Annotated in this window: 87 protein-coding genes, 3 tRNA genes, 1 other RNA gene and 1 pseudogene; 48 read left to right on the forward strand and 44 right to left on the reverse strand. The window is 69.4% G+C overall.

Annotation, left to right across the window (positions count from 1 at the left end):
• Window positions 1-271: 271 nt before the first annotated feature.
• From AX669_RS08190 to AX669_RS08205, 4 genes are all read right to left on the reverse strand, one after another.
• On the reverse strand, window positions 272-736 hold the full coding sequence (locus AX669_RS08190; protein WP_062257765.1) for a hypothetical protein: 465 nt from the start codon (window positions 734-736) through the stop codon (window positions 272-274).
• Window positions 737-740: 4 nt separating this feature from the next.
• On the reverse strand, window positions 741-1,148 hold the full coding sequence (locus tag AX669_RS08195) for a hypothetical protein (protein WP_062257767.1): 408 nt from the start codon (window positions 1,146-1,148) through the stop codon (window positions 741-743).
• 247 nt (window positions 1,149-1,395) lie between these two features.
• Complete coding sequence (locus AX669_RS08200) at window positions 1,396-2,679, reverse strand: acyl-CoA dehydrogenase family protein (protein WP_062257769.1); 1,284 nt, start codon at window positions 2,677-2,679, stop codon at window positions 1,396-1,398.
• Between the two features lie 64 nt (window positions 2,680-2,743).
• Entirely contained in the window at window positions 2,744-4,081 is a 1,338-nt protein-coding gene (locus AX669_RS08205) for an acyl-CoA dehydrogenase family protein (RefSeq protein WP_082740733.1), read from the reverse strand.
• Between the two features lie 177 nt (window positions 4,082-4,258).
• On the opposite strand from AX669_RS08205, the gene AX669_RS08210 reads away from it, so the two are divergent.
• On the forward strand, window positions 4,259-4,735 hold the full coding sequence (locus AX669_RS08210; RefSeq protein ID WP_167539844.1) for a GNAT family N-acetyltransferase: 477 nt from the start codon (window positions 4,259-4,261) through the stop codon (window positions 4,733-4,735).
• A 106-nt stretch (window positions 4,736-4,841) separates the two neighbouring features.
• Here the strand turns inward: AX669_RS08210 and AX669_RS08215 are convergent, their stop codons facing one another.
• On the reverse strand, window positions 4,842-5,471 hold the full coding sequence (locus AX669_RS08215) for a type II toxin-antitoxin system PemK/MazF family toxin (RefSeq protein WP_062257771.1): 630 nt from the start codon (window positions 5,469-5,471) through the stop codon (window positions 4,842-4,844).
• Window positions 5,472-5,641: 170 nt separating this feature from the next.
• On the opposite strand from AX669_RS08215, the gene AX669_RS08220 reads away from it, so the two are divergent.
• Window positions 5,642-6,886, forward strand: coding sequence for an MFS transporter (locus AX669_RS08220; RefSeq protein WP_006944205.1), 1,245 nt, complete (start codon window positions 5,642-5,644; stop codon window positions 6,884-6,886).
• Between the two features lie 80 nt (window positions 6,887-6,966).
• On the opposite strand, the gene AX669_RS08225 is transcribed toward AX669_RS08220, so the two are convergent.
• Window positions 6,967-7,560, reverse strand: coding sequence for a rhomboid family intramembrane serine protease (locus AX669_RS08225; protein ID WP_062257773.1), 594 nt, complete (start codon window positions 7,558-7,560; stop codon window positions 6,967-6,969).
• Window positions 7,561-7,898: 338 nt separating this feature from the next.
• Here AX669_RS08225 and lepA point away from each other — a divergent pair, with 338 nt between their 5' ends.
• The 3 genes from lepA to AX669_RS08240 all read left to right on the forward strand — a co-directional run bounded on the left by lepA (window position 7,899) and on the right by AX669_RS08240 (window position 11,147).
• The gene (gene lepA / locus AX669_RS08230; protein ID WP_006944299.1) at window positions 7,899-9,740 is read left to right on the forward strand and encodes a translation elongation factor 4; all 1,842 of its coding nucleotides are present in this window, start codon (window positions 7,899-7,901) and stop codon (window positions 9,738-9,740) included.
• A complete protein-coding gene (gene trmB / locus AX669_RS08235) occupies window positions 9,737-10,573 on the forward strand; it encodes a tRNA (guanosine(46)-N7)-methyltransferase TrmB (RefSeq protein WP_062257774.1) in 837 nt (278 codons plus the stop codon). The genes lepA and trmB overlap by 4 nt, the downstream gene beginning before the upstream one ends.
• Window positions 10,574-10,667: 94 nt before the next feature.
• Window positions 10,668-11,147 (forward strand): hotdog fold domain-containing protein, encoded by a 480-nt coding sequence (locus AX669_RS08240; RefSeq protein WP_062257776.1) that lies wholly within the window; start codon window positions 10,668-10,670, stop codon window positions 11,145-11,147.
• Between the two features lie 3 nt (window positions 11,148-11,150).
• On the opposite strand, the gene AX669_RS08245 is transcribed toward AX669_RS08240, so the two are convergent.
• A complete protein-coding gene (locus tag AX669_RS08245; protein WP_062257839.1) occupies window positions 11,151-12,086 on the reverse strand; it encodes a LysR family transcriptional regulator in 936 nt (311 codons plus the stop codon).
• An 84-nt stretch (window positions 12,087-12,170) separates the two neighbouring features.
• On the opposite strand from AX669_RS08245, the gene AX669_RS08250 reads away from it, so the two are divergent.
• From AX669_RS08250 to AX669_RS13385, 3 genes are all read left to right on the forward strand, one after another.
• The gene (locus AX669_RS08250) at window positions 12,171-13,289 is read left to right on the forward strand and encodes a TDT family transporter (protein WP_062257841.1); all 1,119 of its coding nucleotides are present in this window, start codon (window positions 12,171-12,173) and stop codon (window positions 13,287-13,289) included.
• Window positions 13,290-13,361: 72 nt separating this feature from the next.
• Window positions 13,362-14,594, forward strand: a complete 1,233-nt coding sequence (hemW, locus tag AX669_RS08255) for a radical SAM family heme chaperone HemW (protein WP_062257778.1) — start codon at window positions 13,362-13,364, stop codon at window positions 14,592-14,594.
• 109 nt (window positions 14,595-14,703) lie between these two features.
• Window positions 14,704-14,862 (forward strand): hypothetical protein, encoded by a 159-nt coding sequence (locus AX669_RS13385; RefSeq protein WP_156444961.1) that lies wholly within the window; start codon window positions 14,704-14,706, stop codon window positions 14,860-14,862.
• Here AX669_RS13385 and AX669_RS08260 read toward each other — a convergent pair.
• The 3 genes from AX669_RS08260 to AX669_RS08270 form a co-directional block, all read right to left on the reverse strand.
• The gene (locus AX669_RS08260; RefSeq protein ID WP_062257780.1) at window positions 14,825-15,277 is read right to left on the reverse strand and encodes a hypothetical protein; all 453 of its coding nucleotides are present in this window, start codon (window positions 15,275-15,277) and stop codon (window positions 14,825-14,827) included. The genes AX669_RS13385 and AX669_RS08260 overlap by 38 nt on opposite strands.
• A 244-nt stretch (window positions 15,278-15,521) precedes the next feature.
• On the reverse strand, window positions 15,522-15,992 hold the full coding sequence (locus AX669_RS08265; protein ID WP_062257782.1) for a DUF4870 domain-containing protein: 471 nt from the start codon (window positions 15,990-15,992) through the stop codon (window positions 15,522-15,524).
• Window positions 15,993-16,143: 151 nt separating this feature from the next.
• Window positions 16,144-17,025: a DUF3097 domain-containing protein gene (locus tag AX669_RS08270; RefSeq protein ID WP_062257784.1), complete on the reverse strand. Its 882-nt coding sequence runs from the start codon at window positions 17,023-17,025 to the stop codon at window positions 16,144-16,146.
• A gap of 271 nt (window positions 17,026-17,296) precedes the next feature.
• Here AX669_RS08270 and hrcA point away from each other — a divergent pair, with 271 nt between their 5' ends.
• The 8 genes from hrcA (at window position 17,297) to AX669_RS08310 (ending at window position 24,926) form a co-directional block, all read left to right on the forward strand.
• Window positions 17,297-18,319 carry a heat-inducible transcriptional repressor HrcA gene (gene hrcA, locus AX669_RS08275; protein WP_062257786.1) on the forward strand — a complete coding sequence of 341 codons (1,023 nt, stop codon included), beginning with the start codon at window positions 17,297-17,299 and terminating at the stop codon, window positions 18,317-18,319.
• 64 nt (window positions 18,320-18,383) lie between these two features.
• Window positions 18,384-19,496: a molecular chaperone DnaJ gene (gene dnaJ, locus AX669_RS08280; protein WP_062257843.1), complete on the forward strand. Its 1,113-nt coding sequence runs from the start codon at window positions 18,384-18,386 to the stop codon at window positions 19,494-19,496.
• Between the two features lie 3 nt (window positions 19,497-19,499).
• Window positions 19,500-20,258 (forward strand): 16S rRNA (uracil(1498)-N(3))-methyltransferase, encoded by a 759-nt coding sequence (locus tag AX669_RS08285; RefSeq protein WP_062257788.1) that lies wholly within the window; start codon window positions 19,500-19,502, stop codon window positions 20,256-20,258.
• A gap of 31 nt (window positions 20,259-20,289) precedes the next feature.
• Complete coding sequence (locus AX669_RS08290; RefSeq protein ID WP_006944210.1) at window positions 20,290-21,372, forward strand: PhoH family protein; 1,083 nt, start codon at window positions 20,290-20,292, stop codon at window positions 21,370-21,372.
• Window positions 21,369-21,875: an rRNA maturation RNase YbeY gene (gene ybeY / locus AX669_RS08295; RefSeq protein ID WP_006944324.1), complete on the forward strand. Its 507-nt coding sequence runs from the start codon at window positions 21,369-21,371 to the stop codon at window positions 21,873-21,875. The genes AX669_RS08290 and ybeY overlap by 4 nt, the downstream gene beginning before the upstream one ends.
• 28 nt (window positions 21,876-21,903) lie before the next feature.
• On the forward strand, window positions 21,904-23,229 hold the full coding sequence (locus AX669_RS08300) for a hemolysin family protein (protein WP_062257790.1): 1,326 nt from the start codon (window positions 21,904-21,906) through the stop codon (window positions 23,227-23,229).
• Window positions 23,226-24,170: a GTPase Era gene (gene era / locus AX669_RS08305; protein WP_006944283.1), complete on the forward strand. Its 945-nt coding sequence runs from the start codon at window positions 23,226-23,228 to the stop codon at window positions 24,168-24,170. The genes AX669_RS08300 and era overlap by 4 nt, the downstream gene beginning before the upstream one ends.
• Before the next feature lie 9 nt (window positions 24,171-24,179).
• On the forward strand, window positions 24,180-24,926 hold the full coding sequence (locus tag AX669_RS08310) for a trans-aconitate 2-methyltransferase (RefSeq protein ID WP_231729510.1): 747 nt from the start codon (window positions 24,180-24,182) through the stop codon (window positions 24,924-24,926).
• 145 nt (window positions 24,927-25,071) lie between these two features.
• Here AX669_RS08310 and AX669_RS08315 read toward each other — a convergent pair whose 3' ends face one another.
• Window positions 25,072-25,932, reverse strand: a complete 861-nt coding sequence (locus AX669_RS08315) for an ABC transporter permease (protein WP_062257792.1) — start codon at window positions 25,930-25,932, stop codon at window positions 25,072-25,074.
• Window positions 25,933-26,366: 434 nt separating this feature from the next.
• On the opposite strand from AX669_RS08315, the gene leuA reads away from it, so the two are divergent.
• Window positions 26,367-28,118, forward strand: a complete 1,752-nt coding sequence (leuA, locus tag AX669_RS08320; protein WP_062257794.1) for a 2-isopropylmalate synthase — start codon at window positions 26,367-26,369, stop codon at window positions 28,116-28,118.
• Between the two features lie 207 nt (window positions 28,119-28,325).
• Here the strand turns inward: leuA and AX669_RS08325 are convergent, their stop codons facing one another.
• The gene (locus AX669_RS08325) at window positions 28,326-28,814 is read right to left on the reverse strand and encodes a DUF4186 domain-containing protein (RefSeq protein ID WP_062257796.1); all 489 of its coding nucleotides are present in this window, start codon (window positions 28,812-28,814) and stop codon (window positions 28,326-28,328) included.
• A gap of 103 nt (window positions 28,815-28,917) precedes the next feature.
• Entirely contained in the window at window positions 28,918-29,559 is a 642-nt protein-coding gene (locus AX669_RS08330; RefSeq protein ID WP_038568664.1) for an alpha-ketoglutarate-dependent dioxygenase AlkB, read from the reverse strand.
• A 227-nt stretch (window positions 29,560-29,786) separates the two neighbouring features.
• On the opposite strand from AX669_RS08330, the gene recO reads away from it, so the two are divergent.
• Both recO and AX669_RS08340 read left to right on the forward strand, forming a co-directional pair.
• Window positions 29,787-30,596: a DNA repair protein RecO gene (gene recO, locus AX669_RS08335; RefSeq protein ID WP_062257798.1), complete on the forward strand. Its 810-nt coding sequence runs from the start codon at window positions 29,787-29,789 to the stop codon at window positions 30,594-30,596.
• A 57-nt stretch (window positions 30,597-30,653) separates the two neighbouring features.
• Window positions 30,654-31,583, forward strand: coding sequence for an isoprenyl transferase (locus AX669_RS08340; protein ID WP_369815076.1), 930 nt, complete (start codon window positions 30,654-30,656; stop codon window positions 31,581-31,583).
• Window positions 31,584-31,869: 286 nt separating this feature from the next.
• Here AX669_RS08340 and AX669_RS08345 read toward each other — a convergent pair whose 3' ends face one another.
• The 5 genes from AX669_RS08345 to AX669_RS08365 form a co-directional block, all read right to left on the reverse strand.
• Complete coding sequence (locus AX669_RS08345; RefSeq protein ID WP_062257801.1) at window positions 31,870-32,301, reverse strand: Fur family transcriptional regulator; 432 nt, start codon at window positions 32,299-32,301, stop codon at window positions 31,870-31,872.
• Between the two features lie 45 nt (window positions 32,302-32,346).
• Entirely contained in the window at window positions 32,347-33,348 is a 1,002-nt protein-coding gene (locus AX669_RS08350) for a metal ABC transporter permease (protein WP_062257803.1), read from the reverse strand.
• 74 nt (window positions 33,349-33,422) lie between these two features.
• Entirely contained in the window at window positions 33,423-34,271 is an 849-nt protein-coding gene (locus AX669_RS08355) for a metal ABC transporter ATP-binding protein (RefSeq protein WP_038568658.1), read from the reverse strand.
• Window positions 34,268-35,209: a metal ABC transporter substrate-binding protein gene (locus tag AX669_RS08360; RefSeq protein ID WP_038568656.1), complete on the reverse strand. Its 942-nt coding sequence runs from the start codon at window positions 35,207-35,209 to the stop codon at window positions 34,268-34,270. The genes AX669_RS08355 and AX669_RS08360 overlap by 4 nt, the downstream gene beginning before the upstream one ends.
• A 46-nt stretch (window positions 35,210-35,255) precedes the next feature.
• On the reverse strand, window positions 35,256-35,573 hold the full coding sequence (locus tag AX669_RS08365; RefSeq protein ID WP_006944183.1) for a DUF6703 family protein: 318 nt from the start codon (window positions 35,571-35,573) through the stop codon (window positions 35,256-35,258).
• A gap of 84 nt (window positions 35,574-35,657) precedes the next feature.
• Here AX669_RS08365 and dusB point away from each other — a divergent pair, with 84 nt between their 5' ends.
• Window positions 35,658-36,890 carry a tRNA dihydrouridine synthase DusB gene (gene dusB, locus AX669_RS08370; RefSeq protein ID WP_062257805.1) on the forward strand — a complete coding sequence of 411 codons (1,233 nt, stop codon included), beginning with the start codon at window positions 35,658-35,660 and terminating at the stop codon, window positions 36,888-36,890.
• A 154-nt stretch (window positions 36,891-37,044) separates the two neighbouring features.
• Window positions 37,045-38,541 carry a malate dehydrogenase (quinone) gene (mqo, locus tag AX669_RS08375; protein WP_062257847.1) on the forward strand — a complete coding sequence of 499 codons (1,497 nt, stop codon included), beginning with the start codon at window positions 37,045-37,047 and terminating at the stop codon, window positions 38,539-38,541.
• A 115-nt stretch (window positions 38,542-38,656) separates the two neighbouring features.
• Here the strand turns inward: mqo and AX669_RS08380 are convergent, their stop codons facing one another.
• A complete protein-coding gene (locus tag AX669_RS08380; protein ID WP_062257807.1) occupies window positions 38,657-39,511 on the reverse strand; it encodes a sulfurtransferase in 855 nt (284 codons plus the stop codon).
• 80 nt (window positions 39,512-39,591) lie between these two features.
• On the opposite strand from AX669_RS08380, the gene AX669_RS08385 reads away from it, so the two are divergent.
• The 5 genes from AX669_RS08385 (at window position 39,592) to AX669_RS08405 (ending at window position 43,766) form a co-directional block, all read left to right on the forward strand.
• Entirely contained in the window at window positions 39,592-39,870 is a 279-nt protein-coding gene (locus AX669_RS08385; RefSeq protein WP_040014394.1) for a DUF2277 domain-containing protein, read from the forward strand.
• Window positions 39,870-40,283 (forward strand): DUF3806 domain-containing protein, encoded by a 414-nt coding sequence (locus AX669_RS13920; RefSeq protein ID WP_006944331.1) that lies wholly within the window; start codon window positions 39,870-39,872, stop codon window positions 40,281-40,283. The genes AX669_RS08385 and AX669_RS13920 overlap by 1 nt, the downstream gene beginning before the upstream one ends.
• On the forward strand, window positions 40,241-41,506 hold the full coding sequence (locus AX669_RS08395; protein ID WP_369815077.1) for a deoxyguanosinetriphosphate triphosphohydrolase: 1,266 nt from the start codon (window positions 40,241-40,243) through the stop codon (window positions 41,504-41,506). Before AX669_RS13920 ends, AX669_RS08395 begins: the two co-directional genes overlap by 43 nt.
• A gap of 93 nt (window positions 41,507-41,599) precedes the next feature.
• Entirely contained in the window at window positions 41,600-43,585 is a 1,986-nt protein-coding gene (gene dnaG / locus AX669_RS08400) for a DNA primase (protein WP_062257809.1), read from the forward strand.
• Window positions 43,586-43,693: 108 nt separating this feature from the next.
• Window positions 43,694-43,766 (forward strand) — tRNA-Asn (locus AX669_RS08405).
• 147 nt (window positions 43,767-43,913) lie between these two features.
• Here AX669_RS08405 and AX669_RS08410 read toward each other — a convergent pair.
• The 5 genes from AX669_RS08410 to AX669_RS08430 form a co-directional block, all read right to left on the reverse strand.
• Window positions 43,914-44,828: an amino acid ABC transporter permease gene (locus AX669_RS08410; protein WP_038568648.1), complete on the reverse strand. Its 915-nt coding sequence runs from the start codon at window positions 44,826-44,828 to the stop codon at window positions 43,914-43,916.
• Complete coding sequence (locus AX669_RS08415; RefSeq protein ID WP_038568646.1) at window positions 44,825-45,505, reverse strand: amino acid ABC transporter permease; 681 nt, start codon at window positions 45,503-45,505, stop codon at window positions 44,825-44,827. Before AX669_RS08415 ends, AX669_RS08410 begins: the two co-directional genes overlap by 4 nt.
• A gap of 65 nt (window positions 45,506-45,570) precedes the next feature.
• The gene (locus AX669_RS08420; RefSeq protein WP_038568644.1) at window positions 45,571-46,392 is read right to left on the reverse strand and encodes a glutamate ABC transporter substrate-binding protein; all 822 of its coding nucleotides are present in this window, start codon (window positions 46,390-46,392) and stop codon (window positions 45,571-45,573) included.
• 34 nt (window positions 46,393-46,426) lie between these two features.
• Complete coding sequence (locus tag AX669_RS08425) at window positions 46,427-47,215, reverse strand: amino acid ABC transporter ATP-binding protein (protein ID WP_006944163.1); 789 nt, start codon at window positions 47,213-47,215, stop codon at window positions 46,427-46,429.
• 204 nt (window positions 47,216-47,419) lie between these two features.
• Window positions 47,420-48,073 (reverse strand): hypothetical protein, encoded by a 654-nt coding sequence (locus tag AX669_RS08430; RefSeq protein ID WP_038568642.1) that lies wholly within the window; start codon window positions 48,071-48,073, stop codon window positions 47,420-47,422.
• Between the two features lie 142 nt (window positions 48,074-48,215).
• Here AX669_RS08430 and AX669_RS08435 point away from each other — a divergent pair, with 142 nt between their 5' ends.
• From AX669_RS08435 to AX669_RS08450, 4 genes are all read left to right on the forward strand, one after another.
• Window positions 48,216-49,136 carry a MerR family transcriptional regulator gene (locus AX669_RS08435; RefSeq protein ID WP_006944166.1) on the forward strand — a complete coding sequence of 307 codons (921 nt, stop codon included), beginning with the start codon at window positions 48,216-48,218 and terminating at the stop codon, window positions 49,134-49,136.
• Between the two features lie 64 nt (window positions 49,137-49,200).
• Window positions 49,201-49,274 (forward strand) — tRNA-Ile (locus AX669_RS08440).
• A 119-nt stretch (window positions 49,275-49,393) separates the two neighbouring features.
• Complete coding sequence (locus AX669_RS08445; protein WP_051805963.1) at window positions 49,394-50,209, forward strand: potassium channel family protein; 816 nt, start codon at window positions 49,394-49,396, stop codon at window positions 50,207-50,209.
• A gap of 218 nt (window positions 50,210-50,427) precedes the next feature.
• A complete protein-coding gene (locus tag AX669_RS08450) occupies window positions 50,428-50,937 on the forward strand; it encodes a DUF3145 domain-containing protein (RefSeq protein ID WP_006944212.1) in 510 nt (169 codons plus the stop codon).
• A gap of 74 nt (window positions 50,938-51,011) precedes the next feature.
• Here the strand turns inward: AX669_RS08450 and AX669_RS08455 are convergent, their stop codons facing one another.
• The 7 genes from AX669_RS08455 to aceE all read right to left on the reverse strand — a co-directional run bounded on the left by AX669_RS08455 (window position 51,012) and on the right by aceE (window position 60,746).
• Window positions 51,012-52,430, reverse strand: a complete 1,419-nt coding sequence (locus AX669_RS08455) for an acyl-CoA carboxylase subunit beta (protein WP_006944206.1) — start codon at window positions 52,428-52,430, stop codon at window positions 51,012-51,014.
• Complete coding sequence (gene fabF / locus AX669_RS08460; RefSeq protein WP_006944307.1) at window positions 52,427-53,680, reverse strand: beta-ketoacyl-ACP synthase II; 1,254 nt, start codon at window positions 53,678-53,680, stop codon at window positions 52,427-52,429. Before fabF ends, AX669_RS08455 begins: the two co-directional genes overlap by 4 nt.
• Before the next feature lie 89 nt (window positions 53,681-53,769).
• On the reverse strand, window positions 53,770-54,018 hold the full coding sequence (locus tag AX669_RS08465; protein ID WP_006944284.1) for an acyl carrier protein: 249 nt from the start codon (window positions 54,016-54,018) through the stop codon (window positions 53,770-53,772).
• Window positions 54,019-54,134: 116 nt separating this feature from the next.
• Window positions 54,135-55,118: a beta-ketoacyl-ACP synthase III gene (locus AX669_RS08470; protein WP_006944239.1), complete on the reverse strand. Its 984-nt coding sequence runs from the start codon at window positions 55,116-55,118 to the stop codon at window positions 54,135-54,137.
• Window positions 55,115-56,293, reverse strand: a complete 1,179-nt coding sequence (locus tag AX669_RS08475) for an acyltransferase domain-containing protein (protein ID WP_062257810.1) — start codon at window positions 56,291-56,293, stop codon at window positions 55,115-55,117. The genes AX669_RS08470 and AX669_RS08475 overlap by 4 nt, the downstream gene beginning before the upstream one ends.
• A gap of 84 nt (window positions 56,294-56,377) precedes the next feature.
• Window positions 56,378-57,676, reverse strand: coding sequence for a CdaR family transcriptional regulator (locus AX669_RS08480; protein ID WP_074045599.1), 1,299 nt, complete (start codon window positions 57,674-57,676; stop codon window positions 56,378-56,380).
• A 307-nt stretch (window positions 57,677-57,983) separates the two neighbouring features.
• Window positions 57,984-60,746 carry a pyruvate dehydrogenase (acetyl-transferring), homodimeric type gene (aceE, locus tag AX669_RS08485; RefSeq protein ID WP_062257814.1) on the reverse strand — a complete coding sequence of 921 codons (2,763 nt, stop codon included), beginning with the start codon at window positions 60,744-60,746 and terminating at the stop codon, window positions 57,984-57,986.
• 299 nt (window positions 60,747-61,045) lie between these two features.
• On the opposite strand from aceE, the gene AX669_RS08490 reads away from it, so the two are divergent.
• The 7 genes from AX669_RS08490 (at window position 61,046) to AX669_RS08520 (ending at window position 66,392) form a co-directional block, all read left to right on the forward strand.
• Window positions 61,046-61,465, forward strand: a complete 420-nt coding sequence (locus AX669_RS08490) for a DUF3052 domain-containing protein (RefSeq protein WP_006944308.1) — start codon at window positions 61,046-61,048, stop codon at window positions 61,463-61,465.
• 34 nt (window positions 61,466-61,499) lie between these two features.
• Window positions 61,500-61,961, forward strand: a complete 462-nt coding sequence (locus tag AX669_RS08495) for a peroxiredoxin (protein WP_062257816.1) — start codon at window positions 61,500-61,502, stop codon at window positions 61,959-61,961.
• A gap of 103 nt (window positions 61,962-62,064) precedes the next feature.
• Window positions 62,065-62,137 (forward strand) — tRNA-Val (locus AX669_RS08500).
• Window position 62,138: 1 nt separating this feature from the next.
• Entirely contained in the window at window positions 62,139-62,990 is an 852-nt protein-coding gene (locus tag AX669_RS08505; RefSeq protein WP_006944158.1) for a Nif3-like dinuclear metal center hexameric protein, read from the forward strand.
• A complete protein-coding gene (locus tag AX669_RS08510; protein ID WP_006944179.1) occupies window positions 62,987-63,724 on the forward strand; it encodes a zinc ribbon domain-containing protein in 738 nt (245 codons plus the stop codon). Before AX669_RS08505 ends, AX669_RS08510 begins: the two co-directional genes overlap by 4 nt.
• Window positions 63,725-63,820: 96 nt before the next feature.
• Window positions 63,821-65,065: a bifunctional RNase H/acid phosphatase gene (locus AX669_RS08515; RefSeq protein ID WP_062257818.1), complete on the forward strand. Its 1,245-nt coding sequence runs from the start codon at window positions 63,821-63,823 to the stop codon at window positions 65,063-65,065.
• Window positions 65,066-65,192: 127 nt separating this feature from the next.
• Complete coding sequence (locus tag AX669_RS08520) at window positions 65,193-66,392, forward strand: O-succinylhomoserine sulfhydrylase (RefSeq protein WP_062257820.1); 1,200 nt, start codon at window positions 65,193-65,195, stop codon at window positions 66,390-66,392.
• Between the two features lie 67 nt (window positions 66,393-66,459).
• On the opposite strand, the gene AX669_RS08525 is transcribed toward AX669_RS08520, so the two are convergent.
• On the reverse strand, window positions 66,460-67,578 hold the full coding sequence (locus AX669_RS08525; protein ID WP_062257821.1) for an SLC13 family permease: 1,119 nt from the start codon (window positions 67,576-67,578) through the stop codon (window positions 66,460-66,462).
• A gap of 36 nt (window positions 67,579-67,614) precedes the next feature.
• Window positions 67,615-68,361 carry a YaaA family protein gene (locus tag AX669_RS08530; RefSeq protein WP_062257848.1) on the reverse strand — a complete coding sequence of 249 codons (747 nt, stop codon included), beginning with the start codon at window positions 68,359-68,361 and terminating at the stop codon, window positions 67,615-67,617.
• A gap of 137 nt (window positions 68,362-68,498) precedes the next feature.
• Here AX669_RS08530 and AX669_RS08535 point away from each other — a divergent pair, with 137 nt between their 5' ends.
• Together AX669_RS08535 and rnpB are read left to right on the forward strand one after the other, a co-directional pair.
• Complete coding sequence (locus AX669_RS08535; protein WP_038568631.1) at window positions 68,499-69,980, forward strand: RNB domain-containing ribonuclease; 1,482 nt, start codon at window positions 68,499-68,501, stop codon at window positions 69,978-69,980.
• A 148-nt stretch (window positions 69,981-70,128) separates the two neighbouring features.
• Window positions 70,129-70,499, forward strand: an RNA gene (gene rnpB / locus AX669_RS08540) — RNase P RNA component class A.
• 92 nt (window positions 70,500-70,591) lie between these two features.
• On the opposite strand, the gene AX669_RS13680 is transcribed toward rnpB, so the two are convergent.
• Complete coding sequence (locus tag AX669_RS13680) at window positions 70,592-70,729, reverse strand: hypothetical protein (protein WP_006944181.1); 138 nt, start codon at window positions 70,727-70,729, stop codon at window positions 70,592-70,594.
• 108 nt (window positions 70,730-70,837) lie between these two features.
• Between AX669_RS13680 and AX669_RS08550 the strand changes: the two are divergent.
• A pseudogene (locus AX669_RS08550) lies at window positions 70,838-72,069 on the forward strand (MFS transporter).
• 54 nt (window positions 72,070-72,123) lie between these two features.
• On the opposite strand, the gene AX669_RS08555 reads toward AX669_RS08550, so the two are convergent.
• The gene (locus AX669_RS08555) at window positions 72,124-73,584 is read right to left on the reverse strand and encodes a GuaB1 family IMP dehydrogenase-related protein (RefSeq protein WP_038568609.1); all 1,461 of its coding nucleotides are present in this window, start codon (window positions 73,582-73,584) and stop codon (window positions 72,124-72,126) included.
• A 187-nt stretch (window positions 73,585-73,771) separates the two neighbouring features.
• Here AX669_RS08555 and AX669_RS08560 point away from each other — a divergent pair, with 187 nt between their 5' ends.
• Both AX669_RS08560 and AX669_RS08565 read left to right on the forward strand, forming a co-directional pair.
• Window positions 73,772-74,428 (forward strand): MBL fold metallo-hydrolase, encoded by a 657-nt coding sequence (locus AX669_RS08560; protein WP_006944258.1) that lies wholly within the window; start codon window positions 73,772-73,774, stop codon window positions 74,426-74,428.
• A gap of 284 nt (window positions 74,429-74,712) precedes the next feature.
• Window positions 74,713-75,906 (forward strand): peptidoglycan bridge formation glycyltransferase FemA/FemB family protein, encoded by a 1,194-nt coding sequence (locus tag AX669_RS08565; RefSeq protein ID WP_040014395.1) that lies wholly within the window; start codon window positions 74,713-74,715, stop codon window positions 75,904-75,906.
• Between the two features lie 509 nt (window positions 75,907-76,415).
• Here AX669_RS08565 and AX669_RS08570 read toward each other — a convergent pair.
• From AX669_RS08570 to map, 8 genes are all read right to left on the reverse strand, one after another.
• On the reverse strand, window positions 76,416-76,895 hold the full coding sequence (locus AX669_RS08570; RefSeq protein WP_062257827.1) for a hypothetical protein: 480 nt from the start codon (window positions 76,893-76,895) through the stop codon (window positions 76,416-76,418).
• A gap of 7 nt (window positions 76,896-76,902) precedes the next feature.
• Window positions 76,903-77,382: a hypothetical protein gene (locus AX669_RS08575; protein ID WP_062257828.1), complete on the reverse strand. Its 480-nt coding sequence runs from the start codon at window positions 77,380-77,382 to the stop codon at window positions 76,903-76,905.
• A 278-nt stretch (window positions 77,383-77,660) separates the two neighbouring features.
• Window positions 77,661-77,852 (reverse strand): hypothetical protein, encoded by a 192-nt coding sequence (locus tag AX669_RS08580; RefSeq protein WP_006944248.1) that lies wholly within the window; start codon window positions 77,850-77,852, stop codon window positions 77,661-77,663.
• Window positions 77,849-78,454: a bifunctional 2-polyprenyl-6-hydroxyphenol methylase/3-demethylubiquinol 3-O-methyltransferase UbiG gene (locus AX669_RS08585; RefSeq protein WP_082740746.1), complete on the reverse strand. Its 606-nt coding sequence runs from the start codon at window positions 78,452-78,454 to the stop codon at window positions 77,849-77,851. The genes AX669_RS08580 and AX669_RS08585 overlap by 4 nt, the downstream gene beginning before the upstream one ends.
• Window positions 78,451-79,179 (reverse strand): 4a-hydroxytetrahydrobiopterin dehydratase, encoded by a 729-nt coding sequence (locus AX669_RS08590; protein ID WP_062257832.1) that lies wholly within the window; start codon window positions 79,177-79,179, stop codon window positions 78,451-78,453. Before AX669_RS08590 ends, AX669_RS08585 begins: the two co-directional genes overlap by 4 nt.
• 214 nt (window positions 79,180-79,393) lie before the next feature.
• Window positions 79,394-80,005 carry an Lrp/AsnC family transcriptional regulator gene (locus tag AX669_RS08595; protein ID WP_006944270.1) on the reverse strand — a complete coding sequence of 204 codons (612 nt, stop codon included), beginning with the start codon at window positions 80,003-80,005 and terminating at the stop codon, window positions 79,394-79,396.
• A 467-nt stretch (window positions 80,006-80,472) separates the two neighbouring features.
• On the reverse strand, window positions 80,473-81,237 hold the full coding sequence (gene ppgK / locus AX669_RS08600) for a polyphosphate--glucose phosphotransferase (protein WP_006944296.1): 765 nt from the start codon (window positions 81,235-81,237) through the stop codon (window positions 80,473-80,475).
• Window positions 81,238-81,380: 143 nt separating this feature from the next.
• On the reverse strand, window positions 81,381-82,268 hold the full coding sequence (gene map / locus AX669_RS08605) for a type I methionyl aminopeptidase (RefSeq protein WP_006944215.1): 888 nt from the start codon (window positions 82,266-82,268) through the stop codon (window positions 81,381-81,383).
• Between the two features lie 81 nt (window positions 82,269-82,349).
• Here map and AX669_RS08610 point away from each other — a divergent pair, with 81 nt between their 5' ends.
• Complete coding sequence (locus AX669_RS08610) at window positions 82,350-82,529, forward strand: hypothetical protein (protein ID WP_006944217.1); 180 nt, start codon at window positions 82,350-82,352, stop codon at window positions 82,527-82,529.
• Window positions 82,530-82,722: 193 nt separating this feature from the next.
• Window positions 82,723-83,985: an MFS transporter gene (locus tag AX669_RS08615; protein ID WP_006944312.1), complete on the forward strand. Its 1,263-nt coding sequence runs from the start codon at window positions 82,723-82,725 to the stop codon at window positions 83,983-83,985.
• 45 nt (window positions 83,986-84,030) lie between these two features.
• Here the strand turns inward: AX669_RS08615 and panB are convergent, their stop codons facing one another.
• Complete coding sequence (gene panB, locus AX669_RS08620; RefSeq protein ID WP_050786456.1) at window positions 84,031-84,867, reverse strand: 3-methyl-2-oxobutanoate hydroxymethyltransferase; 837 nt, start codon at window positions 84,865-84,867, stop codon at window positions 84,031-84,033.
• Window positions 84,868-85,046: 179 nt separating this feature from the next.
• Between panB and AX669_RS08625 the strand changes: the two genes are divergently transcribed.
• The 4 genes from AX669_RS08625 to hisD form a co-directional block, all read left to right on the forward strand.
• The gene (locus AX669_RS08625; RefSeq protein WP_006944302.1) at window positions 85,047-87,368 is read left to right on the forward strand and encodes an immune inhibitor A domain-containing protein; all 2,322 of its coding nucleotides are present in this window, start codon (window positions 85,047-85,049) and stop codon (window positions 87,366-87,368) included.
• A gap of 99 nt (window positions 87,369-87,467) precedes the next feature.
• Window positions 87,468-88,802 carry a type I glutamate--ammonia ligase gene (gene glnA, locus AX669_RS08630; protein ID WP_006944201.1) on the forward strand — a complete coding sequence of 445 codons (1,335 nt, stop codon included), beginning with the start codon at window positions 87,468-87,470 and terminating at the stop codon, window positions 88,800-88,802.
• The gene (locus tag AX669_RS08635) at window positions 88,799-91,789 is read left to right on the forward strand and encodes a bifunctional [glutamine synthetase] adenylyltransferase/[glutamine synthetase]-adenylyl-L-tyrosine phosphorylase (protein ID WP_062257836.1); all 2,991 of its coding nucleotides are present in this window, start codon (window positions 88,799-88,801) and stop codon (window positions 91,787-91,789) included. The genes glnA and AX669_RS08635 overlap by 4 nt, the downstream gene beginning before the upstream one ends.
• A 43-nt stretch (window positions 91,790-91,832) precedes the next feature.
• Window positions 91,833-93,002, forward strand: a 1,170-nt coding sequence (gene hisD / locus AX669_RS08640; RefSeq protein WP_062257850.1) for a histidinol dehydrogenase, incomplete at its 3' end; no start/stop codon positions are given.

Below are 93,002 nucleotides of genomic sequence, written 5' to 3' on the forward strand. Positions count from 1 at the left end.
TAGCGCGCTTCCATGGCATGGAAGAGGTCTGGGGTTCGAATCCCCATAGCTCCACCGAGACAGATAAAGACCCTCACCGTACACGATTTTTGTTCGGTGAGGGTCTTTCTCTATCTCTGTTGAACTCTGTGACTCGAGGAGGAGGGCGAGCGCTAGCGAGCCCGACGGAGTCCCCATAGCTCCACGACGCGCGAAGCGCTTGGACCTCGCGCCGCCACGCCACGACGCGCGAAGCGCGTGAACCTCGCCGCCACGCCGCGTGAGCCCATCGTCACGCCAGCGCCATGGCTTCGTCTTCGGAAGGCATCGTCCCGCGCAGCGCCGGCATGAGCAGCAGCGATGTCGCGATGGCGAGCACAGCGGCGATCGTCATGGCGGCAGCGGCTGCGACAACACCGGCGATGCCTCCGATGAGCAGCGCGCCGGCGGCTTGGTCCACCATGGTGCCTGTGCTGAGCAGGCCGAAGGCTTGGCCCTTGGTGGCGAGGTCGATGGATGCGACGAGGCGTTCTTGCAGGGGCAGGGCGGCCGCGTAGCCGATGGCGGCGATGCCGCCCAAAAGCGCGGCGAGCACGATCGGCGGGCGGAGGGGGCGAACACGAGGAACGGTGCGGCGAGCAGCAGGCGCAGCGGCAGCAGGAGTCGTTGGCCGGTAGTCCTGCAGGCCGATGCGGGTGCCGATGACGGCGACGACGGCCGCCCCGGCGGAGATGAGGAACAGGTTCGTGGGGGCCAACCACTCAGCAGGATGGCCCGAGGGCGTTGCCGACGACCTGGACGGTGCTCACCTTCATGTTGAGCGTTGCGCGCCCGAGGACGAACGCTTCCTTGGGCACGATGTCCGACAGCAGCGCGATGGTCGCGGCGAGGGCGGAGTGCATGACGGCGACGAGCACGAAGCGCATCCACCACGGCAGTGACGGGATGACCTGGATGCTGTCGACGCAGGCGGCGACGACGCCCGTCATCATCATGGCGGTGCGCGGGTGCAGGAGGTCGCTCGAGGCGAGCAGGTAGCGCGACGTGACGAGCTGGACCAGTGGCCGGCCGAACATGACCAGCGCGGTCAACAAGGGGGAGCGGGTCTGGTCGAACATCACGACGCCCAGCGTGAACGTCCCCATGACGGCACTGACCATGAGCAGCATCCGAGAGATGAACAGCGCGCGGAACTCGGCGTTCGCGAAGAGGCTGCATTAGGTGGTCACACCACGATGTGACCCATGTCTCGTATGGCTGTGACACCGAGGGTCACTTCACGATTCAACTTCACGAGCGATGCTTCTGGTGAGAAGGCCGCCGCCCCGCGCGCAGTGCGCCCCGCCGAACGATCATCGCCCGCAAACGCGTCAGGGACGAGGCGTTTCCGGGCGATGATCGACAAGGGGAGCGAGATTACTTCAGCTGCCCACTCGTCAGACCCAGCAGGCGACGAGCGACGACGAGCAACTGGATCTGCTGCGTGCCTTCGAAGATGTCGAGGATCTTCGCGTCACGCGCCCACTTCTCGAGCAGCTCGCTCTCGGCGTAGCCGTCGACTCCGACGAGTTCGACGCACTGCAGCGCGACGTTGACGCACGTGCGGCCCGCCTTCGCCTTCGCCATCGACGCCTCCATCGAGTTGGGCTTGCCGTTGTCGGCCATCCACGCGGCACGCAACGTCAGCAGCAGCGCCGACTCGTAGTCGGCCTCCATCTGCACGAGGCGCGCCGAGGCGTACGTCTGGGCCGCGACGGGCGCGTCCCAGTCCTGGCCGTGGCCGGCCTTCTCGAGGGCGGCGCGGGTGAAGTCGAGGCAGGCGCGCGTCAGACCGACGGCCATCGCCGCGACGAGGGGGCGCGTGTTGTCGAACGTCTGCATCGCGCCACCGAAGCCGCCCTCGGTGCGGATCTCGGGGTCACCGAGCAGATCGTTCGCGGGCACACGGCAGTCCTCGAGGACGAACGCCGCCGTGTCGGAGGCGCGGATGCCGAGCTTGTGCTCGAGACGCACGAGCTTGAGGCCAGGGTTGGAGCGCTCGACGACGAACGACTTGATCGCCTTCTTGCCGAGCGAACGGTCAAGCGTCGCCCATACGACGACGAGTTCGGCGCGCTCACCGGAGGTGACGAAGATCTTCTCGCCGTTGAGGACGTACTCGTCGCCGTCCTTCGTCGCGGTCGTACGGATGTTGCCCGAATCCGAGCCGGTGTCGGGCTCGGTGATCGCCATGGCAGCCCAGCGGTTGCCGTAGCGCTCCTTCTGCTCGTCGTTCGCGACGGCGGCGATGGCGGCGTTGCCGAGGCCCTGACGCGGGATCGACAGCGTCAGCCCGACGTCACCACGGCACGTCTGCATGATCGACAGCGCCGAGCTCATGTTGGCGCCGTTCTTGTTGACCTTGCCGGCCTTCTTGCCGGACGCGGGCTTCGTCACGCCCGTCGCCTCGTCGGCGTCAGTGCTGGCCGGGGCCTGGTCGGTGCCGTCCTTGGCGCGCGTGGAACCGGCGGCGCCCGCGCCGTTGCTCGCACCCGAGTCGGTCATGCCGTCGATGAGGGCGGAGACGAGGTCGAGCTCGGCGGGGTAGGTGTGCTCGGCGAGGTCGTACTTGCGGCTGACGGGGCGGAAGACCTCGTCGGCCATCGAGCCGGCCTGCTTGACGAGGGGGACGAACTTCTTCGGGATCTCGAGGTCGATCATCACTGGGTCCTTTGCTGAAAAAACGCGGAAAGAGGAGGGCTGGTGGCGCAGCGGAGCGGCGAGCTCAGACGCTGACGCCACCTTCGAGGACGCCGGCGCCGCGCAGGTCGCGGTACCAACGCTCGTTGTCGAACTCCTTGACGAAGCCGTGTCCGCCGAGCAGTTGCACGGCGTCGGAGCCGATCTGCGTGGCGTGCATCCCGACGAGCGCGCGGGCGTGAGCGATGGTCTCGGCGGCACCGGCGTCGTCTCCGGCGTCGAGACGCGCCGCGGCGCGCAGGGTGACGAGGCGCAGCCCATCGAGTTCGATCGCGATGTTCGACACGGTGAACGCGACGGCCTGACGGTGACCGATCGGCTCACCGAACGCCTTGCGCTCGACGACGTACTGCCTGACCTGATCGAGCACGGCGCGGCCGGTGCCGCACGCGAGGGCGGCCCACGCGAGGCGCGAGCGGCGGATGGCATCGAGGGTGTCGTCAGCCTTGCCGAGCAGGTTCTCGGCGGGCACGCGCACCCCGTTGAGGTGCAGGCGCCCGGTGTGCGCGGCGCGCACGCCCATCGCAGGCTCCTCGCTCGTCGTCAGGCCCTCGGTGCCGGCTTCGACGATGACGAGGCGCGCGGCGCCGTCGAGCATGACGCTGATGACGAACAATTCGGCGGAGTCGGCGCACGGTACGAGCGCCTTCTCGCCGGTGATGACGAGGTCGGCGCCGTCCCGGGTGGCCGTCGTCGCGGGGGTGCGCGGGTCGGCGAGCGGGCCCGCTTCGGCGAGCGCGAGCGCGGCGACGGCGGGCTTCTTCTCGTCGGTGAAGGCGGGCAGGTAGGTCTCCTGCTGCGCGGACGTGCCGTAGCCCGCGATGGCGGTCGCGACGGCGGCCGGTGCCATGATCGCAACGGCGAGGCCCATGTCGCCGCGGGCAAGCTGCTCGAGAACGAGGGCCGTCATCACGGCGCTGCGCTCCTCGGCGATGCCGCCGAGCTCGGCCGGGACGCCGACGAGCGTCAGGCCCATCTCGGTGGCCTGCGCACGGATCTCGTCGGGCAGGGCGCGCTCCGCGTCGGCCTTCGCCGCGGCGGGACGCAGCAGTTCGTCGGCCAGTTCGGCGGCGACGGCGGCGATCGTCTCCTGATCCTCGGTGGGCGTCAGGTCGAACTCGCGGCGCGGCTTCGTCGGGGCGGTGCGTGCCGCGTCGCCCGAGCCGGCCTTCTTCGTGAAGGCGCGCCCGGCCACCGTCTGAGCCTTGAAACCGGACTTGCTGCCCTGGTAAAGGGCACGCTCGACCTTGGAGCGGATCGCCGGGTTCTTGAGCAGATCGTGCCCGCCGGCCTTGGCGAGAAGGCGCAGTGCGATGGCCTGGCCCTTGTCGGCGAGGGAGGCCTGGTTGGTGGTCGAAGTCATCTCGGCCCTTTCCGTGAGTGACGGTGCGTCGGGGTGTGCGAGCGCCGTTCGAGGCGGCGTGACACGCGGCTGAAGCCGAGGTTACCTGAACGTAGGTACGCGCGGTATCGGTAACCGGGGACTGGCGTGCGGGCGAGGACGACCCGCTCCGGGGCGTGCCGCGCTAGGGTGCGGATCGTGAACATTCGCCGCGCCACCCAGGATGACGTCCCCGAGATCGTGCGCCTCAAGGCGCTGCTCATGATCGACGGGTGGCCCTTCGACATCGAACTCGACGACGCGTGGCGCGAACGGTGCGCCCGCGTCGCGCGCCAGCTGCTCGCCTCCGACGGGTACGCGTGCTTCGTCATCGACCGCGTCGAGGGCGCGGGCCCCGGCTCGCCGCTCGCGTCGTGCGTGACGGCGACCGTCGAACAGCACCTGCCCGGCCCCGACGGCTCGGGTCGCTCGGCGTACGTCGGCGACATGTGCACCGAGGCCGAGTTCCGCGGCCGCGGCTGCGGCACGGCACTGCTCGACGCCGCACTGCAGTGGTGTCGCGAGCAGGAGGCCGGCTGGGTCTCGCTGTTCTCCACCGAGAGCGGCGACGCGCTCTACCGCAAGGCCGGTTTCAGCGACGAAGGGCCGTTCCAGCACCTGTCGATGGCGTTGTGACTCTCGGCCGCCCGCTGCGTCGATGACGTCGCGCGAATGTGACCGAGCTTCGCAGAGGTGGACGACAATCGCCGATGTGGACGGGATTCGCCGTTGGGGCGGGTGCTCAGCGGCCCAGGGAGCGGGTGCGGGCGGCGGCGACGACGGCGTCGAACGTCTGCTCGTCGATGTGTGAACCCTCGCGTCGCACGCTGGTGACGTCGAGTTGCAGGACGCGGTCGAGGCGCACCTCGCTGGGCCGTCCACGGTTGTCCCAGGCGCCGGAGCCGACGTCCATCCAATGACGGCCCGACCGAGCTTCCTGCGCGGCGTCACGGTCGTGATCCTTGCTCGTCAGTGGAAGCGCGAGGACGACGTCTTCCAGCTCCGGGTGCCGGGCGATGACGAGAACCGGACGATCCTTGCCCTGCGAGTGGTCCTCCTCGTACGGCACCCACGCCCACACGACCTCACCCGGATCGGGATGCCCGTCGTCATGCGGCGCATAGGCCGTCGCGGGTAGCGGGGCCGTCCAGTCGCCACCATACGGGTGCGCAGAGCCGGCCGGACGAGCGTTGGGCGCGTCGTCGTGACGGTGCGACGTCGGTGCACCCGCGCGGCGTCCGTCGGGCCCGACCGTGGCGTCGGCGCGGCGCCGCGTGGACGACGTTCCACGGCGTTCGGGGTCGAGGAGCGCATTCATGCCCCCACGTGCGAGGGCGCGGGAGAGGCGGACGGCGACGGTGCGCAGGTTCATGGTCCGAACGTAGCCCGTCCGGGCGAGCGCCGGGTGCGGGGCACTCGCCGGCCGCCCGGTTGCGCTCTCACACGAACGACGGACGCAGGTGACGACGGGTGATGAAACGCACGCCGTGCGCACCCCCTCAGCGGCTCGGGGTAGGGGTACGGGTGCGGAAGAATGGATCGGTGACCGAAGCAACCGCGCTGCATGACATCTGCGACGACGAGGCCGTCGACGCCGAACGCTCGAACCGCCACGGCAGCTACCCGCGAGCCGGCCTCGCGATCCTCGCACTCGCCCTTGGCGGTTTTGCCATCGGCACGACGGAGTTCGTCACGATGGGTCTGCTGCCGCAGATCGCTCGGGGTCTCGGCATCTCGATCCCGAGCGCCGGTCACGCGGTGTCGGCGTACGCGCTCGGCGTGGTCGTCGGTGCGCCTCTCGTCACGATGCTGTTCGCGAAGGTGCCGCGCAAGAACGTCCTGCTCGGACTCATGGTTGCGTTCTTCGTCGGCAACATCGGTTCGGCGCTCGCCTCGAGCTACCCGATGCTGCTGCTCGCCCGCTTCGTCGCGGGCATGCCGCACGGCGCGTTCTTCGGGATCGGCGCCGTCGTCGCGGCCACCCTCGTCGAGAAGCACCGGCGCACCTGGGCCGTGTCTATGATGCTCGCTGGCCTGACGGTGGCGAACATCGTCGGCGTGCCCGTCTCGACGTGGCTCGGGCAGCATCTGGGCTGGCAGTGGCCGTACGCCCTCGTCGCCGTCATCGCGTTGCTCACCGTCGTTGCGGTGTGGTTGTGGATCCCGCACCAGGGCTCCCTGGGCGTCACGTCCGTCACCGGTGAACTGAAGGCGTTGACGCGCCCGCAGGTGTGGTTCGCGCTCGCGATCGGTGTCGTCGGCTTCGGCGGCATGTTCTCGACGTTCAGCTACATCGCGCCGACGATGACGGAGCTCACCGGCTTCTCGGACGCCGTCGTGCCGGTCATCCTGGTCATCTACGGCATCGGCATGACGGCGGGTGCGTTCCTGTCCGAACGCGTCGCCATGCGCGGGCTCATGCGCGGCATCTTCGGCTGCCTCGTGACGATCGCGATCATCCTGTCGCTCTTCGGCTTCGCCGCGCACAACAAGGTCAGCGCGGTCGTGTTCGTGTTCCTGCTCGGCTGCGTGCCGACGATCATGGTGCCGATGATCCAGACGCGGCTCATGGACGTCGCCCACGAGGGCCAGTCGCTCGCGGCCGCTCTCAACCACGCGACGCTCAACGCCGCCAACGCCCTCGGCGCCTGGCTCGGCGGCGTCGTCCTCGACGCGGGGCTCGGGTACGAGTGGTGCTCGCGCGTCGGTGCCGTGCTCGCGGCGGCGGGCGCCGTCATCACGCTGGTCTCGGCATGGACGTCGCGCCGCGCCGCCGTCGCAGGCTGAGCGCGCCCCTGGTGGCGCGAGGTGGCCGCGCTGATTCGCCCGGCTCTGCCGTCATCGTGGGCACGCTCGGGCCGTGCGGATCAGCCTGAGGACGCCGTCCGATCGCTGACGAGCTTCGCGGCGAGAACACCGCCGATCGCGCCACCGAGGTGACCCTGCCACGAGACGTGGGTGCTCTGCGGAAGCACACCCCACAGCACGCTGCCGTAGACGACGGCGAGGACGAGCCCCACGACGACCTCGGGCCAGCGGCGCGTCCAGAATCCTCGGACGATGAGGTACGTCAGCCACCCGAAGACGACGCCCGAGGCACCCGCGACGGCCGTGTACGGCGGGCTGAGCAGCCACGCGGCGAGCCCCGACGTGCACGTGACGATGAACGTCACACGCGCGAGGACGGCCAGGCCGCTGAGGGCGAGGACGAACCCGAGCGGCAGCAGCAACGCACTGTTCGCCTCGAGATGAGCCCACCCGTAGTGTGCGAACGGCATGGTGAAGATCGACCACAGGTCGCTCACCTCCCAGGCCTTCAGGGAGGCGGCGGCGTCGATGGCGTGGTGCGTCAGCACGTCGAGGGCCTCGATGATCCACAGCGCGGCGACGATCAGTGCGGAGACGACGGCGGATTGCTTGACGCGCTCTGCCGCGGGGCGAAGGGTGTGGTCGAGATCCATGGGCTGGCCTCCTGTGGGGAGTGGCTCGTCGGGTCCACCGGTATGGCGTGGGTGATGCTTCGTCAGTTCGACAACGCGTGCTCGACGACACCCGATCGACGCGTATCTGTCTCGCATCGTAGTGGGGCTCTCTTCGCGTGCGCTGGATGCACGTGTCGCGTCGGCCGTCGTACGTGACGCGTGCGGCAGGGGTGTCGGGGCGTGAAAGAATGAAGGGTCGCCGGTGTGCTCCTCGCGGGGCGCGACGGGCGGCCGCAGATCGATGCGTCATCGCCGCCTCCAGGGCGCGCGGCGGCGAACACCGACCCGACGAACTTCGAGGTATCACGTTGTCACCCATGGCCCGCAAGGCACTCGAGCCCGCCGCGACGCCGCCGGAGCAGATCCGCAACTTCTGCATCATCGCGCACATCGACCACGGCAAGTCGACGCTCGCCGACCGGATGCTGAGCAAGACGGGCGTCGTCGAGGATCGGGCCATGCGTGCGCAGTACCTCGACCGCATGGACATCGAGCGCGAGCGCGGCATCACGATCAAGAGCCAGGCTGTGCGCATGCCGTGGGAGCTCGACGGTACGACCTACTGCCTCAACATGATCGACACGCCGGGGCACGTCGACTTCACCTACGAGGTGTCGCGTTCGCTCGCCGCGTGCGAGGGCGCCGTCCTGCTCGTCGACGCCGCGCAGGGCATCGAGGCGCAGACGCTCGCCAACCTGTACCTGGCGATGGAGAACGACCTCACGATCATCCCGGTCCTCAACAAGATCGACCTGCCGGCCGCGCAGCCCGAGAAGTACGCCGCGGAGATCGCCGGCCTCATCGGCTGCGAACCGGAGGACGTACTCAAGGTCTCCGGCAAGACGGGCGTCGGTGTCGAGGAACTGCTCGACGTCATCGTCGAGAAGCTGCCTGCCCCCGTCGGTGACGCCGACGCGCCGGCCCGCGCCATGATCTTCGACTCCGTCTACGACACCTACCGCGGCGTCGTCACCTACGTCCGCGTCGTCGACGGCCGGCTCAGCCCGCGCGAGAAGATCGAGATGATGTCGACGCGCGCGACGCACGAGCTGCTCGAGATCGGCGTCAACTCGCCCGAGCCGATCCCGACGAAGGGCCTGTCCGTCGGCGAGGTCGGCTACCTCATCACCGGCGTGAAGGACGTGCGCCAGTCGAAGGTCGGTGACACGGTCACGAACGCCGCGAATCCCGCGTCCGAGGCGATCGGCGGCTACTCCGACCCGAAGCCCATGGTGTTCTCGGGTCTGTATCCGATCGACGGTTCCGACTACCCGATCCTGCGTGACGCCCTCGACAAGCTGAAGCTCAACGACGCGGCGCTCGTCTACGAACCGGAGACGTCGGCAGCGCTCGGGTTCGGTTTCCGCGTCGGCTTCCTCGGCATGCTCCACCTGGAGATCACGCGTGAACGCCTCGAGCGAGAGTTCAACCTCGACCTCATCTCGACCCTGCCGAACGTCGTCTACCAGGTGACGACGGACGACGGCGTCGTCAGCGAGGTGACGAACCCGAGCGAGTTCCCCGAGGGCAAGATCGCCGACATCACCGAACCCGTCGTGCGTTCGACGATCCTCGTGCCGAGCGAGTACATCGGCGCCGTCATGGAGCTGTGCCAGGCCCGTCGCGGCAACCTGCTCGGCATGGACTACCTGTCCGAGGAGCGCGTCGAGATGCGCTACACGCTGCCGCTCGCGGAGATCGTGTTCGACTTCTTCGACGCCCTCAAGTCGAAGACGCGCGGATATGCCTCGCTCGACTACGAACCCGCGGGGGAGCAGAGCGCCAACCTCGTCAAGGTCGACATCCTGCTGCAGGGCGACACCGTCGACGCGTTCAGCGCCATCGTGCACCGCGACAAGGCGTACGCCTACGGCACGATGATGGCGACGAAGCTCAAGGAGCTCATCCCGCGTCAGCAGTTCGAGGTGCCGATCCAGGCGGCCATCGGCACGCGCGTCATCGCCCGTGAGAACATCCGCGCCATCCGCAAGGACGTGCTCGCCAAGTGCTACGGCGGCGACATCAGCCGCAAGCGCAAGCTGCTCGAGAAGCAGAAGGAGGGCAAGAAGCGCATGAAGATGGTCGGTTCCGTCGAGGTGCCGCAGGAGGCCTTCATCGCCGCGCTCAGCCAGGGCGAGTCGGCGGAGAAGAAGAAGTGAGCAAGCCCGGTTACGTTCCGGGTGCGACGTCCGGCCAGCCGTCGGAGGGCGCGGGGGAGCACCCGCAGGTCGGGCCGCGCCCACTCGCACGCACGCGCTCGTTCACGCGCCGCGGCGGCCGGATGCCGGAGCGTCACCATCGTGCGCTGAGTGACAACGGTGAGCAGTACGTCCTCGACGTTCCCCGCAAGCCGGGGACGACCCAGCCCGTCGATGGTTTCCGGCTCGACATCGCCGAGGTGTTCGGACGTCGGGCGAAGCTCGTCGTCGAGATCGGCTCGGGCGCGGGGGATCAGATCGTCCATGCAGCGCTCGAGCACCCCGAGACGGATTTCATCGCTCTGGAGGTGTGGCGTCCCGGCATCGCGCAGACGATCTCGAAGGCCGTCCACGCGGGCGTGACGAACGTGCGTCTCATCGAGATCGACGCCTCCGAAGCGCTCGATCGGCTCTTCGCGCCGGGCAGTGTCGACGAGGTGTGGACGTTCTTCCCCGACCCGTGGCCGAAGACGAAGCACCACAAGCGTCGTCTCGTGCAGCTCGGCTTCGCCGACGTCGTCGCCGACGTCCTCGTGCCCGGCGGCACCTGGCGCCTCGCGACCGACTGGGCCGACTATGCCTGGTACATGCGTGACGTCGTCGAGGCGTCGCCCCGCTTCACCAACCCGTGGACCGGGCGCCTCGCGGACGCCGGGGACGCCCACGTCGATCCCGAGGGCGCGCGCGGAGGGTTCGCGCCGCGCTTCGAGGGCCGCACGACGACCCGCTTCGAGACGAAGGGTCTCAAGGTCGAGCGCATCGTGCGCGACCTCGAGGTGAAGCGAGCCAACTGAGCGGTGCCGCGCGGTCCCCACGGCGTTCGGGCTCGGTGTCCCCGGCGCGGCTGATCGGGCGCGAACGCCGATACTCGCGGGTAACCTTGGGGCCATGAATCAGGTCTACGGCATGTACAAAAAGCTCACCGCGAAGAACGACAAGGCGGGGCGCGCAGCGTTCTCGGCCGCGTTCGCGCTCAAGGCGCCCTACTTCCGCACGGTCGCCCCGATGGTCCAGACGATGGAGCCGCACCGCGGCGTCGTGAAGATCAAGAAGTGGTGGGGTGTGCAGAACCACATCGGCACCGTGCACGCCATCGCCATCGCCAACGGCATGGAGTGCGCCATGGGGCTGCTCGCGGAGGCGACGACGCCCGACGACATGCGCTGGATCCCCAAGGGCATCACGCTCGACTACGTCGCGAAGACGCCCGGCGACATCGTGTGCGTCGCCGAGACGACGCCGGAGGACTGGGACAAGGAGCCGCCGTTCCAGGTCGACGTCAAGGTGACGGGGCGCCTCGTCAAGGACGGCACGGTCGCCGTCGAGGGCATCATCCCGATCTACGTCTCGGCCAAGAAGAAGAAGTGACGTTCACCCCGCCGCCGTGGCCAGAAGCGCCGCGGCGGCGGGGTTCGTCAACCGCCGTGGGCCGGCCCAGACGGCCCTCAGGTTGCGGGTGAGGTCGACGCCGTCGACGCCGACCTCCACGAGGGTGCCCGCACGCAGCGCGTCGTCGACAGCGAGCCGGCTGAGGACGGCGGGAGCCGTCCCGGCCGCGGCGGAAACCCGCACGGCGGCGTTGCTCGCCAGCGCGAGCGCCGGGGGAGCGACATCGAGCGGCGCGAGGGCGCGGCGCAAGGCCACCCGCGTGCCCGAGCCCGACTCGCGCGCGACGAGCGGTGTGGCCGCCAGTTCCTCGGCGCGGACACGTGAGCTCGCGGCCCACGGATGCTGCGGCGCGACGACGAGCACGAGGTCGTCATGCGCGACGACGACGGAGTTCAACCCGCGCGGAGCGCCGGGGCCCTCGATGAACCCCAGATCCACCTCACCGCCGCGTGCCGCGGCGAGCACCTCCGTCGTGTTGCCGACGGCTACCGAGATGCCGCGCGTCTCGCCAAGCGATGGGTCGTGAGGGGAAGCGCCACCGGCGCCCGCGCCACCCGCGGCGTGCTGCCACCCCGCGATCCATCCCGGTAACAGGTGTTCGGCGACCGTCTGGCTCGCCATGACGACGAGCGGCGCCTGCGTACGAGCGCGCAGTGCCGCGACTCCCGTCTCGAGGGCGCGCGCCGCCTCGAGCGTCGCGCGCGCCCATTCGACGACGAGCAGGCCGTCGGTCGTGACGCGGGCACCGGTCGTCGCGCGATGGATGAGCGACAGGCCGAGCCTGCGCTCCAGCCGGGCGATGCTGCGACTCGCGTTGGGTTGCGCCACCCCGCAGCGTCGGGCGGCCGCACTGAGCGAGCCCTCGTCGGCGAGTGCCACGAGCAGTTCGAGCGTCGCGAGGTCGGGCCAGGTCGTCACCACTCCAGCCTATATGCGAAGCACATACCCCCATGCCGGATATAGGGCTACCGGTCGAGCCGACACGGCGGAAGCATGGAACCCATGAGCACAGCCACCGCCACCGACGTCATGCCTCACCGCACCACCGGCTCGTTCTTCGAGAACCCGACGGTGCCCGCGGCGTCCCCGGCCTGGTACGGCAGCGTCATGGGCAGCGCGATCCTGGGCACGTTGAGCGAGCTGCGCACCGACGTCATCCCGTTCGGCCACACGCTCGCCGTGGGCTTCTGGCTCATCGCCTGCACCCTGCTCGTCGTCCTCACCGTGTCGTTCGTGGCGCGCATCGCTCGCGATCGCGCTGCCTTCCGCGCGAGCGTCGCGAACCCCGTCGCGATGGCGCAGTGGGGGATGGTGTCGATGGGCGTCCTCGCCGTCGGATCGGCGACGTCCGCGGTGCTCCCGGCGATCTCCTCGGGCCTGAGCGACGCAGCCTGGCGGGCCGACCTCGTCCTGTGGGCCATCGGTACCGTCATCGGCCTCGCCACCGCCGTCGCCGTCCCGGCCCGTCTGCTCGTCGTCGACCCGAGCACCCCGACGACGGTGTGGGGCCTGGCCGTCGTCCCGCCGATGGTCTCGGCGACCGTCGGCGCCGGCATCGTCGGCTGGCTGAGCAGCCCGCAGGCGCGCGTGTGGATGCTGATCGCGAGCGCGGCCTGCTTCTTCGTCGCCCTCGTGCTGGGGGCCATCATCTTCGCGATCGCCTACCGTCACCACTGGCTCGTCGAGCCACTGCCGCTCGCGGCGTCGATCACCGCGTGGCTGCCGCTCGGTGTCGTCGGGCAGTCGAGCGCGGCCGCGCAAGCCATCGCGAAGCAGTCGGCGTCGATGCTGCAGGGCCCGTTCGCGACGACGGTGACGCAGATCGGCCACGTCTACGGCTACGTCATGCTGACGATCGGGGTGCCGCTCGTCGCCTGGGCCCTCGCCATGACTGTGCGCGGCTTCACCAAGCGCATGCCGTTCAGCCCCGGCTGGTGGGGCATGACGTTCCCCGTCGGCACGCTCGTGCTCGGCTCGACGATGCTGGGGCGCAGCTCGCACCACGCGATCTTCACGTGGGCCGGCGGCGCGCTGTACCTCTTCCTGCTCGGCACGTGGAGCGTCTGCGCGATCAGCTCGCTGCTCGCGGTGCGCCACCAGCGCGCTCTGCGTCACGCCTGAACACCGCGAGGAGCTGGGCGCGCGACTGGCGGACGGCCGCGGTGCGGCGCCGAGCGGTGAGACAATGACCGGATGCCGCAGATGCCCGACGGAATCCCCGCCCCTGACGACGGTGCTCTCCCGTCCGCCGCGCTCGCGACGCTGGCAGGCGGGGCGTTCGGGCTGTACGTCCACGTGCCGTTCTGCGTGACGCGCTGCGGTTACTGCGACTTCAACACCTACACGCTCACCGAGCTCGGTGAGCCGGGCGCGAGCGTCAGCACGTACGCGGACGCCGCGCTGCGCGAGCTGGATCTCGCGGCACGCGAGCTGGGCGAGGCACCCAGCGGCGTCCCCGTCATCGAGACCGTCTTCATCGGCGGCGGCACCCCGACGATGCTGCCCGCCGACGACCTCGTCCGCATCCTCGCGAAGGCGCGCGAGCTGTTCGGTCTCGCCGAGGGGTGCGAGGTCACGACGGAGGCCAACCCCGATTCGGTCGACGAGACCTACCTACGCACCCTCGCCGACGGTGGTTTCACGCGCGTCAGCATCGGCATGCAGTCGGCCGTCCCGCACGTGCTCGCGACGCTCGAGCGCACGCACGACCCGGCCAACGTCGAACGCGCCGTGCGCGCCGCGAAGGACGTCGGGCTGCAGGTCAGCATCGATCTCATCTACGGCGCGCCGGGTGAGAGTCTCGACGACTGGCGCACCTCGCTCGACGCGGCGATCGCGTTGGAGCCCGACCACATCAGCGCCTACGCCCTCGTCGTCGAGGAGGGCACGAAGATGGGGGCGCAGGTGCGTCGCGGCGAGCTGCCCCTGCCCGATGACGACGACGAGGCCGACAAGTACGAGCTCGCCGACGCCTTGCTCGCGGATGCCGGGTACGACTGGTACGAGGTGTCGAACTGGGCGCGCTCGCCGCAGACGCAGTGCCGCCACAACCTCGCGTACTGGCGCGACGAGCCGTGGTGGGGTGTCGGCCCCGGCGCGCACAGCCACGTCGGCGGCGTGCGCTGGTGGAACGTCAAACATCCGCGCGCCTACGCCCAACGCGTCAACGCGGGGCTCTCGCCGGCGCTGGCACGCGAACTGCTCGAAGAGCGTCAGCGCTATGAGGAACGCGTCCTGCTCCAGGTGCGCCTCGCCGAGGGACTTCCTCTCGACATGCTCGACGATGACGGGCGACGCGCCGTCGCCGGCATCGTCGCCTCGGGGCTGATCGACGGCCCGTCAGCGGTGCGCGACAAACGAGTTCGTCTGACGCTGCGCGGTCGCCTGCTCACCGACACCGTCGTGCGGGCGCTGCTCGCGATCTGAGCCGCGCGCACCGAGACGCCTGCCTCCCGGGGCTGGCCTAGCCTCAGCGGCGATCCCCGGGCCCCTGCGTGCCCGCCTGCGCCGACCCCGACGACCGAAGGGGGCGCCGATGAACGACTCCGACTACTCGACGACGACGCTGCCGCTCCTGTTCGTCTCCATCTCCATCGTCGTCACCTTCCTCGTGACGCGCCTCATCCGCGCCGGCAAGGGTCCGTTCAAGGACAACGTCACCGAGGACGGCGTCCACGTCCGCCACGCCGTCTAAGGCATCTTCGCGCTGCTTGGCCGGCGCGGTCATGAACACCGCGGCCGAGAGTTCGGTTTTCCGCGTCCTGGGGGCGATCCTCATCGGCGCGGGCGCCTCGCTCATCCTGGGCGAGTTCGCGTTTTCCGGAGGCGGTGATCTTGGGCGAGAAGTCGACGCCCCCGAGCAGGTGGTTGGCGCCCCAGACGATGGTGATGGCGGCGATGCCGCCCCGTGCGCCGACGAGCCAGGAACCCAGCGCGCCCTCCTTGACGAAGCCGAGGTCGCGTGAGGTGATGTGCCAGGCCCGGCGGAAGACGAAGGCCGCGATCGCGAGCTGCAGCGCCATCGTCACGACGCCGATCGGCGTCACGAGGCCGTTCTCGCTGTCGCCGAACAGATCACCGACGGCGGCGACGAGACTGCCAGCGAACATGGCGAGCAGCAGGAGGCCGAGGGCACCGAGGACGTTCTTGAGCGCCGAACGCTTGTCGACGGCGGCGACGCCCTCGCGCTAACGGGGGGCCGGGGTCAGGGCAGGGATGATGATTCTTTTCTTAAATCGGGTAGGACGAAGCGCCGCGGCACGGGGTGCCGAGGGAACGTTGTCAGGGGTGGGGGCGAGCCCAGCGCTCACACGAGGTGCGCTGTTGGGGCGGGGCGTCGCGACGTGGGCCGCATCAGTTGAGGATGCGGATCTGGAACGGGTAGTCGTAGCTCTCGCCACGCGCCGAGCGCAGCGCTCCCTTGACGTGGCACCACGCGGCGACGAGGAAGATGACGGCCCAGAGCACGAGCGCGACGGGAATGCCGACGAGGGTTAAGACCAGAACCCAACCGACGATGTAGAGAATCGAGAACGCAACGTTGAAGTTGAACGCCCCGGCCGCTGCGCGGCGCACCGCGGCGGAGCGGTTTCTGTAGATGAACCACACGATGAGCGGGCCGAGGAAGCTCACCCATCCCGCAGACAGGATCGCGGCGGCCGGCGCCGACAGGTGCGCGACGATCGAGGCGGCGCGCTCGTCATCGCTGAGGTGACCCTGGCCGGTGACGGGCGGCTCGGCGCCGTACGGAGCGCCGGCCAGCCGTCCGGTTCCCTGGCCCTGCGTGCGCTCGTCGGGGTAGGGGTACGGCTGGGAGTTGCTCACGACGTCTCCTGGTGTCGAAGGGTGAATCTCTCGTTCACTGACCATGATTCCGTGTCTGCGTCCCGAGCGCATCCCCCGCGGGATCGATATTCGCGGGCCCCGGCGTCCATCCCGGGGATGATGTCGGCGCACGCCGCGCCATCCCGGCGTCTCACTGCTGCGCGGGGTCGGTGACGAAGTCGATGAGCTCCTCGACGCGTCCGAGCAGTTCGGGTTGCAGGTCGGCGTACGTGCGCACGGTGCCGAGGATCTGCTTCCATCCGCGCGCGACGTCCGCCTGCGTCGCGTGCGGCCAGCCGAGCTCGGCGAGGATGCCGTGCTTCCACGACTGCCCCTTGGGGATGACGGGCCACTTCGACCAGCCGAGCCGCTCGGGTCGTACGGACTGCCACACGTCGACGTAGGGGTGGCCGACGATGAGCACGTGGTCGCGTGCCTGCGGCAGGGCGCGTGCCTTCTCGACGATTCGTGCCTCCTTCGTGCCGGGCACGAGGTGGTCGACGAGGATGCCGAGGCGGCGTCCCTTCTCGGGTCGGAAGTCGCGGATGACGGCCGCGAGATCGTCGACGCCCTCGAGGTATTCGACGACGACGCCCTCGATGCGCAGGTCGTCACCCCACACCTTCTCGACGAGTTCGGCGTCGTGCCGTCCCTCGACGAAAATTCGCGAACCCAGCGCGACGCGCGCCTTCGCCCCGGGGACGGCGAGCGAACCGGACGCCGTCCGCCCGGCCTGCGTCTGCTGCTCGGCGAGGCGCGCGGCGGTGGCGGGTCGGGGCGCAACGAGCGTCACGGGTTCGCCATCGATGAGGAAGCCGGCGCCGAGCGGAAATCCGCGGGCCTTGCCGAAGCGATCCTCGAGGAAGACGACGTGCTGCCCGCCCGACTTCTCGACGCGCACGACGGCGCCGACGTAACCGCTCTGGGCGTCCTCGACGACGACGTCGAGCTCAGCGGGCACCTCGCGCGAACGCCCACGTCGAGGCGCGCGCCAATCGCCGGAGAGGACGTCGGAGCCGTAACGGTCGGTCATGGCGATCAGGGTAGAACCGCCCACCGACAACCGCCGTCGCGGCGCGCCGAGAACGATGGTCGCGGGCGCAGCCAGGCGCCCGTCGCGGCGTCGCCGAGGGCCGGGGAGCGCGCGCCTGCCGACCGACGGACGATGGACGACGGCGCGAGGGAACCGCCCGCGACGCTGTGGGCGAACACACCCCGCATGATTTGGCACTCGCTCGGCGTGAGTGCCAATCTTGGACGGACTGCAGATCGAAGGACGGTATCGAGGCGCGGGAGGTGAGCGCATGAGCGACGAACGGCGGCTCGAGGTGCTGCGCGCCATCGTGCAGGACTATGTCGCGACGTCCGAACCGGTGGGTTCGAAGGCGTTGCTCGAACGTCATCAGCTCGGCGTCTCCGCCGCGACGATCCGCAATGACATGGCCGCCCTCGAGGACGCCGGTCTCATCTCCGCGCCGCACACCTCGGCCGGTCGCGTGCCCACCGATGCCGGCTACCGAATCTTCGTCGACCGCCTCAGCCAGGTGCGGCCGCTGAGCGCGACACAGCGTCGAGCGATCGAGACGTTCTTGCGTCAGAGCGTCGACCTCGACGACATCGTCGAGCGCACCGCCCGGCTGCTCGCCACGCTGACGAACCAGGCGGCCGTCATGCAGTACCCGTCGCTGCGGCGCTCACGGGTGCGGCACATCGAGCTCGTGCCGGCCGCCGAGGGGCGCCTGTCGCTCGTCGTCATCCTCGACTCAGGTCGCATCGAGCAGCGTCTCGTCTCCGTCGCCTCCGCCGACGACGAGCGCCTCGTCCAGACGCTGCGAGCGCGCGTCAACGAGGTCTCCGGCGCGCGGTTGCTCACCGAGGCCGCCGCGGCCATGACCGAGCTGGGCGCGGAGTTCGAGCCGGGGCAGCGTGCGGACGTCGACACGATCGTCGCGACGATCGCCGCGGTGTTCGCCGAGGACCGGGAGGAGCGCGTCGTGCTCGCGGGGACGGCGAACCTCGCGCGTGCCGGGCTGCGCGACGACGCGGGCCTCAGCGTCAGCCGTGTTCTCGAGGCGCTGGAGGAGCACGTCGTCCTCATGCGCCTCATCAGCACACGCGACGACGATCCGACGCACGAGGTGACCGTCCGCATCGGCGCCGAGAACGACTTCGCAGGCCTCGAGTCGACCTCGCTCGTGACGACGGCCTACGGCAGCGACGCCGTCGCGACGCTCGGCGTGCTCGGCCCGACCCGCATGGACTACCCGCAGACGATGGCGAACGTGCGCGCGGTCGCCCGCTACGTCTCCGAACTTCTCGAGCAGTGATGGCTCGGGCGCACCACGACCACATGAGTGATGAAATCTTCACCCGTCGAAAGCAAGGATGCTCGTGAACGACTACTACGCCGAACTCGGTGTCACGCGTGAGGCCTCCGTCGAGGAGATCAAGCGCGCCTACCGCAAGAAGGCCCGCAAGCTGCACCCCGACGTCAACCCCTCCCCGGAGGCGGCCGAGGAGTTCAAGCGCGTCGGGCAGGCCTACGACGTGCTCGGCGATCCGCAGAAGAAGGCGGCCTACGACCAGGGCGTCGACCCCTACGCGCCCGGCGGTGGCGCCGGGTTCAGCTTCAGCGACATCATGGACGCGTTCTTCACGGGGGGTGCCGCAGGGGGAGGCGGCGGCCCGCGCAGCCGCGTCCAGCACGGCCAGGACGCGTTGCTGCCGCTCGACATCCAACTCGCCACGGCCGTCTTCGGCGGCGAGCAGGAGCTGACGTTCGACACGGCCGTCGTCTGCTCGACCTGTCATGGCGACGGTTCGCGTCCCGGCACGGGCAAGCACACGTGTGACGTGTGCGGCGGTGCGGGGCAGACGCAGCAGGTGCAGCGCAGCTTCCTCGGCCAGGTGTTGACGTCGCGTCCGTGCACCGCGTGCCAGGGGTACGGCGACATCATCGACAGCCCGTGTTTCGAGTGCGACGGCAACGGCCGCAAGCGCGACACGCGCACCATCACGATCAAGGTACCCGCCGGCGTCGACACCGGCACGCGCATCCAGCTGCGTGGTGAAGGCGAGGTCGGCCCCGGCGGCGGCCCCGCCGGTGACCTGTACGTCGAGGTACGCGTCGAGAAGCACCCGATGTTCCAGCGTCAGGGCGACGATCTGCACTGCTCGCTCGAGCTGCCGATGTCGGCCGCGGCGCTCGGCGCCACGGTGCCGTTCGAGACGCTCGACGGCTCGCGCGACATCGACATCAAGGCCGGCACGCAGCCCGGCGACGTCATCACCCTCAAGGGCCTCGGCGTCACGCGGCTGCGCACCGACAACCGCGGCGACCTGCTCGTGCACGCCAACGTGCGCACCCCGAGCAAGCTGACGGCCGAGCAGGCCGACCTGCTGCGTCAGTTCGCCGAGTCGCGCGGAGAGGACTCGCCGGCGCCGAAGTTCCAGCCCGTCAACCAGGGCCTGCTCGGCAAGCTGCGTCAGGCCTGGAAGGGCTGAGGCGTGACCGCGCACCTCTACTTCGTCGCACCCGGCGCTCTGTCCGACGACATACCGCCGGGTGCACCCGTCGTGCTCGCGGGTGACGAGGGACGCCACGCCGTCACCGTCAAGCGGATGGGTGTCGGTGAGCAGATCCTGCTCGCCGACGGCGAGGGCCTCGTCGCGCACGCCGTGGTCGCAGCGACGACGAGGGGCGAGCTGACGGCGCACGTGCGCGAGGTGACGCGCGAGACGCCGCCGGCGGTGACGTTCACGCTCGTCCAGGCGCTCGCTAAGGGCGATCGCGACCTGCAGGCGGTGGAGGCGGCGACGGAGCTCGGCGTCGACGCCGTCGTGCCGTGGCAGGCGGAGCGTTCCATCGTGCAGTGGAGGGGTGAGCGCGCCGAGAAGGCCCGCCGTAAATGGGTGGCGCAGGCCGAGGCGGCCACGAAACAATCACGACGGGCGACGCCCCCGCGCATCAGTGACCTCGTGACGAAGAACGCTGCGGCGCAGGCGATCTCGGCCACCGTCGCGGAGGGCGGCCTCGCGCTCGTCCTGCACGAGGACGCCGAGGCGAGTCTCGCGCAGGTCGAGCTGCCGTCGGCCGGTGACGTGATGCTCGTCGTCGGCCCCGAGGGCGGCATCACGCCCGCCGAGCTCGACGCGTTCGTCGCGGCCGGTGCCACGCCGGTGCGGATGGGCGCCACCGTGCTGCGTTCGTCGTCGGCCGGCCCGGCGGCGCTCGCCGCCCTGCTCGCGCGCTCGCGCTGGGTCTGAGCGCCCGAGCGACCACTAGACTGGAGACACGATGACTGACGCTTCCGCGCCCTCCGAGCGCACCCCGCACGACCCTGACGGCCAGGCTGCCTCGCAGCAGACGCGCATCGTCATCCCGCCCGACGTCGCGATGGTGCAGTTGCTCGGGCCGCAGGATCAGCTGATGCGCACGATCGAGCGCGCCTTCCCGCGCCTGTTCGTCTTTGCGCGCGGCAATGAGCTGACGATCGACGGCCCGCGCGAGGACACGGCGATCGTCGAGACCCTCGTCGGTGAGCTGCTCACGATGATCGACGCGGGCCACCAGATCAACCGTGACGCCGTCGAGCGCTCTATCGGCATGCTGCGCGGCAAGAACGCGCAGCGCCCCGCCGACGTGCTGACGACGAACATCATCTCCAGCCGCGGGCGCACGATCCGCCCGAAGACACTGGGGCAGAAGGAGTACGTCGACGCGATCGACCGCAACACGATCGTCTTCGGCATCGGCCCGGCCGGTACGGGCAAGACGTATCTGGCGATGGCGAAGGCCGTCGCGGCGCTGCAGGCCAAACAGGTCAACCGCATCATCCTGACGCGCCCTGCCGTCGAGGCCGGTGAGCGCCTCGGCTTCCTGCCCGGCACGCTCAACGACAAGATCGACCCGTATCTGCGTCCGCTCTACGACGCGCTGCACGACATGATCGACCCCGACTCGATCCCGAAGCTCATGGCCGCAGGCACGATCGAGGTCGCGCCGCTCGCGTACATGCGCGGGCGCACGCTCAACGACTCGTTCATCATCCTCGACGAGGCGCAGAACACGAGCAGCGAGCAGATGCGCATGTTCCTCACGCGCCTCGGCTTCGGTTCGAAGATCGTCGTGACGGGTGACGTCACGCAGGTCGACCTGCCGGGTGGCACGACGTCGGGCCTGCGGGTCATCGAGGACGTGCTCACCGGAATCGATGACGTCCACTTCGCCCACCTCGACTCGAGCGACGTCGTGCGTCACCGCCTCGTCTCCGACATCGTCGACGCCTACGGCCGCTACGACGCGGCAGCCGAGCGTCGCCGCGCCGAGGCGAAGAAGCGCCGCGAGGCGCGCGCCGGCGGCGAGGGGCAGCCGGCATGACGATCGACATCGCCAACGAGACCGACGTCGACGTCGAGCTGGACGAGATCCACGACTGCGCGCGCTACGCGATGGACGCGATGTTCGTCCACCCCAACGTCGAGCTGAGCATCCGCATCATCGACGAGGCAGCGATGGAGACGCTGCACGTGCAGTGGATGGATCTGCCGGGCCCGACGGACGTCATGAGCTTCCCGATGGACGAGCTGACGCCCGGCAGCGAGCGCGAGCCGTCCCAGGAGGGCATGCTCGGCGACATCGTCCTGTGCCCGAGCGTCGCCGCCGCGCAGGCGGCCGCAGCCGGGCACGACACGATGGAGGAGCTGCTGCTGCTCACCGTCCACGGTGTGCTGCACCTGCTCGGCTACGACCACGCCGAACCGGACGAGCGCGTCGAGATGTTCGAACTGCAGCGCACGATCCTGCTCACCTACCTCGCGAGCCGCGGGCGCAGCACGGAGGCGGGCACCATCCGCATCGCGCCGCCGTCCGGGCGCGAGTGACCCCGCAGACCTTGGGAGTGAACCGCACGTGACCATCGTGCTGATCGCCGCGCTCGTCAGCGTGGTCATGGGCTTCGTCTTCGCCCTCGTCGAATCGGCGCTCGGGCGCGTGACGCGCCACCGCGTCGTCGCGCTCGCCGAGGAGGGCCACGCCGGCGCCTCGGCGCTCGGACGCATCGTCGACAACCACGCGACGGCGCTCATGGTGCTGACGTTCCTGCGCGTCGGCGCCGAGATGACGGCCGCCGTCCTCGTCACCGTCGCCGCGACACGCGCGTTCGACGGCGCGTTCTGGCCGAGCCTCGCGACGGCCGTCGCCGTCATGGCGATCGCCTCGTTCGTGCTCGTCGGCGTCTCGCCGCGCACGCTGGGCCACCAGCACGCCGACAAGGTGGCGCTCGCGACGGCGCGGCCCGTCCTCGTCGCGCTCACGGTGCTCTCACCGCTCGCGCGGCTGCTCGTGACGCTGGGCAACGCCGTCACCCCGGGTGAGGGCTACAAGGACGGCCCATTCGACTCCGAGGCGGAGTTGCGCGAGTTCGTCGACCTCGCCGAGGATTCCGACCTCATCGAGGCCGACGAGCGGCGCATGATCCACAGCGTGTTCGAGCTTGGCGACACGATCGTGCGCGAAGTCATGGTGCCGCGCACCGACATGATCACGATCGACGGCTACAAGAGCCTGCACCAGGCGATGAACCTGTTCGTGCGCTCCGGCTACTCGCGCGTGCCCGTCATCGGCGAGAACTCCGACGACCTCGTCGGCCTGCTGTACTTCAAGGACGTCGTGCGGCGCACGCTCACCGGCGACGCGGACGCCATCGCCATCTCCGAGGTGATGCGCGACCTCGCGTTCGTGCCCGAGTCGAAGCCCGTCGACGCGTTGCTCAAGGAGATGCAGCGCGACCGCGTCCACTTCGCCGTCGTCATCGACGAGTACGGCGGCACCGCCGGCATCGTGACGATGGAGGACATCGTCGAGGAGATCGTCGGCGAGATCGACGACGAGTACGACCGCGTGACGCCCGGCGTCGAGGAACTGGGGGACGGCCGCACGCGCGTTCCGGCTCGCATGTCGATCGACGACCTGAGCGAGATGTACGGCGTCAGCATCGACGAGGACGACATCGACACCGTCGGTGGTCTGCTCGCCAAGCTCGTCGGGCGCGTGCCGCTCGTCGGCGCGAGCGGCGAGATCGACGGGCTGCGCCTCACGGCTGAGAAGATGGCAGGACGACGCCACCAGCTCGCGACGTTGATCGTCGAGCGTGTGGAACCCGAAGATCCCACCGACCCGGACGGGCGTGGGGACGAGCGCAGCGCCGAGACGCGCGGCGAGGAGACGGATCGATGACCGAGCACGACACGACCCACGACGGCGAGATCTACCGCGCCGGTTTCGCCTGCCTCGTCGGGCGGCCCAACGCGGGCAAGTCGACGCTGACGAACGCGCTCGTCGGCGACAAGGTGGCGATCACCTCGAGCAAGCCGCAGACGACGCGTCACACGATCCGTGGGATCGTGACGCGCCCCGACGGCCAGATCGTCCTCGTCGACACCCCCGGCCTGCACAAGCCGCGCACGCTGCTCGGTGAGCGCCTCAACGACGTCGTGCGCGAGACGCTGCTCGACGTCGACGTCATCGGGTTCTGCCTGCCCGCCGACCAGAAGATCGGCCCGGGCGATCAGTTCATCGCGAAGGACCTCGCCGAGCTGCAGCGCGTGCGCAAGCGCCCCGTCGTCGCGCTCGTGACGAAGACCGACACCGTCGATCGGGAGCGACTCGCCGAGCACCTCATCGAGGTCGACCGTCTCGGGGAGTGGGCCGCGATCGTTCCGTGTTCGGCAGTTTCGGGCAAGCAGGTCGATGATGTGGCGAACGTGCTGCTGGGTTACCTGCCCGAGTCGCCTCAGCTGTACCCCGACGACGTGCTGACCGACGAGTCGGACACCGTCATGATCGCCGAGCTCATCCGCGAGGCCGCGCTCGAGGGCGTGCGTGACGAGTTGCCGCACTCGTTGGCCGTCGTCGTCGAGGAGATGGTGCCGCGTGAGGATCGCCCGGCCGACAAGCCGCTCATGGACGTGCGCGTCAACATCTTCGTCGAGCGTCCCAGCCAGAAGGCCATCATCATCGGCCGCGGCGGTTCGCGGCTGCGCGAGGTCGGCACCACGGCGCGCGAGGGCATCGAGAAGCTGCTCGGGCAGCGGGTCTACCTCGACCTGCACGTCAAGGTGGCGAAGGACTGGCAGCGCGACCCGAAGCAGCTGGGCAAGCTGGGATTCAACTTCTGAGGTTTTCGTATGAGTGAGCACATGAAGGACCACGAGGCGTGGGCCGAGTTCGGTGACGTGCTGCGGTTGCCGATCAACCCCGAGACCGATTATGTCGGCGGGATTCCCTGGGAGGGAGCCGGGTTCAAGCCTGAGTTGCCGCTCGTCGACATCGGCCCCGGCTCGGGCCTGACGACGGTCGCGCTCGCCGAGCAGTTCCCCGACGCCGAGATCATCGCCGTCGAACCCGACCCGTGGATGCGCTCGATGCTCATGATGCGCATCGCCGAGCGCGACTCGCTGCGTGCACGCGCCACCGTCGTGCCGAACTCGATCCTCGACGCGTGGATGCCCGAGCAGATCGGTGGCGCGCTGCTGTTCAACGTCATCTACTTCCTCGGCGGACGCGCGCGCCTCGCGTTCTGGGATCGCATGGCGCAGGTGCTGCCCGAGGGCGCACCGGTCCTCATGAGCCGCGCGTACGGCGTCGTCGACACGGGTGAGGAGCTCGTGCGCACGGCGAGTTCGACGATGGGGCGCAACACCTACGAGCGGTGGCGTCAGACGGTTCCGGTCAAGGACGGGCGCGTCGAGATCACCAACACGTACAAGACGATCCGCGGCGGCGAGGTCGTGCGTGAGGTGACGACGAAGATCGCGCCGTTCTCGCTCGACGAGGAACTCGTCGTCTCCGAGATCCCGATCGGCAAGTTCGCCATCGAGGAACTGAGCGAGAAGTACCTCGTCATCCGCCGCGCGCCCGACATCCGACGCTGAGCGCTCGTCGCAGACCGCTTGCCTGAGGTCTGAAAGTCCGCAATTCGTGATTGCAGTCCTCACGAGATGAGTTGAGGTCCGAAACCCTGCAGTGCAGAGTGTCGGACCTCAACTCGTCTGGGCCGGGTTCGCACAGCGTGGGAGGTCACACGACGCGCAGGGCCTCGACGGGCGTCACCGTCGTGGCGCGACGCGCGGGCGGCAGGGCCGCGACGAGGACCAGCGCGAGAGCTGCGACGACGATGACGGCGAGCACCTCGAACGGTAGACCCCAGACGAAGCCGTCGTTGCCGGCCCCGATGAGCGACTGCGCGCCGAGCGAACCGAGCAGCACGCCGAGGGCGATGCCGACGAGCACGGCCGTCAACCCGAGCGCGAGCGACTCGCGCGTCACCATGCCGCGGATCTGACGCGCCGTGAAGCCCATGGCGCGCAGCATGCCGATCTCGCGGCGGCGCTGGATGACGACGAGCGACATCGTGCTGACGAAGCCGACGCCCGCGATGATCGAGGCGATGACGACGAGCGACATCATGAGGATCGAGACCATGTGCATGACGTCGAGCGCTTGTGCCCTCTCAGCGGCGCTCAGATCCCACGTCGTGATCGACTCCGACAGCGCGGCGCTGCCGGAGGCGAACGTCGTGACGAGGCCGACGCCGATGACGAGGCCGAGCGTGGCGCGCGTCGTGCGCATCGGGTCAGCGACGGCGTTGCGGCGTGCGATGCGCGCGTCGGGGCCGGCTCCGAGCAGGCGTCCGAAGATGGCGACCAGGCGCGGCAGGACGAAGGGCGCGCCCGTGATGAGACCGAGACGGCGCACGCGCGCGTCGCGGTGCACGCCGAGCTTGGCGCAGATCGGGGCGTAGAGAAAGTCACCGAAGATGATGAAGGCGCGCGGGTCGACGAGCTGCATGGCGCCGCCTGCTGCCGCCAGGACGAACATCAGGCGCAGGGTGTGACGGCGGACGAGGAACGCAATGAAGATCGCGACGCTCGCCGCCACGCCCTACCCGGAGCCCTGCTGCCCTGACATGACGCTGAGCGACAGCCCTGTCAGGGCAAGTCCGAAGAGCCCCTCGGCCGCCATGATCCAGCGTCGCGCACGTGGCCCGCGGCTCCAGATGTCGTTCACCCGCCCAGCTATTCACGCCGCGCGCCGGGCCGTCGTCATCCTGTGGTGGGATGAGCGCGCGGTAGCGACGCACCGCCGGCGAGGAAGCTTGCGGCAGCCCGCCGCCGTCCGCTTGCTGGACGACGGCGACGTGCGGGTGGTGGTGTGGGGCGCGTCACCCCTAGGTTGGTGGCATGCGCACGGTTCGGGGAGTGAGTCTCCTTCTTCGTTGCCGCGGTGGGGCCAACTAGTCGGCCATCCTCACCGCGGGGTTGAATGGTGCTCGGCCGGCACCCGCAACGAACGCAGTGAGGCGAACACCACCCATGCACGGATCTCAGCAGCCGACGACGATGCCGATCGGCAAGTACGTCCCCTTCCACGAGCAGATCAAGGTCGACCTGCCCGACCGCACGTGGCCCGACAAGATCATCGAGAAGGCGCCGCGTTGGTGCGCCGTCGATCTGCGTGACGGCAACCAGGCGCTCATCGACCCGATGGATTCCGAGCGCAAGATGCGCATGTTCAAGCTGCTCGTGCAGATGGGCTACAAGGACATCGAGGTCGGTTTCCCGTCGGCGTCCGACACGGACTTCAACTTCGTCCGCGAACTGATCGACGGCGGCCACATCCCCGACGACGTGACGATCCAGGTGCTGACGCAGTGCCGCGACCACCTCATCGAGAAGACGTTCGACGCCATCAAGGGTGCGCCGAGCGCGATCGTCCACTTCTACAACTCGACGTCTGTGCTGCAGCGTCGTGTGGTGTTCAACCTCGACGAGGACGGCATCGTCGACATCGCCCTGCAGGGGGCGCGGTTGTGCAAGAAGCTCGCCGAGACGATCCCCGAGACGAAGGTGTACTTCGAGTACTCGCCCGAGTCGTACACGGGAACCGAGCTCGAATTCGCGGCGCGCATCTGCAACGAGGTCATCGGCGTCATCGAGCCGACGCCCGATCACAAGATGATCATCAACCTGCCGGCGACCGTCGAGATGGCGACGCCGAACGTGTACGCCGACTCGGTCGAGTGGATGTCGCGTCACCTCGACAGTCGCGAGTCCGTCGTGCTGTCGCTGCACCCGCACAACGACCGCGGCGAGGGTGTCGCGGCTGCGGAGCTGGGCTACATGGCGGGCGCCGACCGCATCGAGGGCTGCCTGTTCGGCAACGGTGAGCGCACCGGCAACGTCTGCCTCGTCACCCTGGGCATGAACCTGTTCGGTCAGGGCATCGACCCGATGATCGACTTCTCCGACATCCAGACGATCCGTTCGACGGTCGAGTACTGCAACCAGCTGCCCGTCGGCGAACGTCACCCGTACGGCGGCGACCTCGTCTTCACGGCGTTCTCCGGTTCGCACCAGGACGCCATCAAGAAGGGCTTCGACGACATGGAGCGTCAGTCGAAGGAGACGGGCAAGTCGATCGACGAGCTCGTCTGGGGTGTGCCGTATCTGCCCGTCGACCCGCACGACGTCGGGCGCTCGTACGAGGCCGTCGTGCGCGTCAACAGCCAGAGCGGCAAGGGTGGCGTGTCGTACCTGCTGAAGAGCGAGTACAACCTCGACCTGCCGCGCCGCCTGCAGATCGAGTTCGCTGGCGTCGTGCAGCAGTGGACGGACACAGCCGGCGGCGAGGTGACGCCGCAGTGGCTGTGGTCGACCTTCTCCGACGAGTACCTGCCCGGCACCGGTGAGGGCGAGCGCGCCTGGGGTCGTTTCAAGCCGGTCGGCAGCCAGCTCGACTCGACGGACGACGGCCGCGACAAGATCACCGTCCGCCTGCTCGATCGCGGCGAGCCCGTGACGATCTCGGGTGAGGGTAACGGACCCATCGACGCCTTCTTCGACGCGCTGAGCACCATTGACGTCGACGTGCGCCTCCTCGACTACACGGAGCACACGCTCTCGTCCGGCGAGGATTCGAAGGCTGCGGCGTACGTCGAGTGCGCCATCGGCGACCGCGTGCTGTGGGGCGTCGGCATCCACGAATCGACGGTGCGTGCGTCGCTCATGGCGATCCTGTCGGCCGTCAACCGTGCCGAGCGTGACGCGGAGGCGGCTACGGCCTGACGGCTGGGCCAAGGGTTGTGGAGGTTCGCGCTCTGGGTAGCGCGAACTTCCACAACTATTTCGGTGTTCCGCGACGCATGAGGCCCTCGGTGCGACACGGCATAATGGGACGAGCGGGTGGAACCCAGCGACCGGGGAAGGTGCTGGGCTCCACCCGCTTCGTCGTGTCAGGGTGACGGGCGTTGTGCGACATACCGCGGGGAGCGCTCACAAGAGCGCCGCATCCGATGACATGCCCGGTCGCCGATGCTTGGACGGGGGCAGCGGAGCGCGACAGGAATCGTGGGGGAGGCGTCGCAACTCTCGCTCGATCCAGCGCATGATGACGGCGACGACGTAGACCTGATGCTCGTCTGTCAGCGGGTGGTGCTTGACGATGCCGTGGTGCTTCGCGAGGCATCCGCGGCAACAGGTCGCCGTCGCGTGTTGAGCCAGGAAGACCGGATGGCCGCGCATCGGGGTCTGCCGGCCGTCGTTGTCGGGATTGGCAGCGGCGAGGCGCTCGCCGATGAAGCGCGCGGCATGGGTTTCGATCTCGCGACGCCCCCGATCGCGCGCGTACCGCGCATCGGCCGGGCTGAGATGGAACTTCGCCCTGAACGATGATCGCCCGATCCGGTCGAGCGCGCCGTCAAGGGTTTCGACACTGCGGGTCGCAAGAGTGGGCGTCGAAGAACGGGGCCGTGGGTCGGGCATGGCTACTGCTCCCCAGGTCGTCGAGGCGCGGGCGCCGTGGGCGCGTCCTGTGGTCCCACGCCCCTCGGCTGCAGGCTGACGGCATGCGTCACGGGGTTGAATCTCATCTCACGTCGTAGGGCCGGAACTGGATGCTGATGCGAGGCCCGACGGACTTCGTCGTCTTCGGAACGGCATGCTCCCAGGTCCGTTGACAAGAGCCACCCATGACGAGCAGGTCGCCGTGGCCGATCTGGAAGCGCAGGCTCTGCCCGCCACCGACGGGGCGAAGCGCCAGTGTGCGCGGCGAGCCGATCGAGACGATGGCGATCATCGTGTCCTTCGTGCTCGAGCGGCCCTCCTTGTCGCCGTGCCACGCGACGGAATCACGGCCGTCACGGTAGAGGCACATGCCGGCGGTGGTGAACGGCTCGCCGAGTTCGGGGGCGTAATGGTCGCTCAGCGCGCGTTGGGCGTCGCGCATCACGGGGTCGGGCCAGCGTTCGTCGCCGCGGTAGAAGCGCAGCAAGCGGGGCGTGGTGACCTCCTTGTCCCACATGACGCGACGCTCGCCCTGCCAGTCGACGCCCGCGCTGCCACCGAGCATGAGGCGGCTGAACAACTCGTCAGCGCCGGTGATGAAGCCGGGGCGCAGGTCGACCCAGGCCCCGCGCGTCAGCTCGGTGCGACGGACGGCGCCTACGAGCGGACGCACGCCGACCTCCTCGACCTGGTCGAGCAGCGACCCCTGTAGACCTGCGAACATGTGTTCGATTATGCGCCTCTTGTCCTGACTCGTCCAGCCCCGCCCTTTGCGCCCAGATGCACCCGGGTGCAGTTGGACGCAGGGGGAAACGGCGGGGGTGGGGGAGCAGAACGCATGTCGGCGGCTGAGGCATGCCTGGGGACGCATCCGCCCGGCGAGTTGCGCCGTCAGCGGACGAGACGCGGGCCCGCTATTGCTGACGCAGGCAACCGCGAGACAATGGAGACATGCCTCCCCTCTACCGTGACGCCGCCATCGTGCTGCGCACCCACAAGCTGGGGGAGGCCGATCGCATCATCACGATGCTGACGCGCAATCGCGGCAAGAAGCGCGCCGTCGCGAAGGGCGTGCGCAAGACGAAGTCGAAGTTCGGGGCGCGTCTCGAGCCGGGCATGGTCGTCGACATCCAGCTGCACGAGGGGCGCAACCTCGACGTCGTCACTCAGGTCGACCTCCTCGCCTCCTACGGCGACGCCATCGCGCAGGACTATCCCTCCTACACCGCGTGTGCCGCGATGCTCGAGACGGCAGACCGGCTCTGCGAGGATTCCGACCGCGTCGTGGCCCACTTCAACCTTCTCGCCGGGGCGCTCGCAGCGCTCGCGCAGCGTCAGATCCCCGCACATCTCGTGCTCGACGCCTACCTCGTGCGTTCCGTCGCGACGGCCGGGTGGACGCCGAGCTTCATCGACTGCGCCGGCTGCGGCGACCCCGGCCCGCAGCGTGCGTTCAACCTCGCCGTCGGTGGCGCCGTCTGCCCGCAGTGCCGCCCGCCCGGATCGACCGCGCCGATGCCCGAGACGTTCGTCCTCATGGACGCCCTGCTGCGCGGCGACTGGATCGCCGTCGCCGCGACGAGCGACGACGCGCGTCGACAGTCGAGCAACCTCATCGCCGCATACGTCCAATGGCACCTCGAACACGGCGTGCGCTCGCTCAGGCACGTCGATCGCGGCGACTACACCGTCGTCGCTCGCTCGACCCCACCCGCGACACCCGCCGAGCCTGCGACGCACGACGTGCCCCCGGCGTCCTGAGAGACTGTCCTCACCGAGACGTCGGGGACACCTACGTCACGCAGCACGACGACAAGAATCACGACCCGAAGGACGACGCCCGTGCCGATCTCACCCGACCCGCACCCCAGCGGCGCCACGCCGCCCGCGATTCCTGCTGAGCTGGTGCCGCAGCACATCGCGATGGTCATGGACGGCAACGGGCGTTGGGCCAACGAGCGCGGTCTGCCGCGCACGAAGGGCCACGAGGCGGGTGAGGCGATGCTGATCGACGTCGTCGCCGGCTGCATCGAACTCGGCGTCAAGAACATCAGCGCCTACGCGTTCTCGACGGAGAACTGGCGCCGTTCGCCGGAGGAGGTGCGCTTCCTCATGGGCTTCAACCGCGACACGATCCGTCGTCGCGTCGACCTGCTCGACTCGTGGGGCGTGCGCGTCATCTGGTCAGGGCGCAAGCCGCGGCTGTGGCGTTCTGTCGTGCGCGAGCTCGAAGTCGCCCAGGAGCGGACGACGAACAACACCGTCTGCACCCTGCAGATGTGCGTCAACTACGGCGGGCGCGCAGAGCTCGTCGATGCCACACGCTCGCTCGCTGACGACGTCGCGGCCGGCCGGTTGAACCCGAAGAAGATCACCGAGAAGACGATCCAGAGCTACCTCTACGCGCCGGGCCTGCCGGACGTCGACCTGTTCGTGCGCAGCTCCGGCGAGCAGCGGACGAGCAACTTCCAGCTATGGCAGAGCGCCTACGCCGAGATGGTCTTCCTCGACACGCTGTGGCCCGACTTCGACCGTCGCAAGCTGTGGGAGGCCGTCGACATCTACGCCCGGCGCGACCGTCGCTATGGCGGAGCCGTCGACGCCGTCGCCGCTCAGCAGGCTGCGGACGACGCTGCGGCGGCAGCTCGGGCGCCGTCGAAGCCCAAGCCGTCCTACGACCCGGTGCTCATGGGGGACCCCGACGCTGACGGCGGCGGCATCTACGAGGACGACGGCCTCATCGACTGACCCGGCCCCCCTGCGATTTACGAAGGTCGACGAAAAGCGCAGAGAGGGACGCAGTTCGCAGTGGTGTCAGATGCCGGCCGAGTCGCCTGATTCACCCCTCGAGACCGGAGTCCGGGGCAGTGCCGTCATGGTATTCAGTGCCGCCGTGACGCGTTAGAGCCGCCGTGACACGGTGGAGACGGCGCCTTCGTGAGGTGTTTGCGCCGTCGCCATGCGGCAGGGTCAGTGCCGTCGAGACATTCGGTGCGGTCCTGACGGGAGAACCCGCCGCAACGCTTCGGGCGACTCAAGGCCCCGCGTCAGAGGGGGCGGAAGCAGAGGCAGCGGCGGCGTCGTGACTGCACGCGCGACACAGCCCGAAGATCTCGAGCTGGTGGCTGACGGCGGTGAAGCCGTGCTCGGCGGCGATGCCGGAGGCCCAGCGTTCGACCGTCGGGCCCTCGACCTCGACGGTGCGTCCGCACCGTCGGCACACGAGGTGATGGTGGTGCGTGGGGGAGCAGCTGCGGTAGACGGCTTCACCGTCGTCGGTGCGCAGCACGTCGACGGTGCCGTCCCCGGCGAGCGCCTGCAGGGTGCGGTACACCGTTGCGAGGCCGATCGTCTCACCGTCGGCGCGCAGCTTCGCGTGCAGATCCTGCGCGGAGCAGAACTCGCCGCAGCCGTCGAGCCTCTCGGCGACGGCGCGCTGCTGGCGTGTCGGTTTGCGCGCACTCATCGGACATCCGTCCAGACTCGTCGAAGCTCGAAGCGTCCTGCGCTGTCACACCGCATCATGCGTGCCTTTCGAGGTCTCGACGGCGGGTCGGTGGTCGTCCCAGTGGTCGCCGTGCGGCGCGTGGAACTCACCGTCGTGAAGGTAGTCGACGTGGTCGCCGTGAGGGACGGACGGGTGCCCGCAGCCCTGCCGGTGCTCGTGCGCGTGGTGCGCCACCCGTCGCGCCTGACGAGCGCGCACGGCGTGCACGGTCATCGCCACGAACGACGCGAGCAGGAACAGCGCGATCGCCGCGAGCACGACGGTACCGCCGGGCGGGGTGTCGAGGTAGTACGCGCTGGTGACGCCCAGCGCACCGCTGAGGCAGCCCACGACGACGGCTGCGGCCGTCGTCTGACGGAAGCTACGACCGATCAGCTGGCCCGTCGCGTTGGGCAGGATCATGAGCGCCGAGATGAGCAACAGGCCGATGACGCGCATCGACAACACGACCGTCACCGACGTCAGAATCGACAGCAGCAGATTGAGCGGCACGACGGGCAGCCCCACGGCCCGCGCGTACTCCTCGTCGTTGGCGACGGCGAACAGGCGCTTGCGCAGCACCGTCGTCGCGCCGACGGCGACGAGGGCGAGCGCGCCGAACTGCCACAGCTGGTCGCTCGTCGTCGTGAGGATCGAGCCGAACAGGTACTGACTGATCGACGTCTGCCCCGCGTTGTCGGCGCGTGAGAGCAGTACGACGCCCGCCGCGATACCGCCGTAGAACATGACGGCGAGGGCGACGTCGGCGTTCGTCGTCCCGCGCAGGCGGATGAACTCGATGATGCACGCCGCGACGACGGCCGCGATGAGCGCCGTCAGGATCGGCGAGGCGTGCAGGAGCACCCCGATCGCGACGCCGGCGAGCGCGACGTGGCCGATGCCGTCACCGATGAGCGACAGCCGTCGTTGCACGAGGAACACCCCGACGGACGGCGCGGCCGCCCCGACGAGCAGCGCGGCGACGAACGCGTATCGCATCGCCTCGAGGACGAACAGGTCACCCACGGTGGCCTCCGATCAGAGCGTGGAAGGGAGCGACGGGACGCACGGGCGCCCCATCAGAACACGTAGCGAGCGACTCAGCCACGACGATCCCCCTCCCTGAATCGCCCGTGATCGGGCGCGAACCTGGCGTCGTCGAAGGGTCCGCGCGCGTAGCCCGGCGCGTGGTGCGGCAGGTCCTCGGCGTGGTGGTCGTGGCCGCCGAGCGACACCCCACCGAGCGACGCGCTGACGCGCTCGCCGTAGCGCGCGGGCGGTCCGTCGAACGTCACGGCGCCGTGCGCGACCTCGACGATGCGCGTGACGATGCCGTGCAGCGCCTCGATCTCGTGCGTGACGATGATCATCGTCACGCCACTCGCGGCGAGGCGCTCGAGCACCTCGGCGAGTACCTCCTGACTGGCGGTGTCGACGCCGGCCGTCGGCTCGTCCATGACGAGGATGTCGGGCTGCGCGGCCAGCGCGCGGGCGATGAGGACGCGTCGGTGCTGACCCCCGGAGAGGGTGGCGACGTCGTCGCGGGAGCGATCGGCGAGCCCGACCTCGGCGAGGGCCGCGGTGACGAGCCGGCGATCCTCGGCGTCCGCGCGTCGGTACCAGGGCCGGTGCGGCAGGCGACCCACCTCGACGACCTCTTCCACCGTCGCGCGCACCGACGCCGACAGCGTGTGCCGCTGCGGCACGTAGCCGATGCGCGTGCGCGCCTTGAACGAAGATGCGGGCGTGCCGAACAGCTCGACCTGCCCGCTGACGTGGTCGTTGAGGCCGAGGATGCCGCGCATCAGCGTCGACTTGCCGGAGCCGTTCGGCCCGAGAACCGCGATGATCTCGCCGGGGTTCACCTCGAGCGAGACACCGCTGACGACCGCGCGGCCGTCGTAGCCGAACGCGGCGTCGCGCAGTCGCAGGATGGGGGAGACGCTCACGAGCAGCCCTGGCCCTTCTTCAATGTGGCGAGGTTGGATCTCATCACGGCGAGGTAGTCGCTGCCCTTGCTCGCGTCCGTCAACCCTTCGATCGGGTCGAGGACGTCGACGCGGGCGCCGGTCTGGGAGGCGATGGTCTGAGCCACCTTCGGCGAGACGAGGGTCTCAGCGTAGATCGTCGTCACCTTGTTCTTCTTCACGTAATCGCTGATCGACGACAGCTGCGCCGGCGTCGGCTCGGCCTCGGGGGAGACACCCGACGCGCCGCGCTGCGTCAGCCCATATCGTGCCGCGAGGTAGGCGAACGCCTCGTGGCCGGTCACGATCGTCCGGTTCGTGCAGTGAGCGAGGCCGCCACGGTACTCGGCATCGAGGGCATCGAGATCCTTGACGAGTGACGCGGTGCGCGTGTGGTATCCGTCGGCGTGCTCGGGGTCGTCCTTGGCGAGCCGGTCACCGATCGCCTGGACGACGGCCTTGTAGCGCACCGGGTCGAGCCAGAAGTGCGGGTCGGAACCGCCGGCATGGGAAGCGTGCTCGTGCTCGCTCTCGTCATGGTGGCCCTCCTCTTCGGCTGTGAGGTCGAGGTCGGCCTGCGGCGAGACGTCGAGTGCGCGCCCGGCCTTGGCGCTCGAGGCGACGGCGTCGTCGACGCTGGCCTGGAAGCCCTTCGCGTAGACGATGAGGCGGGCGTCCGCGACGGAGGCGACCTGGCGGGGCGTGAGCTCGACGTCGTGCGGCTCCTGGCCGGCCTTCGTCAGGTTCTTGACGGTGACGTCTGGTCCGCCGATGCGTTCGAGCGCGTACTGCATCGGATAGAAGCTCGCCAGTGTCTGGACGCGGCCGTCGTCGGTGCGCCCGTTCTCGGAGCCGCAGGCGGTGACGCCGAGCCCCAGGGCGGCGGTGAGAGCAACGGTGAACGAGCGACGCATGAACATGACAATGATTCTCACTCAAAGTGAGAATCATTGTCAAAACATGGGGTTACCTCGGGAACGCCAGCACGATCGTCACGCCCAGCGTCAGCACGATGACGGCGGCGCGCGCGAGGCGGTCGAGCGGGCGCAGCTGCTGCCACGACAGGTACAGCAGCCAGGCGAGGAAGGCGGTGACGAGGCCGAACGCGACGGCTCCGACGACGCCGCGCACCGCGATGCCGACGATCATGAGGACGGCGAGGACAGCGAGGATGACCCACTGCGGCAGGCGCGCCAGCGCCCCGATCGCCGGGTCGGAGGCGTGCATGGCCTTCGCGCGGCTCGTGCTGACGGAGACTTCGGGTCGTGGTTCGTTGCGTGACACGGCACCAGGGTAGTGGGCGCGGGCCGGGTGCTGCTCCAGTCGTCATGTCGCCAGCCTTGCGCGCGAGTGGGACACTGAAAGGCGATGACTGTTCTCGAAGCCCCTCCCGCACCCGGTGCGCTCGTGCGCGACCCGTCGGCGCTGCCGCCGCTGCAGATCGGACGGCACACCATCACCTCGCCCGTCGTACTCGCGCCGATGGCGGGCATCACCAACCGTGCGTTCCGGCGCCTGTGTCGTCAGTACGGCGATGACGGCTCCGTCGCCGCGGGTGCGAGCGGCGCGACGTCGCTCTACGTCAGCGAGATGATCACCTCGCGCGCTCTCGTCGAGCGCGTTCCGCTCACGATGAAGCTCATCGAGACCGACCCCGACGAGAACCCGCGCTCCATCCAGCTCTACTGCACCGACCCGCTCAACGCCGGCAAGGCGGCGCGCATCCTCGCCTCGGAGGGCCGTGCGGACCACATCGACCTCAACTTCGGCTGCCCGGTGCCCAAGGTGACGCGCAAGGGCGGCGGTTCCGCGCTGCCATGGAAGACCGAGCTGTTCCGCGGCATCGTCAGCGCCGTCGTGCGCGAGGCGAGCCCGTACGACATCCCCGTCACCGTCAAGATGCGTAAGGGCATCGACACCGATCACCTCACCTACCTCGAGGCGGCGCGCATCGCCGAGGGTGAGGGCGTCGCGGCCGTCGCGCTGCACGCCCGCACGGCCGCACAGGCGTACTCGGGCCACGCGGACTGGTCGGCGATCCGCACCCTCAAGGAGACCGTGACGAGCATCCCGGTGCTCGGAAACGGTGACATCTGGTCGGCCGAGGACGCCATGCGCATGGTCGCCGAGACAGGCTGCGACGGCGTCGTCGTCGGGCGCGGCTGCCTCGGACGGCCCTGGCTGTTCACCGACCTCGCCGCGGCCTTCGCCGGTTCCGACGCCCGCGTCGACCCGACGCTCGGTGAGGTCTGCGCGACGTTGCGCCGCCACGCGGAGTACCTCGTCGAGTTCTACGACGACGAGCTCAAGGGCTGCCGCGACATCCGCAAGCACATCGCCTGGTACTTCAAGGGCTTTCCGGTCGGCTCGCAGCTGCGCCATCAGCTCGCGCTCGTCGACTCCCTCGCCGCGCTCGACGACCTCTTCGCCGGGCTCGACCTCGACGCCCCGTGGCCCGGCGCTGCGGCGGACGGGCCGCGCGGTCGCGCGGGCAGCGAGCGACGCGTCGTCCTGCCCGACGGGTGGCTCGACACGCAGGAGCTCACCGCCGAACAGGCCGCCTGGGTGGCCGAGGCGGAGGCGGAGAACTCCGGAGGCTGACACGTCAGGCGTGTCACGGATCACATCACCCCGGTAGTTCATCGCCCCGTTGCACGCTCGGCGTCGAGGAGGACTACCGTGGAGAACAAAGCGTCGCGATGCGGCGCGCCAGCAACACGACACATCAGCGCGTAAGGGGCATGTGGTGAACAACGTGGAGGGCGCGAAGAGCGCATCCGATTCCGTCGACGTCCTGCTCGTCGGCGGCGGCATCGTCAGCGCGACGCTCGGTGCCATGATCCAGCGGGTGCACCCCGAGTGGTCGCTCACCGTCTTCGAACGTCTCGACGAGGTCGCCCTCGAGAGCTCGAACGGCTGGAACAACGCGGGCACCGGCCACGCCGCGCTGTGCGAGCTCAACTACACGCCCGAGGCGGCCGACGGCAGCGTCAACATCTCGAAGGCCATTGCGATCAACGGCCAGTTCCTCACGACGAAGACGTTCTGGGGTTCCCTCGTCACCGAGGGCGCGATGCGTGAGCCGTCGACGTTCATCAACAACACGCCGCACATGGCGTTCGTGCGCGGCGATGCGAACCAGAAGTTCCTGCGCGAGCGCTTCCGCCTCATGAGCGAGCACCCGTTCTTCCACGACATGGAGCACTCGGAGGACTACGGCCAGATCGAGCAGTGGTCGCCGCTGCTCATCGAGGGCCGCCCGGCCGGTGAGAAGATCGCCGCGACCTACGCCCCGAGCGGCACCGACGTCGACTTCGGCGCCGTCACCCGTCAGCTGTTCGAGGACTTCGTCGCCCGCGGCGGCGCACTCGAGCTCAAGCACGAGGTCACCGACATCGAGCGCAATGCCGACGGCTCGTGGAACGTCACCGTCAAGAACCTGCGGGACGGCGCGACGCGCGTCGTGCGCACCAAGGTGCTCATGCTCGGCGCGGGCGGTTACACGCTCAAGCTGCTGCGCAAGGCCGGGGTGCCCGAGGTGAAGGGCTACGGTTTGTTCCCCGTCTCCGGCACGTTCCTGTCGACCGAGAACCCGGCCGTCACCGCCAAGCACCAGACGAAGGTGTACGGCAAGGCCGCCGAGGGCGCGCCGCCCATGTCGATGCCGCACCTCGACGCACGCATCATTGACGGCCAGCGCACCGCGCTGTTCGGCCCGTTCGCCGGTCTCGTGCCGAAGTTCCTCAAGGAGGGCTCGGTTCTCGACCTCTTCCAGTCGCTGCGCACCGACAACGTGCTGCCGATCGCGACCGCCGGCCTTGAGAACCTCGGCCTGACGAAGGTGCTCGCGCAGGATCTGCTCGCGAACCAGGCCAAGCGCATCGAGGCGTTGCACGACTTCGCGCCGACGGCCGTCTCGGACGACTGGAAGCTGTTCACCGCCGGCCAGCGCGCGCAGATCATCAAGCCCAGCTCGGGCACGAAGGGCACGCTGCAGTTCGGCACCGAGGTGATCACCTCCGCGAACGGCACGATCGCGGGTGTGCTCGGCGCGTCGCCGGGTGCGTCGACCGCCGTCCCGATCGCGCTCGACATCCTGCGTTCGTCGTTCAAGGACGAATGGGAGCGTTGGGAGAACGAGCTGCGCAGCGTCATCCCGATGCTCGGCACCGACGTTGCGAGCGACCCCCACCGCGCGCTCGAACTCGAGGCCGAGGCTGACACGAAGCTGGGTCTGCCCAAGCGCGGCTGACCCACGCTGACACGACGAACGGCCGGCCCCTGCACGAGCGGGGGCCGGCCGTTCGCGTCTGTCACGGGTGGGGCAGCGAAGGGTGCGAGATCGCCGAGGGGCGCGACGGCTCGGTTCAGTCGCGTTCGACGGGTCGTTCGGGGTCGCTGATCCAGTCCGACCACGACCCGATGTAGACCGCCGGGTCGTCGAACACGCCGCTCACCTCGAGCGCGAGCGCGAGATGCGCGGCCTGCACGCCGGAGCCGCAGTAGACCCCGACGCGTTCATGACGTGGGATGCCACGCGCGGTGAAGCGCGTGGCGAGGTCGTCGCTCGTGAGAAAGCAGCCGTCGGCGCCGATGTTGCTCAGCGCCGGGATGTTGACGGCGCCGGGGATGTGCCCGGCGACCGGGTCGATCGTCTCGTTCTGGCCGGCGAAGCGGTCGGCGGGGCGGGCGTCGACGAGCAGGTGACGCGCGGCGAGCTCCTCCGCGCCGTCGGCATCGACGAGAGTGAGGTGGCGGGGCGTCGCGATCAAGTCACCGCGTTGCGTTGGCGTCGGATCGCCCCCCTCGAGCGCCCCGCCGGCCTGCTTCCACGCGGCGAGACCGCCGTCGAGCACCTGCACGTCGAGCTTGCCGAAATAGCGCAGCAACCACCAGCAGCGGGCCGCGGCGAGGCCGTTCGCGGCGTCGTAGACAACGACGGGCACATCGTTGCGGACGCCGGCGGCGCGCATCGCGTCCTGGAACCGATCGAGCGACGGCATCGGATGACGCCCGCCCGCGCCGTCGTCGCTGACCGCGTCGCTGAGGGCGTCCTCGAACTCAACCCAGCAGGCGCCGGGCAGGTGTGCGTGCAGGTACGCCTCGTGCATCGAGGGCTGCCCGAGCGCCCACCGCACGTCGAGCAGGTGGAAGCGTTCGCCGGCTTCTAGGCGTGCGGCGAGTCGGTGAGCTGACACGAGCGGGTGCGGCAGGTGCGTCATGCTGTCAGCGTAGCGAGCCGGGGCCCGGCGTGGCGCCCGATGCGACGGCTGTTGTCGGCGTCGTGTGGCACGCTTTAGGCATGTGCCGCAACATCCGCCCGCTCAACAACTTCGCGCCCCCCGCGACTGACGAGGAGGTGCGTGCCGCAGCCCTGCAGTACGTGCGCAAGATCGGCGGCTCGGCCAAGCCGTCGAGCGCCAACGAAGCCGCCTACGAGCGCGCCGTCGACGTCATCGCGCAGGCCTCGCGCGAGCTGATCGACTCTCTCGTGACGAGCGCGCCGCCCAAGGACCGCGAGGTCGAGGCGAGCAAGGCGCGCGCCCGCGCGGCGCAGCGCTACGCGGCGGTGGCGAGCTGATGGCCGACATCATCGTCGAACCCGTCGGCGAGGCCGAGCAGACCGTTCTCGACGGCTGGCTCGATGACGCGGCGCGCTGGAACATAGACGTCACCGACGTCGCGACGATCGACGCGGCGTACGAGAGTTACGTCGACCGGGTCATCGCGCAGGACGAGACCGAGCGCGAGGATCCGACGCCGTTCGTCGCGATGATCGGCTTCGCGCTGGGGCAGTGGTTGACCCTGGAGACGGTGCTCGAGTGGCGGGTCATCACGGACGCCGAGGGCCGCGACATCGGGCTGTCGCTGCCGGACGAGTCGAGCATCATGTTCCCGAGCGACTTCGTCGCCGATGCCTGGAACGAGATGCAGCGCGACTGGCTCGCCGACTGGGCACGCGACCTACGCACGCAGCTCGAGGTGCTTCGCTGAGCACGTACGCGGCGCGCGATCGGGAGCGCTTCGTCGCGGAGGATCGCACCCGCAAGCGCAGTGATCGTGACGACTTCGCGCGCGATCGAGCGCGCATCGTGCACAGCGCCTCGCTGCGGAGGCTGTCGACGAAGACGCAGGTGTGGCAGGCCGGGACGGACGACTTCGTGCGCAACCGGTTGACGCACTCGCTCGAGGTCGCGCAGATCGGGCGCGAACTCGCGGACGCGCTCGGTTGCAACTCGGACGTCGTCGACGCCGCATGTCTCGCGCACGACATCGGCCACCCGCCGTTCGGGCACTTCGGCGAGAGCGTGCTCGACGCGCTCGCGGCCGACATCGGCGGGTTCGAGGGCAACGCGCAGACCTTCCGGCTGCTGACGCGCCTCGAGGCGAAGCGGCACACCTCGGGAGGGCGCTCCGTCGGGCTCAATCTCACGCGCGCGACGCTGGATGCGGCGACGAAGTACCCGTGGCGCCGTGGCGAGGGCCCGGCGGGCACCACGAAGTTCGGTGTCTACGAAGACGACGCGGACGTCTTCGCGTTCGTGCGCACCGAGGCGCCGGCACGCACGTGCCTCGAGGCGCAAGTCATGGACTGGGCCGACGACGTCGCCTACAGCGTCCATGACATCGAGGACGCCGTCGCGGCCGGTGCGCTGGAGTTGCGGGCGTTGCGCTCGCCGGCTGAGCGTGCCGGCGTCATCGCCGCGGCGCGCGCCCGGTACGCGCCCGATCTGAGTGATGACGCGCTCGCGGAGGCCTTCGACGCCCTGCTGCACGACGACCTGCCGGCATCGTTCGTCGGTTCGCGCCGCGATCTGGCGGCGTTGAAGGACATGACGAGCAAGCTCATCGGCCGTTTCGCAGCGGCACCCGAGGACGCCACGCGCGCCGCGTACGGCCACCAGCCGCTCGCGCGGTACGACGCTGTGCTCGTCGTGCCCGACGACGTGCGTGCACAGGTCGCGGTCCTCAAGGGAATGTCGGCGCACTTCGTCATGTTCACGCAGGCACGCGAGGCGCAGCACCGGGTGCAGCGCGAGGTCGTCGAGTCACTCGTCGCCCGTCTCGTCGCTGATCCCGAGCGCATGGACGTACCTTTTCTCGACGACGCGCGCGCCGCGGCCGACGATGCCGGCGTGCTCCGCGTCGTCATCGACCAGGTCGCGTCGTTGACGGACGGGCGAGCGCTCGCGGAGGCGGCGCACGCCCCGTCGTGACGATCGGATGGGGTTGTCGGTGGCCGCGCCTACACTTACGGTGCGTGCCGAGCCGGCCGTGGCCGGGCATCGCGTGAGGTGGGAAGGAGTGACGTGGCGGGGCTGATCAAGGCAGAGGACATCGCTGCCGTGAAGGATCGCGTCAACATCGAGGACGTCGTCTCCGAGCACGTGACGCTGCGGCGCGCGGGCGCCGGTTCGCTCAAGGGGTTGTGCCCGTTCCACGACGAGAAGACGCCGAGCTTCACCGTGCGTCCCGCCGTCGGTGTCTATCACTGTTTCGGGTGCGGTCAGTCGGGTGACGTCATCTCGTTCGTCATGGAGACCGAGCACCTGTCGTTCACCGAGTCCGTCGAGCGCCTCGCCGCGAAGGCCGGGATGGTGCTGCGTTACGAGGAGGGCGAGCGGCCCGACCGTGAGCCGCCGGGGCGGCGCATGCGGCTCGTCGAGGCGCACCGCGTGGCGGAGGAGTTCTACACCGAGGCGCTGCTTCGCGACCCGTCTGCCCGCGCCGGGCGGGATTTCCTGCGCGCCAAGGGTTTCGACGGCAAGGCCGCGCAGCACTTCGGCGTCGGCTTCGCGCCACGCACCGGCGACGCGCTGACGGCGCACCTGCGCGCCAAGGGTTTCAGCCCCGAGGAGATGACGACTGCCGGGCTCGTCGGTCAGTCGTCGCGGGGCCTCTACGACCGGTTCCGTGGCCGCGTCGTCTGGCCGATCCGCGACATCACGGGCGACACCGTCGGCTTCGGCGCGCGCCGCATCTTCGAAGACGACCGCATCGAGGCGAAGTACCTCAACACGAGCGAGACGCCGGTCTACAAGAAGACCCACGTCCTGTACGGGTTGGACCTCGCGAAGAAGACGATCGCGCGCGAGCGACGCGCTGTCGTCGTCGAGGGCTACACCGACGTCATGGCCGCGCACCTCGCGGGCGTCGACAATGCCGTCGCGACGTGTGGCACGGCGTTCGGCGTGGATCACATCAAGTCGTTGCGTCGCATCATGCGTGACGAGGCCGGGGGCACCCCCGCGCGCGTCATCTTCACGTTCGACGGTGACGCCGCCGGCCAGAAGGCGGCGATGAAGGCGTTCGACGAGGATCAGCGCTGGGCGAGCCAGTCGTTCGTCGCCGTCGCGAAGGACGGGATGGACCCGTGCGACCTGCGCCTGCGCCAGGGCGATGAGGCGGTGCGCGGTCTCATCGAAGACGCGGTGCCGATGTTCGAGTTCGCCGTGCGCACGACGATCGCGGGGTTCGACCTCGACCACGCGGAGGGGCGCGTCGCCGCCATGCGCGCGGTGGCCCCCATCATCGCCGGCATCCGTGACCAGACGCTGCGGCCCGAGTACGTGCGCACGGTCGCCGGGTGGATCGGAGTCGAGATCGAGCAGCTCAGCGCAGCCGTGCGCACCGCGCCGCGCGGCAAGCTGAGCGAGCGACGCCCGCCGCGGCGGGAGGAGTCGCCGGCCGCATCGCGGCAGGGTTCTCAGCAGCCATCGTCGGGCCCCGGCGGTGGGCAGCGCGAGGGCCAGAGCGTGTCGGAGGCCGCTGAGCCGCAGCGTCCGAGCATCCCGAAGCCGAACCCGCGTGATCCGTCGATCGCGGGGGAGCGGCAGCTGTTGCAGGTGATGCTGCAGTACCCGGAGTCGTTGAAGGGCACCGTGTTCGATCAGCTCGTACCGGGGGACTTCAGCGCGCCGGCGCACCAGCTCATCCTGGCGGCGGCGATCGTGGCCGGCGGACCGGGTTCCGTGGCGTCGATCGGGGCGTGGAACGAGGCCGTGCGGCGCGGCACCGACCCGCAGCTGCATGACGTGCTCAACGAGCTCGTCGTCCGTGACCTGCCGACGAAACTCGACGAGGCGACGGGCCGCCCGGATGAGCGTTATGTCGCGGCGCTCATCCAGAACGTGCAGGAGGGCGCGCTCAGCTCGGCGATCGCCGATGCCATGGGGCAGCTTCGCCGGCTCGACCCGAACGCGCCGGGTTACGCAGACGCCTCCCGTGCAGCGAGTGCGCGCCTGTTCCAGTTGCAGACGCAGCTCAACGCGCTGCGCGAGGCCGGTCTGAGATAGGTGCCCCGGGCGAGCGCAAGGCTGCGATTGTGAACGCGCGTCGAACCTTTGCTATAGTTACGGCGCGCCAAACGTTCGGGTGAGAGCCTGAACCGCTGGGTCGAGCATTCCCCTATAGCTCAATTGGCAGAGCATTCGACTGTTAATCGGAGGGTTCTTGGTTCGAGTCCAAGTGGGGGAGCATCACCGAGAACCGCCTCGTATCACCATGATACGGGGCGGTTCTCGCATGCTGTGGCGGCTCGTGCCGCTGAGCGCGTCCTGACGCAACACGACGCGGGGGCCTCTACCGATCATGGTCGAGGCCCCCGCGTCGTGTGCGCGAACGTCAGGTCGTGTGTTGCTCGCCGAAGTTGACGCCCGGGGCGCCGGTGACGGCGACCCCGGCGGTCACGCCCGCGCCCGGCCCGTCGCCGTGTTCGCCCGCGCCGGCTGCCTGCCCGCGGTTCTGCAGGCGCTTCTCGACGAGGACGGCGATCTTCGAGATCGTGTAGTTGAGCGCGATGTAGATGAGCGCCACGACGAAGATCATCGGCACGATGTTCGCCGACGAGACCGCGGCGTTCTTGGCCTTGTAGAGCATCTCGCCGTAGAGCACGTTGTACCCCAGCGCGGTGTCCTTGAGCACGACGACGAGCTGGCTGATGAGCGTCGGCATCATCGCGGTGATCGCCTGCGGCAGCAGGATCGAGCGCAGGGTCTGCGTCTGTGTCAGACCGACGGACAGACCCCCCTCACGCTGCCCGTTCGGCAGCTGGTCGACGCCGGAGCGGATGACCTCGGCGACGACCGCACCGTTGTAGATGACGAGGGCGACGACCGTCGCGATGAACGGGTTGTTGTCGTTGTCACCGCGGGTCGAGAGCCAGCCGTAGACGAACAGCATCATGAGCAACACGGGCACGGCGCGGCCCAGCTCGACGATGACGCCGGCGACCCACCGCAGGGGCCGCACATGCGACATGCGGGCCATCGCGAAGACGATGCCGAAGACGGCGGCGCCGATCATGGCGGTGCCGGCGGCCTTCAACGTGCCGAGCAGGCCCGGCAGGATGTAGTCCTGCCACGTCGAGGCCTCGAGGAACGGCTTCCACATGGCCGAGGTGAGCTGGCCCTTGTCGTCGAGACGGCGGTAGACGAGCCACAGCAGGCCGAGAAGGACGAGGGCGCCGAGCACCGTCAGGACGGCGTGTCGCCGGCGGGCCTTCGGGCCCGGGGCGTCGAAGAGAACTCCGCTACTCATCGCTTCACCGCCAGTTTCTTGCCGAGGTAGCCGACGAGCAGACCCGTCGGCAGGGTCAGTGCCACGAAGGCGAGGGCCGAGGCGGAGAACGCCTGGTTGAGCAGGCCCGGGTCGTCCTCGGTCACCTTCGCCAGCATCGCGGCCATCTCCATGACGCCGATGACGACGGCGACCGTGGTGTTCTTCGTCAGCGCGATGAGCGCGTTGCCGAGGGGGACGATCGCGCCGCGGAACGCCTGCGGCAGGATGACCTCACGCAGTGACTGGCTGAACGTGAGCCCGATCGAACGCGCGGCCTCGGCCTGCCCGAGCGGGATCGTGTTGACGCCGGAACGCAGCGCCTCGCAGACGTAGGCGGCGTGGTACACCGTCAGGCCGAGCACCGCCAGGCGGAAGTTGTTCGTCGTGAAGAAGTCGGGGCTCTTGCTGTCCGCGAGCTCGACGCCGAGCTTGGCCCACAGCACGAGGTTGCACGACAGGATGATGAGCGTCAGGGGAGTGTTGCGGAAGATGTTGATGTAGGACGTGCCGAGGAAGCGCAGCATCGGCACCGGCGACATGCGCAGGACGGCGACGAGCGTGCCGAGGACGAGGGAGCCCACGGCGGCCACGAGGGTCAGCTTGATCGTCATCCACAACGCGTCGAGCAGATGATAATCGCTGAAAAGCGTTGACATGCAAGGCCTTTCAATGGGTGACGGTGACGGGCGCGGCGGGTGCCGCGCCCGACACCGCGCGTGGATCAGGAGCAGGCTGCCGGCTTCGGCGGGTTGAGCTTCGTGTCGTAGCGGAAGTCGGCGCCGAGGTTCGACTCGACGGCCTTCTTCCACTCACCGGAGTCGACCATCTTCGTGATGGCCTTGTTGACCTTCTCGCAGGTGTCCTTGTCGCCCTTCTTAAGGCCGACGCCGTACTTCTCCTCGGTGAAGGCATCGCCGACGAGCTTGAACTTGCCCTTGTAGGCATCCTGGTTGGCGTAGCCGGCGAGGATCGTGTTGTCCGTCGTCATCGCGTCGATGGCGCCGGAGGCGAGCGCGTCCGCGCACTCGGAGTACTTGTCGTACTGCTGGGGGACGAGGTTCGGCTGCTGCTTCTTCAGGTTGTCGACCGACGTCGAGCCGGTGACGGAGCAGACCTTCTTGCCCGCGAGGTCCTTGACGCTCTTGATGTCGGTGTCCGCCTTCGTCAGGACCGACTGGCCGGCGACGAAGTAGGGGCCGCCGAAGGAGACCTGCTGCTTGCGCTTGTCGGTGATCGAGTACGTGGCGAAGATCATCTTGACGGTGCCCGCCTCGAGCATCTTCTCACGCTGCTTGGAGGGCGACTCGACGAAGTCGATCTTGTCCTCGCCGTAGCCCATCTCCTTCGCGACGTACTTGGCGACGTCGACGTCGAGGCCCTTGTAGTCCGAGCCGGCCTTGAGTCCGAGGCCGGGCTGGTCGTACTTGATGCCGATCTTGATCTTGTCGCCCGAGCCGGACGAGCTCTTGTCGTCGCTGCCGCCACAGGCCGTCAGGCCGAGGGCGAGGGCGGCGACACCTGCGGTGGCGATGGCACGCTTCATGTCTGTTTCCTCCTGGGTTTGCTGACGGCCTGCGTCAGTGGGTGAGAATCTTGCCGAGGAAGTCCCGGGCACGATCGGTCGTCGGGTTGCTGAAGAACTGTTCGGGGGCCGCCTGCTCGAGGATGGCGCCGTCCGCCATGAAGATCACGCGGTCGGCGGCGCGGCGGGCGAAGCCCATCTCGTGGGTGACGCAGATCATCGTCATGCCGTCGGCGGCGAGCTGCGCCATGACGTCGAGGACCTCGTTGATCATCTCGGGGTCGAGCGCTGACGTCGGCTCGTCGAAGAGCATCACCTTCGGTTCCATCGCGAGGGAGCGGGCGATGGCGACGCGTTGCTGCTGGCCGCCGGAGAGCTGGGCCGGGAACTTCTTCGCCTGGTGGGCGACACCGACGCGTTCGAGCAGCTCCATCGCCTTCGCCTCCGCGTCGGCCTTGCTCTGCTTGCGGACCTTGATGGGGCCGAGGGTGACATTGTCGAGAATCGTCTTGTGGGCGAACAGGTTGAACGACTGGAACACCATGCCGACGTCGGCGCGCAGCTTCGCCAGCGCCGCGCCCTCCTCGGGCAGCGCCTTGCCGTCGATCGTGATCGTTCCGGACTCGATCGTCTCGAGCCGGTTGATCGTGCGGCACAGCGTCGACTTGCCGGATCCCGAGGGGCCGAGCACGACGACGACCTCACCGCGATTGACGCTCAGGTCGATGTCCTTGAGGACGTGCAGGTCGCCGAAGTGCTTGTTCACTCCGTCGAGCACGACGAGGGGTTCGCCTCGCTGGGCGGTGATGTCACTGTGCGCTGGGGCAGTGGTGGCTCCGGTCATGGCAGTGATCGTAGTCACGCCCACAGGCCGCTACGGCGCCGCCGCGCTCATTCGTGACCTAATTGCTACACATGAGCGTGGATAGGTTGTCGATATCTACTGACCCGTCAGATCCCGCAGCACCCGCGCTCGTCTCACGCTGTTGACGACTCACGACCCCGGCTCCACCTGGTGGCCGGGGTCGCAAGCGAATCTGTGGGTGTCTCAGGCGGCGAGGACGCGTTGTGACGCTGCCGCGCGCTGCGCCGACTGGATCAGGGCGCGCGACGAACCCGACGCGAGCGTACCGGTGAGCGACATCGTCAGCACCGGGGAACCGTCGACGCTCGTGAGCTGGAGGCCGACGCGCACACCGTCAGCGTCGAGGTGGGCGCGCAGCTGCCCGACCGTCTCGGTCGGGGTGCCGTCGATGACGAGCCGCCCCTGGACGTGCCTGCCGTCGGCGCCGGTGACGAACATGCCGAGGCGCTCGCCGTCGTGGACGATCTCGGCGATGTGCGCGACGGGGGTGTCGTCCTCGTCGAGGACCCAGTAGATACGGGGCGCGACGGCGTCGCGGGCCGGCTGCGCGAGCATGAGGACGCGACCGTCCGTGCGGCCACAGGCGGTGAGAACGTCACGCTTACGCGCGGCGAACTCATCCGCGGTGAACGCGCCGAGGTCGTACGAGCGGAAGCCATGCGCCCACCGGGAGAGGCGTACGGGCAGGTCGAGGTCGGCGAGCCACAGTTCAGCTGCCTGGGTAGAGCTGACAGGCAGCGGCGCCGTCCAGGTCTGGTGCAGCCGGAGGCGGGCCAGTGCGGGCAGGCTCAGGCCAAGGTCACTGAAAGATGTGTCGGTCTCGAGTGCCATGCTCATGGTCGGCCCCTTCTGGTCGGCAGCTGCGGCGGGCGCCGACGAATGGGAACTCGCTGTGTGCGGCGTTCCTTTGAACGTAAGGCGGGGTGACAGGCGACGACAAACCTTTGTCTAACGTTCTCAAGGTCGCTAATCTCTGCGTATGTCAACGCATGTCGAGGGGCTGCAGATCGGCGAACTTGCCGAACGCGTCGGGGTGTCGACTCACACCCTTCGCGCGTGGGAGCGCCGTTACGGCATCCTCAAACCGTCGCGCACGACGGGCGGCTACCGCGTCTACAGCGAACTCGACGTCCGTCGCGTCTCTGCGGTGCTGGGCCTACGCGAGCAAGGTGTGTCCATCGCGGAGGCCGCGCGCCGCGTCAACGCGAACGTCGTCGCCCAGATCCCGGCCGGCCGACGTATCGACGCCGCAGCCATCGTCTACGAGATGCACCGCGCTGTCGACCGGTTCGACGAGTTCGCCCTGAGTGCCGCGCTGGATCGGCTGCTGTCATCGCATCGGCTCGAGGAAGCCTTGCGTGACGGCCTCATGCCGTTCCTCGTGCAGTTGGGCGGGCGTTGGGAACGGGGTGAGGTGTCCGTCGCGCACGAGCACTTCGCGACGCAACTCATCCGCCGTCGCCTCGACAGCTACAGCCTCATGTGGGCCGACGGTGACGGGCCCCTCGTCGTCCTCGCCTGCCCGCCGGGGGAGCAGCACGACATTCCACTGCTCGTGCTCGGGGTGCTTCTCGCGCGCTCGGGGTGGCGCATTCGCTACATCGGCCAGGAGACGCCTGTCGCTGATCTTGCGCAGGCGTGCTCCATCCTGCAGCCCGATCTCGTCGTCATGGCTGCGACGCGTGACACGACGTTCCGTCGCTCGCTCGACGAGCTGCGTGACCTCGCGCGCTCCTACCGCCTCCTCATCGGCGGGCGCGGCGCCACCGACACCATCTGCGCCGACCTCGGCGTCGAGGCGATGTCGCAGGACGTCGTCGCCGCAGCTTCCGCACTCATCGACGAATCGGGGCGCACCGGACGATCCGACTCGGACGCCGCCGCACAGTTGGTCGGCTGACGCCACGTGGGTAACCCCACGTCACGGGGGTTAAACTCTCTTGCGGCCCGCGACGAGCGGGCGAGGGGCGGTAGCTCAGCTGGTCAGAGCAGGGGACTCATAATCCCTGGGTCGCGGGTTCAAGCCCCGCCCGCCCTACTCGGACGTCGTCACGCCGTCACGCCGAGGACGTCGTCATCTCGAGGCGAGCCGCCTTCTCGCAGGGCGTATGTCGGCGGCCGTCGGTGCGCGAGGGCGCGCCTCGCTACGATGGGCGCATGAGCAACGCGCCGTGGGTGAGCACCGGCCCGGCATCATCCGGTGAAGGCGCGCGGGAGAAGTGGCAGGAGACGACGCGCGTCCCTCTCGGCATCCTGGCGCTCGTCTTCATCGCCTCGTATGCCGCACCCATTCTCCGGCCGAGCCTGCCGACCGATGTCATCCTGACGTTCCATGCACTCAACGTCATCACCTACCTCGCGTTCGTCGGTGACTACTTCGCGCGCCTCCACCTCTCCCGCGACCGTCGCGGCTTCCTGCGCCACTCCGGGCTTGACGTGCTCGTCCTCGTCCTGCCCGCGCTGCAACCGCTGCGCACGATGCAGCTCATCGCCCTGCTGCGGCTGCTCGACAAGCGCCTCGGACGCACCCTGCGCGGCCGCATCGTCGCCTACCTCGGGTTCGCGACGCTGACGGTGCTGTTGCTCGGCGCACTCGCCGTCCTCGACGCCGAACGCAAGGCGCCGGGCGCCAACATCCACACCTTCGGCGACGCCCTGTGGTGGGCGACGACGACGATCACGACGGTCGGCTACGGCGAGCACCACCCCGTGACACCGAGCGGACGTGTCGTCGCCGCCTGCCTCATGTTCAGCGGCATCGCGCTGTTCAGTGTCGTCACGGGTTCGGTGGCGTCATGGATCCTCGATCGCGTCCGCGAGGAGGACGGCGAGGTCGCCGCCGACGACCGCATGCGCGACGAGGTCGAAGCACTCACCCATGAGATCCGAGCCCTGCGCGCCGACGTCGCGGAACTACGGGGCCGGACGGCGTCGCACCGGGCCGCAGCGCCCGAGAGCGACGACATCCTCTGAGCGGGCACTGCGAGACAGCTCGCCAGGACACGCGGGCGTGTCGCTCCCACGGGGTGAGCACCGCATGCGCCAGAGTGACAGGTTGATTCTTCGCCACGCCGCACGGGTGCTGGCCTGCAGCGTCGCCATCGTGCAGAATGGCGGCACACATCATCGGATTCCTGGGTGTGGCTGAGGTCGTTGGGGAAGACGTCCCTCGCGAACACCAGGAGGTTCGGATGTCGATGACTCGCGTCATGACGCGCGGGGTGGTTTTCGTGCACTCCACCCCCGCTGCGCTGTGCCCTCACATCGAGTGGGCGCTCGAGAGCGTCCTCGGCGCCGACGTCAACCTCGAGTGGACGCAGCAGCCCGTCGCGCCGGGCCTCGTGCGCAGCGAGTTCAGCTGGAGCGGCGAACCAGGCAGCGGCGCAAAGCTCGCGAGCGCGCTGCGCGGCTGGGATCACGTGCGCTACGAAGTCACCGAAGAACCCTCACCCGGCAACGACGGCTCACGCTGGTCGCACACCCCGAACCTCGGCATCCACCACACGTGGACGTCGGCGAGCGGCGACGCCGTCGTCAGCGAGGACCGCCTGCGCAGCGCCCTCGTCGCGAGCCAGGGCGACCCTGAGGAGTTCCGGGCCGAGATGGCCGAGCTGCTCGGCACCGCCTGGGACCAGGAGCTCGAGCCCTTCCGCTACGCCGGCGACGGCGCTCCCGTGCGCTGGCTGCACCGCGTCGGCTGACGCACCACACACGTCGAAGGCCGCTTGCTCTCTGGGGGAGCAAGCGGCCTTCGTCATGCCGGGTGGGCGTCAGATCACAGTGGGATGTTGCCGTGCTGCCCGCGACGCGCGGGTGCGGCGGCCAGTGCCGAAGCGAGCGCTCCGCGCGTCTCGGCCGGCTCGACGACCTCGTCGACGACACCGATCTCCTGGGCGCGTTCCAGTCCACCCGCGAGCACGGCATGCTCGGCGGCTAGTTCCTCCTCGACCCGGGGACGCGCGGCCTCGTCGACCTCCGCGAGCCGGCGACGGTGCAGGATGCGCACGGCAGCGACGTGACCCATGACGGCGACCTCCGCGCTCGGCCACGCGAACACGCGCGTCGCGCCGAGGGAGCGGCTGTTCATCGCGATGTACGCGCCGCCGTACGTCTTGCGCGTCACGAGCGTCACGCGCGGCACGACCGCCTCGGCGAACGCGTGCAGCAGCTTCGCGCCGCGGCGCACCACGCCGTCCCACTCCTGACCGACGCCAGGCAGGTAGCCGGGGACGTCGACGAGCACGACGAGGGGGATGCCGAACGCGTCGCACATGCGCACGAAACGGGACGTCTTCTCCGCGGCGGGGGAGTCGAGGCACCCGCCGAGACGCATCGGGTTGTTCGCGATGACGCCGACGGTGCGCCCGCCGAGGCGCCCGAGCGAGGTGACGATGTTGGGCGCCCACTTCGCGTGCAGCTCGACCTGCTCACCCGCATCGTCGAACAGGTCGTCGACGAGGGGGTGCACGTCGTAGGCGCGCTTCGGGTTCTCGGGGAACGTGGCGCCGAGGTCGCGCTCTTCGAGCGATCCGAGGTCGAACTCGCCCTGATTCGCCATGAGCGAGGCGAGCAGACGGCCTCGCTCGAAGGCCTCATCCTCTGTGGCCGTGACGACGTGGACCACGCCCGAGCGTCGACCGTGCGGTTCGGGCCCGCCGAGGCGTGCGGCGTCGACGTTCTCGCCCGTCACCGAGCGCACGACGTCGGGGCCCGTCACGAAGATGCGGCCCTGATCGGCCATGATGACCACGTCCGTCAGCGCCGGCCCGTAGGCGGCACCACCGGCGGCGGCGCCGATGACCACGGAGATCTGCGGGATCTTGCCCGACGCCCGCGTCATGATGGCGAACACCTCGCCGACGGCATGCAGGCTGACGACGCCCTCGGCCAGTCGCGCACCGCCGGAGTGCCACAGCCCGATGACGGGCAGGTTCTCGGCGAGGGCGATCTCGTAGGCCTCGACGATCGCCTTGCACCCCTCGACACCCATCGCGCCGCCCTGCACCCGCGCGTCGGAGCAGAACACGACGACGGGCGTGCCGTCGGCGGTGCCGCGAGCGGAGACGAAGCCGGAGCGCTCGACCTCGGCGATGACGTCGACGCTGCCGGCGTCGAGGAAGTTCTCGAGGCGGCGATACGGGTCGCGCGGGTCGACGTCGGCCTCGGCCGGCGCGGTGGCGGTGAGGGCGTTCATGAGGCGCTCCGAATCGTGAGGGCGACGTTGTGGCCGCCGAAGCCGAACGAGTTGTTGAGGGCCGCGATGTCGCCCTCGGGCAGCGTGCGGGCCTCGCTGCGCACGACGTCGAGGTCGATGGCGGGGTCGAGGTCGTCGATGTTGATGGCCGCCGGAACGAGGCGGTGGTGCACCGACAGCACCGTGATGACGGCCTCCAGCGCGCCCGCAGCGCCGAGCAGGTGACCCGTCATCGACTTCGTCGCGGCCACCGCCATGTGGTCGGCGTCGGCGCCGAACGCGGCGCGGATCGCGTTCGCCTCGGCGACGTCACCGACGGGCGTCGAGGTTGCGTGGGCGTTGATGTGGCAGATGTCGGCGGGCGTCAGACCGGCGGCATCGACGGCCTGACGCATCGCCCGCTTGGCACCGGCACCCTCGGGTTCGGGCGCGGTGATGTGGTGGGCGTCGGCGGACATGCCGATGCTCGCGAGCTCGGCGTAGATCCGCGTGCCGCGCGCCTTCGCGTGCTCCTCGGACTCGAGCACGACGACCGCAGCACCCTCGCCCATGACGAAGCCGTCACGGCCAGTGTCGTACGGGCGGGAGGCGGCCTGCGGGTCGTCGTTGCGCGTCGAGAGGGCCTTCATCGCCGCGAACCCGGCGAACGGCAGCGGGTGCATCGGCGCCTCGGTGCCGCCGGCGATGACGACGTCGGCGCGGCCCGAGCGGATGATGTCGATCGCGAGACCCATCGCCTCGGCGCCGGAGGCGCACGCGGAGACGGTCGTGTGGGCGCCTGCGCGCGCACCGAACTCGAGCGACAGGTTGCCCGCAGAGGTGTTGGGCATGAGCATCGGCACCGTCAGCGGGTACACGCGACGCGGGCCCTTCTCGCGCATGACATCCCACTGGTCGAGCAGCGTCGTCACCCCGCCGATGCCGGTGCCGAACGCGACTGCGAGTCGCTCCGGCTCCACCTCGGGGCTGCCCGCGTCTGCCCACGCCTCGCGCCCTGCGATGAGCGCGTACTGGGCGCTGCGGTCCATGCGGCGCGTCTCGACCTTCGTCAGCACCTCGGCCGGGTCCTGGGCGATGGACGCGGCGAACGTCACGGGCAGCTCGAACTGCTCCAGCCATTCGGCGGGCAGCGCGCGAGCACCGGAACGACCGGCGAGCAGGGCGTCCCACGTCTCGGGTGCGGTGCCGCCGAGCGGGGTCGTCGCACCGATGCCGGTGACGACGATGCGGGCGTCGCGGTTCGGGGTCATGCTGGCTCCTTGGTGGGGCACGAAAGAATGGGGTGCGACGCGCCGCCCGGGCGGGCGAGGTGCCGGGGCGGCGCGTCGACGGGGGCCGTTCAGGCCTGGGCGTTCTTGATGTAGCTGACGGCGTCGCCGACGGTGACGAGGTTCTTGACCTCTTCGTCGGGGATGCGGACGCCGAACTTCTCCTCGGCGTTGACGACGATCGTCATCATCGACAGCGAGTCGATGTCGAGGTCGTCGGTGAACGACTTGTCGCTCTGCACGGAGGCGGCGTCGATGCCGGTCTCCTCGTTGACGATCTCGGCGAGGCCGGCGAGGATCTCCTGCTCGGAAGCAGCCATGGTGTTTCTCCTTGTCGTGACGTCGACCGTTCGTCGATCGACTCCGTCTGCGGTTCTTTCCTTGCCCCGGATGGCCCGCCGAGGCGCGGGAGCTGAATGCTGAGTCGCGGTGCGGCTCAGGGGATCTCGACGACCTGCGCCGCGTAGGCGAGGCCCGCGCCGAAACCGATCTGCAGCGCGAGATCGCCGCTCTTGGCCTGCCCCTCGCGCACGAGTCGTTCGGCGGCCAGCGGCACCGACGCGGCGGACGTGTTGGCCGTGTCGACGATGTCGCGCGCGATGACGACGCGTTCGGGCAGCTTCATCTGCTTGGCCATGGCGTCGATGATGCGGACGTTCGCCTGATGCGGAATGAACACGTCGATGTCGTCGACGCTCAGGCCCGCGGCGTCGATGGCGCGCAGCGCGACGGGAGCCATGCTCCACACCGCCCAGCGGAAGACGCTCTGACCTTGCATCGTGATGGTCGGGCCGGGCGAGCCGTCCTCGAGCACGTTGGGGCGGATTGCCTCCCACGCCGCGCCGTCACTGCCCCAGATCGTCGGGCCGATGCCGACGTGGTCGCTCGCGCCGACGATCGCCGCGCCCGCGCCGTCACCGAAGATGAAGGCGGTGCCGCGGTCGCTCGGATCGAGCACGGACGTCAGGCGCTCGGCGCCGAGGACGAGGACAGTGCTCGCGCTACCGGCCCGCACGAGGTCGGAGGCGACACCGATGCCGTGACAGTACCCGGCGCAGGCGGCGGACAGGTCGAACGCGACGGGGGAGTCCAGCCCCAGTCGATCCGCGAGCATCGGCGCGGCGGCGGGCGTGAACATGTCGTGCGTGACCGAGCCGAGGATGACGCCGTCGATCGTCGCCGGGTCGACACCGGAGCGTGCGATCGCGTCGCGCGCCGCCGACTCGGCCATGTCGAGCATCGTCTCGTCGTCGCGCGCGAAATGACGCGTGCGGACACCGGAGCGCTCCTGGATCCACTCGTCGGAGGAGTCGATGGCCTCGACGATCTCGCTGTTCGGCACGAGCCGCTGCGGGCGGTAACCGCCGAAACCGAGGATGCGGGTGTACTGCGCGCCGGTGCGCTGCGCGAGGGCCTTCACTGCGCCTCCTTCGGGTGAAGACGCACGAGGGGCTGGCCGGGAGAGACAGGGTCGCCCTCACTGACGAGCCACTCGATGATGCGCCCGCCGTGCGGCGCGACGACGTTGTACGCGTCGCGCGCCGTGACGACCTGTCCGATCGTCTCGCCGGGGGTGATGGTGTCGCCCTCGTCGAGGGGCGCGCGCTCGATCGTCCCCTTGGCCGGCGCGATGACGAGTCGCCACGCGGGTTCGAGATCGGTGTCGACCTGGCCGTGCTCGCGCACCATGCGGTGCGCCGCGTCGAGGTCGTCGGGGGTCTTGAGCGCCAGGGTCTCGACACCAGGCAGCGCACGCTTGGCGAGGCCCGTCAGGGTGCCGGCCGGCGGCACCTCGATGAGGCCCGTCACGCCCATCGCCTTGAACGTCTCCATCGTCAGATCCCAGCGCACCGGGTTGCTCACCTGGCTGACGAGGCGGCGCAGCACCCGCGTGCCGTCGTGGACGACGAGCCCGTCCTTGTTCGACACGAGGGGGATGCGAGGGTCGTGCGTCGAGATGGCCCGCGCGAAGACACTGAGCCGCTCCACGGCCGGCGTCATGTGCTCGGTGTGGAAGGCACCCGCGACCTGGAGCGGGATCACGCGTGCCTTCGCCGGCGGCTCGGCCTTGAGCCGCTCGATCTGCTCGAGGGTGCCGGCCGCGACGATCTGACCGGAACCGTTCATGTTGGCCGGCGTGAGGCCGAGGGCTTCGAGGTGGCTGACGACGTCCTTCGCCTCGCCGCCGACGACGGCGGCCATGCCGGTCGGCGTGACGGCCGACGCCTGCGCCATGCCCGCACCGCGCTCGCGGACGAAGACCATGGCCTGCTCGGCGCTCAGGACGCCGGCCGACGCCGCGGCAGTGATCTCACCGACGCTGTGGCCCGCGCCGACACCGACGGAACGGAATCCGTCGACGGGGTGGGCGAACAGCGCGAGCATCGAGACGAGGCCGCTCCCGACGATGAGGGGCTGTGCGACGGCGGTGTCCTTGATGGTCTCCGCGTCACCCTCGGTGCCGAGGTGGACGAGATCCATCCCGGCGCAGGCCGACAGCCACGCCATGCGGGAGTGAAACTCTGGCAGCTCGAGCCAAGGGCGGAGGAAACCGGGGGTCTGAGAGCCCTGTCCGGGGCACACGATCGCTAGCACCCCTCAACCCTGCCCTGGAGGTGGTGGGCGAGGCGACGAGCGGGCCGACGAACTTCGCCGGTGTGATTTGTAGGAAACCTCCAATCACACCTGGCTGGGTTGCTCCCGTGCGGCGCGGGAGGCGTCCGGCCGGGTGCGCGGGCGGGACCGAGCTGCGTCGAGGTCGGCGTACATGAGGCCCAGTCGGATGGCGAAGGCGTCCTCGGGGCAGGTGAGGTCGTAACCGGTGAGGTCGTGGGTGCGCCCCAGGCGGTAGCGCACGGTGTTCGCATGGACGAACAACTCGCGCGCCGTGGCCTCCAGCGAGCCTAGACGGATGTAGGCGCGCGCCGTCTCGCGCATGACCGAATCGGGCTGGAGCGCGGCCGTCACCCGTGCGGCGAGCGCGCGGCGTGCCTTGTCGTCACCGGAGACGGCGCGTGCGGCGAGCAGGTCGTCGCTGTGCACCGGGCGGGGGCAGGAGGTGGCCGCCGGCGCGGCGTCGTAGCCGCGCAGCGCGTCCCGTGCTGAGCGGCCCGCCGCATAGAGGTGCGGCACGCGGGGCCCGCACACGAGGGGGCCGTCGCCGAAGTGGTCGGCGAGCAGTCGCGCCGCGGCGAGCGGGTCGGCGTGCGGGGCGGCCTGAGACGACGTGCTTGCTGCATTGCCTGACGATGTGCCGCTGCGTGGCGTCGCGAGGGTGGCCGCGTCGAGCCCGCCAACGACGGCGATCATCCGCCGTCCTTCGACGGAGACGAGGATCTCGAGCCCGGCATGACGCGCGGCGCGTCGTAGTGGGTCGACGACGCTCGTCTGGCTGCCGAGGGGGCTCGCGCCGACGACGACGGTGACGCCGCGCACCTCGGCCCAGCCGAGGGCATTGACGCGGGAGCCGAGCGTCTCGTCGGGTTCGCCGCGCACGACGGCGTCGACGACGAGCGACTCGAGGCGTGCATCCCACGCGCCGCGCGATTCTGCGGCGCGCGCGTAGACGTGGGCGGCGCCGAACGCGACCTCACGGGAGTAGCGCAGGACGGCTTCGCGCACGGCCGCGCGTTCGTCGGCTCGCGCGAGGGCGGGTGCTTCGTCCTCGACGATCTCGATGACGGTGCGCAGCAGGTCGAGGGTCTGTTCGAGGCTGATGCTGCGCGTCAGTTCGCGTGGTGCGTCGGCGAACACGTCGATGGCGCCGGCGCCTTCGACGTGCGGGTTCTCGAGCCACGACAGGAACGACGTGATGCCGCCGTGCGCGATGACGCCGATCCAGCTGCGATCCTCGGCGCTGAGCGCGGCGAACCAGGCGTGGTCGGCTTCGACGCGCGCCGCCGCCGACGTCGACATCGCCCCGACGCCGCGCCGCATCGCCGTCAGAGATTCACGCGAGGGCACCCTGGGTTCCGCCATGCCCGTCACCGTAACCGAGCCTTGTGGGAACCCACGAGTAGCAACGACACCGGTCGGCCGACCGACCCCGGAAAGCACGAAGCCGTGCGCACTCACGGACGGTGAGTGCGCACGGCCAACGTGCGATGCAGGGGACGTGGGCGCGCCCCCGTGGCGGTGTCGCACCTCGGGCCGGGGGAGCTTGCGACTCCGGACCGATGGAAGACGCCGCGAGGGAATCGTCAGGCTTCTCCGCGCACCATTTGGCGCAGAAGCCCGACGGGCAGAACCGTCGCCCAGTTCTGCCCGTCGCTGTTCGCATTGCCCGTCAGGCTTCTCCGCCGGCGTTGCCGGAGGTGCCGGCCTTGACGTTGAGCAGCTCGTACTTCTCGGCTGCCTGACGCGGGATCGACGGGTCGAGTTCGCCGCGGTCGGCGAGCGACTGCAGGGCGCGCACCGCCATCGACGGGCCGTCGATGTGGAGGAAGCGTCGTGCTGCAGCTCGCGTGTCGGAGAAGCCGAATCCGTCGGCGCCCAGCGAGTGGAATTCGCCGGGCACGTACTGGCGGATCTGGTCGTGCACCTGGCGCATCGAGTCGCTCGTCGCGATGACGGGACCGGGTGCGTCCTTGAGGCGCGACGTGATGAACGGCTCGCGGCGCTCGTCCTCGGGGTGGAGGAAGTTGTGCTCGTCGGCCTCGAGGCCGTCGCGGCGCAATTCGTTCCACGACGTCACGGACCAGACGTCGGCGACGACGCCCCAGTCCTCCTTGAGTAGTTCCTGTGCCTCGAGGGCCCAGGCGACTCCGACGCCGGAGGCGAGCAGCTGCACGCGGCGCGCGTCGTCGCCGAGGCCGTCGAACGAGCCGTCCTTGAGCTTGTAGATGCCGCGCTTGATGCCTTCGACGTCGACGTTCTCGGGCTCGGCCGGCTGCACGATCGGCTCGTTGTAGACGGTCAGGTAGTAGATGACGTTCTCGGCGTTCTCGCCGTACATCTTCTCCAGGCCGTCCTGCACGATGTGCGCGATCTCGTAGCCGTAGGCCGGGTCGTAGGAGCGGATGGCGGGGTTCGTCGCGGCGAGCACGTGGCTGTGACCGTCGGCGTGCTGCAGACCCTCACCCGTCAGCGTCGTACGGCCCGCGGTGGCGCCGATGAGGAAACCCTTGGCCATCTGGTCGGCGGCCGCCCAGATCGAGTCACCGGTGCGCTGGAAGCCGAACATCGAGTAGAAGACGTAGACCGGCACCATCGGGATGTCGTTCGTCTCGTACGCGGCGCCGACGGCGGTGAACGCCGCGACGGAGCCGGCCTCGTTGATGCCGAGGTGCAACAGCTGGCCCTGCGGGCTCTCCTTGTACGCGAGCATGAGCTCTGCGTCGACGGAGCGGTAGTGCTGCCCGTGCGGGTTGTAGATCTTCGCCGTCGGGAAGAACGCGTCCATGCCGAACGTGCGCGCCTCGTCGGGGATGATCGGCACGATGTGCTTGCCGAACTCCTTGTCGCGCATCAGCTCCTTGAGGATGCGGACGAACGCCATCGTCGTCGCGACCTCCTGCTTGCCGGAGCCCTTCTTCGCGATCTTGTACGCCTCGTCACCGGGCAACGGCAGCTGCGAGCTGCGGCCCTTGCGCGACGGCAGCCCACCGCCGAGCTTCGCGCGACGCTCGAGCAGGTACTTGATCGCCGGGTCGTCGTTGCCGGGGTGGTAGTACGGCGGACGGTACGGGTCCTTCTCGAGCTGCTCGTCGCTGATCGGGATGTCGAGCGAGTCGCGGAACTGCTTGAGGTCCTCGAGCGTCATCTTCTTCATCTGGTGCGTCGCGTTGCGGCCCGCGAAGTGCGTGCCGAGGCTGTAGCCCTTGATGGTGTGCGCGAGGATGACCGTCGGCTGGCCCGTGTGCTCCATCGCAGCCTTGTAGGCGGCGTACACCTTGCGGTAGTCGTGGCCACCTCGCTTGAGCTTCCACCACAGGTCGTCGTCGGACCAGTTCTCGACCATCTTCGCCGTGCGCGGGTCCTGGCCGAAGAAGTACTCGCGGACGTAGGCACCGTCATTGGCGCGGATCGTCTGGTAGTCGCCGTCACGCGTCTTGTTCATGATGTTGACGAGCGCACCGTCACGATCCTGGGCGAGCAGCGGATCCCAGCCGCGGCCCCACAGCACCTTGATGACGTTCCAGCCGGCGCCGCGGAAGAATGCCTCGAGCTCCTGCACGATCTTGCCGTTGCCGCGCACGGGGCCGTCGAGACGCTGCAGGTTGCAGTTGACGACGAACGTGAGGTTGTCGAGGCCCTCGTTGGCGGCCCACTGCAGGGCGCCACGCGACTCGACCTCGTCCATCTCGCCGTCACCGAGGAAGGCCCAGACGTGCTGGTCGGATGTGTCCTTGAGGCCGCGGTCGTTGAGGTAGCGGTTGACCATCGCCTGGTAGATGGCGTTCATCGGGCCGATGCCCATGGAGACGGTCGGGAACTCCCAGAACTCCGGCATGTTGCGCGGGTGCGGGTAGCTCGGCAGGCCGGCGGACTCACCGTCGATGAAGTGGCTCTTCTCCTGACGGAAGCCGTCGAGCTGCTCCTCGGTCAGGCGGCCCTCGAGGTAGGCGCGCGAGTAGATGCCGGGGGAGGCGTGGCCCTGGATGAAGACCTGGTCACCGCCGCTCGGGTGGTCCTTGCCGCGGAAGAAGTGGTTGAAGCCGACCTCGTAGAGCGTCGCGGCGGAGGCGTACGTCGAGATGTGGCCGCCGACGCCGATGTCGGGGCGTTGCGCGCGGTGCACCATGACGGCGGCGTTCCAGCGGATCCAGGCGCGGTACTTGCGCTCCATCTCCTCATCGCCGGGGAACCACGGCTCGGCCTCGGGGCCGATCGTGTTGATGTAGTCGGTCGCCGTCAGCGACGGCACGCCGATCTGCTGCTCGCGGGCGCGCTCCAGCAGCTTGAGCATGACGTAGCGGGCACGGTTGCGTCCGGCTTCGTCGACGAGGCCGTCGAGCGAGTCGAGCCACTCCTGCGTCTCGTCGGGATCGATGTCCGGCAACTGACTGGGAATGCCATTCAGGATCGGGCCGGCTTCCTCAAGCGACACTTAGGTCACGTCCTCTCGTCCACTGCGTCGGCGCTACCTGGCACGCGCCACATGCTCCCATCCTGCCCCCCGTGAGCACCCTGCGCGAAACCGGGACGGGGTTACTCGTGGGTACTCGGTTTGGCGGGCAGGACGAGGGGTTTCGAGGCTCATCAGGCCAGGGCGACCGGGCCCACGAGACGGTCGTCATGAGGGCGCCTTCTTGCAATGCGCGAGACAACCTTGTGGACTACCCTTCGAACAAGGCTGCATCCACCCGGCGTGGTCGCAGCGTCCAGAACAGAAAGTGAGCACAGCACGTGAACCAGACCGCAGGGGCACATCCGGCGGCCAAGATCGGCTTCTCCGCGGACGACATCGTCATGGAGATCGGTTGGGACGACGACGTCGACGAGTCGTGGCGCGAAGCCATTGAGGAGATCGTCGGCTCCGAGATCGAGGACGAGACGTACGACGGCGTCGTCGACTCCGTCCTCGTGTGGTTCCGTGACGGCGACGGCGACCTCACCGACGACGTCGTCGACGCGCTCGCCACGCTGGAGGACAAGGGGTTCGTCCTCCTCATGACGCCGAAGGCCGGCTCGGATCTTGCGATCGACGCCGCGGACGTGCAGGAAGCTGCGACGACCGCCGGTCTCAAGGCCAGCTCGACCTTCAAGGTCGGCGACGACTGGATCGGCACGAAGCTCGTCCAGGGTGGCGCGGCGAAGCAGCGCTGAGCGCGGCCGCCGCACGAGACGAAGAGGGAGTGACATGAGCGGTCTCGAGGTGGGTGCTGCGGCGCCCGATTTCACGCTCAGGAACCAGTTCGGTGAGGACGTGACATTGTCCGGCCTCGTCGCCGAGCGCCCGACGCTGCTCGTCTTCTACCCCTTCGCGTTCTCCGGCATCTGCACGGGGGAGCTGTGCCACATCCGCGACAACCTGCCCCGCTACGACGGTGACGCGATGCAGGTCGTCGGCATCAGCTGCGATGCGATGTTCACGCAGCGCGCGTGGGCGGACGCCGAGGGCTTCGACTTCCCACTGCTCAGCGACTTCTGGCCGCACGGCGCGATCGCGCGCGCCTACGGCGTCTTCGACGACGAGCGCGGGTTCGCCGCGCGCGGCACCTTCCTCGTCGACGCGTCGATGACGGTGCTCTGGTCGCTCATCAACGGCCCCGGCGAGGCGCGCGACTTCTCGCCCGCCCTCGAGGTGGCCGAGAACCTGTGACGCGGCGCGGCGTCGTGGCGCCGCCCCTCGATGACGCCGAACTCGACGTGGCCACGCGGCGGGTAGGATTCAGCTGCATCCGCGCCGTCTCGGCGCGCGCTCAGGGCCTCTAGCTCAGCTGGTAGAGCAACGCGTTTACACCGCGTCGGTCGTCGGTTCGATCCCGGCGGGGCCCACATGAACAACTCCACCACGACCCTCGCGGACGTCACGCGAATCCTCGACGGCTTCTACCCGCCGTCGACGGCTCAGTCGTGGGATGCCGTCGGCCTCGTCACCGGCGACCCGGAGCAGCCGATCGAACGTGTCCTGTTCGCCGTCGACCCGGCGATGAGCGTCATCGACGAAGCCGTCACCGGCGGTTACGACCTGCTCGTCACGCATCACCCGCTGCTCATGCGCGGGGTCAAGTCGGTCGCGACGACGTCAGGCAAGGGGCGCGCGGTGACAGCGCTCGTCGTCGGCGACATCGCCCTGTACGCGGCGCACACGAACGCCGACGTGGCCACACCCGGCGTCAACGACGCGCTCGCGGCCGCATGCGGCCTGCAGGACGTCGAACCCCTGGTCGAGAGCGAGGGGCAGCCGCTGGGCCGCGTCGGTGACCTGCCTCAGAGCATGACGCTGCGCGCCTTCTGCGAACGCCTCGCCGCGGCGCTACCACCCGCCCCCGTCGGCCTGCGCGTCAGCGGAGAGGCCGAGGCGAGCGTCCAGCGCGTCGCGGTGCTCGGCGGCGCCGGTGACGGCGAGTTCGGCGCGGCACGACGCGCGGGGGCGGACGTCTACGTCACCGCCGACCTGCGTCATCATCCCGCCATCGAGGCGCGCGAGGAGGACGACCCGGCGGCGCCGATGTTCCTCGTCGACGCCGGACACTGGGCTACCGAATGGTTGTGGCTGCAGCACGCCTGCGAGCGTCTCGTGAAGGCCGTGCGCGAGAGCGGCGGCGACATCGAGGTGCACGTCTCGACGACGTGCACCGACCCCTGGAATTTCCTCGTGCCCACGAATGAAGGAGAGATGCAGTGAAGGCAGAACTTCAGCAGCAGTGGAGGCTGCTCGACCTGCAGAAGCTCGACACCCGCCTCGACCAGATCGATCACCGTCTCGCGAACCTGCCACAGGCGAAGGAGCTCGCGGAGCTGACGAAGAAGGCGGACACCGCGACGGAGGAGATGATTCTCGCGCAGACGGCCGTCATGGACGTCGAGCGTGAGATCGCGCGCAGCGAGGCCGACGTGCAGCAGGTGCGCGACCGCATGGCCCGCAACGAGAAGCGCCTCGCCTCGGGTGAGGGCAGCGCGAAGGATCTGCAGGCGCTGCAGCACGAGACGGACACGCTCGCTCGCCGTCAGGTCGTTCTCGAGGACGCCGAGCTCGAGATCATGGAGCGCGCCGAGGGCCTGCGCGAGCGGTTGACGGCGTTCACGACGGTCGCCGACGAGGCCGAGGCCAAGGTCAAGCAGCTCAAGGCGGAGATGGGCGAGGCAGCCAAGGAGCTCGAGACCGAGCGCGCCGAGGTGCAGCGCAAGCGCGACGACATGGCCCCGTCGTTCGCCGCCGACCTGCTCGCGGAATACGACGGCATCCGGGCCCGCAGCGGTGTCGCCGCGGCGGCGCTGCACGGTCGTCGCTGCCTCGGTTGCGGCCTCGAACTCAACCACTCGGATCTGCAGCGCATTCGCTCGAGCGCCGCCGACCAGGTCGTCTACTGCGACGAGTGCGGACGCATCCTCGTGCGCACGGCCGAATCCGACCTCTGACCGGGCAGAGAGTACAGCGCTCGGCGCGTCGCCTCGCGGTGACGGCGCCGGGCGCTGTTCGTCGTCCGAAATGCCTGTGGGCGAAGGAGATTCATCATGACGCGACGTCTCATCGTCGAAGCTGACGGCGGTTCGCGCGGCAACCCCGGCGTCGCCGGGTACGGCAGCCTCGTGCGCGACGCGGACACCGATGCGCTGCTCGCCGAACGCGCCGCGCCGCTCGGCAAGGAGTCGAACAACGTCGCCGAGTACACCGGCCTCATCGAGGGGCTGCGGGCCGTCGTCGATCATGCCCCGGGCGCTGCCGTGACGGTGCGGATGGACTCGAAGCTCGTCGTCGAGCAGATGTCGGGCCGCTGGAAGATCAAGCATGAGGACATGAAACGCCTCGCCGCCGAGGCCCAGGCGCTCGCGGCGGAGATCTCGAGCGCGGGCGGCGCCGTCACGTACGAGTGGATCCCGCGTGCCAAGAACAAGGACGCCGACAAGCTGTCCAACGACGGCATGGACGGCGTCACCGTGCGACGCGACACATGGGGTGACGACGTCGAGCGCGCGTCGCAGGGTGGTGGTGGCGAGCGCACTGACGGTGCTGGTGCTGACGTGGACGGCGCCATTAGCGCGGGCGTGGGTGCGGGCGACCCGAACGGTGGGGGCGAAGTGGGCGGCGAGGCCGTCGTTGAGCCCGACGAGAAGCCGAGGGGGCCGGCGGATCTCGGACGGCCGACGCGCATCGTCCTCGTGCGCCACGGCGTCACCGACTTCACGACGAGGGGGCTGCTCGACGGTCGCGGTGGCGCGGACCCGTCGCTCAGCGCCGAGGGTCGCGATCAGGCACGCCGCGTCGCGGGCGCGCTCGACGGGCTCATCGGTGACAGCGACGTGCACGTCGTGACGTCGTCGCTCGCCCGTGGGGTCGAGACGGGCACGCTGATCGCCGAACGTCTCGGGGTGACGCCGCGGGTCGACGCCGACTGGGACGAGCAGGCCTTCGGCGAGTGGGACGGGTTGTCGTTCAAGGAGATCCGCGCCAAGGACGCGGCGGGACTGTCGAAGCTGCGTCACGAACCGACTCACCGCGCGCCGGGCGGCGAGACGCGCGACGAGCTCGACGAGCGCGTCGCTGCAGCCCTCGGGCGGGCGGTGGAACGCGGCGGTGTCGTCATCATCGTGACGCACCGCATCGTCATCATGTCGGTGCTCGCCAAGGTGCTCGATCTGAGCATGGACGGCGCGTGGCGCGTTGCTGCGGCCCCGGCGTCGCTGACCGGCATCGAGGTGTGGCGCGACGGCAACGCGCAGGTCGCGTTCACGAACGACACGCATCACCTGCGGGGCTGACAGAGCCTCAGAGCCTCCGATGCAGGCGTCAAGGGGCGTGCGCCGGCGTCCAAGGCGGGTCGTCCGGTGCGCGGACGATCATCCATCCTGTGTGGCGAGCGGCGCAGAAGATCCATAAGTTGGGGTTATGGATATTCAGCGCGGGCAAGAAGACTGGCGACCCGACACCCTCGCGGTGCGCAGCGGCCTCGCGCGCAGCGGTTTCGAGGAGACGGCGGAGGCGCTGTACCTGACGTCGGGGTTCGTCTACGACTCCGCCGAGGCCGCCGAGGCCGCGTTCTCGGGTGAGAGCGACCGGTTCGTCTACAGCCGATACGGCAACCCGACAACGGCGATGCTGCAGAAGCGGCTCGCCGCTCTCGAGGGAGCCGAGGCGTGCACGGCGACGGCATCCGGCATGTCGGCGGTGTTCACGGCCCTGGCCGCGCTGCTCGGGGCGGGCGACCGCGTCGTCGCCTCACGCGGGTTGTTCGGCTCGTGCTTCGTCATCCTCGACGAGATCCTGCCGCGCTGGGGCGTCGAGACGGTCTTCGTCGACGGGCCTGACCTCGAGCAGTGGCGCCAGGCGCTGTCGCAGCCGACGACGGCGGTGTTCTTCGAGTCGCCGAGCAACCCGATGCAGGAACTCGTCGACATGCGCGCCGTCAGCGACCTCGCCCATGCGGCCGGGGCGCAGGTCGTCGTCGACAACGTCTTCGGCACGCCCGTGTTCAGCCGGCCGCTCGACCACGGCGCCGACGTCGTCGTCTACTCCGCGACCAAGCACATCGACGGGCAGGGCCGCGTGCTCGGTGGCGCCATCCTCGGCAGGCGCGAGTTCATCGACGGGCCGGTGCAGAACCTCGTGCGCCACACCGGCCCGACGATGTCGGCGTTCAACGCGTGGGTGCTGCTCAAGGGCCTGGAGACGCTGCGGCTACGCGTCGAGGCGCAGGCGGCGACAGCGCTGACGCTGGCCGAGGTGCTCGAGGCACATCCGAAGGTGTCACGTGTCGTGCATCCGTTCCTCGTCTCGCACCCGCAGCACGAGCTCGCGAAACGTCAGATGAGCGGTGGCGGCTCGGTCGTGACGTTCCAGATCGACGGTGACAAGGCGGAGGCATTTGCCCTGATGAACGCGCTGCGCATCGTCGACATCTCCAACAATCTCGGCGATTCCAAGTCGATGATCACCCACCCCGCGACGACGACGCATCGTCGGATGGGTGCCGACGCGCGGGCCGCGATCGGCATCACGGACGGCACACTGCGCCTGTCGGTCGGGCTCGAGGATGCGGGTGATCTGGTCGACGACGTCCGTCAGGCGCTGCAGGTCGCTCTCGGCTGACGGGGGTCGCCGGCGCCATGCGTCATGCTTTTGGGGCCAGCAGGTCAAGCAGCTACGGGCCAGTAGCTCATCGCGTCAGGGCGAGGACGGCAAGAGCCGCGGCGGTCGTGATGAACGTCGTCGATCCGGTGAGCAGCAGGTGACGGCGCCAGGACACGGTGACGCCCTCGCGGCGCAGGCGCTCGCGCCACAGCAGCGTCGCCACCGACCCCCACCACGTCAGCCCACTTGCGACGTTGACGCCGATGAGCAGGGCGAGCACACGCGTCGCGTCGTGGGCGGCGGGTTCGAGGGCGAGGTAGGCGGGCAGGTTGTTCGTCGCGTTGGCGAGGCCCGCGCCACTGAGCGTGAGGGCCCAGGCGGGCGCGTCGTCGAGCGTCCGGACGAGCGGGTCGAGCGCGCCGGACCCATGCAGCACCGCGACGGCGACGAACAGGGCCGTCGTGATGAGCAGGCTGCGCCACGGCAGGGTGATCTCGCGGAGACGCTCAGGGGTGAGCAGTGCGAGAGCGAGGACGCAGCACAGCGCCGCGACGCCGGCCGTCATCCACGGTTCGACGACGAGGATCGCCGCGCACATGAGCAGGGTGATGACGGCGACGCTTCGACGCGCGGATCTTTGCTGCGGCAGTGGTGCTGACGCCGATGTGTCATCGGGCGCCGTGGTGCACGGTGACCGCCGCCCAGGGCGATCGTGCCCGTCGAATGACCGGAATGCGGGGCGCCAGATGACGGCGGCGCACAGGAGCGGCACGAGCGTCGTCGTCAGTGCGACGGGCCACGCCAGCGCGAGGAAGCCGAGGCTGCTCGTGGTGTCCAGGTGCCCGCGCGCCAGCAGGTTGGTGAGATTGGAGACGGGCAACCACAGCGAGGCCATGTTCGCGAGCCACAGCGTCGGGAAGGCGAACATCGCGACCGGCGCCCGCAGTCGACGCGCGACGACGATGGCCGCGCTCGTCATGAGCACGGCAGTCGTGTCGAGGCCGAGCAGGGCGGTGACGACGCCGGTGGTGAGCAGGAACAGCAGCCACGTCGCGGGCACGTGACCGCGCCCCACAGTGACGAGACGCCGGGCCAGGTCGTCGAAGACGCCTGCGGCGGAGCAGCATTCGGCGACGATCGTCAGCGCCAGAAGAAACGCGAGAACGCCCGGCACCCGGGCGAGCAAGTCGAGCGCTTCATGCATGAGAACACCGCGTCGTGCACCTGGTGTGGGCAGTCGTCATCGGGCCGTGGCGTCGAGGATCCACGGTTTCGTCGCGCTCTTGGGCGCGGTGAGGGCGACGTCGAACGTCTCGGCGAGCTGCTCGGCGAGGGCTGCCGGCGTGCGCGGGTCACGCGGGTCGGTGACGAGGGCGCGCGTGACGAGGCCACGCGTGTGCTTCGCCATGTGAGTCGCCCCGGGCACCCGGATGTGCACCCAGCGTTTCGCAAGGTCGCCGGATGGCGCCCACGACGCGGCGTACGTCGATGATCGACAGTCGATGACGAGGCCGCGCCCGGCGGCCTCGGTCAAGGGCGCGTCGAGCAGTGGCTTCCAGAAGCTCGCGAGCGGGCCGATGCCCGGCAGGTTGACGGCCATCGACAGCCGGTATGGAGCGACCGCATCGCGCAGACGCACGGCTCCGTACAGGGCGGAGGAGATGACGACGCGCCGCCCGGCACGTGTCTTGTCCGCCCCGGTGAGCGAGGCGAGATCGAGCGCGTCGTAGAGCACGCCGGTGTAGAGGCCCGACGCGGGCAGGGCGGGTGCCGTCGTCAGGCGCGTGTTGCGGGCGATGTCGTCGGTGAGGTTGGGGGAGACGTTGAGGGCGGACGCAGCGTCGGGGCGAGCGCTCACCGCCGTCAGGGCGTTGATGACATTGCGGCGCGCGTCGTTCAGTTCGGGGTTGCTCAGCGAGTCGAGGTTCATGGCGCGACCGCGGGCACGCGTCGCTTTGGTCTCCGACGGCGGCAGAAGGATGATCACCGGCACAGGGTAGTGCGCGAGGCGCTCGGTCACCCGCCGGCGCTGAGTCGCTCGCCTTCGCGCGCGGTGGGGGCAGCCGCGTCGCGTGCCGGTGTGGAACGGGCCATGCCGAGGCGCTCGCCGCGTAGGCTCGGGCCATGCCGAGCACACGCATCCTGCTGCAGAACACCGACGCCTCCGGCGAGCTCGCGCGCTCGTTCGAGGCCCTGCGCGCCGAGAACGAGCTGGCCACCGACTACCCGGCCGACGCCGTGGCCGACGCTCTCGACGCGCTCGCGCACGTCGAGAAACCGGAGCGCGACGAGACGTCCGTGCCGTTCTTCACGATCGACCCGGCCGGTTCGATGGACCTAGATCAGGCCATGCACCTGGAGCGTGACGGCGAGGGTTTCCACGTGCGCTACGCCATCGCCGATGTGCCGCTGTACGTGCGTCCCGGCGGCGCTCTCGACGCCGAGACGCGCCGTCGCGGGCAGACGATCTACATGCCCGACATGCGGATTCCGTTGCACCCCGAGGAACTCAGTGAAGGTGCGGCGAGCCTGCTCGAGGGGCAGATCTGCTCGGCGTTCGTGTGGGACATGCATCTCGACGCGCGCGGCGAGGTGACGTCGGCGAGTTTGTACCGCGCGCAGGTCCGCAGCGTCGAACGGCTCGACTACACGCAGGTGCAGGGGAATGTCGACGGCGGGGGCGCGATGGGCGGCGCCGTCGACGAGCGCTTCGCGCTGCTGCGTCAGATCGGTGAGTTACGCGCGCAGCTGGAGATCGAGCGTGGTGGCGCGTCGCTGCCGATGCCCGAGCAGGAGGTGAGCGAGCCGAGCCCCGGCGACTACGAGGTGCACTTCCGCCCACCCGTACCGAGCGAGGACTGGAACGCGCAGATTTCCCTCATGACCGGCATGGTGGCGGCGCGGATGATGCTCGACGCCGGCATCGGCATCCTGCGCACGATGCCGAAGGCCGACGAGCGCGACGTCGCGCGGTTCCGCCTGCAGGCGAAAGCGCTCGGCGTGGCATGGGCCGAGGACCAGACGTACGGCGCGTTCCTGCGCTCCCTCGATCGTGATGACCCGCACCATCTCGCGCTCGTCCACGAGGCCGTCGGGCTGTTCCGCGGTGCCGCGTACACGCCGTTCGACCGCGACAACCCGGCCATCGCGACGCCCGAGATCACCGAGCAGGCCGCCGTCGCGGCGCCGTACGCGCACGTCACCGCGCCGCTGCGGCGGCTCGTCGACCGCTTCGGGCTCGTCATCTGCGAGGCCGTCTCCAACGGACGCGAGGTACCGGCTTGGGCGCGCGAGGCGCTCGTCGAGCTGCCCGAGATCATGAAGCGCACCGACTCGCTGGCGCGCAAGATCGACCGCGCGTGCGTCGACCGCGTCGAGGCGGCCGCGCTGTCGTCCGACGTCGGGGAGACGTTCGCGGCGTTCGTCGTCGAGGACGGAGACCACGGCCACGGCAAGGGCGAGCCGACGATCCAGCTCGTCGACCACGCCGTTGTCGCGACGGTGAAGGTCGGTGACGCTGCGGCCCCTGCGCTCGGTGAGGCGTGTGAGGTGACGTTGACGGGCGCCGACATCGCGACGGGGAAGCTGACGTTCGCCCTCGCGTGAGGTACTGACGCCTCGCTGCGTCACATCGTGCTGGGTGCGTCAGGCGTGACCGACTCGGGCGGCATCATGTGACGCAGCTGGGTCGTCGCCCGTCATGGGCCGGTCGGATGCGTCGGCACCCGCAGGCAAAGGTAAGCTTGCGCGCGGATGAGTCGGCCGGGCGGTCGCGTCGAGAGTTCGCTCTCGCCGAGGAAAGTCCGGGCTCCACAGGGCAGGGTGATGGCTAACAGCCACCCGGGGCGACCCGCGGGAAAGTGCCACAGAGAACAGACCGCCACGCTCATGAGCGCGGCAAGGGTGAAACGGTGGTGCAAGAGACCACCAGCGCCCCAGGCGACTGGGGCGGCTCGGTAAACCCCACCCGGAGCAAGATCAGACAGCATGCGTCGAAGCGGCCCGCTGAGCATGTGGGTAGATCGCTCGAGCCCTGCAGCAATGCAGGGCCTAGATGGATGATCGCCGAAGCGATGCCAGCAATGGCGCGCGGAACACAACCCGGCTTATAGGCCGACTCATCCCCCGAACATCGCGGGCGCCAGCCCGCAACAGCAGGCGGGAAGGCGCCATCCGGCAGGAGTGGCGCCTTCCTGCCTGTCGCGATAGTGGGGCCGTCAGTGCGTCGCCGCGCTGCTGCACATGTTGAGCAGCAGCGTGAGCACGATCGAGGCGATGACCGAGAACAGGATCATGCCGAGACACCCGGGCAGGCCCCCGACGGGACGGATCTGGACGCGAGGACGTTCGTTCATGGCCTGAAAAGTACACGGTGAGCGCACGGGGCGCTCCCACCCCCAGGGGTGCCCCGTTTGCTTCACCGCCCGTCCCACATCGACGATACTGGCGCGATGACGACACGCATGACGGCCGTGCTCACCGGGCAGGTGCTCAGCTGGCTGGGTGATGCCTTCCAGGTGGTGGCATTGCCCGTGGCGATCGTCGTGGCGGGCGGTAGCGCCGGGCAGATGGCCGCGGCCATCACCGCGACGACGGTGGCACGCCTCGTGTTCACGTTGTTCGGTGGGGTCTGGGCGGATCGGGTGCAGCCACGCATCGTCATGGCCGCCTCGGACGCGGTGCGCGCAGCGTGCGGGCTCGTCCTCGCCTGCTGCTTCTGGGCCGGCGCATGGTCGACGCCGGTCATCGTCGGATGCGCCTTCGTCACCGCGGCTGCCGGTGCGTTCTACGGGCCTGCGTTCATGACGTGGCGGCGCGCCGTGGTGCCGGCGGGGCGCGTCGGCGCACGAACGGGACCATCACGAGCCTGCGTCAGCTCATGCTCATGTTGGGCCCGGTGCTCGGGGGAGCCGTCGTCGGGTTCGCCGGCGCGGGAGTCGGCTTCGCCGTCAACGCGGCGACGTTCGTCGTCTCCCTGGGGGCGGTGCTCGTCTGGGCGGGTCAGGTCGACACGACGGCGAGCGAGCTCACGGAAGCGGGCGAGGGCACCGAAGTGGATGAGAGCTTCGGCGAGCAACTCGTCGCCGGGTGGCGCGCGGTGCGCTCGCGCTCGTGGCTGCTCTTCGGCTTGCTCGCGGCCGGTTTCTACCACATCGGCAACGGCGCGATCCTCGTGCTGGCACCCTTGCTCGTCGCCAGAGAGGCGGGTGGCGCCCACGCCGTCGGCATCGTCGCCGCCGCCGAGGGGCTCGGTGGGTTTGTCGGCGCAGCTCTCGGGTCGCGCATCCACCTGCGACGTCCGCTCTTCAGCGGGTGGGCGCCGCTGCTGCTCATGCCGTTGTGGGCCTTCAGCTTCGCGGTCTTTCACTCGGTGTGGCCGATCGCGGTGCTCGCCGCCGTCGGATACGCGGGTCTGCTCTTCTACGACGTGCATTGGGAGACGGCCATTCAGCAGGCTGTGCCCGGCGAGCTGCAGGGCCGCGTGCATTCCTGGGACATCCTCATGTCCTTCGTCGCGCTACCGCTCGGTTCGGTGCTCGCCGCACCCCTTGCCCAGACGTTCGGCGCCCGCCAGGTCATTGCCGTCGCCGCGTGCTTCCTTCTCATCGCGAGTGTCGTGCCCTTGTTCATCCGCAGCATGCGCGAGTTCACCCTCGAACCGTCGCAGACGGACCAGCCCGCCCCATCCCGGTGACGCATCGTGTGCTCGATGCGGCCCGGGTGAGGCCGGCCTGCGCAGGCTCCGCCGTCACCAACTCGTGTGGCGCGGGCGCCCTTCGTCGTAGCCCGAGGCGCTCTGCACACCCACGCGGGCACGTTCGTGGAACTCGTCGATCGTCTTTGCGCCCGCGTAGGTGAACGAGCTGCGCACGCCGGCGATGATCGAGTCCATGAGGTCTTCGACACCCGGCCGCTGCGGGTCGAGGTACATGCGCGAGGACGAGATGCCCTCCTCGAACAGCGCCGAACGTGCACGCTCGAACGCACCCTGCGATGACGTGCGGCCACGCACGGCACGAGCCGACGCCATGCCGAACGACTCCTTGTAGAGGCGCCCGTCGGCGTCGCGGTTGAGGTCGCCGGGCGACTCCCAGGTGCCAGCGAACCACGACCCGATCATGACGCTCGCGCCCCCGGCCGCGAGGGCGAGCGCGACGTCACGCGGATACTTGACGCCGCCGTCAGCCCAGACGTGAGCGCCGAGTTCGCGCGCGGCGGCTGCGCATTCGAGCACCGCGCTGAACTGCGGGCGCCCGACACCCGTCATCATGCGGGTCGTGCACATCGCTCCCGGCCCGACGCCGACCTTCACGATATCGGCGCCCGCTTCGACGAGGTCACGGGCACCGTCGGCAGTGACGACGTTGCCCGCCGCGATGGGGATGCGGCGCCCCGAGGACGTCTCGTGAGCGTCACGGGCTGCCCGCACGACGCCGAGCGCGTCGATCATCTTCTCCTGATGCCCGTGGGCGGTGTCGACGACGAGGACGTCGGCACCCGATTCGAGCATCGTCGTCGCCTTGCCCTCGACGTCACCGTTGATGCCGATGGCGACGCCGATCGACAGCTTGCCGTCGGGGTCGAGCGCGGGGGAGTAGATCGTGGAGCGCAGGATGCCGCGTTTCGTCAGGACACCGACGAGGGCGCCGCCCGCCTCGACGACGACGGCGATGTCGCGGTGCGTACGCTCGAGCAGGTCGAACGTGTCGTGCAGGTCGGCTCCGGATTCCACGGTCGTGATGTCGCGCGTCATGACGTCGGCGATGACGCTGAAGCGGTCGACCTCGAGACAGTGCGCCTCGCTCACGAGGCCGAGGGGGCGGCGGTCGTCGCCGATGACGACGGCGACGCGGTGTGCGCGTTTGCCGAGCAGCGCGAGCACGTCGCTGACGGGGGCGTCCGGCGCGATCGTCACCGGCGTCTCGTAGGTCGGGTGGCTCGCCTTCACTTGCCGGATGGTCTCCTGAACGGCTGCGATCGGAATGTCCTGCGGCAGGACGGCGACCGCGCCGCGCCGGGCGACCGTCTCGGCCATGCGGCGACCCGAGATCGCCGTCATGTTTGCGACGACGAGCGGGATCGTCGTGCCGACCCCGTCGTTCGTCGTGAGGTCGACATCGAGACGGCTCGTGACGCGCGAGCGCGACGGCACCATGAAGACGTCGTTGTACGTGAGGTCGTAGGCCGTTTTTCCGGTGATGAGTTCCACGTCACTCACCCTAGGCTGACGCGCCGACAACCGCGGAATTGCGGGGTCTTTCTTGTTCGAGGCGGCCTTCGCCCGAATGCCCGAACGGATGCCTGCCCGGCGTCGTGTGGGGCCGGCAGCTGGCCACACGGCCCGCCGCGACCGTCCCGAGCAGACGCGGGGGCGGCGGCGGGCCTACGGTTGAGGCATGAAGCTCACGCATCACGGTCACTCCTGTATCGAACTCGACGCCGGCGGCGTTCGCGTGCTGTTCGACCCCGGCACGTTCAGCTCGTTCGACGACGTCAAGGGCGTCGACGCGATCGTCGTCACGCACCAGCACGCCGACCATCTCGACCCCGACGCCATCGACAGCCTGCGGGCCGAGAACCCTGATGCGGTGTGGTTCGCCGAGCCGCAGACGGCACAGTTGCTCGCGGACAAGGGCGTCGAGGCCACCGCGACGAAGGCCGGCGAGACGTACGACGTCGCGGGCGTCACGCTCGAGGGCGTCGGTTCGACGCACGCCGAGATCCACCCCTACATCCCGCGCGTCGGCAACGTAGGCATCGTCGTGAGCGCGCCGGGTGAGCCGCGCGTCTTCCATCCCGGTGACTCGCTCGAGGGGCGCCCCGAGAACATCGATCTTCTGTGCGTGCCGCTCGCCGCGCCGTGGTCGGCCGTCAAGGAGACCATTGCCTTCGTCCGCGCGGTCGCGCCGCAGCACGTCGTGCCGATCCACGACCAGATCATCGCCCCCGCCGCGCGCGGCATCTTCCTGAACCACGTCGCCGACTTCGGCCGCGACGGCGGCGTCGACGTCATCGATGTGCCCGTCGGCGACAGCGTCGAATTGTCCGCTTGACCCGCCCGGGATGACGCGGGTGGTGCGATCGGCGGCAGGCCGCTTCAGTGCTGCCAATGACGCCGTGTGCGGACACGTGCTGAATGAATGGGAGCCGCTAGCTGGGCTCCCGGCAGCGCTGGGCGGGGGGATCAGGCTGTCGTCGCACAAGAGTGCAGCCGACGGCGCCCGCTCGGTGGGATAGTCCCCGGCGAGTGCCCGACAGGCGTGGCCGCCGACGCGACGTGTCGCGGTTGGGGCGTCGGGCTTTGTGGGGTGTCGGCGCCTGCCGATAACCTGGGCGCATGACGCTCTCGGTGACTTCGTGCCACGACCGCGACGAGTGGGATGCCCTCGTCAACTCCTCCGGCGGCCACCCGCTGCAGTTGTGGGGTTGGGGCGAGCTGAAGTCGCAGTACGAGTGGTCGGCCGACCGCGTCGTCGTGCGTGACGGTGACGACGTCGTCGGCTCGGCGCAGGTGTTGCTGCGCCGCCTACCGGCCCCGTTCAAGTCGCTCGCCTACGTGCCGCGTGGCCCGCAGGCCGCCGAGGCAGACCGCGCGCGTGTCGTCGCGGCGCTCGCGCAGCACGTCAAGAACACGCACGGCCCGATCGGCCTGACGATCGAGCCCGACTGGGAGGCGCCGTTCGCGCCGCTCGAGAAGGGCGCGTCCGACGACGAGATCGCGTCCCTCGTCGCGCGGCCGACGTCCGGGTGGCTCGCCGACGTCGAGGCTGCGGGGTACGTGCGCAGTGACAACACGGGGCTCATCCCGCACACGCTGATCGTCGACGTCACTCGTGACGAGGACACGATCATGAAGGAGCTGAGCAGCTCCACCCGTCAGAACGTGCGCAAGTCGTTCAAGGCCGAGAACGTCCGGTTCGGTCTCGTCACCGAGCAGGCCGATCTCGATCAGGTGCTCGCGATCAACAAGGAGACGGCGAAGCGCGCGAACTTCGCAGTCCACTCCGACCTCTACCACGAGCAGATCCGCGACTTCATGGGCCCCGCCTCGCAGCTCATCGCGGCGTGGGAGGGCGACGAGGTCGTCGCGTTCGTGTGGCTCGTGGTCTCCGGCAAGACCGCGTTCGAGCTGTACGGCGGCGTCAGCCCGCGTGGCATGAAGCTGCGCCTCAACTATGGCCTCAAGTTCTGGGCGATGACGCACGTCAAGGCGCAGGGCGTCGAACGTTATGACTTCAACGGGCTCCTCAATGACGGCATCAGCGACTTCAAGCGCCAGTTCGCCAAGCACGAGGACATGCTCGTCGGCACGTACGACAAGTCGCTCTCGCCGATGTTCCCCGTTTTCGCGACGGCCCTGCCCGTGGTGCGCTCGACGCTCAAGCGCGGCGTGCCCGCGGCGAAGAAGACGGCTGTGTCGCTCAAGAACGACCCGAAGGGGACGCTCGTCGGCGCCGCAGCGGGCGCCCGCTCCAAGGCATCTGACGTTCGCGCCAAGCGCGCTGACGCAGCGTGGCACCGCCTCGACTGACGCCGACCTGACCCGCGACGACCCGCCTGATGTCCCATCGGGCGGGTCGTCGGTTATTCGACGTGTGGCGAGCCGGAGTTTGCGCGGCGGTCGACTGCCTGTTCTGCGCATGCCTTGTCCTGCGCGGCCGAACGCCGCCGCTCCTTGCCGGTCGTCGGGGCTGGCCGCGGCGGGGGCCAGCTGGCTGACCCTCGCGTCGGACGGCGAGGAGCGCTCGTTCGGCTCAGTTCACTGATTCGGCGCCTGCCGGCGATCGTCATCACGGCAACCGGCATTGGCTGACTGACTTCCTCGGCGCGTACGACGGCGGTTGCCACCGAGCGACTTGTCGACTCGTGTGCCCTGCCACGTGGCTTCCGCTCGACCCACCTCGAGGCCGAACGGCGACGTCGCCATCGGCTGCCCAGAAGCCTCAAGATCGCCTGCCGGGCGTTGCCGCTGATTTCGCGAGGCCGTCCGCCACGATGCGGGAAGCGGCGAAGCCTCGCGCGCGTGATTTCCGCGGCCCACTATGCCGCGTGGAAGCGCGGCGCGGCCTTTTCGATGTGACAGCCCGGGTAGGTGAGCCACAGGTGGAGTGTCGTGCTGACGCGGCTGTTCTCCAGTGCGAGGTCGAGAAGCGCCTTGACGCGCAGCGATCCGGCCGGGGGAGCCGCTCCGGGCGGGCTGTTCTCGCGCAACGACCGCGCGCGTTCCTCGATGACGGCGTCGAGCGCCACCGCGTCGCCCGTGTCGAGGGTGACGTGCAGTTGCGTCAACGCGTCGAAATCGAGGTGCGGAGTGAACCAGACGGCGTGTTCACGTGCGGTCTCATCAGGGTCGCGCGGTTTCGCGAGACCCTGCCGGTGGAGCAGGGTGAGCGCCCGCGCACGTGCCGCGTCGGCTCCGAGGCGGTGGGCGCCGGCCTTCGTCAGGTCGGCCTCGATGCCGGACGCGACCTTGGGCTCGAGGTGCTGCAGCTCGTGCAGGATGGCGCGCACCGCAGGCATGCGCGCGTCACCGTGTGCAGCTGCTCGAGCGACCGCGGGTGCGGCTGCGCAGTGCGGCGACGTCATCGGACATCGCCGCGACCGTACCGGGTTGCATCCCGGGCACCGCAGCGAGGTGGGCGGGGGCGAACTCGCCTGGCCCGAGCGGGTACGACTCGTCAGCACGTGCGAAGCGTTCGAACTCAAGATGATCCTGAGCCCGCACCGTGTCGTGATGAGCATGTGCGGTGAGGTCGACGACGGTCTGCGCCATCCGGGTGACCATGCGCGCCGCCTCTGCCGCTCGCTCGAGGTCGCGGCGGGTCGCCGCGAGGGTTGCGCACTGGTCGTCGAGGGTCACGCCGTCGTCCGCATCGGACGTCAGCGCGGAACCGCTCGCGAGCGCCCGGTCTGCCGCCACGCGCGTCAGTGCCTGCCATGTCTCGACGAGTTCGTCGCCGGGCAGGCAGGTGAGCGCCTCGAGGCTCTCCCGCACGATGCTGTCCATGCTGCATTATCGCACATATGTTCGAATGACGGAAGATTGTTGCACGCCGGGTTGACCGGTCGAAGCCGGGCTGGTCCGTACCTTTGCGAGAAACCCCCAGCGGATCGGCTGCCCCTCGCCAGCTACGGTGCCGTGCAGCGACCCCAGCAATGCCGAGCGCAGCGTGCCTATGACTGAGTCAACGTCCGCTGTCGGTCACGGGGTGGCCCGTCCTGCCGCCGACCCTATTGCGCCGAGGAAACGCCACGCGTCATCGCACGGTCAGGCCCACCGGAGGTTCACGAAATGCGCCCGGTCGCCAGCACGGCGCGAGCATCGAAGGTCAGCGTCCCCTCGGCACACATCGTGCGGGCCGTCTCGAAGAAGAGCTCCCGCATCCGGGCCCTCACCTCGGCTGATTGAGCAAGGTACGTCATGCCCGGCGTCGCCACGCCGGCCGTGATGCCCGCCCACAGGTCCTCGGGCGTCACCGTCCACGTCCAGCTGATGTCGGTGGATCGGACATCGTCGAGCCCGCCGCGGCGAAGAGGGAACCGAGGCCCCGGCGGGTTCGCTCGAAGTCCTGATAGGCAGGTAGGGACTGGTCAGGCAGCGGCGACAGATCGGGGAGGGAGAGCACCTCGCGGAGCAAGGGGCCGAATCCTGCGCCACCGGCGGGCCAGATCGTCGCCGCCACGATCCCGTCACGACGGCAGACGCGGGACAGCTCGCGCATCGACGCGCACGGCGCCTCGACGTGATTGATGACGAAATTGGCCGTCACGATGTCGAAGCTGCCGGAGCAGAAAGGGAGTTCAGGCAGCGCTGCTTTCAGAGTGGCCACGTCGGGTGCCGAACAGCGGGTGAGTTCGCACATCGTCGCGTCCGCGTCGCACGCGACGACCGCACGACCGTTCTCTGACGCGGCAGCGGCCAAGCGACCGTCGCCGCACCCGACGTCGAGATGGCGCAGACGTCGTCGCTGTGGCCGCGCTGGTCCATTCGTTGCGGCGAGGAGCGGCCCGGTGGCGCCCGCGCAAGCCCGTGCAAACGATCGGCGGTAGCCCTCCGCGACGTCGGCCCAGTCCCTCATCGCCCGGCGGGCGTGCAGATGCAGTGACGGTTGCCGTCGGCGTCCTCGACGACCCAGAACGACGGGGCGTGGGCGTCGCTGACGAGGCGGCCGCCGGCATCGAGAACGGCTGCCAGCCGCTGCTCGGCGGCCTCCGCCGCCACCCAGACGTCGAAGTGCCAACGCTGCTCGTGATCCGCCGGCGGGAGCTGGGAATCGTCGGCCGCATCGCCATCGGGGGAGTCTGCATCATCCGGGGCCTGCCACCACACCGTCGGCGTCTGGCCGCTCGGGTCGACGGGCTCACCGTCACGCAGCGGCGCAGCGAAGAGCGCCGAGTAGAACGGAGCGACCTCGTCCGCGTGTGCAGTGTCGAGCCCCGGATCGATCTGGGTGAGACCGGCCACGCCCGGTTCGAGGCCCAGGTGCGCCGCGTGCTCGGCGCTCAACCTCGCCATCCGTAGATCGCGGCTCGTGATGCCGCGGACGTCATGGCTGACGAGGCTGACGATGACGTCCCCGTACGTCAGGGTGACGTCGGGATGGTGATCCCACCGTTCCGCCGACTCGCCGATGAGGTTCACGAGCCGCAACCCCGTCGCGAAGTCGCCAGTGCGGTAGCGCGCCCGCAGTGACCCCATGATCTGCGTCCACCCGGCCGGGGCCTGCGCGGCCACCTCCGCCGCCGTCAGGGTGCGCATCGGATCGGGCCGCCCGCCGGGACGCTGCGTCATGTCGTCGCTCATGGCTCCAGTCGACCACACCCGCGCCCGTGCTGGGAGCGTGTCGGTCGCCTCGGTTCCGCCGTGCCCAGCACCGCGGGCGACTGCGTGAGGTGCAGCGTCGGCTCCCACGCTTGAGCGCCGGAACTGCTAGCAGCTCCTCGAGCACGTGGCTCGGTTCCACACCGCGATGCGCCTCACGCACCCACGACGTCGTCGCCCGCCCCGTCCCGCCGCCTCACCCCCGCCGGTCGCGCGCAGACGTCGGTTCGTCGATGCCTTCGCGCAACAGCGGGTCGATACGGTAGGGGATGACGCGGCGCAGGTAGACGCTCGTGCGGGTTCGAGTGACGCCGGGGCACAGGCGGATCTCCTCGCTGACGCGATAGAGGTCGTCAGGGTCGCGCGCGACGACGCGCACGAGCAGGTCCGTCTCGCCGGCCGGCGCGAAGCACTCGAGCACCTCGGGGATTTGCGCCAACCCGTCGATCGCGCCCGAGATGTCGTGCTGATCCAGCTCGACCGCCACCATCGCGCTCATGGGCCGTCCGAGCGTCGCCGGGTCGACGCGCGCACTGTTGAGTCGCAGGATGCCGCGCTCGCGAAACCGCTCCAGCCGCGCGTGCACCGTGCCGCGCGCCAGGCCGCAACGCTGCGCGAGCGCCATCGTCGTCATACGCGGGTCCTCGTCGAGAGCGAGCAGGAGCAGCCGATCCGTCTCGTCGAGCTGCGGCGGTGAGGTCGGGCGCGGCGACCCAGATGACGTCGCGGTCGCGGACGTCGTCGCCGTGCGTGGCCCCGTGTCTGTTTGTCGAGCTGCGCCGCGTCGGGCGTGGGAGCGTCGATCCATGATCATCCTCGTTCCAGTCGTGACGCGTGCTCAGCGCACCGCATCCATGGCCTGAAGCACAGTGCAGTGCGCTGCCCCGCGCAGGTCGCACGAGCAGTTCACGCCCACCCGAGCCTGACGCTGGAAGGGCCCGGTGCCTGCCGACCTGGGCGTCGTGGCCAAGCAACGACGCATGACGCCCCGCCACCTTGATCATAATGACCAATCAAGGCGGTGGGTGTTGCGCAGCATGATCGACATTGCAAGAGTTGAGGCATCGCGTTCGACGCGCTCACCACCCCGAGTGCGCGAACCGGCAGGTGACTCGGAGCCCCACCACGGCCCGAACAGCCGCGCACCACCACCCTGGGTGAGCACGCCACGAAGCGACCGAGGCCGGCTCCCGCACACTGCGGGAAGCCGGCCTCGTCGTCATCGGGCGAGTTCTCGGGCGCGCCTGGTCGCAGGTGACGGCCGAGCAGTGGCCGCTACTTCACGTGCCGATCGTGCGCGAGGCGCGCTGCACCGACGATGCCGGCGGCGTTCTCGAGCTTGGCGGGCACGATGGGCGTGCGGATGTCGAGCAGTGGCAGGAACTTCTCGGCCTTCTTCGACACGCCACCGCCGACGACGAACAGGTCGGGCCACAGCAGGTTCTCCAGCGAGGTGTAGTACTTCGTGAGTCGCTTGGCCCACTTGCCGTACGACAGTTCCTCGCGCTCCTTCGCCGAGTGAGCGGCCCGCGTCTCGGCGTCGTGGCCCTCGACCTCGATGTGGCCGAGCTCAGAGTTCGGTACGAGCACACCGTCGTTGATGACGGCGGTGCCGATGCCGGTGCCGAGCGTCGTGACGAGCACGAGCCCGTCCGTGTCCTTCGCCGCGCCGTAGAAGTTCTCTGCAATGCCGGCCGCGTCGGCGTCGTTGACCACGAGCACGTCGCGCCCGATATGCGCCGAGATGAGCTCTTCGGCGTTCGTCCCGATCCACGCCTTGTCGATGTTCGCGGCCGTACGCACGACGCCGTGCTGCACGACGCCGGGAATCGTCACGCCGATCGGTTCGTCGCCGATCATGTCGGCGAAGTGCTCGACGATCTGGGCGATGACGTCCGCGACAGCGTCAGGCGAGGCACCCGCGGGCGTCTCGAAACGGATGCGCTCCGAAGCGAACGCGCCCTTGTCGAGGTCGACGGGGGCACCCTTGATGCCGGTTCCGCCGACGTCGATGCCGAGGGGATAGGACGTGCGGGTCATGCTCGGGCTCCTTGATCAACTGCAGGGGAATCGCACTGCACGGGACGGGGCCACCGACATCTCGCGTGCGGCGACGAACTCGTCGACAGCCTAACCGCGCCGCCCGTCAGCCCTCGTGCGCAGGCGCTGGGCCTGCGGCAACGTCAGTCGACGCTGGTGAGGATCTGCGGGCCCGTCTCGGTGATGACGAGGGTGTTCTCGAACTGCGCCGAACGCGAGCCGTCGGCCGTCACGACCGTCCAGCCGTCGTCCCATGTCGGGGCCGACTCGCCCGAACCCAGGTTGAGCATGGGCTCGACCGTGAAGACCATGCCCACCTCGATGACGTCGTCGTAGTGGGGCGCCGCGTCGTAATGCGGGATGATGAGGCCGTTGTGGAACTCGGTGCCGATGCCGTGGCCCGTGTAGTCACGCACGACGCCGTAGCCGAACCGCTTCGCGTACTGCTCGATGACACGGCCGATGATGTTGACCTGCCGCCCCGGCTTCGCGGCGCGGATGCCGCGCATCATCGCCTCCTTCGTGCGTTCGACGAGCAGGCGCGACTCGTCGTCGACGTCGCCGCACAGGTATGTCGCGCAGTTGTCGCCGTGCACGCCGTCCTTGTAGGCCGTGACGTCGAGCTTCACGATGTCGCCGTCCTCGAGCACCGTCGAGTCGGGGATGCCGTGGCAGATGACCTCGTTGACGCTCGTGCACAGCGACTTCGGGAAGCCGAGGTAGTCGAGCGTCGAGGGGTAGGCGCCGTGGTCGAGCATGTACTCGTGGGCGATGCGGTCGAGCTCGTCGGTCGTGACACCGGGGGCGACGGCCTTGCCCGCCTCCTCCATCGCGCCCGCGGCGATGCGCCCGGCGACGCGCAGGCGTTCGATCGTCTCCGCGTCCTTGACGTACGACTCGAAGCCCTCGCGCGCCTCGTCGCGCCCGACGTACTCGGGGCGGGCGATCTTCTGAGGCACGCTGCGGCGCGGGCTGATCGTGCCCGCGGTGATCGTGCGGCCGGACGTGGTCGTGGAGCGCGTCGTCGTCATAGGGTTGAGTCTAGAGGCCGGGTCCGACAGGGCTCGGCGCCCGCACAAGACGCGCCCGCAGGCGCGAGGAGGTGAGCCGTCATGGCCTACTGGTACAACGTCAACACCGGTGCCGTGGAGCAGGGGGAGGAGACCAACGCCAAGAGCGACATGCTCGGCCCCTACGCCACCGAGGCCGCGGCGCGCGACGCCATCGAATCCGCGCACAAGCGCAGCGAGGAGTGGGACGCTGAAGAGCGTCGTTTCAACGGCGACGACTGACGCACCCATCCACGCGCGACGGGCCGCATCCCACGAGGGATGCGGCCCGTCGTCATGATCTGGCGCGGCGTGATGCGGCTGATCCGACGCGCGCATCTGGCCAGGAATGTCACCGTTGCCTGCCGGGTAGGGCCGCCCATGAGCCCCACGTGAGACGCTGACGCGCCCCACGCCATCGACGCATAGCATCGCAATGCAACGACGGGTGCGAAGAAGGGGAGCACAGGTGAGCGAGCTCGGGTTCGATCTGCGGCGGCTCGCGATCCCCGCCTATGGCCCGACGCTGCTGTTCGGTGCCGCTGAGGGCGCCATCCTGCCCGTCATCCCCTCGACGGCCGTGGCGCGCGGCGCGTCGGTGGCGCTCGCGGCTTTCGTCGCGATGCTCATCGGGCTCGGCTCGCTCGTGTCGAACATCCCCGCCTCACTCATCACGCAGCGCCTCGGCGAACGTCGCGCGCTCGTGCTCGCGGGCGTCGTCACGGCCGCGGGATGCCTGCTGTGCCTCGCGCCGAGCCTCGTCGCGCTCATGCTCGGTGTCGTCATCATCGGCATGGCGTCGTCGGTCTACATGCTCGCGCGCCAGAAGTACCTGACGGAGGCCGTCCCGCCCACGCACCGGGCGCGCGCGTTGTCGCTGCTCGGCGGCGTGGGTCGCATCGGCATGTTCGTCGGCCCCCTCGTCGGCGCCGCCCTCATCGGAGTGTTCGGCGGGCGTTCCGTCTTCGTCCTCGCCATCGTCTTCCTCGCGCTCGCGACGTGGTGCGCGCTGCTCATGGAGGATGTCGAGCGGGCCGGAACCGGGCCCGTCGAACGGGTCTCCACCCGCACCGTCGCACGCTCGTTCGCGCGCGTGCTGCTGACGGCCGGGCTCGGCGTCCTGCTCGTGTCGGCCGTGCGCGCGACACGGCAGGTCGTCATCCCGCTGTGGTGCACGCACATCGGCCTCGACGAGCAGTCGACGAGCGCCATCTACGGGATCGCGGGCGGCATCGACATGCTCGTGTTCTACCCGGCCGGCAAGGTCATGGACGTGCGGGGGCGCGCCGCCGTCGCCGTACCGTCGATGCTCATCATGGCCGCAGCCCTCGTCGCGCTGCCGTTCGCCCACACCTTCGCCGCGGTGCTCGCCGCGAGCTGCGCGCTCGGGTTCGGCAACGGCATCGGCTCTGGCATGGTGATGACGCTCGGCGCCGACTTCTCGCCCGACGTCGGACGCGCGCCGTTCCTCGGCCTGTGGCGCCAGCTCAGTGACACCGGTTCGACGATCGGGCCGCTCGCCCTGTCCGGCATGACGGCGCTGGCCGGCCTGAGCGCCGCCGTCGTCGTGAACGCGATCTTCGGCGTCCTCGCCGCCGCGATGCTCGCCTACTGGCCCGCCAAGCTCATGCGCGCCGGATGGGGTGCCGCCCGGCCCGAACCTGACGCCGCCGACTCAGCACCCTCACACCAGCGCTGACATACCCGATCCTCTCGCGTCCCGCGCGAACGACGAGCGCGGGCGTCAGCTCTCGAAGCTGTGCTCGGGCGCCGGGAACGTGCCGGAGGCGACGTCTTCGCGGTAGGTGCGCGCCGCGTCGAGCAGCACGCTGCGCACGTCGGCGAACTTCTTGGCGAAGCGCGGATAGCGGCCGTCACGCAGGCCGGCGAAGTCGGTCCACACGAGCACCTGACCGTCGCATCCGGCGCCGGCGCCGATGCCGATCGTCGGCACGCGCAGCGCGTCCGTCACCTGCTGCGCGACGGGCGCCGGCACCATCTCCATGAGCACGCAGAAAGCCCCCGCGTCCTGCAGCGCCCGCGCCTCGGCGACCATGCGCTCGGCGTCGTCGCCGCGGCCCTGGACTCGGTACCCGCCGAGCGTGTGCTCGCTCTGCGGCGTGAACCCGATGTGCGCGATGACGGGGATGCCGCCGCGCACGAGATGCTCGACGGTGGGCGCCATGTGCGCCCCGCCCTCGAGCTTGACCGCGTGAGCGCGCCCTTCCTTCATGAGTCGCGCGGCGCTCGCGAACGCCTGCTGCGGCGATTCCTGGTAGCTGCCGAACGGCAGATCCGCGACGACGAGGGCGTGCTGCGCAGCGCCGCTGACGGCACGCACGAGGGGGATGAGTTCGTCGAGGGTGACGGGCAGCGTCGTGTCGTAACCGAGCACGTTGTTGCCCGCCGAGTCGCCGACGAGGAGCGTCTCGATGCCGGCCTCGTCGAAGATCTCGGCCGTGTACATGTCGTAGGAGGTGAGCATCGAGAAACGCTCACCGCGCTCCTTCAACTGCTGCAGCGTGACGGTGCGGATGCGCTTGCGTTCGGCGGTGCGGTACGGGGCGGCCTCTTCACTCATGGCTCCAGCGTAATCAGCAGCCGTTGGAGCCGTTCCCATCCGCTGGCGGGGGCGGATCGTGATAGCACCCTTCGTTACGCAAATGTTGTAAGCGACATCACCGTTCGCTGAGGGGAGGCTGGGTATCTTCACAGTGTTCACGTGCTGGACGTGGGCGCCCTTCTGCTCCTGGAGTACTCATGACACATCGTCGTTCGAACACGCCGCGCATGGCCGCGGCTCTCGTCGGCACGGTGACGGCCTTCGGTCTCATCGCAGCCCCGGTCGCCTCCGCCAACAACGCCCCGCCCGCAGGCGAGGGCCAGACCCGCGTCGGCAAGTCCGACGACCGTCCGAACCCGCTCGCGGAGAAGAAGGCCGACCTGCGTGACGCCGCCGTCAGCGCTCTCGTCACGGGCAAGGCGGCCACGAAGAAGGTCAACGGCAAGCGCGTCATCGAGGTCAAGGGCAAGGACAAGAAGGGCAAGACGAAGCCGCGTTACGTCCAGTACGACGTCAACCAGAAGGCGAACATCCTGAGCTTCCTCGTCGAGTTCGGTGACCAGACGAAGCCCGCCGCCGGTGGCGCGCCCGGCCCGCTGCACAACAAGATCGCCCAGCCCGACCGCAAGATGGACGGCGGCGCGACCGACAACAACAGCACGATCTGGAAGGCCGACTTCAACCGTCAGCACTACTTCGACATGATGTTCGGCAGCTCGGAGTCGTTCAAGGACTTCTACTCCAAGCAGTCGAACGGCCGCTTCGACGTCGAGGGCGACGTGAGCGACTGGGTCAAGGTGCCTTTCAACGAGGCGCGCTACGGCCACAACCCCGTCTCGGGTGATGGCACGAGCGAGGCCGAGGGCTCCTGGTCCTTCATCGCCGACAGCGCCACGGCGTGGGTCAACGCGCAGAAGGCAGCGGGCAAGAGCGACGCCCAGATCAAGGCGTACCTGCAGAGCTTCGACAAGTGGGACCGTTACGACTACGACGGCGACGGCAACTTCGACGAGCCCGACGGCTACATCGACCACTTCCAGGCCATCCACGCCGGCGAGGGCGAAGAGGCCGGCGGTGGCGCCCAGGGTGATGACGCCATCTGGAGCCACCGCTGGTACGCGTACCAGAACCTCGCGGGCAAGGCCGGCCCGTCGCAGAACAAGCTCGGTGGTGTGCCGCTCGGCGACACGGGCCTGTGGATCGGTGACTACACGACCGAGCCGGAGAACGGTGGTCTCGGTGTCTTCACGCACGAGTTCGGTCACGACCTCGGCCTGCCGGACCTGTACGACACGACGAACAAGGCTCAGAACGACGTCTCGTACTGGTCGCTCATGAGCGCCGGTTCGTGGCTCGGCGACGGCAAGACCGACATCGGTTCGCGCCCGGGCTACATGGGTCCGTGGGAGAAGCTGCAGCTCGGCTGGCTCGACGCCACGAAGGTCAGCTACGGCAAGAGCAAGAAGGTCCAGATCGGTCCGAGCGACCGTGACTCGGCGACGCTCGGCCAGGCGGCCCTGATCAACCTGCCAGACAAGACGATCACGACGACGTACAACAAGCCCCAGTCGGGGGCCAACGAGTGGTGGGGCGGCAGCGCCGACAACCTCAACTCGACGTTGACGCGTTCGATCGACCTCACGGGCAAGAAGTCCGCGAGCGTGACGACGGCCGCCTGGTACGACACCGAGGAGGGCTACGACTTCTTCTACGGCGAGGTCAGCACCGACGGTGGCGCCACCTGGGCGCAGGTCGGCAAGGAGGTCTCCGGTGAGAAGAAGAACTGGAGCGACCTCACGTACGACCTGAGCGCTTACGCGGGCAAGAAGGTCGACTTCCGCTTCCGCTACGCGAGTGACGGCGGCGTCCACGGGGCGGGCCCGTTCCTCGACGACATCCGCATCGTCGCCGACGGCGCGACACTGCTGTCGGACGACGTCGAGAAGGGCACGAACGGCTGGGTCGCGAAGGGCTTCACCCTCTCATCGGGCACGACGAGCGAGAAGAAGACGCACTACTACCTCGCAGAGAACCGTCAGTACAACGGCTACGACCGCTACCTCAAGACGGGTCCGTACAACTTCGGTTATCTCAAGCAGCAGGCAGAGCGTGTCGAGCACTTCGCCTTCCAGCCCGGTGTTCTCATGTGGTACGTCGACAACGAGTACGCGAACAACAACGTCTCCGAGCACCCCGGCCACGGCCAGGTGTTGCCCATCGACTCGCACGCGCAGGCGATGAAGTGGAAGGACGGCACGCTCGTGTCGAACAAGCTGCAGCCCTGGGACGCGGTGTTCGGCTCGTCCTCGATGCCGTCGCTGACGCTGCACCGCAACGGTGACGCCACGACGTTCCCGAAGAGCAAGGGCGTGTCGACGTTCGACGACACGAAGGCGACGAACTACTACGACGCCTCCAACCCGACGGGTTCGACGCTGACGGCAGGCAGCGGCGTCCAGGTCACCGTCAGGGGTGTGAGCAAGGACAAGGCGCACCTCGACGTGCTTTTCCGCCGCTGACGCGCTGAGGCGAGCGGCTGAGTCCGACATGTGAGCGGCCCCGGGGATCATCCCCGGGGCCGCTCGTCGTCGGGTGACGCGGTGAGGCAGGATGGCGTCATGAACCGTCAGCAAGAGTTCGTGCTCCGCACGATCGAGGAACGTGACATCCGATTCGTGCGTCTGTGGTTCACGGACGTGCTCGGAACCCTCAAGTCGGTCGCCGTGGCGCCGGCGGAACTCGAGGGGGCGTTCGCCGAGGGCATCGGCTTCGACGGTTCGTCGATCGACGGTCTCGCGCGGGTCTACGAGGCCGACATGCTGCTGCGCCCGGACGCCTCGACGTTCCAGGTGCTGCCGTGGCGCGGCGAGAACCCCGGCACTGCGCGCATGTTCGCCGACATCCTGCTGCCCGACGGCACCCCGAGCCTCGCCGACCCGCGTGACGTGCTGCGCCGCTCGCTGACGAAGGCCGCCGACCTGGGGTTCACCTTCTACACCCATCCCGAGATCGAGTTCTACTTGTTCGAGCAGGACCTTGACCACGGCCGTCCCGTGCCGGTCGACTCGGCCGGGTTCTTCGACCACGTGCCGCACGGCACGGGCCACGACTTCCGGCGCGCCGCCATCACGATGCTCGAGAACATGGGCATCTCCGTGGAGTTCAGTCACCACGAGGGCGGGCCGGGGCAGAACGAGATCGACCTGCGCTACGCCGACGCGTTGTCGATGGCCGACAACATCCAGACGTTCAAGGCCGTCATCAAGGAGGTCGCGCTCGAGCAGGGCATCTTCGCGAGCTTCATGCCGAAGCCGATGGCAGGCCAGCCCGGCAGCGGCATGCACACGCACCTGTCGCTGTTCGAGGGTGACACGAACGCGTTCCACGAGCCGGGTTCGCCGTATCAGCTCTCGCGCACGGGCCGCCAGTTCGTCGCCGGCCTGCTCCACCACGCGCCGGAGTTCACGGCGATCACGAACCAGTTCGTCAACAGCTACAAGCGCATCTGGGGCGGTTCCGAGGCGCCGGCGCACATCTGCTGGGGGCACAACAACCGCAGCGCGATGATCCGCATCCCCATGTACAAGCCCGACAAGGGCCAGAGCACGCGCATCGAGGTGCGCACCCTCGACGCAGCGTGCAACCCCTACCTCGCGTACGCCGTCATGCTGGGCGCAGGCCTCAAGGGCATCGAGCAGGGCATGGAGCTGCCGCCCGAGGCCGAGGACGACGTGTGGACGCTCACCGAGCGCGAGCGTCGCGCCATGGGCATCCGACCGTTGCCGGCCTCGCTCGACGAGGCGATCCGCACGATGGAGGAGAGCGATTTCGTCGCCGAGGTGCTCGGCGAGCACGTCTTCGACTTCGTGCTGCGCAACAAGCACAACGAGTGGGCCGCCTACCGCGACCAGGTGACCGAGTTCGAGATCAAGCAGGATCTGCGCCGGTTGTGAGTCGTACGCAGCAGACCAAGAGTTCCGCGGCCTGGCGCAAGGCGGGCTACACCGACACCGAACGCGCCGGCTCGATGGCCCAGGAGGTCGCCGACCTCGTCCCGACCGACGTCCTGCTCGACGTCACGGGCGCGGTCGCCGACCCCGACCAGGCGCTGCTCGCGTTCGTTCGGTTGCGCGAGGCGCTCGATGCTCCCGGCCGGCGCGCGCTGACGGAGGCGCTGACGCAGCCGCTCGCACGAGCGCGCTTGTTCGGCGTGCTCGGCGCCTCGAGCGCCCTCGGTGATCACCTCGTCGCCAAGCCCGAGCAGTGGCGCGACGTGGTCGCCGCGGAGCGTCGCGACCAGGCGGCGTTCGCTCAGGCGCTCATCGCCGAGATCGACGGGCGGGACGACGACGTCAGCGCCTACGACGCGCTGCGCGTGGCCTACCGTCGTCAGCTCGTGCAGATCGCGGCGCTCGACGTCACCGACGTCCCCGCCAATGTCCTGCCCGCGACGGCAGCGTCACTCGCCGACCTCGCGGGTGCCGCGCTCGAGGCGGGGCTGCACATCGCGACGCAGAGCGTCGAGGGCGCCGAGCAGGCTCGACTCGCCGTCATCGGCATGGGCAAGACGGGCGGGCGCGAGCTCAACTACATCTCCGACGTCGACGTCATCTTCGTCGCGCAGCCCGCGGACGGGGTCGACGAGGACGTCGCCCTGCGCTTCGCTACGGAGCTCGCGACCGAGCTGATGCGCGCTTGCTCGGCGAGCACGGGGGAGGGTTCGCTGTGGCAGGTCGACGCCGCGCTGCGCCCGGAGGGCAAGCAGGGCCCCCTCGTGCGCACCGTCGCGAGCCACCGCAACTACTACGAGCGCTGGGCGAAGGGCTGGGAGTTCCAGGCGCTCCTCAAGGCGCGCCCCATCGCGGGCGACCGTGAGGTCGGCGAGGCCTACATCGCCGCGATGCGGCCGATGGTGTGGCAGGCCAGCAAGCGCGAGAACTTCGTGGAGGACGCGCAGGCGATGCGCCGTCGCGTCGAGTCGCACGTGCCCGTCAGCGAGCAGGCACGCCAGATCAAGCTCGGCCCGGGCGGTCTGCGCGACATCGAGTTCTCCGTGCAACTGCTGCAGCTCGTCCACGGACGCACCGACGAGCGGGTGCGCGCCCGCTCGACGCTCGACGCCCTCGAGGCGCTCAGTTCGTGGGGTTACGTCGGGCGCACGGATGCCTCGGCGCTCGACCGCTCCTACCGTCAGCTGCGCGTGCTCGAGCACCGCATCCAGCTGAGCAAGATGCGTCGCACCCACCTCATGCCGACGTCGAGCGCAGACCTGCGCCGCCTCGGACGCGGCGTCGGGTTGATGCGCGACCCCGACGAGGCCGTCACCGCCCACTGGCAGGAGCTCGCGCGCTCGGTGCGCCGCCTGCACGAGAAGCTGTTCTACCGGCCGCTGCTGTCGGCCGTCGCGCGTCTCGACGACGATGAGGCGAAGTTGTCGGACGAGGGCGCGCGCGATCGTCTCGCCGCGCTCGGTTACGCCGACCCGAGCGGCGCGCTGCGCCACCTGCAGGCGCTGACGTCGGGGCTGTCGCGGCGTGCGCAGATCCAGCGCACGCTCATGCCCGTCATCCTGCAGTGGCTCGCCGACGGCCCGACCCCCGACGCCGGGCTGCTCGCCTACCGCCGCATCAGTGACGAGCTCGGCACCTCGCACTGGTACCTCAACACACTGCGCGAGGGCAGCACCGCGGAACTGTTCGCCGAGGTGCTGTCGAAGTCGCGCTACGTCTCGGAACTGCTCGAACGCGCGCCCGAGAGCGTCAAGCTGTTCGCCGACCCTGCGCTGCGCGTGCCGCGTGACGAGAAGGCGATCAGCGCGACGATGACGTCCGTCGCCGGTCGCCACGACGACGTCGACAAGGCGATGCTCGCGGCGCGCACCGTCCGCCGCACCGAGCTGACGCGCATCGCCATCGCCGACGTGCTCGGCGAACTCGACCTCGAGGGCGTCGAGAAGGCCCTCACCGACGTCATGGCCGCGATGCTGCAGACCGGGCTCGACCTCGCATGGCGCGCCGTCTGCGATGACTCGGACGCACGCCTCACCGACGTCACGATCATCGGTATGGGACGCTTCGGCGGGCGTGAGCTCGGCTACAGCTCCGACGCCGACGTCATGTACGTCCACCGCCCGCGCGACGGCGCCGACGCCGGTGCTGCGCAGGACCAGGCGCTCGCCGTCGTCACCGAGTTGCGACGCCTCGCGGCGCTCGCCGGGCCAGATCCGAAGCTCGAGATCGACGCGGCGCTGCGTCCCGAGGGCAAGCAGGGCCCCCTGGTGCGTTCCCTCGACTCCTACGCCTCGTACTACGAGCGCTGGTCGGAGGGCTGGGAGGCCCAGGCGTTGCTGCGCGCCTACCCGCTCGCCGGTGACGCCGACCTGGGCCGCGCCTTCGTCGACCTCGTCGATCCGCTGCGCTGGCCCGAGGGCGGCATCAGTGACGCCGCGGTGCGTCGCATCCGCACGCTCAAGGCGCGGATGGAGGCCGAGCGCATTCCCCGCGGGGCCGATCCGCGCACCCACTTCAAGCTGGGGCGCGGCGGGTTGTCCGACGTCGAGTGGTGCGTGCAACTGCACCAGTTGCAGCACGCCCACGCCCACCCACAGTTGCGTCGGACCGGCACGATCTCGACGCTGCGGCTGCTCGCCGAGCTCGAGCTCATGGACGCCCACGACGCCGAGGTACTCGCCGACGCGTGGACCTTCGCCTCCCGGGTGCGCAACGCCTCGGTGCTGTGGCGCGGCCGCCCCGTCGAGTCGCTGCCGAGCGACCTGCGCGACGCGGAGGGCATCGCGACGCTGCTCGGACTGCCCGCCGGTGACGGTCGTCAGCTCGGCGAGGAGTACCGCAAGGTCTCGCGGCGCGCCCGGCTCGTCGTCGACCGCGTGTTCTACGGTGAGGATCCTCACAACAGCACCGGACCGAGCTTCCGACGCTGAGACGGGCGGGCAGGCGCTCGGTGCCGCCGCCTAGAATGGAGCGGTGATTTCGCGTCGTGACCTTCGTGGTTCAGCCCTGACCTCCCTCGATGCACGCGGCCTGCGCGATGCGCTGCCGCGCGCACAGTTCGACATTGAGGCGGCCCTCGACGTCGTGCGTCCGCTGTGCGAGCAGGTGCGCCATGACGGGGCCGACGCGCTGCGCGAGCTGGGGGAGCGATTCGACAAGGTGCGTCCGACGCACCTGCGGGTGCCCGCGGAGGTGCTCGCAGCCGCCGAAGCGCAGCTCGACCCCGCGATCAAGGACGCCCTCGTCGAAGCCATCCGCCGCGTGCGGATCGTCCACGCCGCGCAGGCGCGCGAGGACGTCACGACGCAGGTGAGCGACGGCGGCAGCGTCACCGAACGTTGGATCCCCGTCGAGCGCGTCGGGCTCTACGTGCCCGGCGGCCTCGCCGTGTACCCTAGCTCGGTCGTCATGAACGTCGTGCCCGCGCAGGTCGCGGGCGTCGACTCGGTCGCCGTCGCGAGCCCGCCGCAGGCGCAGAACACCGGCGAGTTCGCCGGTTACCCGCACCCGACGATCCTCGCCGCGTGCTCCCTGCTCGGCGTCGACGAGGTGTACGCCGTCGGCGGCGCGCAGGCCGTCGCGATGTTCGCCTACGGCGCACGGGAGAAGGATGGCACGAGCGTGTGCGAGCCCGTCGACCTCGTCACCGGCCCGGGCAACATCTACGTCGCAGCCGCGAAGCGCCTGCTCAAGGGCCTCATCGGCATCGACGCCGAGGCGGGCCCGACGGAGATCGGCATCCTCGCCGACGACACCGCGGACGCCGAGCACGTCGCCGCAGACCTCATCAGCCAGGCCGAGCACGACAACCTCGCGGCCTCCGTCCTCGTCACCGACTCGACGCGCCTCGCCGACGACGTCGAGGCAGCCCTCGAGCGCCGCGCCCGCGCGACGAAGCACAGCGAGCGCGTGCTCACGGCCCTCGGCGGTCCGCAGTCGGCCATCGTCCTCGTCGACGACGTCACGGCCGGGCTGCGCGTCGTCGACGCCTACGGCGCCGAGCACCTCGAGATCCACACCGCCAGCTCGCGCGAGGACGCGCTGCGCGTGCGCAACGCGGGTGCTATCTTCGTCGGCACCTACTCGCCCGTCAGCCTCGGCGACTACGCCGCCGGGTCGAACCACGTCCTGCCGACCGGCGGG

Origin of the sequence: Dermacoccus sp. CCH2-D9 (assembly GCF_001556795.1) — a bacterium.
Classification (GTDB): domain Bacteria; phylum Actinomycetota; class Actinomycetes; order Actinomycetales; family Dermatophilaceae; genus Dermacoccus; species Dermacoccus nishinomiyaensis.

Bases quoted from the DNA above. Each gene is read 5' to 3' on its own strand.
- AX669_RS08520 (WP_062257820.1), top strand. From the start codon at position 65,193: ATGGATATTCAGCGCGGGCAAGAAGACTGGCGACCCGACACCCTCGCG.
- AX669_RS08515 (WP_062257818.1), top strand. From the start codon at position 63,821: ATGACGCGACGTCTCATCGTCGAAGCTGACGGCGGTTCGCGCGGCAAC.
- AX669_RS08575 (WP_062257828.1), bottom strand. From the start codon at position 77,382: ATGGACAGCATCGTGCGGGAGAGCCTCGAGGCGCTCACCTGCCTGCCC.
- AX669_RS08215 (WP_062257771.1), bottom strand. From the start codon at position 5,471: ATGAACCTGCGCACCGTCGCCGTCCGCCTCTCCCGCGCCCTCGCACGT.
- AX669_RS08330 (WP_038568664.1), bottom strand. From the start codon at position 29,559: ATGTTCGCAGGTCTACAGGGGTCGCTGCTCGACCAGGTCGAGGAGGTC.
- AX669_RS08345 (WP_062257801.1), bottom strand. From the start codon at position 32,301: ATGAGTGCGCGCAAACCGACACGCCAGCAGCGCGCCGTCGCCGAGAGG.
- AX669_RS08325 (WP_062257796.1), bottom strand. From the start codon at position 28,814: ATGCCCGACCCACGGCCCCGTTCTTCGACGCCCACTCTTGCGACCCGC.
- AX669_RS08585 (WP_082740746.1), bottom strand. From the start codon at position 78,454: ATGAGGGACTGGGCCGACGTCGCGGAGGGCTACCGCCGATCGTTTGCA.
- AX669_RS08290 (WP_006944210.1), top strand. From the start codon at position 20,290: ATGACTGACGCTTCCGCGCCCTCCGAGCGCACCCCGCACGACCCTGAC.
- panB (WP_050786456.1), bottom strand. From the start codon at position 84,867: ATGAGTGAAGAGGCCGCCCCGTACCGCACCGCCGAACGCAAGCGCATC.
- AX669_RS08200 (WP_062257769.1), bottom strand. From the start codon at position 2,679: ATGATCGACCTCGAGATCCCGAAGAAGTTCGTCCCCCTCGTCAAGCAG.
- dusB (WP_062257805.1), top strand. From the start codon at position 35,658: ATGACTGTTCTCGAAGCCCCTCCCGCACCCGGTGCGCTCGTGCGCGAC.
- era (WP_006944283.1), top strand. From the start codon at position 23,226: ATGACCGAGCACGACACGACCCACGACGGCGAGATCTACCGCGCCGGT.
- AX669_RS08450 (WP_006944212.1), top strand. From the start codon at position 50,428: ATGTCGATGACTCGCGTCATGACGCGCGGGGTGGTTTTCGTGCACTCC.
- AX669_RS08240 (WP_062257776.1), top strand. From the start codon at position 10,668: ATGAATCAGGTCTACGGCATGTACAAAAAGCTCACCGCGAAGAACGAC.
- leuA (WP_062257794.1), top strand. From the start codon at position 26,367: ATGCACGGATCTCAGCAGCCGACGACGATGCCGATCGGCAAGTACGTC.
- AX669_RS08495 (WP_062257816.1), top strand. From the start codon at position 61,500: ATGAGCGGTCTCGAGGTGGGTGCTGCGGCGCCCGATTTCACGCTCAGG.
- AX669_RS08465 (WP_006944284.1), bottom strand. From the start codon at position 54,018: ATGGCTGCTTCCGAGCAGGAGATCCTCGCCGGCCTCGCCGAGATCGTC.
- AX669_RS08385 (WP_040014394.1), top strand. From the start codon at position 39,592: ATGTGCCGCAACATCCGCCCGCTCAACAACTTCGCGCCCCCCGCGACT.
- AX669_RS08595 (WP_006944270.1), bottom strand. From the start codon at position 80,005: ATGGATCGACGCTCCCACGCCCGACGCGGCGCAGCTCGACAAACAGAC.
- AX669_RS08565 (WP_040014395.1), top strand. From the start codon at position 74,713: ATGACGCTCTCGGTGACTTCGTGCCACGACCGCGACGAGTGGGATGCC.
- AX669_RS13920 (WP_006944331.1), top strand. From the start codon at position 39,870: ATGGCCGACATCATCGTCGAACCCGTCGGCGAGGCCGAGCAGACCGTT.
- AX669_RS08410 (WP_038568648.1), bottom strand. From the start codon at position 44,828: ATGAGTAGCGGAGTTCTCTTCGACGCCCCGGGCCCGAAGGCCCGCCGG.
- AX669_RS08590 (WP_062257832.1), bottom strand. From the start codon at position 79,179: ATGAGCGACGACATGACGCAGCGTCCCGGCGGGCGGCCCGATCCGATG.
- AX669_RS08625 (WP_006944302.1), top strand. From the start codon at position 85,047: ATGACACATCGTCGTTCGAACACGCCGCGCATGGCCGCGGCTCTCGTC.
- AX669_RS08525 (WP_062257821.1), bottom strand. From the start codon at position 67,578: ATGCATGAAGCGCTCGACTTGCTCGCCCGGGTGCCGGGCGTTCTCGCG.
- hemW (WP_062257778.1), top strand. From the start codon at position 13,362: ATGCCGCAGATGCCCGACGGAATCCCCGCCCCTGACGACGGTGCTCTC.
- AX669_RS08420 (WP_038568644.1), bottom strand. From the start codon at position 46,392: ATGAAGCGTGCCATCGCCACCGCAGGTGTCGCCGCCCTCGCCCTCGGC.
- AX669_RS08205 (WP_082740733.1), bottom strand. From the start codon at position 4,081: ATGACTTCGACCACCAACCAGGCCTCCCTCGCCGACAAGGGCCAGGCC.
- fabF (WP_006944307.1), bottom strand. From the start codon at position 53,680: ATGACCCCGAACCGCGACGCCCGCATCGTCGTCACCGGCATCGGTGCG.
- AX669_RS08195 (WP_062257767.1), bottom strand. From the start codon at position 1,148: ATGCTGCTCATGGTCAGTGCCGTCATGGGGACGTTCACGCTGGGCGTC.
- AX669_RS08270 (WP_062257784.1), bottom strand. From the start codon at position 17,025: ATGACCGACCGTTACGGCTCCGACGTCCTCTCCGGCGATTGGCGCGCG.
- AX669_RS08360 (WP_038568656.1), bottom strand. From the start codon at position 35,209: ATGTTCATGCGTCGCTCGTTCACCGTTGCTCTCACCGCCGCCCTGGGG.
- AX669_RS08445 (WP_051805963.1), top strand. From the start codon at position 49,394: ATGAGCAACGCGCCGTGGGTGAGCACCGGCCCGGCATCATCCGGTGAA.
- map (WP_006944215.1), bottom strand. From the start codon at position 82,268: ATGACGACGACGCGCTCCACGACCACGTCCGGCCGCACGATCACCGCG.
- AX669_RS08425 (WP_006944163.1), bottom strand. From the start codon at position 47,215: ATGACCGGAGCCACCACTGCCCCAGCGCACAGTGACATCACCGCCCAG.
- AX669_RS08615 (WP_006944312.1), top strand. From the start codon at position 82,723: ATGCAACGACGGGTGCGAAGAAGGGGAGCACAGGTGAGCGAGCTCGGG.
- AX669_RS08570 (WP_062257827.1), bottom strand. From the start codon at position 76,895: ATGCCTGCGGTGCGCGCCATCCTGCACGAGCTGCAGCACCTCGAGCCC.
- AX669_RS08380 (WP_062257807.1), bottom strand. From the start codon at position 39,511: ATGACGCACCTGCCGCACCCGCTCGTGTCAGCTCACCGACTCGCCGCA.
- AX669_RS08480 (WP_074045599.1), bottom strand. From the start codon at position 57,676: ATGGCGGAACCCAGGGTGCCCTCGCGTGAATCTCTGACGGCGATGCGG.
- ppgK (WP_006944296.1), bottom strand. From the start codon at position 81,237: ATGACCCGCACGTCCTATCCCCTCGGCATCGACGTCGGCGGAACCGGC.
- AX669_RS08560 (WP_006944258.1), top strand. From the start codon at position 73,772: ATGAAGCTCACGCATCACGGTCACTCCTGTATCGAACTCGACGCCGGC.
- recO (WP_062257798.1), top strand. From the start codon at position 29,787: ATGCCTCCCCTCTACCGTGACGCCGCCATCGTGCTGCGCACCCACAAG.
- hrcA (WP_062257786.1), top strand. From the start codon at position 17,297: ATGAGCGACGAACGGCGGCTCGAGGTGCTGCGCGCCATCGTGCAGGAC.
- lepA (WP_006944299.1), top strand. From the start codon at position 7,899: ATGGCCCGCAAGGCACTCGAGCCCGCCGCGACGCCGCCGGAGCAGATC.
- AX669_RS08310 (WP_231729510.1), top strand. From the start codon at position 24,180: ATGAGTGAGCACATGAAGGACCACGAGGCGTGGGCCGAGTTCGGTGAC.
- AX669_RS08260 (WP_062257780.1), bottom strand. From the start codon at position 15,277: ATGTTCGCTGGCAGTCTCGTCGCCGCCGTCGGTGATCTGTTCGGCGAC.
- ybeY (WP_006944324.1), top strand. From the start codon at position 21,369: ATGACGATCGACATCGCCAACGAGACCGACGTCGACGTCGAGCTGGAC.
- AX669_RS08435 (WP_006944166.1), top strand. From the start codon at position 48,216: ATGTCAACGCATGTCGAGGGGCTGCAGATCGGCGAACTTGCCGAACGC.
- AX669_RS08455 (WP_006944206.1), bottom strand. From the start codon at position 52,430: ATGAACGCCCTCACCGCCACCGCGCCGGCCGAGGCCGACGTCGACCCG.
- AX669_RS08430 (WP_038568642.1), bottom strand. From the start codon at position 48,073: ATGAGCATGGCACTCGAGACCGACACATCTTTCAGTGACCTTGGCCTG.
- AX669_RS08225 (WP_062257773.1), bottom strand. From the start codon at position 7,560: ATGGATCTCGACCACACCCTTCGCCCCGCGGCAGAGCGCGTCAAGCAA.
- AX669_RS13385 (WP_156444961.1), top strand. From the start codon at position 14,704: ATGAACGACTCCGACTACTCGACGACGACGCTGCCGCTCCTGTTCGTC.
- AX669_RS13680 (WP_006944181.1), bottom strand. From the start codon at position 70,729: ATGAACGAACGTCCTCGCGTCCAGATCCGTCCCGTCGGGGGCCTGCCC.
- glnA (WP_006944201.1), top strand. From the start codon at position 87,468: ATGAACCGTCAGCAAGAGTTCGTGCTCCGCACGATCGAGGAACGTGAC.
- AX669_RS08610 (WP_006944217.1), top strand. From the start codon at position 82,350: ATGGCCTACTGGTACAACGTCAACACCGGTGCCGTGGAGCAGGGGGAG.
- AX669_RS08505 (WP_006944158.1), top strand. From the start codon at position 62,139: ATGAACAACTCCACCACGACCCTCGCGGACGTCACGCGAATCCTCGAC.
- AX669_RS08415 (WP_038568646.1), bottom strand. From the start codon at position 45,505: ATGTCAACGCTTTTCAGCGATTATCATCTGCTCGACGCGTTGTGGATG.
- AX669_RS08535 (WP_038568631.1), top strand. From the start codon at position 68,499: ATGCCGAGCACACGCATCCTGCTGCAGAACACCGACGCCTCCGGCGAG.
- AX669_RS08250 (WP_062257841.1), top strand. From the start codon at position 12,171: ATGAGCACAGCCACCGCCACCGACGTCATGCCTCACCGCACCACCGGC.